Origin of the sequence: Streptomyces crystallinus, assembly GCF_039521265.1 — a bacterium.
In the GTDB taxonomy this organism is placed as follows: Bacteria; Actinomycetota; Actinomycetes; order Streptomycetales; family Streptomycetaceae; genus Streptomyces; species Streptomyces crystallinus.
In genome coordinates this window covers 1-115,343 of the sequence record NZ_BAAACA010000038.1, presented here as the reverse complement: position 1 = coordinate 115,343, position 115,343 = coordinate 1, and the positions used below count along the sequence as shown (strand labels likewise).

At 72.4% G+C, this 115,343-nt stretch carries 96 protein-coding genes and 2 pseudogenes (1 of these 98 running past the window's edge); 52 read left to right on the top strand and 46 right to left on the bottom strand.

Going from position 1 to position 115,343, the window contains the following annotated elements; all coding sequences use genetic code 11:
• The 6 genes from ABD236_RS26675 to ABD236_RS26650 form a co-directional block, all read right to left on the bottom strand.
• On the bottom strand, positions 1-1,262 hold the 5' portion of the coding sequence (locus tag ABD236_RS26675; RefSeq protein WP_344077730.1) for a cytochrome P450. Its footprint begins 13 nt before the window's first position; only the first 1,262 of its 1,275 coding nucleotides appear in the window; it begins with the start codon at positions 1,260-1,262; its stop codon lies off the left edge, out of view.
• Positions 1,263-1,275: 13 nt separating this feature from the next.
• On the bottom strand, positions 1,276-5,106 hold the full coding sequence (locus ABD236_RS26670) for an amino acid adenylation domain-containing protein (protein ID WP_344077728.1): 3,831 nt from the start codon (positions 5,104-5,106) through the stop codon (positions 1,276-1,278).
• Positions 5,103-12,920, bottom strand: a complete 7,818-nt coding sequence (locus ABD236_RS26665) for an amino acid adenylation domain-containing protein (protein WP_344077726.1) — start codon at positions 12,918-12,920, stop codon at positions 5,103-5,105. Before ABD236_RS26665 ends, ABD236_RS26670 begins: the two co-directional genes overlap by 4 nt.
• A complete protein-coding gene (locus ABD236_RS26660; protein WP_344077724.1) occupies positions 12,917-13,984 on the bottom strand; it encodes a MupA/Atu3671 family FMN-dependent luciferase-like monooxygenase in 1,068 nt (355 codons plus the stop codon). The genes ABD236_RS26665 and ABD236_RS26660 overlap by 4 nt, the downstream gene beginning before the upstream one ends.
• A 112-nt stretch (positions 13,985-14,096) precedes the next feature.
• Positions 14,097-20,276 carry an amino acid adenylation domain-containing protein gene (locus ABD236_RS26655; RefSeq protein ID WP_344077722.1) on the bottom strand — a complete coding sequence of 2,060 codons (6,180 nt, stop codon included), beginning with the start codon at positions 20,274-20,276 and terminating at the stop codon, positions 14,097-14,099.
• An 87-nt stretch (positions 20,277-20,363) separates the two neighbouring features.
• Entirely contained in the window at positions 20,364-20,570 is a 207-nt protein-coding gene (locus ABD236_RS26650; protein ID WP_344077720.1) for an MbtH family protein, read from the bottom strand.
• Positions 20,571-20,825: 255 nt separating this feature from the next.
• Here ABD236_RS26650 and ABD236_RS26645 point away from each other — a divergent pair, with 255 nt between their 5' ends.
• From ABD236_RS26645 to ABD236_RS26600, 10 genes and pseudogenes are all read left to right on the top strand, one after another.
• Positions 20,826-22,151 carry an MFS transporter gene (locus ABD236_RS26645; RefSeq protein ID WP_344077718.1) on the top strand — a complete coding sequence of 442 codons (1,326 nt, stop codon included), beginning with the start codon at positions 20,826-20,828 and terminating at the stop codon, positions 22,149-22,151.
• A 21-nt stretch (positions 22,152-22,172) separates the two neighbouring features.
• A pseudogene (locus tag ABD236_RS26640) lies at positions 22,173-22,625 on the top strand (M15 family metallopeptidase); the annotation flags it as partial.
• Between the two features lie 135 nt (positions 22,626-22,760).
• Entirely contained in the window at positions 22,761-23,117 is a 357-nt protein-coding gene (locus ABD236_RS26635; protein WP_344077716.1) for a hypothetical protein, read from the top strand.
• Between the two features lie 139 nt (positions 23,118-23,256).
• Positions 23,257-24,954 carry an FG-GAP-like repeat-containing protein gene (locus ABD236_RS26630; RefSeq protein ID WP_344077714.1) on the top strand — a complete coding sequence of 566 codons (1,698 nt, stop codon included), beginning with the start codon at positions 23,257-23,259 and terminating at the stop codon, positions 24,952-24,954.
• A 408-nt stretch (positions 24,955-25,362) separates the two neighbouring features.
• Positions 25,363-25,809, top strand: a complete 447-nt coding sequence (locus ABD236_RS26625) for a hypothetical protein (RefSeq protein WP_344077712.1) — start codon at positions 25,363-25,365, stop codon at positions 25,807-25,809.
• Between the two features lie 8 nt (positions 25,810-25,817).
• Positions 25,818-27,638: an alpha/beta hydrolase gene (locus ABD236_RS26620; RefSeq protein WP_344077710.1), complete on the top strand. Its 1,821-nt coding sequence runs from the start codon at positions 25,818-25,820 to the stop codon at positions 27,636-27,638.
• Between the two features lie 228 nt (positions 27,639-27,866).
• Positions 27,867-28,328: a hypothetical protein gene (locus ABD236_RS26615; protein WP_344077708.1), complete on the top strand. Its 462-nt coding sequence runs from the start codon at positions 27,867-27,869 to the stop codon at positions 28,326-28,328.
• 604 nt (positions 28,329-28,932) lie between these two features.
• A complete protein-coding gene (locus tag ABD236_RS26610) occupies positions 28,933-29,427 on the top strand; it encodes a hypothetical protein (protein ID WP_344077706.1) in 495 nt (164 codons plus the stop codon).
• A 49-nt stretch (positions 29,428-29,476) separates the two neighbouring features.
• Positions 29,477-30,364: a hypothetical protein gene (locus ABD236_RS26605; protein WP_344077704.1), complete on the top strand. Its 888-nt coding sequence runs from the start codon at positions 29,477-29,479 to the stop codon at positions 30,362-30,364.
• A 375-nt stretch (positions 30,365-30,739) separates the two neighbouring features.
• On the top strand, positions 30,740-34,462 hold the full coding sequence (locus ABD236_RS26600; protein WP_344077702.1) for an SGNH/GDSL hydrolase family protein: 3,723 nt from the start codon (positions 30,740-30,742) through the stop codon (positions 34,460-34,462).
• A 258-nt stretch (positions 34,463-34,720) separates the two neighbouring features.
• Here the strand turns inward: ABD236_RS26600 and ABD236_RS26595 are convergent, their stop codons facing one another.
• The 8 genes and pseudogenes from ABD236_RS26595 to ABD236_RS26560 all read right to left on the bottom strand — a co-directional run bounded on the left by ABD236_RS26595 (position 34,721) and on the right by ABD236_RS26560 (position 41,966).
• A complete protein-coding gene (locus ABD236_RS26595) occupies positions 34,721-35,524 on the bottom strand; it encodes an MmyB family transcriptional regulator (protein ID WP_344077700.1) in 804 nt (267 codons plus the stop codon).
• A 358-nt stretch (positions 35,525-35,882) separates the two neighbouring features.
• Positions 35,883-36,413, bottom strand: a complete 531-nt coding sequence (locus tag ABD236_RS26590) for a GNAT family N-acetyltransferase (RefSeq protein WP_344077698.1) — start codon at positions 36,411-36,413, stop codon at positions 35,883-35,885.
• 294 nt (positions 36,414-36,707) lie between these two features.
• Positions 36,708-37,367 carry a class I SAM-dependent DNA methyltransferase gene (locus ABD236_RS26585; protein WP_344077696.1) on the bottom strand — a complete coding sequence of 220 codons (660 nt, stop codon included), beginning with the start codon at positions 37,365-37,367 and terminating at the stop codon, positions 36,708-36,710.
• Between the two features lie 396 nt (positions 37,368-37,763).
• The gene (locus tag ABD236_RS26580; RefSeq protein ID WP_344077694.1) at positions 37,764-38,300 is read right to left on the bottom strand and encodes a DinB family protein; all 537 of its coding nucleotides are present in this window, start codon (positions 38,298-38,300) and stop codon (positions 37,764-37,766) included.
• Between the two features lie 126 nt (positions 38,301-38,426).
• Positions 38,427-38,554 (bottom strand): annotated as a pseudogene (locus ABD236_RS26575) (VOC family protein); the annotation flags it as partial.
• 43 nt (positions 38,555-38,597) lie between these two features.
• Complete coding sequence (locus ABD236_RS26570) at positions 38,598-39,716, bottom strand: DUF5937 family protein (RefSeq protein WP_344077692.1); 1,119 nt, start codon at positions 39,714-39,716, stop codon at positions 38,598-38,600.
• A gap of 185 nt (positions 39,717-39,901) precedes the next feature.
• Positions 39,902-40,441: an RICIN domain-containing protein gene (locus ABD236_RS26565; RefSeq protein WP_344077690.1), complete on the bottom strand. Its 540-nt coding sequence runs from the start codon at positions 40,439-40,441 to the stop codon at positions 39,902-39,904.
• A gap of 175 nt (positions 40,442-40,616) precedes the next feature.
• A complete protein-coding gene (locus ABD236_RS26560; protein WP_344077687.1) occupies positions 40,617-41,966 on the bottom strand; it encodes an NsdA family TPR-like regulatory protein in 1,350 nt (449 codons plus the stop codon).
• A 135-nt stretch (positions 41,967-42,101) separates the two neighbouring features.
• On the opposite strand from ABD236_RS26560, the gene ABD236_RS26555 reads away from it, so the two are divergent.
• The 3 genes from ABD236_RS26555 to ABD236_RS26545 all read left to right on the top strand — a co-directional run bounded on the left by ABD236_RS26555 (position 42,102) and on the right by ABD236_RS26545 (position 43,523).
• A complete protein-coding gene (locus ABD236_RS26555; RefSeq protein WP_344077685.1) occupies positions 42,102-42,509 on the top strand; it encodes a hypothetical protein in 408 nt (135 codons plus the stop codon).
• A gap of 183 nt (positions 42,510-42,692) precedes the next feature.
• Positions 42,693-42,881 carry a hypothetical protein gene (locus ABD236_RS26550; RefSeq protein WP_344077683.1) on the top strand — a complete coding sequence of 63 codons (189 nt, stop codon included), beginning with the start codon at positions 42,693-42,695 and terminating at the stop codon, positions 42,879-42,881.
• Between the two features lie 57 nt (positions 42,882-42,938).
• Complete coding sequence (locus ABD236_RS26545; RefSeq protein ID WP_344077681.1) at positions 42,939-43,523, top strand: hypothetical protein; 585 nt, start codon at positions 42,939-42,941, stop codon at positions 43,521-43,523.
• Here ABD236_RS26545 and ABD236_RS26540 read toward each other — a convergent pair.
• On the bottom strand, positions 43,520-43,921 hold the full coding sequence (locus ABD236_RS26540; protein ID WP_344077678.1) for a hypothetical protein: 402 nt from the start codon (positions 43,919-43,921) through the stop codon (positions 43,520-43,522). The two genes, ABD236_RS26545 and ABD236_RS26540, sit on opposite strands and share 4 nt — an antisense overlap.
• 170 nt (positions 43,922-44,091) lie before the next feature.
• On the opposite strand from ABD236_RS26540, the gene ABD236_RS26535 reads away from it, so the two are divergent.
• The 7 genes from ABD236_RS26535 to ABD236_RS26505 all read left to right on the top strand — a co-directional run bounded on the left by ABD236_RS26535 (position 44,092) and on the right by ABD236_RS26505 (position 52,796).
• Positions 44,092-45,180 carry an ABC transporter substrate-binding protein gene (locus ABD236_RS26535; protein ID WP_344077676.1) on the top strand — a complete coding sequence of 363 codons (1,089 nt, stop codon included), beginning with the start codon at positions 44,092-44,094 and terminating at the stop codon, positions 45,178-45,180.
• Positions 45,181-45,246: 66 nt separating this feature from the next.
• A complete protein-coding gene (locus ABD236_RS26530; RefSeq protein WP_344077996.1) occupies positions 45,247-46,266 on the top strand; it encodes a FecCD family ABC transporter permease in 1,020 nt (339 codons plus the stop codon).
• Entirely contained in the window at positions 46,263-47,120 is an 858-nt protein-coding gene (locus ABD236_RS26525) for an ABC transporter ATP-binding protein (protein WP_344077674.1), read from the top strand. The genes ABD236_RS26530 and ABD236_RS26525 overlap by 4 nt, the downstream gene beginning before the upstream one ends.
• Positions 47,117-48,505 (top strand): MFS transporter, encoded by a 1,389-nt coding sequence (locus ABD236_RS26520; protein WP_344077672.1) that lies wholly within the window; start codon positions 47,117-47,119, stop codon positions 48,503-48,505. Before ABD236_RS26525 ends, ABD236_RS26520 begins: the two co-directional genes overlap by 4 nt.
• Positions 48,506-48,528: 23 nt before the next feature.
• On the top strand, positions 48,529-50,385 hold the full coding sequence (gene asnB, locus ABD236_RS26515; RefSeq protein ID WP_344077670.1) for an asparagine synthase (glutamine-hydrolyzing): 1,857 nt from the start codon (positions 48,529-48,531) through the stop codon (positions 50,383-50,385).
• Between the two features lie 12 nt (positions 50,386-50,397).
• Positions 50,398-51,657, top strand: a complete 1,260-nt coding sequence (locus ABD236_RS26510) for a cytochrome P450 family protein (protein WP_344077668.1) — start codon at positions 50,398-50,400, stop codon at positions 51,655-51,657.
• A gap of 185 nt (positions 51,658-51,842) precedes the next feature.
• Positions 51,843-52,796: an L-tyrosine/L-tryptophan isonitrile synthase family protein gene (locus ABD236_RS26505; protein WP_344077666.1), complete on the top strand. Its 954-nt coding sequence runs from the start codon at positions 51,843-51,845 to the stop codon at positions 52,794-52,796.
• On the opposite strand, the gene ABD236_RS26500 is transcribed toward ABD236_RS26505, so the two are convergent.
• Positions 52,793-57,202, bottom strand: coding sequence for an nSTAND1 domain-containing NTPase (locus tag ABD236_RS26500; RefSeq protein ID WP_344077664.1), 4,410 nt, complete (start codon positions 57,200-57,202; stop codon positions 52,793-52,795). The genes ABD236_RS26505 and ABD236_RS26500 overlap by 4 nt on opposite strands.
• Positions 57,203-57,256: 54 nt before the next feature.
• Positions 57,257-57,625, bottom strand: a complete 369-nt coding sequence (locus ABD236_RS26495) for a CU044_2847 family protein (RefSeq protein WP_344077662.1) — start codon at positions 57,623-57,625, stop codon at positions 57,257-57,259.
• 264 nt (positions 57,626-57,889) lie between these two features.
• Here ABD236_RS26495 and ABD236_RS26490 point away from each other — a divergent pair, with 264 nt between their 5' ends.
• Positions 57,890-59,002, top strand: coding sequence for an alpha/beta hydrolase (locus tag ABD236_RS26490; protein WP_344077660.1), 1,113 nt, complete (start codon positions 57,890-57,892; stop codon positions 59,000-59,002).
• A 9-nt stretch (positions 59,003-59,011) separates the two neighbouring features.
• On the opposite strand, the gene ABD236_RS26485 is transcribed toward ABD236_RS26490, so the two are convergent.
• Both ABD236_RS26485 and ABD236_RS26480 read right to left on the bottom strand, forming a co-directional pair.
• Complete coding sequence (locus ABD236_RS26485; RefSeq protein WP_344077658.1) at positions 59,012-59,788, bottom strand: SDR family oxidoreductase; 777 nt, start codon at positions 59,786-59,788, stop codon at positions 59,012-59,014.
• A gap of 425 nt (positions 59,789-60,213) precedes the next feature.
• Positions 60,214-60,795 (bottom strand): HD domain-containing protein, encoded by a 582-nt coding sequence (locus tag ABD236_RS26480; RefSeq protein WP_344077655.1) that lies wholly within the window; start codon positions 60,793-60,795, stop codon positions 60,214-60,216.
• A 110-nt stretch (positions 60,796-60,905) separates the two neighbouring features.
• Between ABD236_RS26480 and ABD236_RS26475 the strand changes: the two genes are divergently transcribed.
• The 3 genes from ABD236_RS26475 to ABD236_RS26465 all read left to right on the top strand — a co-directional run bounded on the left by ABD236_RS26475 (position 60,906) and on the right by ABD236_RS26465 (position 64,062).
• Positions 60,906-62,090 carry a helix-turn-helix domain-containing protein gene (locus tag ABD236_RS26475; protein WP_344077653.1) on the top strand — a complete coding sequence of 395 codons (1,185 nt, stop codon included), beginning with the start codon at positions 60,906-60,908 and terminating at the stop codon, positions 62,088-62,090.
• A 357-nt stretch (positions 62,091-62,447) separates the two neighbouring features.
• Positions 62,448-62,921 carry a hypothetical protein gene (locus ABD236_RS26470; RefSeq protein WP_344077651.1) on the top strand — a complete coding sequence of 158 codons (474 nt, stop codon included), beginning with the start codon at positions 62,448-62,450 and terminating at the stop codon, positions 62,919-62,921.
• 4 nt (positions 62,922-62,925) lie between these two features.
• On the top strand, positions 62,926-64,062 hold the full coding sequence (locus ABD236_RS26465; RefSeq protein ID WP_486387790.1) for an NsdA family TPR-like regulatory protein: 1,137 nt from the start codon (positions 62,926-62,928) through the stop codon (positions 64,060-64,062).
• Positions 64,063-64,098: 36 nt separating this feature from the next.
• Here the strand turns inward: ABD236_RS26465 and ABD236_RS26460 are convergent, their stop codons facing one another.
• The 4 genes from ABD236_RS26460 to ABD236_RS26445 form a co-directional block, all read right to left on the bottom strand.
• Positions 64,099-64,668: a transcriptional regulator gene (locus ABD236_RS26460; RefSeq protein WP_344077647.1), complete on the bottom strand. Its 570-nt coding sequence runs from the start codon at positions 64,666-64,668 to the stop codon at positions 64,099-64,101.
• 1 nt (position 64,669) lies between these two features.
• The gene (locus ABD236_RS26455; protein ID WP_344077645.1) at positions 64,670-66,205 is read right to left on the bottom strand and encodes a helix-turn-helix domain-containing protein; all 1,536 of its coding nucleotides are present in this window, start codon (positions 66,203-66,205) and stop codon (positions 64,670-64,672) included.
• On the bottom strand, positions 66,202-66,504 hold the full coding sequence (locus ABD236_RS26450) for a helix-turn-helix domain-containing protein (RefSeq protein WP_344077643.1): 303 nt from the start codon (positions 66,502-66,504) through the stop codon (positions 66,202-66,204). The genes ABD236_RS26455 and ABD236_RS26450 overlap by 4 nt, the downstream gene beginning before the upstream one ends.
• 106 nt (positions 66,505-66,610) lie before the next feature.
• Positions 66,611-67,375: an SDR family oxidoreductase gene (locus ABD236_RS26445; RefSeq protein WP_344077641.1), complete on the bottom strand. Its 765-nt coding sequence runs from the start codon at positions 67,373-67,375 to the stop codon at positions 66,611-66,613.
• A gap of 132 nt (positions 67,376-67,507) precedes the next feature.
• Between ABD236_RS26445 and ABD236_RS26440 the strand changes: the two genes are divergently transcribed.
• From ABD236_RS26440 to ABD236_RS26415, 6 genes are all read left to right on the top strand, one after another.
• Positions 67,508-68,518, top strand: a complete 1,011-nt coding sequence (locus ABD236_RS26440; protein WP_344077639.1) for a sigma-70 family RNA polymerase sigma factor — start codon at positions 67,508-67,510, stop codon at positions 68,516-68,518.
• 110 nt (positions 68,519-68,628) lie between these two features.
• Entirely contained in the window at positions 68,629-69,312 is a 684-nt protein-coding gene (locus tag ABD236_RS26435; protein ID WP_344077637.1) for an HAD-IA family hydrolase, read from the top strand.
• A 134-nt stretch (positions 69,313-69,446) separates the two neighbouring features.
• Positions 69,447-69,647, top strand: a complete 201-nt coding sequence (locus ABD236_RS26430) for a hypothetical protein (protein ID WP_344077634.1) — start codon at positions 69,447-69,449, stop codon at positions 69,645-69,647.
• Between the two features lie 200 nt (positions 69,648-69,847).
• Complete coding sequence (locus tag ABD236_RS26425; protein WP_344077994.1) at positions 69,848-71,152, top strand: cytochrome P450; 1,305 nt, start codon at positions 69,848-69,850, stop codon at positions 71,150-71,152.
• Between the two features lie 195 nt (positions 71,153-71,347).
• The gene (locus tag ABD236_RS26420) at positions 71,348-72,154 is read left to right on the top strand and encodes a hypothetical protein (RefSeq protein WP_344077632.1); all 807 of its coding nucleotides are present in this window, start codon (positions 71,348-71,350) and stop codon (positions 72,152-72,154) included.
• Positions 72,155-72,264: 110 nt separating this feature from the next.
• Positions 72,265-72,552 (top strand): chaplin, encoded by a 288-nt coding sequence (locus ABD236_RS26415; RefSeq protein WP_344077630.1) that lies wholly within the window; start codon positions 72,265-72,267, stop codon positions 72,550-72,552.
• A 94-nt stretch (positions 72,553-72,646) separates the two neighbouring features.
• Here ABD236_RS26415 and ABD236_RS26410 read toward each other — a convergent pair whose 3' ends face one another.
• Positions 72,647-73,525, bottom strand: coding sequence for a tyrosinase family protein (locus tag ABD236_RS26410; RefSeq protein ID WP_344077627.1), 879 nt, complete (start codon positions 73,523-73,525; stop codon positions 72,647-72,649).
• Positions 73,526-73,561: 36 nt separating this feature from the next.
• Positions 73,562-74,158, bottom strand: coding sequence for a tyrosinase family oxidase copper chaperone (locus ABD236_RS26405; RefSeq protein ID WP_344077625.1), 597 nt, complete (start codon positions 74,156-74,158; stop codon positions 73,562-73,564).
• A 409-nt stretch (positions 74,159-74,567) separates the two neighbouring features.
• Here ABD236_RS26405 and ABD236_RS26400 point away from each other — a divergent pair, with 409 nt between their 5' ends.
• Entirely contained in the window at positions 74,568-74,957 is a 390-nt protein-coding gene (locus ABD236_RS26400; RefSeq protein ID WP_344077623.1) for a hypothetical protein, read from the top strand.
• Between the two features lie 96 nt (positions 74,958-75,053).
• Here ABD236_RS26400 and ABD236_RS26395 read toward each other — a convergent pair whose 3' ends face one another.
• From ABD236_RS26395 to ABD236_RS26375, 5 genes are all read right to left on the bottom strand, one after another.
• Entirely contained in the window at positions 75,054-75,554 is a 501-nt protein-coding gene (locus ABD236_RS26395; RefSeq protein ID WP_344077621.1) for a DUF5949 family protein, read from the bottom strand.
• Positions 75,555-75,872: 318 nt separating this feature from the next.
• Entirely contained in the window at positions 75,873-76,181 is a 309-nt protein-coding gene (locus tag ABD236_RS26390) for a hypothetical protein (RefSeq protein ID WP_344077619.1), read from the bottom strand.
• A 305-nt stretch (positions 76,182-76,486) separates the two neighbouring features.
• Positions 76,487-77,131 (bottom strand): hypothetical protein, encoded by a 645-nt coding sequence (locus ABD236_RS26385; RefSeq protein ID WP_344077616.1) that lies wholly within the window; start codon positions 77,129-77,131, stop codon positions 76,487-76,489.
• A 283-nt stretch (positions 77,132-77,414) separates the two neighbouring features.
• Positions 77,415-77,654, bottom strand: a complete 240-nt coding sequence (locus ABD236_RS26380) for a chaplin (RefSeq protein WP_344077614.1) — start codon at positions 77,652-77,654, stop codon at positions 77,415-77,417.
• Between the two features lie 102 nt (positions 77,655-77,756).
• Complete coding sequence (locus tag ABD236_RS26375; protein ID WP_344077612.1) at positions 77,757-77,996, bottom strand: chaplin; 240 nt, start codon at positions 77,994-77,996, stop codon at positions 77,757-77,759.
• 286 nt (positions 77,997-78,282) lie between these two features.
• Between ABD236_RS26375 and ABD236_RS26370 the strand changes: the two genes are divergently transcribed.
• The 8 genes from ABD236_RS26370 to ABD236_RS26335 are packed head-to-tail and all read left to right on the top strand — an operon-like array spanning position 78,283 to position 87,841.
• A complete protein-coding gene (locus tag ABD236_RS26370; RefSeq protein ID WP_425543961.1) occupies positions 78,283-79,479 on the top strand; it encodes a glycosyltransferase family 4 protein in 1,197 nt (398 codons plus the stop codon).
• On the top strand, positions 79,476-80,951 hold the full coding sequence (locus ABD236_RS26365) for an exopolysaccharide biosynthesis polyprenyl glycosylphosphotransferase (protein ID WP_344077610.1): 1,476 nt from the start codon (positions 79,476-79,478) through the stop codon (positions 80,949-80,951). The genes ABD236_RS26370 and ABD236_RS26365 overlap by 4 nt, the downstream gene beginning before the upstream one ends.
• Positions 80,952-80,953: 2 nt before the next feature.
• Complete coding sequence (locus ABD236_RS26360) at positions 80,954-82,318, top strand: O-antigen ligase family protein (protein WP_344077607.1); 1,365 nt, start codon at positions 80,954-80,956, stop codon at positions 82,316-82,318.
• Positions 82,315-84,021 carry a lipid II flippase MurJ gene (locus ABD236_RS26355; RefSeq protein WP_344077604.1) on the top strand — a complete coding sequence of 569 codons (1,707 nt, stop codon included), beginning with the start codon at positions 82,315-82,317 and terminating at the stop codon, positions 84,019-84,021. The genes ABD236_RS26360 and ABD236_RS26355 overlap by 4 nt, the downstream gene beginning before the upstream one ends.
• A 22-nt stretch (positions 84,022-84,043) precedes the next feature.
• Positions 84,044-84,859 (top strand): polysaccharide deacetylase family protein, encoded by an 816-nt coding sequence (locus ABD236_RS26350; protein ID WP_425543965.1) that lies wholly within the window; start codon positions 84,044-84,046, stop codon positions 84,857-84,859.
• Positions 84,856-86,022 carry a glycosyltransferase gene (locus tag ABD236_RS26345; protein ID WP_344077600.1) on the top strand — a complete coding sequence of 389 codons (1,167 nt, stop codon included), beginning with the start codon at positions 84,856-84,858 and terminating at the stop codon, positions 86,020-86,022. Before ABD236_RS26350 ends, ABD236_RS26345 begins: the two co-directional genes overlap by 4 nt.
• A complete protein-coding gene (locus ABD236_RS26340; RefSeq protein ID WP_425543960.1) occupies positions 86,019-86,663 on the top strand; it encodes a YveK family protein in 645 nt (214 codons plus the stop codon). Before ABD236_RS26345 ends, ABD236_RS26340 begins: the two co-directional genes overlap by 4 nt.
• Positions 86,660-87,841 (top strand): GNAT family N-acetyltransferase, encoded by a 1,182-nt coding sequence (locus ABD236_RS26335; RefSeq protein ID WP_344077598.1) that lies wholly within the window; start codon positions 86,660-86,662, stop codon positions 87,839-87,841. The genes ABD236_RS26340 and ABD236_RS26335 overlap by 4 nt, the downstream gene beginning before the upstream one ends.
• Here the strand turns inward: ABD236_RS26335 and ABD236_RS26330 are convergent.
• From ABD236_RS26330 to ABD236_RS26315, 4 genes are read right to left on the bottom strand one after another with little or no spacing between them, the layout of a single operon-like run.
• Positions 87,772-88,641 (bottom strand): class I SAM-dependent methyltransferase, encoded by an 870-nt coding sequence (locus ABD236_RS26330; protein ID WP_344077596.1) that lies wholly within the window; start codon positions 88,639-88,641, stop codon positions 87,772-87,774. The two genes, ABD236_RS26335 and ABD236_RS26330, sit on opposite strands and share 70 nt — an antisense overlap.
• A 30-nt stretch (positions 88,642-88,671) precedes the next feature.
• Positions 88,672-89,016, bottom strand: a complete 345-nt coding sequence (locus tag ABD236_RS26325; protein ID WP_344077594.1) for a VOC family protein — start codon at positions 89,014-89,016, stop codon at positions 88,672-88,674.
• A gap of 1 nt (position 89,017) precedes the next feature.
• A complete protein-coding gene (locus tag ABD236_RS26320) occupies positions 89,018-89,197 on the bottom strand; it encodes a CopG family transcriptional regulator (RefSeq protein WP_344077592.1) in 180 nt (59 codons plus the stop codon).
• A gap of 48 nt (positions 89,198-89,245) precedes the next feature.
• Positions 89,246-90,613, bottom strand: coding sequence for a glycoside hydrolase family 26 protein (locus ABD236_RS26315; protein ID WP_425543959.1), 1,368 nt, complete (start codon positions 90,611-90,613; stop codon positions 89,246-89,248).
• 222 nt (positions 90,614-90,835) lie between these two features.
• Here ABD236_RS26315 and ABD236_RS26310 point away from each other — a divergent pair, with 222 nt between their 5' ends.
• Positions 90,836-91,468, top strand: a complete 633-nt coding sequence (locus ABD236_RS26310; protein WP_344077590.1) for a hypothetical protein — start codon at positions 90,836-90,838, stop codon at positions 91,466-91,468.
• Between the two features lie 191 nt (positions 91,469-91,659).
• Here ABD236_RS26310 and ABD236_RS26305 read toward each other — a convergent pair whose 3' ends face one another.
• From ABD236_RS26305 to ABD236_RS26295, 3 genes are all read right to left on the bottom strand, one after another.
• Positions 91,660-93,102, bottom strand: coding sequence for a chaplin (locus ABD236_RS26305; protein ID WP_344077587.1), 1,443 nt, complete (start codon positions 93,100-93,102; stop codon positions 91,660-91,662).
• A 173-nt stretch (positions 93,103-93,275) separates the two neighbouring features.
• Positions 93,276-93,500, bottom strand: coding sequence for a chaplin (locus tag ABD236_RS26300; protein ID WP_344077986.1), 225 nt, complete (start codon positions 93,498-93,500; stop codon positions 93,276-93,278).
• Between the two features lie 299 nt (positions 93,501-93,799).
• A complete protein-coding gene (locus tag ABD236_RS26295) occupies positions 93,800-94,210 on the bottom strand; it encodes a rodlin (protein ID WP_344077584.1) in 411 nt (136 codons plus the stop codon).
• 193 nt (positions 94,211-94,403) lie between these two features.
• Here ABD236_RS26295 and ABD236_RS26290 point away from each other — a divergent pair, with 193 nt between their 5' ends.
• Both ABD236_RS26290 and ABD236_RS26285 read left to right on the top strand, forming a co-directional pair.
• A complete protein-coding gene (locus ABD236_RS26290) occupies positions 94,404-94,811 on the top strand; it encodes a hypothetical protein (RefSeq protein WP_344077582.1) in 408 nt (135 codons plus the stop codon).
• A gap of 158 nt (positions 94,812-94,969) precedes the next feature.
• Positions 94,970-95,380, top strand: coding sequence for a rodlin (locus tag ABD236_RS26285; RefSeq protein WP_344077580.1), 411 nt, complete (start codon positions 94,970-94,972; stop codon positions 95,378-95,380).
• A 78-nt stretch (positions 95,381-95,458) separates the two neighbouring features.
• Here the strand turns inward: ABD236_RS26285 and ABD236_RS26280 are convergent, their stop codons facing one another.
• A complete protein-coding gene (locus tag ABD236_RS26280; RefSeq protein ID WP_344077578.1) occupies positions 95,459-95,662 on the bottom strand; it encodes a hypothetical protein in 204 nt (67 codons plus the stop codon).
• A gap of 177 nt (positions 95,663-95,839) precedes the next feature.
• On the opposite strand from ABD236_RS26280, the gene ABD236_RS26275 reads away from it, so the two are divergent.
• Both ABD236_RS26275 and ABD236_RS26270 read left to right on the top strand, forming a co-directional pair.
• Positions 95,840-96,247 carry a rodlin gene (locus tag ABD236_RS26275; protein WP_344077575.1) on the top strand — a complete coding sequence of 136 codons (408 nt, stop codon included), beginning with the start codon at positions 95,840-95,842 and terminating at the stop codon, positions 96,245-96,247.
• 215 nt (positions 96,248-96,462) lie between these two features.
• Entirely contained in the window at positions 96,463-96,939 is a 477-nt protein-coding gene (locus ABD236_RS26270; RefSeq protein ID WP_344077572.1) for a carboxymuconolactone decarboxylase family protein, read from the top strand.
• A 125-nt stretch (positions 96,940-97,064) separates the two neighbouring features.
• Here the strand turns inward: ABD236_RS26270 and ABD236_RS26265 are convergent, their stop codons facing one another.
• The 5 genes from ABD236_RS26265 to ABD236_RS26245 all read right to left on the bottom strand — a co-directional run bounded on the left by ABD236_RS26265 (position 97,065) and on the right by ABD236_RS26245 (position 103,309).
• Positions 97,065-97,466 (bottom strand): DUF6009 family protein, encoded by a 402-nt coding sequence (locus tag ABD236_RS26265; RefSeq protein WP_344077570.1) that lies wholly within the window; start codon positions 97,464-97,466, stop codon positions 97,065-97,067.
• The gene (locus ABD236_RS26260; RefSeq protein WP_344077984.1) at positions 97,463-98,833 is read right to left on the bottom strand and encodes a DNA primase family protein; all 1,371 of its coding nucleotides are present in this window, start codon (positions 98,831-98,833) and stop codon (positions 97,463-97,465) included. Before ABD236_RS26260 ends, ABD236_RS26265 begins: the two co-directional genes overlap by 4 nt.
• A gap of 272 nt (positions 98,834-99,105) precedes the next feature.
• Positions 99,106-100,233 carry a bifunctional DNA primase/polymerase gene (locus ABD236_RS26255; protein ID WP_344077568.1) on the bottom strand — a complete coding sequence of 376 codons (1,128 nt, stop codon included), beginning with the start codon at positions 100,231-100,233 and terminating at the stop codon, positions 99,106-99,108.
• 773 nt (positions 100,234-101,006) lie between these two features.
• The gene (locus tag ABD236_RS26250; RefSeq protein WP_344077566.1) at positions 101,007-101,837 is read right to left on the bottom strand and encodes a DUF4344 domain-containing metallopeptidase; all 831 of its coding nucleotides are present in this window, start codon (positions 101,835-101,837) and stop codon (positions 101,007-101,009) included.
• A 476-nt stretch (positions 101,838-102,313) separates the two neighbouring features.
• Positions 102,314-103,309 (bottom strand): hypothetical protein, encoded by a 996-nt coding sequence (locus ABD236_RS26245; protein ID WP_344077563.1) that lies wholly within the window; start codon positions 103,307-103,309, stop codon positions 102,314-102,316.
• Between the two features lie 405 nt (positions 103,310-103,714).
• Between ABD236_RS26245 and ABD236_RS26240 the strand changes: the two genes are divergently transcribed.
• From ABD236_RS26240 to ABD236_RS26225, 4 genes are all read left to right on the top strand, one after another.
• Entirely contained in the window at positions 103,715-104,587 is an 873-nt protein-coding gene (locus tag ABD236_RS26240) for an MmyB family transcriptional regulator (RefSeq protein WP_344077561.1), read from the top strand.
• Positions 104,584-104,814: a hypothetical protein gene (locus tag ABD236_RS26235; protein ID WP_344077559.1), complete on the top strand. Its 231-nt coding sequence runs from the start codon at positions 104,584-104,586 to the stop codon at positions 104,812-104,814. The genes ABD236_RS26240 and ABD236_RS26235 overlap by 4 nt, the downstream gene beginning before the upstream one ends.
• A 477-nt stretch (positions 104,815-105,291) precedes the next feature.
• Complete coding sequence (locus tag ABD236_RS26230; RefSeq protein ID WP_344077557.1) at positions 105,292-106,554, top strand: ParA family protein; 1,263 nt, start codon at positions 105,292-105,294, stop codon at positions 106,552-106,554.
• Positions 106,551-107,720: a ParB/RepB/Spo0J family partition protein gene (locus ABD236_RS26225; protein ID WP_344077555.1), complete on the top strand. Its 1,170-nt coding sequence runs from the start codon at positions 106,551-106,553 to the stop codon at positions 107,718-107,720. The genes ABD236_RS26230 and ABD236_RS26225 overlap by 4 nt, the downstream gene beginning before the upstream one ends.
• Before the next feature lie 209 nt (positions 107,721-107,929).
• On the opposite strand, the gene ABD236_RS26220 is transcribed toward ABD236_RS26225, so the two are convergent.
• The 3 genes from ABD236_RS26220 to ABD236_RS26210 all read right to left on the bottom strand — a co-directional run bounded on the left by ABD236_RS26220 (position 107,930) and on the right by ABD236_RS26210 (position 111,155).
• Complete coding sequence (locus ABD236_RS26220; RefSeq protein ID WP_344077553.1) at positions 107,930-108,970, bottom strand: MBL fold metallo-hydrolase; 1,041 nt, start codon at positions 108,968-108,970, stop codon at positions 107,930-107,932.
• Positions 108,971-109,130: 160 nt separating this feature from the next.
• Positions 109,131-110,201: a hypothetical protein gene (locus tag ABD236_RS26215; RefSeq protein WP_344077551.1), complete on the bottom strand. Its 1,071-nt coding sequence runs from the start codon at positions 110,199-110,201 to the stop codon at positions 109,131-109,133.
• 276 nt (positions 110,202-110,477) lie between these two features.
• A complete protein-coding gene (locus tag ABD236_RS26210) occupies positions 110,478-111,155 on the bottom strand; it encodes a transcriptional regulator (RefSeq protein ID WP_344077548.1) in 678 nt (225 codons plus the stop codon).
• 267 nt (positions 111,156-111,422) lie between these two features.
• On the opposite strand from ABD236_RS26210, the gene ABD236_RS26205 reads away from it, so the two are divergent.
• From ABD236_RS26205 to ABD236_RS26185, 4 genes are all read left to right on the top strand, one after another.
• The gene (locus ABD236_RS26205) at positions 111,423-112,346 is read left to right on the top strand and encodes an MmyB family transcriptional regulator (protein ID WP_344077546.1); all 924 of its coding nucleotides are present in this window, start codon (positions 111,423-111,425) and stop codon (positions 112,344-112,346) included.
• A gap of 104 nt (positions 112,347-112,450) precedes the next feature.
• On the top strand, positions 112,451-113,164 hold the full coding sequence (locus ABD236_RS26200; RefSeq protein WP_344077544.1) for an alpha/beta fold hydrolase: 714 nt from the start codon (positions 112,451-112,453) through the stop codon (positions 113,162-113,164).
• A gap of 1,325 nt (positions 113,165-114,489) precedes the next feature.
• Positions 114,490-114,741, top strand: coding sequence for a hypothetical protein (locus ABD236_RS26190; protein ID WP_344077540.1), 252 nt, complete (start codon positions 114,490-114,492; stop codon positions 114,739-114,741).
• Positions 114,738-115,109, top strand: a complete 372-nt coding sequence (locus ABD236_RS26185) for a fic family toxin-antitoxin system, toxin component (protein ID WP_344077537.1) — start codon at positions 114,738-114,740, stop codon at positions 115,107-115,109. Before ABD236_RS26190 ends, ABD236_RS26185 begins: the two co-directional genes overlap by 4 nt.
• The last annotated feature ends 234 nt before the right edge of the window (positions 115,110-115,343 follow it).

Sequence of the window (115,343 nt, the reverse complement as noted above, 5' to 3'; positions counted from 1 at the left end):
CAGGTGAGCGGCAGCGTGCCCAGGCCCCCCAGGAAGTTGGAGTACAGGCGCTGCCCCGGCCCCGCCGGCGCCATCTCGCCCACCCGCTCCCGCAGGTCCTCCAGCACCGCGCCGATCTCCGCCCGCGCCAGGAACGCCCCCAGGCAGAAGTGCGTACCGTACGCGAAGGACAGGTGCCGGTTGGGGGTGCGGTCCAGGCGGAACACGTCCGGCTCGTCGAAGGCATCCTCGTCCCGGTTGGCGGAGGCGTTCCACAGCGTCACCACCTCCCCCGCCCTGATCTCCCGGCCGTGCAGTGTCAGGTCCTGCCCGGCGGTGCGGCCCGCGTGCAGCGTCGGCGTGGTCCAGCGCAGCACCTCCTCGACCGCCGGCCCGGTGGCGATGTCACCGGCCTGGTACGCGGCCCACTGCGCGGGGTTCTCCAGGAGCGCGGCCACTCCCCCGACCAGGGCGAGGCGGGTGGTCTCGTCGCCGCCCAGGATCAGGCTGTAGCAGTTGAGGATCACCTCCTCGTCGCTCAGGGGCGCGCCCTGGACCCGTATCCGGGTGAGGAGGCTGACGATGTCGTCCTGCGGATCATTGCGGCGCCGGGCGGCGAGGTCGCAGAAGTACAGCAGGATCTCGCCCCGCGAGACCCAGGAGTCCTGGCGCAGCCCGTGTTCGCTGTGCGAGCCGAGCGCCGACGACGTCATGGCGAGCAGCCGCTGCCGGTCGCTGGGCGGTACGTCCAGCAGGTCGCAGATCGCCCGCAGCGGCAGCTGCCCCGCCACGTCCCGGGCGAAGTCGCACGCACCCCGCTCCAGGAACTCGGTGACGAGCTCGCGCGAGGCCGCCCGGATGCTGTCGACCACCCCCGCGAGCGCCCGGGGCGAGAACGCCTTCATCAGCGCGCCGCGCAGCTCCGCGTGGCGCGCCCCGTCGGTGGTCGGCAGCATGAGCCCGGCCGCCGAGTCCCCGCCGCCCAGCAGGGTGTCCAGGACGTTGCCGCGGTCCGAGCGGAAGCGCTCCGCGTCCCGGTAGGCGGCGGCCACGTCCTCGTACCGGGTCAGCGCCCAGAAGCCGGGCCGCTCACCCCGGGGCGGCTGCCAGTGGACCGGGTCGTGGGTACGCAGGCGCCGCCACACGGGCGCGAGGTCCTCGCGCGCGTGCAGGGCGGGGTCGGCGAGGTCGATGGCGCTGATGTCACCGATGTCGCTGATGTCACCGATGCCGTCGATTCCGTCGATGCCGTCGATGCCGTCGACGGCCTGGAGTTGGGGCATGTCCGCTCTTCTCTCAGTGTCCGGTGAGGCGCTCGGACAGCACGCCGCAGATCGCGGCGAGCGGTGCGGGCTCCACCATGGCGTAGTGGCCGCAGTCGACGTCGTGGCCGGTGAACCCCCCGCCGCCGTACGCCTTCCACTCCTCGGGGACGGCGGTGGGCGCGTCGGCCGCCGCCCGGAAGTGGACGACGTCGATGTCCGCGCCGACCGGGGGCGCGGCCCGCAGCACCTCCACCGCCGTCCGGGCCGTCAGGCGCACTCCCTCCACGGCCCGCTCGCCCAGGGCAGCGATCTGCTCGGACGGTGTGCCGTCGGCCGCGAACCCGACCCCTGCCAGGACGTGGCCCAACATGGCCTCCGAGCCCGGCAGCGCGCCCGGGTCCGGTGGGTAGGAGTCCAGCAGCGCCACGAACTCGACGCGCTCACCCGCCTCTACGAGGTGGGCCGCCACCGCGAAGGCGAGGTTGCCGCCGACCGACCAGCCCAGCAGCCGGTAGGGGCCCTCCGGCTGTACCGCCCGCATCTGCTCGGCGTAGAGGCGTACGAGATCGGCGGCCTTCGGCACTGCGCCCTCCGGCGCGCCGACGCCGGGCGACTGGAGTCCGTAGAGCGGGACTTCGGGGTCGAGGTGGGGCAGCAGCCGTGCGTAGGGCCAGGACAGGCCGCTGGCCGCGTGCACGCAGAACAGGGGGCGCGCGCTGCCCCCGCGCCGCAGCGGCAGCAGCACGTCGAGGCCACTGCCCTGGCCGTCGTCCTCCGCCAGGCGGGCCGCGAGGGCCGCCGGGGTGGGCGCCTCGAACAGGGTGCGGATGGACAGCTCGGCGCCCAGCGCCGTGCGGATACGGCTCACCAGGCGGGTGGCGAGCAGCGAGTGGCCGCCCAGGTCGAAGAAGCCGTCGTCGACACCGACCCGCGCCACGCCGAGCACCTCGGCGAACAGCGTGCACAGCACCTCCTCGCGGGCGCTGCCCGGCGCCCGGCCCGCGTGCGCGTACACCGGGGCGGGCAGCGCCGCGCGGTCCAGCTTGCCGTTGGGCATCAGCGGGAAGCGGGGCAGCTGGACGACGGTGGCGGGCACCATGTACTCGGGCAGGCTCGCGCCGACGAAGCGCCGCAGCCCGGCCGCGTCCAGGACGGTGTCCGGCCCGTGGGCCACCGCGTAGGCGACCAGCCGGCGGTCGCCCGCCCGGTCCTCGCGGACCACGGCGACGGCTTGCGCGATGTGCTCGTGCCGCAGCAGGGCGGCCTCCACCTCGCCGAGTTCGATCCGGAAGCCGCGGATCTTCACCTGGTCGTCGAACCGGCCGAGGTATTCGAGCTGTCCGTCGGCGCGCCGGCGGACCCGGTCGCCGGTGCGGTACATCCGCTCCCCCGGCGCCCCGAACGGGCAGGCCACGAACCGCTCGGCGGTCAGGCCCGGCCGGTTGAGGTAGCCGCGCGAGACGCCCGCCCCGGCGATGTACAGCTCGCCCGCGAGACCCGCCGGGACCGGCCGCAGCCGCTGGTCGAGCACGTACGCACGGGAGTTGGGCACCGGGCGGCCGATGGGCACCTCACCGGTGTCCGGCCCGTCCGAGCTGCGCCACCAGGTCGCGTACGTCGTCGCCTCGGTGGGGCCGTAGATGTTGGTGACGACGCAGCCGGGAATGCGTTCCCTCAGCTCGTCGACCAGGGCGCGCGGGACCGCCTCGCCGCCGAGCACCACATGCCGCGCCGACAGCCGCGTACCCCCACTGGCCAGGACACTCGCCACCGCTGAGGGGACACCGCTGAGCAGGCTGCCCTCCCAGGAGTCGCGCTCCAGGACCGAGAAGAGGTCGCCGACGAGTTCTAGGTGGCCGCCCAGCGCCAGCGTGGTGACGATCTCGAAGACGGAGACGTCGAAGCTGAGCGAGGTGGAGGCGAGGATGTCCGCCATGCCGTCGGCGCCGAAGTGGTCCTCCACCGTGGCCACGAAGTTGACGGCGTTGGCGTGCTCGACGACGACGCCCTTGGGCACTCCGGTGGAGCCGGAGGTGTAGATGACGTAGGCGGGGTGGCGCGGCAGCAGCGGCCCGGTCCGCTCGGTGGCGCTCAGGTCGCCGTCGGGCAGCCCGGCGGTGTGCGCGCGCACGGACGCCTCGTCGACGGCGAGGCGGTGGGTGCCCGGCGGCAGCGGCGGCGCGGCGTCCGCGCAGACGACCGCGATACGCGGGCGGGCGTCGTCCAGCATGTGCGCGATGCGCTCCGCCGGGTAGCGCACGTCCACGGGCACATAGGCGGCGCCCGTCTTCAGTACGGCGAGCAGCGCGATCACCATGTCGGTGCCACGGGGCAGGGCCAGGGCCACCAGGGTGTCCGGCCCCGCGCCGTGCTCGATGAGCAGGCGCGCCAACTGGTTGGCGCGCCGGTGGAGTTCCCCGTACGTGAGAGTGGTGCCGTCGTGCGTCACCGCCGGGGCGTCAGGGGTGCGGGCGGCCCGGGCCTCGAGCACCTCGGGCAGCGTCGCGGACTCCACCGTACGGCCGGTGTCGTTCCACTCCTCCAGGATCCGCCGCCGCTCCTCGGCGGTCAGGACGGACACGTCGGCCGCCGTCCGACCCGGATCGGCGGCGATCGCCTCCAGCATCCGTACGAACCAGTCGGCGAGGCGCTCGGCCTGCTCGCGGTCGAACACGTCGGGCCGGTGGTCGAGGCGGATGCCCAGTCCGGCGCCCGGGGTGCAGATCAGCGACAGCGGGTAGTGGGTGGCGTCGAAGCCGCCGACCCCGGCCAGCCGCGCCTCGCCCAGGGCGCGTTCCGCGCCGACGGGGTAGTTCTCGAACGCCGTCGTGGTGTCGAAGAGGGCGCCGAGGCCGGTCCGGCCCTGGATCTCGGTGAGGCCCAGATGATGGTGCTCGAACAGGTCGAGCTGCTGGTCCTGGACGCGCCGCAGGACATCGGCCAGCGAGTCCCCCGGCTCCAGCCGCACCCGGGCGGGCAGCGTGTTGATGGTCAGCCCCACCAGCTGCTCGACGTCCTCGAAGTCCACGGCCCGGCCCGAGACCGTCATGCCGAACAGCACGTCGTCGCGGCCGGTGAGCTGGCGCAGGACGAGCCCCCAGGCCACCTGGACCACCGTGTTGAGCGTGACCTCGCAGCCCCGGGCGCGCTCGGCGAGCCGTACGCTCAGGTCGGCGGACAGCGTCCGCAGCACCCGCTCGGGCACCACGGCGCCCCGCTCGGCCTCCGGCGCCACCAGGGTGGGCGCCTCGATACCGGCCAGCGCCTCGTCCCACGCCTCACGGGCCTCGTCGAGGTCGGCGCCGGCGAGCCAGTCGAGGTAGGCGCTGTAGGAGGGGGCCGGGAACAGCTCCGCCTCGCGCGACCCGTACAGCTGGAACAGCTCGTCCATCAGGAGCGAGGTGGACCAGCCGTCGAGAATGATGTGATGGTTCGTCAGCGCGAACCGCCAGCGGTCCTCCGCGAGCCGGACCAGCAGGAAGCGGACCAGCGGCGGGCGGGCGACGTCGAAGCGGCGGGCGCGCTCCTCGCGCACGACGCGCTCGGCCTCGGCCCCCCGCGCCGCCGCGTCCGTACCGCTCAGGTCCACCACCCGCCAGTCGAGCGGCGCCCGCTCGGCCACGAACCGGACCGGCTCGCCCGAGGCGTCGGTGGCGAAGCCGGAGCGCAGGCTGTCGTGGCGGTCCAGCAGCGCGGCGCAGGCCTCGCGCAGCGCGTCGGGCCGCAGCGGGCCCTCGAAGTCGAGGGTCAGCTGGGTGGTGTAGATGTCCTGCCCCTCCGCGTCGAACGCGGTGTGGAAGAACAGTCCCTGCTGGAGCGGCGTCGGCCTGGTCGTCGCCCGCTCCTGGTGTGCGGCGCTCATGCCGTCTCTCCCTCTTCTCGCGTTTCTTGCGCGCGTACGGCTTCTTGTGCGCGTACGGCCATGGCGTCCAAGGCCGCGAACCACCCCTCGGCCAGCTCCTCCACCTGCTCGGGGGCGAGCAGGCCGGTCGGATAGGCCCAGGTGACGTGGAGTTCGGGGCCGTCGTCCTGGTTCAGGGCGACCGCGGAGACCTCCAGGAGGTGCGTCTGCGGCATCTCGGGGTCGCCGCCGCCGTCGACGGCCCCGGCCTCCGGGGCCAGTCCCCACTCGGCGCCGTCCGAGCGGTCGAACCGGCCGAGGTAGTTGAACATCACCTGGGCGCGCGGCAGCCCGGCCAGGACCGGCGCGGTTTCCGGGTTGAGGTAGCGCAGCAGGCCGTAGCCGAGACCCTTGTCGGGCATGGCGGCCAGCTGCTCCTCGACCCGGCGAAGCCCGTGGTCGGTGTCGTCCGCGCGCCCGTCGAGGCGGACCGGGAACATGCTGGTGAACCAGCCGACGGTGGAGGAGAGGTCCAGCCCCTCGGCGATCTCCTCGCGGCCGTGGCCCTCCACGTCGACCAGGAACGGCCTGTCCGCTGTGGGCCAGTGCTCCGCCCGCCAGCGCGCGGCCGCCTCGCCCAGCGCGGTGAGCAGCACCGCGTTGATCCCGGCGCCCAGCGCTGCCGGGACCCGCGTCAGCAGGTGCTCGGTGCGGTCGGCGGGCAGGACGCGGGTGACCGTCGCCTGCGTACGCAGGACATCCCGCTGCGGTACGAGCGCGACGCCTTCCACCAAGTCGTGGGCGCCCTCGATCAATCCGGTCCACAGGGGGAGTTCGCCGGTGCGGTCGAGCGCGTTCTTCGCCAGCCGGGCACCCCACTCCGCGAAGGAGACGGCGTGCGGGCTGTCGGCGGCGGGCTCCTGCCCACCCGGCTCGGCCGCCGTCCGCAGGTCGTGGAGCAGGATCCGCCAGGAGACGCCGTCGACGACCAGGTGGTTGACCATCAGGAGCAGTCGCCCGAGGCGCTCGTCGCCCGCATCGAACCACACGGCCTGGAGCATGGCGCCGCGCCCGGGGGCGAGCCGCCGCCGCGCCGCGTCGGCCTCCGTACGTACGAGCCCGGGCAGCTCCGAGTCGTCGCGGTCCTCGACGTCCACCCGCAGCAGCTGGTCGGCCGCGCGGACCGTGCCGCGCGGCAGGACCTCGAACCGCCAGTCGGCGCCGCCCCGCTCCAGCCGCGTGCGCAGGGCGTCGTGCCGGTCGAGCAGACTCTGGAGCGCCGCCGTGAGGCGTTCGGGGCGCAGCCCGGCCGGGGTGCGCAGGAGGACGGACTGGTGGAACCCGTCCACCGGGCCGCCCCGGTCGCGCTGCCACTGGGTGATGGGGGTGAGGGTGACCGGTTCGGCGCCGGTGGTGCTCGGGGGCGCGGGAGTCACCGGTTCGCCGCTGGTTGCGCTCGTGCTACCGGTGGCCGTCGTGGGCGCGAGAGTCACCGGTCCGCCAGCGTCGGCGCCCGTACCGTCCGTGGCCGCCGTGGGCGTGCTCGCCTTCGGCGCGCGCTCGCGGGCGTGCCGGGCCAGTTCGGCGACGGTCTTGTGGCGGAAGACGTCCCGGGCGGAGATCCCCAGACCGCGCGCACGGGCCCGCGACACCAGCCGGATCGAGACGATGCTGTCGCCCCCGAGGTCGAAGAAGCTGTCGTCGACGCCCACCCGGGGCAGCCCCAGCAGGTCGGCGAACAGCTCGCACAGCACCTTCTCGGCGGGCGTGCTCGCCTCCCGGGCCGTGGTGGCGGCCGCGAAGTCGGGGGCCGGCAGCGCCTTGCGGTCCACCTTGCCGTTCGCGGTCAGCGGCAGCCCGCCGGGCAGCGGCACCACGGTCGGCACCATGTAGTCGGGCAGCAGCCGCGCGGCCCGGTCGGCCAGCTCACCGGCGAGATGCGGCGCGGAGCCCGTCGGCACCACGTACGCGACCAGCCGCCGCTCGCCGGGCCGGTCCTCGCGTACGAGCACGGCCGTCCTGGTGACGGACGGGTGGCCGTCGAGGACCGCCTCGATCTCCCCGGGCTCGATACGGAAGCCACGGATCTTGACCTGCTCGTCGGCGCGCCCGGCGAAGTCGAGCTGCCCGAGAGGCGTCCAGCGCGCCAGGTCTCCGGTGCGGTACATCCGCTCGCCCGCGGCCCCGAAGGGGCAGGCCACGAACCGCTCGGCGGTCAGGCCCGGCCGGTGGAGATAGCCGCGCGCCACCCCCGCACCGGCCAGATACAGCTCGCCGGTGACCCCGATGGGCACCGGCCGCAGCCGTTCGTCCAGGACGTACGCCCGGGTGTTCGCCAACGGCCCGCCGATCGGCGGGCGTGGGGCACTGGTGGCGTCAATGCTCGCCGCCAGGGACCAGATCGTCGTCTCGGTGGGCCCGTACACGTTGGTGACCTGGGCGGCCTGCGCACTCAGCTGGGCCGCGAGCCCGGCGGGCAGGGCCTCGCCGCCGACCAGGACCCGCAGGCCGCGCAGCGCCGCGGGGGCGCTGTCGGCCAGCGGCGCCCACAGGGAGGGCGTCGCCTGCATCACCGTGACCGCGTGCCGCTCGATCAGCCGGGCGAGGGCGAACGGGTCCTTTGCCGCGTCCGTCTCCGCGATCACCACGCCGGCGCCGTGGCGCAGCGGCAGCAGCAGTTCGAGGTGGGCGATGTCGAAGGCGACGGTGGTCACCGCGAGCAGCCGGTCCTCGGGCGTCAGGGGCAGCCGCTCGCCCATGGCGTCCAGCAGGTTGGCCAGGTTGCCGTGGGTGACCGCGACGCCCTTCGGCCTGCCGGTGGAGCCCGAGGTGTAGCTCACGTACGCGAGGCCGTCGCCGGTGACGGTGCCGCCCCTCTCGTCCGCGCTCAGGTCGCCGTCCGGCAGCGCGGCCAGGGCGGCGGCGGTGTGCGGTTCGTCGGGGGCGAGCCAGTCGGCGGCGCCCACCGCCGCGCGGGTGGCCGTGTCGGAGAGCACCAGGACGGGGGCGGCGTCCGACAGGACCGACCGGAGGCGTTCTTCGGGGTGTCCGGGGTCGACGGGCAGATAGGCCGCCCCGGTCTTGTGGACGGCCAGCAGGGCCAGGGGCAGGTCGGCGGAGCGCCGCACGGCCACGGCGACCAGCTGTCCCGGCCCGGCCCCGTGCGCGAGCAGATGGCGTGCCAGCCGGTTGGCTCCGGCGTTCAGCTCGGCGTACGTGAGGGAGCGCTCGCCGCACACCACCGCGACCGCGTCGGGGGTCCGGGCCGCCTGCCGCTGGAAGGCGTGCGGCGCGAGCTCGCCCGCCGGGGCCGTGGGACCGGCGTGCCACTCCTCCATCAGCGCGCGCTCCTCCTGGGGCAGGAACCCCAGGTCGGCGATCGACTCGGTGGGAGCCGCGGCGGCCCGCGCCAGGAACGTCTCGAAGTGGCGGGCGAGGCGCTCGGCCGTGGCCCGGTCGAAGAGGTCCTCGGCGTAGACGAGCCGCCCGGTGAGGCCGTCCCCGCTCTCGCCCACGTCGAAGAGCAGGTCGAAGGGGGTCGAGGGATAGCGCACGTCGTGCAGCGCCTCGGTGCTCAGGCCCGGGAGCCCCGCCGTCGCCGTCGCGTTGTTCTGGAGGCTGAGCATGACCTGGAAGACGGGGTGCCGGGCCGCCGACCGCGTCGGGCTGACCGCGTCGGCGACCCGCTCGAAGGGCACGTCCTGGTGCTCCAGGGCGCGCAGGACGCGCGTCTTGACGCGGTCGACCAGCTCGGCGAAGGACGGGGCGCCGGAGGTGTCGGTGCGGATGACCACGGTGTTGAGGAAGCAGCCGACGAGGTCGTCCAGGGCCGCGTCCGCGCGCCCCGCGACAGGGCTGCCCACCGGGATGTCGCTGCCGGCGCCCCACCGGGTCAGCAGACCCGCGACCGCCGCCTGGAGCACCATGAACAGGCTCGCCCCCCGCCGCTGGGCCAGCTCGGTCAGCCGCCGGTGGTCCAGGGCGTCGAGGCGCACCTCCACGGACCCGGCCCGGTGCGACCCGGCGGCCGGGCGGGGCCGGTCGGCGGGCAGTGCCAGCTCCTCGGGCGCACCCGCCAACTCCTGCTCCCAGTAGGCGAGTTGTCCGGACGCTCGGCTGTCCGGGTCGGCCGGGTCGCCCAGCAGGTCGCGCTGCCAGAGCGTGAAGTCGGCGTACTGCACCGGCAGGGGCGCCCAGTGCGGAGCGTGTCCGGCCGTACGGGCCGCGTAGGCGGTGGCCAGGTCCCGCAGGAACGGGGCCGCCGACCAGCCGTCGAAGGCGATGTGGTGGAGGGTCACCACCAGGGCGTGGTCGGTGGGGCCTGCGGTGAGCAGGGCCGCCCGCAGCGGCAGGTCGCGGGCGAGGTCGAAGTCCCGGGCGGCGGCGGCCCGCACGGCGTGGGCGACGTCCCGCGGCGCGACCTCGCGCTCGGTCCACTCGACCTGTGCGTCGGCCGGGTCGAGGATCCGCTGGCGCGGCTGTCCGTCGGCTGCCGGGAAGAGGGTGCGCAGGCTCTCGTGGCGGGTCACCACGTCCTGGAGGGCGGCGCGCAGCGCGGCCCGGTCCAGGTCGCCGCGCAGCCGCAGCGCCGTGGTGATGCTCTGCGCCCCGCCATCGGCGGCGATCTCCCGCTGGAACCAGAACCGCAACTGCGAGGAGGACAGCGGCAGCACGGCGGGGCGCGGCCGGGCCGTCAGCGGCTGCTGCCCCGGCTCCGCCCACGTGAGCCCGGCGGCGAGGCGGGCCGGGGTGGGCGCCTCGAAGACGGTCCGCATGTCGATCTCCCGGCCCAGCAGCGCGCGCAGCCGGTTCACCAGCCGGATCGCCAGCAGGGAGTGGCCGCCCAGCGCGAAGAAGCTGTCGTCGACCCCGACGTGGGGCCGCCCCAGCACCTCCGCGAACACCTCGCACAGCTGCCGCTCCACGGGGGTGCGCGGCTCGCGCGCCGAGGCGGTAACGGCTTGGTCGGGGGCGGGCAGGGCGGCGACGTCCAGCTTCCCGTTGGCGGTCAGCGGCAGCCCGTCGGGCAGCAGCACCACGGCCGGCACCATGTAGTCCGGCAGCGCCTGTTCGGCCCGCGCCACCAGGTCCCGTACGAGCGTGGCGCTCGCCGCGTCCCGCGCGGGCACCACATAGGCGACCAGGCGGCGGTCGCCCGGCCGGTCCTCCCGTACGGTGACGGCCGCCTGGGACACGGCCGCGTCGGCGACGAGGGCGGCCTCGACCTCGCCGGGCTCGATGCGGAAGCCGCGCAGCTTCACCTGGTCGTCGGCCCGGCCCGCGAAGACCAGGTCGCCGTCCGCGCTCCACCGGGCGAGGTCGCCGGTGCGGTACATCCGCTCGCCGGGCGCGCCGAAGGGGTCGGCGACGAAGCGTCCGGCGGTCGGGCCGGGGTCGCGGAGGTAGCCCCGGGCCAGGCCCGCGCCCGCGATGTACAGCTCGCCGACGACTCCGGTGGGCACGGGCCGCAGCCGCTCGTCCAGGACGTACGCCCGGGTGTTGGCCATCGGCCGGCCGATCACCGGGCCGCCGTCGGCGCCCGCCTCGTAGCGGTGGCAGGTGGTGAAGGTGGTGTTCTCGGTCGGCCCGTAGGCGTTGGTCAGCGCCGTGCCGGGCGAGGCGGCCAGGAACTGCCGCACGGCAGCCGCCGAGGGGGCCTCGCCGCCGACCAGGACGTGTCGCAGCCCGGCGAGGGCGGGACTGCCCTCGGCGACCAGGGAGTTGAACAGGGACGCGGTGACGAAGGCGCTGGTGGGGCGGTGCTGGGCCACCGTCCGCTCCAGGGTGTCCGCCGCCGAGTCGGCGGGCGGGGCCACCACGACCGTGCCGCCGCCGAGCAGCGGCACCCACACCTCGAAGGTGGAGGCGTCGAAGGAGTGCGGCGCGTGCGCGAGGACCCGGGTGTGGCTGCCGTCGGCCCACAGGGGGTCGGCGGCGAGCGCCAGGATGTTGCGGTGGGTCACGGCGACGCCCTTGGGACGGCCGGTGGATCCCGAGGTGTACATCACGTACGCGGTGTCCGCGTCCGAGACGCGCGGCAGCTCGGGGGCCTGCGCCGCCGGTTCGGGCGCGGCGGCCGCCCGCACCACGGGCAGGGCCGCGCCCGCCAGTTCGGTGGCCCGCGCGTGGGACGGCTCGTCGGTGAGCACCAGGCAGGGGCGGGCCTCGTCCAGGACCGTGCGCAGGCGCCCGGCCGGGCTGCGCGGGTCCAGCGGCAGATAGGCGGCGCCGGACTTGAGGACGGCGAGGAGCGCGACGACCAGGTCGGCCGAGCGCTCCATGGCGACGGCCACCAGGGCGCCCGGGCCCGCGCCGTGCTGCCGCAGGAGGTGGGCGAGCCGGTCCGCCCGGTCGCCCAGCTGCCCGTACGTGAGGCGGTCGGTTCCGCAGACCGCCGCCGTGGCCTCGGGCGTGCGGGCGGCCTGCGCGGTGAAGGCGTCCGCCACCGAGCCGGTGGGGAGGGGGAAGTAGGGGCCGCTGCCCTGGTCGAGCAGGGCACGCCGCTCGTCGGGGGCCGCCAGGTCGAGCTGGGCGAGGGGCCGGGAGGGGTGCGCGGCGGCCTCGGTGAGCAGCCGCTCGTAGGACCGGGCGAGCCGTTCGGCGGTGGCCCGGTCGAACAGGTCCTGCGCGTAGACCAGGCGGCCCTCCAGGCCGTCGGCGCTCTCACTGAAGTCGAGGAGCAGGTCGAAGGAGATCGACCGGTCGCGGGGATCGCCCTCCAGCCGCACGTCCAGGCCCGGCAGCTCGGCGCGGGAGGTCGCGTTGTTCTGGAGCACCAGCATCGTCTGGAACAGCGGGTGGCGGCCCGCCGAGCGCGGCGGGTTGACGGCTTCGACGACCTGCTCGAAGGGCACGTCCTGGTGGTCGAGCGCCAGCAGCACCTGCGCCCGCACCCGCGCCACCAGCTCGTGGAACGACGGGTCGCCCGAGGTGTCCGAGCGGACCACCACGGTGTTGACGAAGCAGCCGATGAGGTCGTCGAGTTCCGCGTCGGTGCGGCCCGCGACGGGGCTGCCCACCGCGAGGTCCGACCCCGCGCCCCAGCGCGAGAGCAGCCCCGCAAGCGCCGCGTGGAGCTGCATGAACAGGCTCGCCCCCTGCTCCCGGGCGAGTGCGGCAAGCGCGCGGTGGACGCCGGCTTCCAGGCGTACGGGAACGGTGTCCGCGCGGTGCGAGGCGAGGGCGGGGCGGTCCCGGTCGGTGGGCAGCGCGGTCTGCGCGGGCAGGTCGGCCAGCCGCTCCCGCCAGTGCGCGAGCTGCTGCGCGAACAGGCTCTGCGGATCCTCGGGAGCGCCCAGCACCTCGCGCTGCCAGAGCGTGAAGTCGGCGTACTGCACGGGCAGTTCGTCCCACCCGGGCGCCCGGCCGGCGGCGCGCGCCGCGTACGCCGTGGACAGGTCCCGTACGAAGGGGGCCATGGACCAGCCGTCGAAGGCGATGTGGTGGACGGTGACCACCAGCGCGTGCTCATCGGCGCCCGCGGCGAGCAGCACGGCCCGCAGCGGCAGGTCCCGTGCCAGGTCGACATCGTGCTCCATGGCCGCGGCCACGGCCTCGTCGAGGTCCGCCGCCGCCACCTGGCGCACCGGCAGCCCGGCGCGCGCGGCCGCGGCCGCCGCGTCCAGGACCACCTGCCGCGGCTCGCCGTCGGCGGCCGGGAAGAGGGTGCGCAGACTCTCGTGGCGCCCCACCACGTCGTGCAGCGCCGACCGCAGCGCCGCCACCTCCAGCGGGCCGGACAGGCGCAGCACGAAGGAGGTGAGGGGCGACTCGCCCCGGGCGCCCAGCTCGCCCTGGAACCAGAACCGCAGCTGTGAGAACGACAGAGGGATCATGTGTTTCGGCCTCCCAGCCCGGCTGCGGACAGCTCGCGCAGCGTGTTCACATGGCGCAGCCCACCGAGCACACGGCCGGCGTCCACACCGAAGTCGATCAGGCAGGCGATCTCGTCGACGCCCGCGCCGCGCAGCCGCTCCACGGTCCCGGCGGCCTCGGCCACCGTGCCGAACAGGCCCCGCTCCTCGAAGTAGGAGTCGAAGGCCCGCTCGACGATGAAATCGACGTCCTCCGGGTCGAGCGCGTCGACGTCGAAGTCGGGGTCGGCGTCCTTGTACGACCGGGTGATCAGGTGGATCGAGCTGCGCAGATAGTCCTGGAGCGGCTCGCGCACCGCCTCGCGGGCCTGCTCGCGGGTGTCGGCGAGGAAGGTGTGCAGCATCAGCGCCACGTGCCCGTCCCAGCCGTCGTGTCTCTCGCGGGCGACCCGCCGGTATTCGGCGATCTTCGCGGCGAGTTCGGCGGTGTCCTGGTGCAGCAGATGGGTGAGCACCCCGGCGCGGGCGGTGGCGGCGGCCCGGAAGGTGTCCACCTCACCGGCGCTGGTCACCCACACCGGCAGTTCCTTCTGCACCGGCGGCGGGAAGACCCGTACGGCGGTGGTGCGGCCGGTGCCGTCCACCACGTCCAGTTCCTCGCCGCGCCACAGACCGCGCACCTGCCGCAGGCTCTCCATCATCACGCGCTTGCGGTCCGCGTACGGGGTGCCGCTGAGCGCGAAGTCGGTGGGGTGCCAGCCGGAGGCGAAGGACACGCCGACGCGGCCGCCGGAGAGGTTGTCGACCACCGACCACTCCTCCGCGATCCGCGCGGGGTGGTGCAGCGGCGCCACCACGCTCCCGGCCCGGATGGCGATGTTCTCGGTGGCGGTGGCCAGGGCGGCGCCGATCACCGCCGGGTTGGGGTAGAGCCCGCCGAAGGCGTGGAAGTGGCGCTCGGGGGTCCACACGGCGCGAAAACCGTGCCGGTCGGCGAACCGGGCGCCTTCGAGGAGCAGGTCGTAGCGTCCCGATCCGCCGTCGGCGGTGCTGTCGTCAGCAAAGTAGAAGAGACTGAAATCCATGGAGCACTCTCGTCGTTCGTGATCGGTCGCGGTGATCGGTCGCGGGGGTCGGCGGGCGGTGGTCGGCCGGCGGGGGTCGGCCGCCCGGCCGGAGGAGGTCGGCGCTGGTCGCTCAGCCCCGGGGGCGCATCCGGCGCAGGGCGGGCCGCGCCCTGCGGGCCCCGGCCAGCCGCTCGGCGAGCCCGGCCACCGTGGGGGCGTCGAAGACGGCGCCGACCGGCACTTCGACGCCGAACGCCGCCCGGATGCGGCTGACCAGCCGGGTCACCAGCAGCGAATGGCCGCCCAGGTCGAAGAAGCTGTCGTCGGTGCCCACCGTGTCGACCCCGAGGATCTCGGCGTACATCCGGCACAGCGCCTCCTCCCGAGGGCCGTTCGGCGGACGGCCGCCGCGGGCCGGGGCGGGGCCCGGTGCGGGCAGCGCGGCGCGGTCGACCTTGCCGTTGGGCGTCAGCGGGAGGCTGTCCAGGACGACGACGGCCGAGGGCACCATGGAGCCGGGCAGGAAGGCGGCGGCGCGGCGCAGCACCGCGTCCCTGAGCCGGTCGGCGCCGGGCGCGGCGGTCGCGGGGGTGTTGACGTGGGGGCCGGGCGCGGGCGCGGGACCCGCCTCCTCGGCGGCGAAGTCCCCTGCCTCGGCGGCGTGCGGATCCCACACCGCGTCGAAGAACGCGGGACCCGCCGCGCACGGGCGCAGCACGACCCGCCCGCCCACCCCCTCGACGGCCCGGGCCAGTTCCTCGGGGTCCACCGCCCCGGCCTGCTCCCGCCCCAGCAGGCGCAGGTCGGCCGTCAGACGGGCGTTGGGGATCCGGGTGAGCCGGACCCGTCCGCCCGCCCGTACGAGACCGGGTACGTCGGCGAGCGCACGCACCTCCTCGCCCCACACCACCACCGCGGGGCCCTCGCCCGCCGCCGCGAGGGGCGCCGTGCGCAGCACCACGTCATACCGGTACCGGCTGAGTTCGTTGTGGTGACTCCCGCGCTTGAGACGGATGTCGTACGAGGTGAACCGGTCCGAGGCCGCGACCAGCGCGCGGAAGTAGTCGGGGTCCACCAGCAGTTCCCGCTCCCTGGCCAGGTTCCGTTCCAGGGCGGCGGCGTGGGCGGGGCTGCCGGGCGCGGCGCCGCCGCGGTGGGCGGCGACGGCGGCGTGGAAGCACTCCAGGAGCCGGAGGTCGCGTACGTCGCCCACGAAGACGCGGCCCCCGGGAGCCAGCGCCGCCGCCGCGTTCGCCAGGACGCGCGTGAGGTAGTCGCCGCTGGGGAAGTACTGCGCCACCGAGTTCAGGACGACAGTGTCGAAGTGCCCTTGGGGGATACCGCTCGCGTCGTCGGCGGCCTGGTTCAGCAGCACGACCCGGCCGCGAAGGTCCGCCTGCTCCGCGACCTGCCGCCGCAGCCCGGCGATCGCCTCCGAGGAGAGGTCCAGGCCCCAGTACTCCTCGGCGCCGCCCGCCAGGCGGGAGAGCAGCAGCCCGCTGCCCACCCCCAGTTCGAGCACCCGGCGGGGCCGCAGCGCCGCGATGCTCCGTACGGTCTCGCGCCGCCACTCGCGCATCTCCTCCAGCGGGATGGCGGTGCCGTCGTAGCTGCTGAGCCAGCCGCCGAAGTCCTCGCCGAACGGGGCCGGGGAACCCTTGGCGGGCACCGAGTCGAGCACCCGCTTCCAGGCACCCAGCGAGGCGCTCTCGGCCAAGGCCCCCTCCCGCCGCGGGACGACGTGGGCGACGATCCTGCGGTCGCCCTGCCCGTCCTCGCGTACGGTCACCACCGCGTCGCGGACCTCGGGCAGAGCGGCGATCACGGCCTCGATCTCGCCGAGTTCGACGCGGTGGCCGCGTATCTTCACCTGGTGGTCGGCGCGTCCGGCGAACTCCAGCTCGCCGTCGGCGTTCCAGCGCGCCAGGTCACCGGTGCGGTACATACGGGTGCCGGGCGCGCCGAAGGGGTCCGCGACGAACCGCTCCGCCGTGGTGGCGGGCCGGTGGAGGTAGCCCTGGGCCAGGCCCGCCCCGGCCGCGTACAGCTCGCCCACCGCTCCGGTCGGGACGGGCCGCAGCCGCGCGTCGAGCACGTACAGGCGCGTGTTGCGCACCGGGCGGCCGATCGGCGGCGCCTGACCAGGTGTCAGGGGGCCGCTCATGCTGGCGCAGACCGTGGTCTCGGTCGGCCCATAGGCGTTGACCAGTGTGCGGCCGGGGGCCCAGCGCCGGACCTGCTCCGCGCCGAGCGCCTCTCCGGCGGCCACCAGCGTGCCCACACCGGACAGCGCCTCGGGCGACAGGACGCCGAGCACCGCGGGCGGCAGGGTGAGGTGGGTGACGCGCCGGTCGGCGACGAGGGCGTGCAGTTCGGGCCCCGGCCGCAGGCGTGCCCTGGGCGCCAGGACGAGCGCGGCGCCGGCGGACAGCGCCATCGACACCTCCCAGAAGAAGGCGTCGAAGCCCAGGGCGGCGAACTGGAGCACCCGGCTGTCCGGGCCGGCGCCCAGCGAACGGCGCTGGTGGGCGGCCAGGTTCGCGAGGCCGCCCTGGGTGACGACGACGCCCTTGGGGCGGCCGGTGGACCCGGAGGTGTAGATCACGTACGCGGGCCGGTCGGGGCCGCGGACGGGCTCGGCGCGCCGCCGGTCCGACGGGAGGGCCGCCACGTCCGCAATGGTCTCCGCGCTGTCCAGCCGTATCCGGCGCAGCCCTTCAGCGCCGTCGGGCAGGGTGGTGGGCCCGTTCGTCAGCAGCAGGGCGGGCGCCGCGTCGGCGAGTACGTGGGAGACGCGCTCGGCGGGGTGGTCCGGGTCCACCGGGAGGTAGGCGGCCCCGAGCTTCATCACCGCGAGGACGGCCACCGGGAGCTCCAGGGACCTCTCGATTGCCGAGGCCACCACCGTGCCGACGCCGACCCCCCGCCCGGCCAGGAAGTGGGCCAGCCGGTCGGCCCGGGCGTCGAGTTCCCCGTACGAGAGCCGGTCCTGCTCGAAGAGCACGGCGGTGGCGTCCGGGGTCCGCCGGGCGTGCTTCTCGACGAGCTCGACGAGGGTGGGTGCCTTCTCGTCGTCGCCCGTACGGTTCCACTCGGCCAGGAGCCGGTGTTCCTCGGCGGCGCCCAGCAGGTCGTAGCCGCCGATGCGCCGGTCCGGGTCGGCGGCCGCGGCCTCCAGGAGGCGCAGCAGGCGTGCCGCGAGGGCCTCGGCGGTGGGGGTGCGGAAGAGGTCGGCGGAGTACTCCAGGAATCCGCCGAGCCCGCCCGGGCCGCCGTCCGCCGCCCGCCGCTCGGTGACGGACAGCGCGAGGTCGAACTTGGCGGTGCCCGTGGCGACCGGCTCGGGCCGCACGTCCACGCCATCGAGGTCCCACACCGCGTCCGGGGTGTTCTGGAAGGCCAGCAGGACCTGGAAGAGCGGCTGCCGCCCGGCCGCGCGGGCCGGGTTGAGCGCTTCGACGAGCCGGTCGAAGGGCAGGTCCTGGTGGCCGGAGGCGGCCAGGGCGGTCTCCCGGACCCGGGCGAGGAGGGTGCGGAAGGTGGGGTCGCCGGAGGTGTCGGTGCGCAGGACCAGGGTGTTGACGAAGAACCCGACCAGGTCCTCCAGGGCGGGGTCGCCGCGCCCGGCCGTGACCGCGCCGACGGGTATGTCCTCGCCCGCGCCGAGCCGGGTCAGCAGCGCGGCCAGGGCCGCCTGCACCACCATGAACAGGGTGCAGTCGTGCGCGCGCGCCAGCTCCAGGAGCGCGCGGTGCGTCTCGGCGCCGCACGCGAAGGGCACCGAGCCGCCCGGGCGGGTGGCGGTGGCCGGGCGAGGGCCGTCGACCGGCAGGGCCAGCGCCTCGGGCAGCCCGTCGAGCTCCTTGGTCCAGAAGGCCAGCTGCCGCTCCAGCAGGCTGTCCGCATCGCCCGGGCGGCCCAGGAGCGCGTGCTGCCACTGGGCGTAGTCGGCGTACTGGACGGGGAGTTCGGGCCAGTCGGGCGCCGCGCCGTCGCGGCGGGCCCGGTAGGCGGCGGCCAGGTCGCGCGCCAGCGGCCGCAGCGACCAGCCGTCGCTGGCGATGTGGTGCGTCACCAGGAGCAGGACGTGGGTGTCGGGGCCCAGGGCGAACAGCGCGGCGCGCAGCGGCGACTGGGCGGCCAGGTCGAAGGGCGCGAGGACCGCGTCACGGAGCAGCCGCGCCAGGTCCTGGTCCCCGGCCGTCCGCACGGGCACCTCGGGGCCGGCCGTTTCCGCGTCGAGGATGTGCTGGTGGGGCTCCCCGTCGTGGTCGGGGAAGACGGTGCGCAGCGACTCGTGGCGCGCCACGACGTCGCCCACGGCCGACCGCAGCGCCGCCACGTCCAGGGCCCCGGTGAACCGGAAGGCCACATGCTCGTTGTACGAGGGGTTCGGCCCCTCCAGGCGGTCCAGGAACCACAGGCGCCGCTGGGCGGCGGAGAGCGGCAGCCGCTCGGGGCGCGGCAGGCGCCGCAGTACGGGCCGTACGGTCCGGTCCGCGCCGAGCCGCCTGGCGAGCCGCGCGGGCGTCGGCGCCTCGAACACGTCGCGCACCGCCAGCTCCGCGCCCGCCTCGGCGCGGACGCGGCCGACGAGCCGCATGGCGAGCAGGGAGTGGCCGCCGAGGTCGAAGAAGTCACTGTCGGCGGATACCGGCCCCGCCCCCAGCACCTCGGCGAACAGGGCGCACAGGAGCTCTTCGTGCGGTGTACGGGGGGCTCGGCCGCCCTCTCCCTTCGCGGGGGCGGGGGCGGGCAGGGCCGAGCGGTCGGTCTTCCCGTTGGGCGTCAGAGGGAAGGCGTCGAGGACGACGACGGCGGAGGGCACCATGGGGGCGGGCAGGGCGGCGGCGCAGCGCTCGCGCAGCGCGGCGGGCTCCAGGCCGGCGTCGGCGGAGGCGGCGGTGACGTACGCGACGAGGCGACCACCGGGAGCGTCCTGATGGGCCGTCACCACCGCTCTGGCGACGCCTGGTTGACGTGCCAGCACCGCCTCGATCTCTCCCGGCTCGATCCGGTGTCCGCGCAGCTTGACCTGGCCGTCGGTCCGCCCGAGGTAGGCGAGGTCACCGCCGGGCAGGCGGCGCACCAGGTCGCCGGTCCGGTACATACGGGTGCCCGGCGGCCCCGTCGGGTCGGCGACGAACCGCTCGGCGGTGTGGCCCGGTCGCCCCGCATACCCCTGCGCGACACCGGCTCCGGCGAGGTACAGCTCCCCTGCCGCGCCCTCGGGGACGGGCCGCAGGGCGGCGTCGAGGACGTGGGCGGTCACGCCGGGGAGGGGCGAGCCGATGTGGGGGGTGAGGTTGGTGACCTGGGCGGCGGGGCCAGTGATCCGGGCGGGGCCGGTGATCCGGGCGGCGGTGGAGTCGACGGTGCACTCGGTCGGCCCGTACAGGTTGACGGCGTCCACCAGGCCGCGCCCGGAGAGGTCGGCCAGGTCCGCCCACATCGCCTCCGGGACGGGCTCGCCGCCGAGGAACAGCCGCAGCGGGCCGGTGTCCGCCGTGCCGCGCACCACGTGCGGGCGCAGGAGTTCCCAGTGCGAGGGGGTCGCGTCGAGGTCGGTGACGCGCTGCTCGCGCAAGAAGCGCGCGAACAGGGCGGGGTCGGCGCGCAGTTCGTCGGTGGGGAGTACGAGGGTGTCGCCCCGGCAGACCCTGGCCCACTGCTGGACCGAGGCGTCGAAGCCGAGCCCGGCGTTCCACGCGACCCGTGCGGGCTCGGCCGGGTAGATGCCCGAGCACTCCAGGGAGTGGAGGAGGTGGGCGACGTTGCGGCGGCTGACGAGGACGCCCTTGGGGTGACCGGTGGTGCCGGAGGTGTACATCACGTAGGCGGTGTGGTGGTGGCCTGAGGGCACCGCCTCGGGCGAGGACACCGCCTCGGGCGCTGGCGCCGCGCCGCCGCCCTGCCCCGTAAGACGGTCGAGGTCGACGGTGACGATCCCCGCCGGGGGCTCCGCACCGCCCAGGTGGGACGAGGTGAGCTGGACCCGGGCCCCCGCGTCCTCGGCCTGGAACCGCAGCCGTTCGTCGGGGTGGGCGGGGTCGAGGGGGAGGTAGGCCGCCCCCGACCGCCACACGGCGAGCATCGCGGCCACCAGGTCCGGGCAGCGGGGCAGCCGGACGGCCACCACGGCTCCGGGCCGCACACCGGCGTCGCGCAGGACGGCGGCGATCCGCTCGACCCGGTCGCACAGTTCGCGGAAGGTGAGCGACTGCGAGGGCGTGGACACGGCGACGCGCTCCGGATGCAGTGCGGTCGCCGCTGCGAACCGCCGGAGGAGGTCGATCCCGCCACCGTCCACGAAAGCTCCTAGTTCGTACGAGCAGGCCGAAGTATTTGCTACCGCGACCAAAAAGTTCAGCCGTAAACGAAGCCGCAAACGACCCGACTACTGCTGCGCGTTCCGCAGGCTCAGTGGCCGCATGTCGGTCCACGCGTGCTCCACGTACTGGAGGCAGTCGGCGCGGCCGTCAGGTCCGTGCGCCACGGCCCACCCCTCCGGCACGGACGTTTCCGCTGGCCAAAGGGAGTACTGCTGCTCGTCGTTGACGAGGACCAGGAACTGTCCGGCCTCGTTCTCGAAGGGATTCGTCATGCAAGTCGCCCCGCTTCCATCCAGATACGCACTCGGCGGCCATGAACTTCGGTGATCCTAAGCAGCAGTTGAGCAGGCCACCTACCCTTGCGAATGGGAATGTGATCTTCTTAACGCGGCACCCGCCGAACCGGTGGTCCGCCGGTGAATCGCCGATGAGCGGCCGATGACCGCGGCGGCGCCCACACCCCCCGAGACCCGCCGGATCCGACCCACGGCCGGGCCCGAAACACCCCCTGGAAAGGCGCTCGCACGATGACCACGGAACCGGCCGAGGGCCACCAGGCCACCCCACCGGCACAAGACCCAACGGCACGACCGGAGCGCGGACTGGGGCGAGGCCTGCTGGCACACCGCAACTTCCGCCTCCTGCTGGTAGGGGAGACGACGAGCAAACTCGGCACGAGCGTCACCTCGGTGCTGCTGCCGCTCACCGCCGTCGGCACGCTCGACGCGTCCCCCTTCGCGGTCGGTCTGCTGACCGCGGCTCCCTGGCTGCCCTGGCTGGTCCTCGGGCTGCCCGCCGGGGCATGGGTGGACCGGATGCGGTGCCGCGCGGTGATGCTCTGCTGCAACCTGATCTCGGCGGTGCTGTACGCGAGCGTCCCGGTGGCGTGGTGGCTGGGCGCGCTCACCATGGGCCACCTGCTGGCGGTGGCCCTGCTGGCCGGCGCGGCGTCCGTGTTCTTCTCCACGGCGTACTCGGCGTACCTGCCCAGCCTCGTAGCCCGGTCCGAACTGCTCGAAGGCAACGCGAAACTACAGACCGGCGACCAGACCACCCGGGTGGCGGGCCCCGGCCTCGGCGGCCTCGTAGCGCAGACCGTGGGCAGCGCGCCGGGCCTGCTGCTCGACGCGCTCTCGTTCCTGGTCTCCTCGGCGTGCCTGCTGCGTATCAACGCACAGGAGCAACGCCGGGCTCCCCAGACCCGACGCATCCGCGAGGAGATATCCGACGGCCTGCGCTTCGTGGTCCACGACCGTTACGTACGCACGGTCACCGTCTACGGGGCGGCGCTGAACCTGGCGCTGGCCGCGTACCAGGCGGTCCAAGTCGTCTTCCTGGTCCGCACGGTGGGGGCCGGGCCCGGCCTGGTCGGCGTACTGCTGGCCTGCGGCGGCCTTGGGGGCGTAGTCGGAGGCCTCGCCGCCACCCCGCTGACCCGCCGCTTCGGCACCGCCCGGGGCGTCCTGCTCATCCAGCTCGCGGCGGCCCCTTTCACCCTCCTCATCCCCCTGACCGCCCCCGGCGCCCGCTTGTCGCTCTTCGTCGTGGGCTCGACGGTGCTGATGGCGGGCGTGGTGGCCTGCAACGTCGTCCTGGTCAGCTTCCGCCAGACGTACTGCCCACCGGAGCTGCTGGGCCGCGTCACGGCGACGACACTGGCACTGAACTACAGCACGATCCCCCTCGGCGCGATCCTCGCCGGCACGGCCACCACGACCCTGGGCGCCCGCCCGACGATGTGGCTGGTGGCCGTCGCCCTGATCGCGACGACGGGGGTGCTTGGGGGGTCGCCGGTTCGGGGGGTGCGGGATCTTCCCCAGAGGCAGGCTCACGAGCACGTGGCGGGAGGGTGACTTCCGCGCAGGATGCGACAGCGGTACTTCGAGGAGTACGCCGACACTCTGCGGGCCGAGCACCCGCGCTGGTCCGACACCCGGATCCGCGCCGCCGCCAGCCGTTACGTGTCCCCACCCGAGATCGCCCCGCACAGCGCCGGCGCCGCCGTCGACCTGACGCTCGCCGACGCCGACGGGGTCGAGCTCGACCTGGGCACCCGTATGAACGCCACTCCGGAGGAGAGCGCGGGCGCCTGCTACACCCGAGCCGCCAACATCAGCGCCCGAGCGCGCGAGAACCGCACCGTCCTGGCCGCCTCCCTGACCGCGGCGGGCCTGGTCAACTACCCCACGGAGTGGTGGCACTGGTCCTACGGCGATCGCTACTGGGCCCTCGCCACCGCGGCACCGGCCGCCCTGTACGGGCCCGGGGAGATCGGCGGCCGGCCCGCCCGTACCGCTGGGCGCGCCGCGGCCGACAGGGACCGGTAGCCGGTCACCGGCGGTCGGGGGCCCAGGCCCTGCTGAGTACAGACCCCGCACACGTGAGTACACAAGCGCATGCCGCCCCGCCGCCTTCCGCACGAGGATCTTGGTCAGACCCCAACGCGAAGGAACGGTCCGACCATGAACCCCACCACCTACGCCACCCTGTACGGCCCCTACCAGCCGCCCCGGCCGCGCCCCCGTCACGGGAGGCAGGTCCTGGTCGTCGTGCTGGCCGCCGTGTTGTGGGCCATCACGTTCGTCTCGGTCGCGGAGCTGGCCTTCTTGGTGGGGATGGTGGCGCTCTGGGGCGCGGCGGAGGGGCAGCCCGTGGGGGAGTTCGTCATGACGTTCGTCGGGATCGTCGGCGTGGCAACCACGCTGCTGGTCGCCCTCGCCTTCGCCCCCGGGGTACGCCGCCTCGCCCCGGCGATGCGGCTGCTGCTGCTCGGGGCACTGGCGTGCCCCGTGCCGACGGTCTACGCGGCGCTGGTGTAGGCCCGGATCGGTTGACTCCATGCCCGTACCGGCGTACCGAGCGCCCGACCCACCAGGTAGTCTCCTCCCGCGCCAGGGGGGATCACCAGGCGCTGCAGCGGCCGCAACAGGCCGCCCACCCTGCCCTGGGGGCACCTTCATGCGTCAGTCCAGAACTCGTGCTGCCCTGGTGGCCGCCGCGGCCACCACCCTGAGCGCCTCCGGTCTCTGCGCGGCACAGCCCGCCGCCGCCGACGCCGGATTCTTTCCCACCGTACGCAACCTCACGCTCGGGCCCGGCCACAGCTGGGGTCCGGCTGGGAGCGCCGGGGGCACGCCGGACGGGACCGTCGTCTACGCGTTCAGCAAGGCCCCGCTCACCGACGCCTCCTGGAGCGGTGGCGGTCTGCCCGGAGGGCTGAGCGCGAGTGCCGGGAGCGACGGATGCACGGTGTACGCGGGCGCGCCGGGCGTCTTCGCCTGTCCCGTGACCACTGTCAACGTCTTCGACCAGCCCGAGGTCGCGGCGAGCGCGTCGGCGGCCAACGACACCACCGCGTACGTGGGTGTCGCCTACGCGCCGCGCGGGGCGAGCGTCGCCGCCGCCGTCAAGGCCGCCCAGTTGGCCGGGACCACCTCCGATCCGGAGAACCCGACCGCCGCCGTCATCAAGGTCAAGACGCCCGAGCAGGTCGCCAAGAGCAGCGTCACGCTGTCCACCCCGGACGTGCCGCTGAGCGCCTCGCTCGTACAGAGCGTGCACGTCCACGCCGCAGACCCCGGCCATCTGACCGTGAACTTCGAGCGCACCAGCGACGAGCGCTACTTCGACATGGACGAGCTGGACATTTCCGTCCAGTCGGTGGACGGGGGGCCGGGCAGCTCCTGCGACCACACCCTCGGCTCCATCGGCAGCGGCGGTGACACCGTGAGCTGCGACCTGCCCGCGGGCGAGCACACCGTCACGTACACCCTCGCCTCCGGCCCCTCCGTCGCCGCCTGGAAGATCAAGGCGCGCGCCGACTTCGAGGTCGTCAACTACGGCAGCGGCAACCCGGAGGCCGAGAGCACCTTCGCCGTCACCAGCCCCTACCCCGTACGCGACCGCTACCGCCTGTTCGCCCGCGACGCCAAGGGCCTGCTGCGGTACTACGACGGTACGGGCACGGCCGCCGCGCCGTACGGGGAGCGGCAGTTCCTCAGCGACGGCTGGCAGCAGTACACCGCGCTCGGCTCGCTGGGCCCGGTCACCGTGCACAGCACCGGTGACCTGGTGGCCCGTGACAAGAGCGGGGTGCTCTGGCACTTCAAGGGCAGCGCCGACGGCAGCCTGTTCTCGGCACGCACGAAGGTCGGCGGGGGCTGGAACACCTACAACACGCTCGTCGGCACCGGCGACGTCAGCGGCGACGGCCGCGCCGACCTCGTCGCCCGCGACGCCTCGGGCGTGCTGTGGCTCTACCGCGGCACGGGCGAGCAGGCCGCGATGTTCACCGCGCGTACGAAGATCGGCGGCGGCTGGAACACGTACACCGCGCTCACCGCCCCCGGCGACCTGACCGGCGACGGCCGGGCCGACCTGCTGGGCCGCGACGCGTCCGGTGTGCTGTGGCTGTACCGGGGCACCGGCAACCCGGCGGCTCCGTACGCCTCCCGTACGAAGATCGGCGGTGGCTGGAACACCTACACCGCCCTCAACGGCACCGGCGACCTCACCTCCGACGGCCGCGCCGACCTCGTCGCCCGCGACGCGGCCGGTGTGCTGTGGCTGTACCGGGGCACCGGCAATGCGGCAGCGCCGTACGCGTCGCGTACGCGGATCGGTGGTGGGTGGAACACCTACAACATCCTGTTCTGACCTCGGCTTCGGCCGCTCCCTTCCCCGACGTGCGGCAAGCTGTCGGGGAAGGGGCCCGTCGGCGGCGACGGGCGATCGGCAAGCGGCAAGCGGCAAGCGGCAAGCGGCAACGCAAGACAAGGGCCCCGGTCTCCATCACGGAGACCGGGGCCCTTGTTCGTCGAGCGCTGGGCAGGCCTTGCACCTGCATCTCCCCACAGGAAGTGGGGCGCCTTTCCTTGGACCACCAACGCCGGGCCCGCATCCGCTCTTCAGCGGCGCAAGCTCAAGATCCACTATAGCGCATGCCGGGCGCCCCGGAACACCGCTCTGAGTACCCGTACTCAGAAGATCCCGTTCCGGTCCTTGTAGCCTGGCGGCGGCACAGGGCAGGGTGACGCACGGGACAGGTGTACCAAAGGGGGACGAGTGAGTTCGTTCGCGCAGGAGTGGGCTCAGCTCAAGAGCGGGCCCGCGGGCCGGGGCGGGATGCGGCTGGCGGGCGCCGACGACGGCAACGGCGGCAACGGCAGCGGCAAGGGCGACGTCCAGTCCAGCAAGGCCGCCTGGACCGCGGCCGGGAGCGCCGTCGGCGAGCTGAGCGGTGACGTCAAGAAGGCGCTGACCGCTCTGGAGACCGGACAGCAGGGGCTGGCCACCGGCGGCGGTGTGGAGAGCGCGGCCGCGCAGTCCGAGGTCTACGAGAGCTGGAAGACGTATCTCGACAAGCTCTCCGGCCGGTGCACCGCGCTCCAGGGCAGCCTCCAGCGGGCCGGCAACGACCTGCTGCTGACCGACGACAACATCAAGGGCCTCTTCGTGGAGCTGGGCAAGCAGTACCAGGACACCCCGGCCGTCGGCGGCGAGGGAAAGTGACCTGAGCCATGGACATCGAGACCCTCAAGACGCTCAAGCTGCACGAGTTCGAGGAGGCCGCGAGCGGATACCGCTCCTCCAGCGACATGGCCAGCGGCGCCAAGGACGCCCTCGAGCAGCGGATCACCGCGCAGATGCAGAAGGCCCTCAAGGGGGCGGCAGCCGAGGCGGCTGTGGGCCAGCTGCGCGAAGTGGCCAAGGACTTCCACTACGTACAGGTCGAATGCGGTCTCGTCGCCACCGCCCTGAAAGCCTTCGCGGCCGACATGCGCCCCGCCCAGGACAAGCTGACGCGGGCGCTGTCGGAGGCGGCGGAGCACAAGTTCACGGTGGGCGCGGACGGGGCGGTCAGCTATCCGGCGGCGGGGAAGAACCCGGGCGGGGACCCGCCGGGGCCCAGCTCGGCGAAGGGCACTACGGACGAAGGCGCCCGGCGAATGTACGGCCAGGCGGCCCTCTTCGACCCGAACCCCAACTACAAGATCGCCCAGGACATAGCGAACCGCATCGCCGAGGCCCTCAAGGAAGCCACCGACGCGGACCACAAGTGGGCACCGCAACTGCGCAAACTCAAGGCGGACGACGACCTGGTCGTCTCCGACGGGGACTGGGCGGACGTCGCCAAGGACACCGAAGGCGTCCAGGCAGCGGGGAAGCACTACCTCGACTCCCTCCCCCAGCCCCCCAAGGACGGCAGCCCCAAGGCCAACGCCGACTGGTGGAAGAAGCTCGACCCCGACCAGCAGGCCGCCTGGGTCGCCCTGCACCCCGACACCCTCGGCGGCCTCGACGGCCTGCCCGCCACCGTCCGCGACGAAGCCAACCGCATGGTCTTCGACGAACGACGCGGCCAGTACCAGACCGAACTCAACGGCATCCCCAAACCACCCGCCAACGAGTGGACGTGGATCACCGCCGGGTCGTACCCCGCCAAGGTGCACACCGATGAGTGGATGGAGTGGGAGAAGAAGTACGGGGACCGGTACCGGCATCTGGAGTCGTCGCTCAAGGGGATGGGGGCTATTCAGAACCGGTTCGACCAGACCGGGAAGGAAGGCCTGCCGGAGGCGTATCTGCTCGGGTTCAGCCCGGAGGGGCACGGGAGGGCCATCCTCGCGAACGGCAATCCCGACACGGCTCAGCACCAGGCGGTGTACGTACCCGGTACGACGTCCAACCTTGAGGGGTTCGGGGGAAGCATCGACCGTATGACCGAGTTGTGGCGCACCACGCACCAGGTGACGCCCGACGCGTCGGTGTCGACCATCGCCTGGCTCGGCTACGACGCCCCGCAGGACATCGTCAAGGACGCGCCCTTCGAGCACTACGCCTATGACGGGGCGCCCGCCTACCGCAAGTTCATGGACGGCCTCGACGCGTCCTACAGCGCCCCCGGCGAGCCACACCGCACGGCCATCGGCCACTCGTACGGCACCACGCTCATCGGCGCGGCGGCCCAGAAGGGCGACCTCAACGCCGATGACGTGATCTTCGCGGGCAGCCCGGGCGTCAAGGTGGGCTCGGCCGACGAGATGGACGTACCCAAGGGGCACGTGTGGAACGAGGAGGCCGACGGCGACAAGGTCCCGGACATCGGCCGCTGGGGCCACGGCGGCAGCCAGTGGAAGATGGGCGGCGGGGTGTTCCTCATCCCCAGCGACGAGGTCTTCGGCGCCAACCAGATGAACACGCACCCGGAGGGCAGTGGCCCGACGGCGACCAAGGGATCGCACGGGCACAGTGAGTACTGGGGCAGAGACACCACGGCCCTGAAGAACCAGGCACTGGTGGTGGTCGGCAAGTACGGCAACGTCACCGCGCCTCAGTGATGAGACGTGAGTGATGGGACGTATGTGATGAGACGTACGCCCAGTCGTAGACACTGACCGCCCGCGCCGCCGGGACCCGACCGCCACCGACCCGACCGCCACCGACCCGATCGCACACCACCAAGGACCCGCATGCTCCGCGCACCGCTCCCCGCTGCTCGCCGGCGCCGCCCGGGCAGCGCGCTGTTCCCTCTCGTACTGACCGGCCTTCTTCTCAGTGGATGTGGCATGAATAACGACGACACCCCGAAGATTCCCCTCGCGGGCACGGCCCGCACCGACGACGCGGTCGCGGCCGTGAAGGCGGTCTCCAGCCAGATCTACGAGTTCACCGGCGTGCCCGGCAAGGCATCGGAGCCCGGGCCCGGTGTGAAGGCGTGCGAGGGCAGGGACCCGGAGAAGTACTTCCAGGTCTACCACCCGTGGAACTTCGCGCCGACGTCCGCCGCGGACAACGACGTCGCGATGAAGCACCTCAAGGAGAAGCTGAGCACGGGCGGTTGGGTGGTCAAGGACGATTACGTCGACAACAGCCCGAACAAGAACCGCAACCTGGTCGCCGACAACGACTCCAAGAAGATGAGCGTCTCCGTCGTCGCCTACAGCAAGGACGACCGCCCGAGCCTGGGCATCGCGGTCACGTCCGGCTGTTACCGGGTTCCTGAGGGGGAGACGATCAAGCACTCGTAGGGGGGCGGTCCGCCGGGGCACTCCGGCTGATGGACAACTCCAGCCCTCAGTGCACTTGTAGGCGCCCGTCCCGGGCAGCACCACGCCCCTTCCGCCTGCGGCGGAGGGGGCGCTTTCATGGACGGCGGATTCGCTCGGAGCCTTCCCGCAGCCGCGTGTCAGGCAGAGCAGAATAACCGGGGATTTTTCTCCGGGTAAACAATGCGGGGAATCGCCTCACCCGAGCGAAGGCGATCCGAGCCGGGGCGGAATAAGACACATCGCGGCGCCGACAACGAGGCACAAGAATGGCGTCGGAGATGTAAGCGTCTGAGTCGCAGCAGGCCAGTGGGGGCCGAGGCGCATGGGACGAGCGGGTAAGACCCTGTCCACTTTTCACCGCAGTAAATCAAAATCATCGAAAACCCGTACGAGTGAGCTCTCTCCAAGGGCTACTGTCGCCCCTGATACACCGCGGCCGGCAACGGGGAAACGCACCATGATCAGCCAAGCGATGTCGAGCTGGCCCACAGCGCGTTGAGCGGTCACCCAGTAGGTACCCGACGCCGTTCGGTGCACCGATCCGGCCCCGCCACACCCGCACTCGTACCCGAAAGGGAGAAACATGCGCAGAGCCATCACGGCAGCCGTGGGCGCCGCAGCGGCACTCCTTGTCGCCATTCCTGTCGCTGCCGCCGACGACCCCGTCCCCATGCCACCGGACGCCGACACGCTGAACCTGGGCGCCAGCGGAGAGGTCCTCTGCGGAGATCCGGACGACTCTTCCTTCAAATTCCACATTTACTACAACTCGGGCCCGGCGGGCTCGTACCGCAATATCGGATACAGCGTTTATGACTTCGACGCCCTGCGTCCCGGTGACGGCCATGTCCACCCGCTCAAGTTCTGCTTGCTGGGCGTCAGTTCCCCGTGGCCCGGCTCGGGTCAGCACATCAAGAACAACGCGGCCGCCGGCGAGAACACGCACTACAAGTACATGGCCCGGGTGTACTACAACAGCGGATACAAGGGGAACCAGGACGCGATCGGCCCCTACCAGAGCGTCGGGCAGTTCCGGAACGTCTACAACGAGGACGCGTCGTTCCAATGGACGGCCTGACCGGCACCACACTGCATCGGAACCAGGGGAAGGCTGAGGACCTGCCACTATGAGCAACAACAGGGCGATCAAGAAGGCAACGGTACCCGTGCTGGCCGCGGTCGCGGTAGGAGCGGTCGCCGTTGCCGCGTTGTCCGCGAACTCGTCGTCCGACGGCGGCAAGACCACGACCGCCGGGGCGAGAAATGCAGCTGCCTTACCCATCACAGCGGGCGATTCGGCCGATCCCGCACAGTGGAGGCTGCCCATCGAGACCTACATGATCTCCAGGGCCGATGCCCGGCTGGTCAGCAGCAGCCGGGACAGGGTGATCGCCGCGTGCATGAAGAGGGCGGGCTTCCCGCAGTGGGCGCCGGCCCCGGACCTTCCCCCTCTCGGAGGCAGGACCGAGACGGACTGGCGGTACGGCATCCACGACGCCGCGCAGGCGGCCAAGCACGGCTACCACCCGGATGCCGCGGACCAGCAGGCGTACGACCGAGCCATGATGGCCGGTGCCGTGGACGAGTCCGGCGCGGATCCGAAGGTCTTACAGGGATGTTTCCAGTCGGCTGGGGGGACCGTTCCGGCTGTGACCCGCTCCGACCTGGTGGAACGCATCAAGGGCGACTCGTTCAGGGAGTCGGTCAAGGACCAGAAGGTGACCACGGTCTTCGCGCAGTGGTCCACATGCATGAAGGCCAAGGGCTACTCGTACGCGAAGCCCATGGACGCCAACGACGACAAGCGCTTCAACGACCCTCACCACATCACCGACTTGGAGATCGCGACCGCCACAGCGGACGTCGCCTGCCGAAACCGGTACCACGTGGAGAGGACGTGGTACGAGGCTGAGGTGGCGTTGCAGACCAGGGCCATCAAGGCCAACCAGGCCGCGCTGAACGAGGTCCGGGCCGCCAACAAGGACACGGTGAGCAAGGCGTCCGCAGCCCGTTGACGACGGTTCTCGACGTGTGGCTGGGAAGTCCGTATGCCCTCCTGGTGGAGGTCGCGGTCGTCCCGCAGATCAAGCGGCTCGCTTCCCTTTCTGAACATGGGAGATTCCTTGAGACAGAGACCAGGACCGAGATACGGGGCACGATTACCCTTCGCCGTCGTCACCGCGTCCCTGGCGGTCATGAGCCTGCTGCCCGGTGGCCGGGCCTGGGCCGGGCCGACGGCTGCGGAGGGGGCACAGGTCACTTCGATACCGGACGCCGGGGTCAGGGGCGACAGGGGAGGTCCGCAGCCGCCCCGTCAGGAGGGCTCCTCCAAGGTGGTGTCCCCGGACGATGTCCTGCCCCGTACGTGGAAGCGGTCCGACGATCGCGCGGTGACGGTGGCCGGCGACGGGTCCGGCCTGCATGTGCTGGCGGCCGACAGCAGCCAGGCCTACGAGTGGCGGACGGTCGCCACCCTCGCGGAACCCGGTTTCGGCACCGGTCTGTGGATCGGCAACGCCTGTGTGACCGGCTCCGGCGAACGGGCCGTCGTCGTCTACGCGCCCCGGGAGTTCACCAACAGGCCCGCGCTGATGGAACGCGGCGGCTTCGCGGCCGTCGTCGACCTGACCGACGGCAAGGTGACCAAGCTCGCCGACACCGTGACCCTGGCGTACTTCTCACCGGGCTGCGGCACCGGCGAGACCGCCGTGCTCACCCAGGTCGGCGGTGACGAGGACGGCCGGACGCGGCTGTTGACCGTCGACACCACGAGCGGCGCAGTCACCCGCGAGCAGACCGAGAACGTCCAGGTCACCTCAGCGGTTCCCGTCGGGGACCGTGTCGTCGGGGCCGCCGCCGGCCGACTGGTGTCCTTCGGCCGGGACAACCGCGCCACCGAACTCGCCACCACCTCCGGTCCGGCCTTCCAATTGCGCGCCGACAGTCAGGGCGGCGTCAGCTTCCTCGACCTGGCGGGCGGCAGGGCCCGCGCCCGGCGGACCGCCAACGGCCGCACGACGACGTTCGCGCAGGGTCCCGTGGGCGCGCTGGGTCTGCGGGCCGGCACCGGTGGGCGGGTCTTCCTCACCGGTGCGCCCACCTCCACCACCGTGCTGCCCGTGCCGGTGCGACGGCTGAAGGCGGCCGCGGACGCGACGGTGTCCTCCACCGGCGCGCTCGCCATCGGGCCGGTGGTCTCCGAGAGCCTGCGCAGCCACGTCAGCAGTCCGCCGGCGGCCACGGCGTGGAACGCGGCCGCGCCTGTGCGTATCACCGCACAAGTCCCGTCCACCGGGAAGACGGTCTCGTTCACCGCGGGTCAGGACGCGCCCGCGGCTGCCGGGCGGAGCCCGTCGCCGGCCCTGAACGCTTCCCGCACCCGCGCGACGCAGGCCGGGCCGGGGGCGTCGGCCCCGGCGGCGGGCGGTGATCCCCACTCCACCGTCGACACCGACCGCGCCTGCTCGATGCCGCGCAACGATCCCGCGCAGCAGGCGTACCAACCGACCCCCAACCAGGTTGAGTGGGCCGTCGACATGGCCATCCGCGGCAACCTCACAAGCGCCTACATCCGCCAGGGCGGCTGGCGGACCGCCGCCGGGCTCGGCACGGTCGACCCGCAGGGCATGTTCCCGCTGCCCGCCCTCGCCGGGACGAACGGCGGCCGCATCCCCGCGCAGGTGCTGCTCGGGGTCCTGGCCCAGGAGTCCAACCTCTGGCAGGCCGAGGGCGGCGCCCTGCCCGGCCAGACCAGCTCCACCCTGGCCAGCACCAACGGCTTCTACGGGCACCCGAGCAGCCCGGCCACCCCCCAGGACCACTGGCGCATCGACTGGAACGAGGCCGACTGCGGCTACGGCATCGGCCAGCAGACCGACGGGATGAAGATCGGCGCTCCCGACGAGCTACCTCCCGACCGGCAGAAAGCCATCGCGCTCGACTACACCTCCAACATCGCGGTCGCCGCACGGACCCTCTCGCAGAAGTGGAACGAGCTGCACACCGTCGGCCCGCAGCCCAACGCCATCAAACTCAACACCGACGACCCGGCGGCCCCGGAGAACTGGTTCGCCGCGCTGTGGAACTACAACTCCGGGATGAACCACTACGTCCCGGCCTCCCCGACCGAACCCTGGGGCCTGGGCTATCTGAACAACCCCTCCAACCCCCTCTACCCGCCGGACCGGCACGCCTTCCTGGACAACAACGCCTACGCCGATGCCGCCTTCCCGCAGAGGTGGTCGTACGCGGAGAAGGTACTGGGCTGGGGTGCCTGGCCGATCGACACCGGACGCTCGTACGCGGACACCGGCGTCACCAACAAGGGCAACACCGCCGGGTACTCCCCCGCGTGGTGGAGTACGGGCGGGAACCGCTCCACGGTCAAGCCCGGGCTGGACATCTTCTGCAAACCCACGGAGAACGCGTGTGATCCGGCCGCGCCACCGCGCTGCGAGATCGACCACATGGGGCCGAGCTGCGACCCTCCGCACTGGTACCACGTCCCGCAGACCTCCTGGAAGGTCGACTGCCCCTCCACCTGCGGTCACGAGTACCTGACGTACAAGACGCTCAAGGCCGAACTGGGCAACGGCGACAACGGCGCAGGCAGCATGTGCGACAACTCCGTACCGTCCGGTGCCCTGGTGGTCGACGACGTGCCCTCCTCCGTTCCGGCCTTCACCGACGGGTGCGGCAAGTCCGGCTGGACCAACTCCGGCTCGTTCGGCTTCAGCCCGTTCAGGGCCGACACGCAGAACCACTACGAGGCCAAAGGCGACCTGCACCAGATCGGCGGAGCCTTCGGCGACCACTTCTGGTACGCCCACACCCGCGACAGCGCACACGGCATCGACCTGATGCAGGTGACCGGCACCTGGACTGTCGGCAAGACCCTCGACAACCAGTGGGCCCGCGTCTTCGTCCACGTCCCGGACACCGGCGCCCAGACCCAGCAGGCCCATTACGAGATCGGCGGGCTGGCGGGGGGCGGGACCCGGGACCGGTACCTCAACCAGCACTACCGGGCGAACACATGGGTTCCGTTGGGCGCCTACCAGTTCAAGGGAGCGCCCAGGGTCAGCCTCTCCAATCAGACGGACGACGGCACCGCGGACGATGACGTCGCCTGGGACGCCGTCGCCTTCCAGCCCCTGAGCTGGAAGCCTCGGAACATGGTCGTCGTCATGGGGGACTCCTACTCCTCGGGCGAGGGCGCCGGCGGCTACTCGCCCGAATCCGACGCCGCCAACGGCGAGCCCGCGTGGAACGCGTGCCGTCGCAGTGCCAACTCCTGGGCGCTCAAGGCCTCCCTGCCCGACGCGCCGGGCTCCTCCATCGGGCAGCGCATCAACGACGCGGCCGGCGGATCGACCCTCGACTTCCACAATGTCAGCTGCTCCGGTGCCCTGACATGGAACGTCCGGGGAAAGTACACGGACGCTGCGGGCAACGACGTCGATACATGGCCCCTCTCCTGGCAGGATCGCGGCAAATACGCCCAGGGCGACGGCCAGTTCCACGAGGCAGCCCAGCTCACCTCCGGTGTTCTCAGCAGCGACACCACCCTGGTGGCTCTGACCATCGGCGGAAACGACGCCGGCTTTCCCAACGTGGTGCGGATGTGTGCCACGACAGGCTGCCCCTCCGACGGCGACGTCCGGCACGACGTCGACAGCGCCACGCCCAAGATCCAGAAGCTGCTCGAGGAGATTCATGGAAGGGCGGGCAACGCCAAGATCATCCTCATGGGATACCCACAGCTCTTCGACGAGAGCGCCGTCGGCTGTGCCAGCGGCGTCGGCGGGGCGGGGATGGCCCGTCTGAACGCGATGGCACGCTACATGGCCGAAAAGCAGGGAGAACTCGCTACCTCCCTCCAGGCAAAGGGGCTTCCGGTCACCTTCGCATCCCCCGATGATGACTTCGCGTACAAGCGCGCCTGCAACACTCCGGAAGGGGTCAACAAGGTGGTCGCAGCACCTCATGGTGACGGAGACTTCCGCTGCACCATCGGAGGAACCTGGTGTGTCAGCCGCGAGAGCTACCATCCCAACGGCGTCGGCACCGCTGCCTACGCTCAAGCATTCACCCGCGCCATAACGAAACTGTGATGCAGAGTGCCACATGAACCACGAGGCCATACCGCACCCTGGGCACAGGCACTGGGGTGTCTCGTGCTCCTGATCCTCATCCCGTTGATCATCTGGTTCCTGGTTTCTTTCCAGCACTCGGGTGCCATCCCCTGGTGAGATCGCGGGCCGGCTCCCACCCGCTGGTGCGGCGCCCATCGCCGCACCAGCGCCGGCCGATCCGGCCTTATGGATGACGGCCTACGTCTCACAACAGTCGACGGCATGCCGGGCGCCACGTCATATGTCCGGCCGGTCCGGCTCGAACAGGAGGGTCATATAGCGCGCCCCCGATGAGCCGAGGAACTGGGAGAGCATCATGGTGACCTGGCCCTCGCCGCGGATCGCGTGGCGCAGCGGCCGCCGGTCGCCGTCCGGGTGGATCTTCGTGCAGCCGCTCTCCTGGTACTGACGCCGCAACAGGGGCTCTTCCATGAGCTCGGTACGGATGCCCAGGAGGGCCGAGTCCTCGGGGTGGGCGGCCAGGGAAGCCCGCAGCGCCGGGACTACAGTGGGCAGCCACGCGTTCTCCCAGTCCATCAACGTGATGTCGCGTGCCTCCCGGTCCAGCAGCATCCAGGCCAGGGTGTTCTCCGGCGGCTCCCCGCGCAGGAACATCTGCGCGAACGGCTGGTTGTACAGGCGCAGGTTGTAACGGAAGTCCGTGATGTACGCCATCTCGCGTTGCCCGTCCAACACCTGTTGCCAGGAGGGCGGGACGTCCGTTTCGCCGGCCGGACAGAGCGGCACGGACGGCTCCGACCCGAAGTACTCCAGGTGCACATAGATGTACTCGCTGTCCGTGAACCTGAGCGCCCGGGCCAGCTCCAAGAGGTACGTCGGCGTCGGTCGCAGAGCTCCCGACTCGACCTTCTGGTACGTGCCGAAGGCCTTCCGCATCAGGAAGTCGACGTCCGTCTGACTCAGCCCCTTGACCCGTGGTCCGCGTCGGCCCGTGGCGGGGCGCGAGGGCAGCCCCGCCTCCTCGGGCCCAAGTGCCTCCCGGCGAGCCCGCATTACCTGCTGGATGACCTGACGATTCACGTGCTCTCCCCCAGAGCCATAGAGTCGAGTGATAAATTCCAGGTAGCGTAATACCGGAGATTGCCTTCCCGCTGTCAATCGATGACCCACCCCTCAGGATGAAACACCATCGGGATACGGAACGGCCGTCCGGGGTTTCCAGGAACGTACAGGAATGGCGAACGACGCGTTGCCCATTTCGGCAGTGCAGGGAGTGCGCCGAGAAGGCTCTCAATTGCACGGCGAATTCCGGCCGGTAGGCGGCGCGGGCGCAGAAATCCGGCCAAGTTCACGCTGGAACACCGCAGGGCAGTGGCTGCCTTGCCTCTCCGCCCGCCGATAACCGCACATCTTGGGGCCCCCGGGCCCAGCCCGCCCATCAAGGCCGCCGCACCGGCCGGATCATCGCCGTATAGACCGTGGACGCGCGCCGCTCCCGCCGATCGGCGACCCGCCGGTACCCCCACGCCTCGCACGCCGCCTGAAGCGCCCCGTCACCCAACTCCGAGTCCACCAGCAGCGTCACGCGCTCCTCCGGGCGCAGCGACAGCCACACCTCGTGGAGTTGGGCGGCGACGCCGCTGCCGCGCCAGGGCTCGCGTACGGCTATCTCGCCCAGGACGGCCGTCCGCTGCCCGGTCTCCCAGGTGACGTACTTCGGGAGCGGCACGATGAGGCCGGACCACCAGTCGGTGTCCGCCGCGAGTGAGAAACCGTGGCAGTAGCCGACGGCACGGCCGTTCTCGTAGCCGATGGCCGCCGTCCAGCCGGGCTTGGCGGCCGCCTCCGTCAGGCGGGTGTCGAAGGTGTCCGCCTGAGCGTCGCCCCACACCTCCCGGTGCACCTCCAGCAGGCCGTGCCTGACGTACGGGAGGTGTTCGGCGTCGGTGAGGCTGTACTCGACTGTCACGGATCCGCCGTCCTCTCACTCGGTGGCGCCACCCCGAGCGTCGCGGTGTGCCGCGTCGGATTCACTCCCCCAGGAACCGAGGCAGACAGGTTAGCCGAAAATCCGACCGAACCCGCTGTTTTGGATGGCGCGGCACCGCTGGCCCCGGCCCCGATCCCGTCCCCGTATACCTCGAAGCCGTCCCCGTGAAGCTCGTCGATGCCGAGTGCCTGGAGCGCCGATGGGCACGAGCGGCTCCGAACGCGTGACCTGCCCCTCTGGCACGGCAGGCAAGAGGGGCAGGGCAGGTTCACTTCACACAGTGGCGCGCACGATCAACGTGCCGATGTGACCAGGCTCAGGGGCATCGACAACCGTCGCGTCGACGTCGGTGAAGCCGGCCTTCAGCAACAGGTTCTGCCATTTACGAGGCGTGTAGCTGTAGCGGTAGGTGAACATCGCCTTCCCTGCGAAGCCTCCCTTGTACATGCCTTGCGGCCCGTACGCGCCGGGAATGGCCGGGGGGTGGGAGAACGCCAGGACCCCGCCGGGATTCAGCCGCTCGGCGATCAGCGGGAGCAGCTTTGCCGGGTCGGTGAACCACACGGCTCCGAAGATCGAGTAAATGGCGTCGTACGTGTCCGTGGCGGTGCTCAGGTGGTCCAGCACTTCGGCGCAGATGAACCGCGCCCCCAACGGCCCCCACCGTTCAGTGGTGTTCGCGACCATGACGGGCGAGAGGTCCACCCCCGTTGCCTTCACTCCCCGCTGCGCGAGGTAGGCGAGCGCTCGCCCCGTTCCGCACCCGATCCCCAGCACGGTTGCCGGATCTCCCAGCAGTTCGGCACCGAGCCCGTGCCCGGCGTACTGCGTCCAGCAGAAGACGGGTTCGGCTTCGAACACCTTGTCTTTGGTGCTTTCCGCGAAGGTGTCCCAGAGTTCGCGTTCGCTGTCGATGTCGTGTCGTGCGGGCAACAGGGCTTCCTCTGTGTCGGGGCGGGCAAGAGGGCGCCCCCGCCCCTCGTGCCGAATTGGGGGGCGAGGGCACTATCCGGGTTGCTGCGCCGATGCGGGGACGGCAGCAACTGTTGAGGTTGTCCAAGCTGTCTGGGATGGGTTTCTGACTGCTCCACCCTCAGTTGGCCACCCTGGATGCACAGATAGCCCCCGCGCCCGCCGCCCCGAAGGGTACGAGCGCGGGGGCTCTGTGATGCTGCGGGTCAGCCGACGAGGACGTTGGGCAGCCGTGCGCTGCATTCCCACCCCGAGCCCGCCGGCTAGTTGAGCGCCCCGGGCTCCTCCACGTCGATTCGCCCCGGCGCGCGGGAAGTGGCCCCCCGCGCACGATCGTACGGTCAGTCCCGGCCGGTACTACCCGTTCGCCAACGCCACCAACTCAAACGCCGTCTTTCCATCCAACGACTCCCGCACAATGTCCGCATGCCCCGCGTGCCGCCCGAACTCCTCGATCAGGTGGAGGAGGAACCAACGCATCGAGACCTGGCCGTCCTTGGGGAACCAGGGGGCGGGCGGCAGCGGGAAGGTGTCGTCCAGGGACGGGACCGTGCGGATGAACTCCTCGGTCTCGGCCGCGACGCCGTCCCAGAACGCCAGCATCTGCGGGACCGTCTCGTCGCCGACCAGGACGAAGCTCTCCTGCCACGTCGACTCGTCGCGCTGCCTCTCGTTGGGGCGCTGCTGGGCCAGGCGGAGCCAGATGAGTTCGCACTCGGCCACGTGCTTGAGCAGGCCGGACAGGGAGAGTTCGCTGGCGCTGGGGCGGCTCGCGGCCTGTTCCTCGGTGAGGCCGAGCAGGGTGCGCCGCAGGCCGCCGCGCTGGGCCTCGACGAAGGCCAGGAGCGCGCCGCGCTCGTCGCCACGGGCCTCTGCCGGTACGTGAGTGACCATGATGTCCGCCCTCGGGGTGTGCGCGGGGAGGCCTTGTGCCTTCCCCCTTGCAACACCCACGTTACGTACCAATGAGGTCAGTTCCTGGCCTCGATCCCCGGTCCGGCCCGGTCCGTTACTCCTTTACCAGCCGCCGGTGGCGCCCTTGGTGACCGGTTCGCGGATCTGGGCGGCCGTCTCCTGGGACATGGCCGGGGGCCGGGCCGCTCCAGCCGGATCTCGCGGTCGGGGTGGCCGGGGACGCGGATGGTCACGCTCTCCCGCAGCGGGAACCCACCGCCCATCACCCCACGGACCTCAGCGCAGCACGCCCTCGATGAAGTCGCTGCCCAGGCGCGCCACCACCGACAGGTCCAGCTGGTGGTACGCGTACCGGCCGCGCCGGCGCGTGACGATCAGGCCCGCCTTCTTCAGGGACGCGATGTGCCGGGACACCTCCGGCGCGCTGATGTCGTGCGCCGCCGCCAGCTCCGTCGTGGTGTACGCCGAGCGGGCCAGATAGCGGCACATCCGGATGCGCATCGGGTGGGAGAGGGCCTCCATCCGCAGTTCCAGGACGTCCAGCGAGCCCGGGCCCGGCAGGGACGGGGCCACCGCCGGGTAGTGGATCACCGGGCGCCAGCGCGGTGCGTGCAGCACCCACAGGTGGGGCCAGCCGAGCGAGGACGGGACGAAGGTGACGCCCGCGCCGACTGCCGTGTCCAGCGCGGTCGTCCGGCCGCTGGACAACTTGTCCACGCTGATACGGGAGCCGTCGCCCTCCAGGGACAGCGCGGGCGAGACCTCCGCGAGCGCCTCCGCCAGGCCCTTGTGACGCAGCACCTGCGTCTTGTGCCGTGCGTCGGCGGCGAGCTCGACCCGTACGCGCTGCCACACGTCGTCGAAGAACGCCTCCGCGCAGTCCTCGAAGAGGCGGCGGATCCAGGCCCGCACGGCCGGCGGGTCCTCGATGAGGCGGGTGGCGAACTCCCGTTGGCGCGGGCCACGGGCCGCCGCGCGCTCCAGGGCGTGCGCCCGGGCCCGGTCGTCGCTGAGCGGGGAGGGGCCGCCGCGCCCGTACTGGCTGGTGCACGAGATCTCCAGCGCCGCGTCCACGAACACGTCGTCGTCGAGCCGGTCCAGCTGGTCCAGGTCCTCGGCGAGGGTGGCGCCGGGGCGGCCGTGGGTGTCGGGCAGCGCGGCGAACGGCAGCGCGATGTCGGAGAACGAGGTGGTCCACAAGAAGTCCGCCTCGCACAGCCGGTCCGCGAGGTCCGGCTTGAGCGCGGCGTTGGTCGCGGTCGTCCACCCGTGCAGCCCGGGGTGGTGCCCCGGCTCGGCCAGCGCGTGCAGCGCCGTACACAGCTCGGCGAGCGGCGCCGGGCTGAACACGAGGCGCTCAGGGGGCAGTCCGGCGACGTCGATGATCACGCTCATGGGGACCATCGTGCCGGAGTTCACGCAGGTGGGCTACGTAATTTGACGATTCTCGTCAAGCGTCGCCGTTCTCCCCCGGGGCCGCTCACCGGCGGCGTTCTCCCCGGCCCGTGTGCTGCGCACCTGCCGGGCGGCTGAGCGGGTGAGCGGGCCGCCGCCCGCCCACCCGCTCACCGTCGCGTACGTCAGCCGACCCGCATCCAGTGCTGGTCGCTGTGACCGTTGCAGTCCCAGATGACGACCGGCGCGCCGTCACCGCTGCCGTTGTACTGGGCCAGGCACTTGTTGCCGTCGCCGTTGGCCCAGGCCGCGTGGCTGCGGATCGAGGAGTAGCGCGGGTCGCTGGAGACGGTGTCGATGTACCACTGCTGGTCCGGGTTGCCGTTGCAGTCCCAGCCGACGACGGTGGTGCCGTTGCCGGTCGCGCCCTGCCAGGTGCCGAGGCACTGGCCGTAGCCGTTCTTGATCTCGTAGTAGGCACCGCCGCCGTCGCTGCCCTTGCGCTCGGCGACCCGCCACTGCTGGTCGGGGTTGTGGTTGCAGGTCCACAGGATGCCGAGGACCTGGTACTCCTTCGACATGTCGATGGCCAGGCAGTGGTTGCCGTTCTGGTTGACGAACTCGTTCGTCGACGTGGCCGAGGCCGCCGACGAGGTCGAGAGCGTCATCCCGGCGGCCATGGCGAGGGCCGAGGCCGTCATCAGCGCGGTCCTGAGAATTTTCATGTGTCCCCCGTTGTCGAGCGTTGTCGAGTGGTCAGGTCGGGTGGTCGCCGACCCGTCGACCATCGTCACAGCCGTCCCCAACAGGGCACTAACAGGACGCCAACAACGCGGTGGCGGGCACGGCGTTGGTCCTGGGCCTGGGGGCGGCGAGGGCTCATCAAGGGTCGGTGCCGCGTTACCCGGGCTGGCCGACGAGTGCGGGCGGGGCGATCGTGCGGGCTCGTTGGTAGAGGTCGCGGGCGGCAGTGTTCTTCAGGTGGGGGCGGATCAGGCTGAACATGGTCTTGATGCGGTCGTCGGCGCGGCCGGACTGGACCATGGGGTAGTCGTCGAGTGCCTGGTGCCATGTTGCGCAGGCTGCTTCCAGGTGGCCGACTTCCAATTGGCGTTCGGCGAGGGTGGCGCGGTGGCGGACGCGAGCACGCCGGTAGATGCCGTAGCGAAGCTGGTCGGACTGTTGCATGGCTTCGATGGAGCCGTGTACGTCGCCGAGTTCGTAGCGGACTTGGCTGACGTGGTAGTTCAGCGAGGAAGGGTCGTAGGAGCCGAACGCCTTGCTGCGTGACTCGGCGCGGTCCATGGCGGCTTCCGCCTCGTGCATGTACCGGAGGGCGCTGGTGCGGTCGCCGGTCTGCGCCGATGTGTGCGCCTGCTGCCCGGCGAGGAAGGCCCGCATCCGAGGCCCGGCCTTGGGGGAGGCGGCGGCAGCGGCATCGGCCAGCTCCATCGCCTTGGCCCCGTGCCCCAGGTCCACGGCCTGCACGCTCATGCCCCGCAGAGTCGTGCAGTAGGTCAGGTGGTCCTCTGCGGCGCCCGCCAGTTCCAGGGCTTTGATGTAGTAGCGCTGGGCGAGCCCGTGCAGGCCCTCGTCCACGGCCATGTAGCCGGTGAGGTACAGCAGGTCCGAAGCCGCCGACAGCATGGCTTGCCGGACGTTCTCCGGGGCGTCGGCCCGCAGGTACGCGGCGACCGTGTTGACCATGAACGAGGCCGCCATGGGCCGTGCGTGACGTCCGCCGAACTGGTCGTCCAGCTCCGAGACGCGTTCGGTCATGGCGACCACCATGTCCACCTCGTTCATACCGATCCGCGAGGCACGGCCGCTCTGGACGGCTTCGGCACGGCCGATGACGTCGGGCCAGCCGGGGATGGTGAGCGCGACGGAGAAGAGGCCGGCGCCCAGGACGCTTCGGCGTGACGGGTCCATGTCGAGCCTCCCCAGGTCGATCATCCCTTCCACGGTATCCGTGGCGGTGGGGGAATGACCGGAGGGGAGCGGCAGGCCCGCTTCAGCGTGGGTGACCGGGCGCCCGAGCCGCCGCGACAGGGCTTCGAGGAGGCAGGAGCGAACCGCTGGGCGCGGCATGGTGCCGTCGAGCCAGTGGCTCACCGCGGATTCCTCGTAGCGCAGCGGGGTGCCGGTCTCCGGGCCGATGCGGTTCACGGCCCGTGCGAACTGGCGTTGCGTCCAGCGGGTCTCGGTGAGCAAGCGGGCCAGAGCCGCGTTCGGCGTGCGCGTCGCCATGACCATCAACTCCCCGCGCTCTCAAGGACTTTCAAGGCTTTCAAGTCCCCACGTTGCGGCAACGGTACCGCCGTGTGTGGTCACGCGGTTGCGTAGAGGAAGCAGAGACCGCAACGGAAACGGAGCTGGGGCACCGTGGACACGCACAGCGAAGCGCGACGCATCGGGGCGCAACTCGCCGAGGAGCTGCACCTGGCCTTCCTGGCCCGGGGCTTCTACATCCCTATGGGTGCGGCTGCCCCGATAGGGGGACGGGCGTACGTGGACGTGGAGCCGGTACGCGACGACGTGGCGCACCGGCTGATCGAGGTCCTTGGCCCTCCCCCACTGACCATGCCGGATGCCGGAGATCCGTGGGCCGTCGCGGAGGAGGCGTTGAAGGATCTACGGCGATCACTGTGCGCCGCCAACATCACCCTCCCTTCCCTGGGCATCGATGAACCCCGCGGAGCCAACCAGACGGTCCTGGTCGAACTGGGCAACGCCCACCCGGCCGTCGTCCGACAGCTCGCACACACCATCGCGAAGGGGGCGGAGCGGTGAGGACAAGCCCCTGGGGAGAGCTGCGCAGACACATCGCGGCACACGAGCGGCGGTGCGCGGCGGAGTGCGAGTGGCTGGAGGCAGTGGTCCCCAAGATCCAAGCGGCGGCCTCCGTGCTTGCCCGGGATCTCGCAGCGGCCTGCGAGCCGGACCAGGCCCAGGGGCAGGCGGAGGACGACTGCCGTGCGTGACATCTACTGGTGCGAGGTCACCGCGTACAGGATCTACACCCTCGGCTGCCACGACGACATGGCCCGGTACGCCCTGTCCGCCGTCTCCCTCGCCGTACTGCGTAGCTCCAGACGGCACGACATGGCCCCCGGCAGGCCGCGTGGCACACCCCATGAGCCCCCGCCCGTCTGCCCCGTATGACGGCGGTCGGCAGACGGGCGGGCCCACCGATGCACCCAACCGAAGGAGAGTGCAGCAGTGTCCGTAACGCTAGTACGACCGACCCCAGAACGGGTCGCGGAGCGAGCCCGCCAGATCCTGAGCACCATCGAGGCCGACCCGGAGTACGACCGGCTGCGCACCGCGTGCGCGAAGTACGACGAGGACTGGACCAGCTTCATGGGCTACGCCCTCGTCGACGGATTCGACATCGCGCACGACACCGAGCCCCTGTTCCCCGAAGCCGTGCGCGCCATGGCGATCAAGTCCGCCGTCTACGAGATGACCGAGGGCGACGAGGAGGCCGCGGAAGTCCCCGTGGCCATCCCCGTCGACGAGATGATCCACGCGCTCGCCGCACAGTTCACGGTCTTGTCCCGCATCCAGGACCGGACCGGCATCAAGTTCGTCCACGCCACCGACCGCGAGGCCATCGGCGCGTGGGACCACGGCGACTACACCCACCAGGTCTACCGGGCCGCGTGGGGGCCGATGAACGAGCGGTACTGGTTCGGCAAGGACGAGACCGCCAAGCGCAGGGCGGCCGTCATGGCGAAGTACGAACCCGTCGGCATCCTCGACGGGGGCCGCCGCTTCACACCCGGCTTCGCCACGGCCAGCTAGTTGAGCGCACGGCGCAGCACCTGGACCACGTCCACCTGCGGGAACACCCGGGGAATCTCCTCGGCAGCTTGCTCGATGAGCACTTCCAGCACGCCGGGCGCTGCGCTGTGCATCACCTCGTACAGATACGCGTCGAGGCCAGCCGGACTGTCCGGCAGCTTCAGCTCCACCGTGAACGGGATGCCGTCGGTCTTGTACCGGCCCGGCGGCAGCCCCACCTTGTGCGGGTGCACACACACTGGGACGCCGGCCGTCGTATACCGGTGGCCGTCGACAGGACTGAACGGTGCTTCCGCCGACGGCCGCTCGAACACGTCGAACTCACCGATCGGGTATCGGCGCGAGGGGCAGATGCCGCACGAAGGATGCTCGCCACCGGTGACGAAGGCGTCAGCCATGGACGGCAGCGTACCGCTCTCGCGTAAGCGCATCGGCCGACCTCCGCAGGGAGGAACCCCCGCTCCAGCCGAAGATCACAGATGCCGGGAACTCATCCGCAATGCGCCCCGACTACTGGAACCGGGCGGCAGAGGTCCGTCCGCGTACCAAGTGGACCTGGAGAGTTTCGATGCGTTCTCGCGTGTGGTGGCCGACGACGGCCGTGGTGCTCGGCCTCCTGGTGGCGGGCTGCGGCGATGGGGACAAGGACGCCGGGAGCAAGGACGGCAAGGACAAGGACGCGGTCGCCGGGGCCGCCGTGTCCGCCGGTGGGTTCCCCGTGTCCGTCACCGACTGCATGGGCGCCAGGACCACCTTCGCCGCTGCCCCGAAGAAGATCGTCACCAGTAACGCGGCCGCGCTCGAACTCCTGCTGCGGCTCGGCGCCGGGGACAAGGTCATCGGCACCGGCTTCCCGCCCGGCAAGGGCACCCTGCCCGCCGAACTGGACGCCAGGGCGCAGCAGGTGAAGGTGCTGGGCAAGACGGTCATCGCCAAGGAGAAGCTGCTCGGCTCCGGCGCGGATCTCTACATCGACACCTTTGCCTCGATGGGCGGCATGGGCGGCGGGATGGGTGACGCGCCCACCGAGGCCGAGTTCAAGGCCGCCGGGATCAAGCACGTCTTCCTGAAGTCCACCGCCTGCGCCGCCAACCGCAAGAGCCCGGTCACCGATCTCTCCGCCGTCCAGGACGACATCACCTCGCTCGGCGCCGTCACCGGCACCTCGGGGGAGGCGAAGGAACTGGTCGCGGGGATGAAGCGGACCGTGGACGGCGTCACGTCGGCCATCGGGTCGACCCCCCAGAACGCCCGGCCCACGTACTTCTTCTTCGACTACGACGCCGGCACCAAGCAGCCCTCCGTCGTCTGCAACCGGCAGGTCGCCCACGCCGTGATCACCCTCGCCGGTGCCCGCAACGCCTTCGGCGACTGCGACGGCGACTTCAAGCAGGTCGGGTGGGAGGACGTCATCGCCAAGAACCCCAACTGGATCCAGCTCGGCGTACGCGACCGGGGCGGCGAGGCCGCCAACAAGGCCGCGTTCGACGAGGCCGAGAAGTGGCTGAAGGACAACCCGGCCACCAAGGGCCTGAAGGCCGTCAAGGAAGGCCACTTCGTACGGATCGGCTCCGAGCGGACCACCATCGCCGGTGTGTCCAACGCCGACACCGTTCGCGACATCGCCAAGACGATCTACCCCGGCAAGGTCGGCTGAGCCGTCGTGGTGTCCGTCGTCTCGTCGCGCGAGCGCGCCCCCGACTCCGGTACGCGCAAGCGCGCCCTGTCCGCCCCCGCCCTCGCCGCCGTCCTCACCGTCGCCCTGCTCGCCGCCCTCACCGCCGCCGTGTCCTTCGGTTCCACCTCCATCGCGCCCGGCGAGGTGTGGGGTGTGGTGGGGCGCAGGCTGTCGGGGGAGGCGCCCCGGCCGGGCACCGACGACCTGATCGTGTGGCAGCTGCGGGTACCGCGCGCGCTGCTGGCCGCGTTCGTCGGCGCCGGGCTCGGTGTCGTCGGTACGGCCGTGCAGGCCCTCGTACGCAATCCGCTCGCCGACCCGTATCTGCTCGGCATCTCCAACGGCGCCTCGCTGGGCGCCGTCGCCGCCATCGTGCTGGGCGCCGGGGCGGGCGGCGCGCTCGGGCTCGGGCTCTCCGGCGCCGCCTTCGCGGGGGCGCTGGCCACCTTCGCGCTGGTGTGGGCGGTGGCCCGCCGCGGCGGCGGGTTCGCTCCGCTGCGGCTGGTCCTCGCCGGGGTCGCCATCGGGCAGTTCCTGTCCGGCTTCACCAGCTATCTCGTCCTTCAGGCCGGGGACGAACAGCAGACCCGCAGTGTGCTGTTCTGGCTGATGGGCAGTCTCAGCGGCGCCACCTGGTCGCTGCTCGCGGTGCCCGCCATCGCCGTCCCGCTCGCGCTGCTGGCCCTCCAGGCCCGCGCCCGGGGCCTGAACGCCCTGCTCATGGGCGACGAGACGGCGGCCGGGCTCGGCATCGACGTCGTACGGCTGCGGCGCGAGCTGTTCCTCGTCACCAGCGTCCTGACCGGTGTCCTGGTGGCCGTCTCGGGGGCGATCGCCTTCGTGGGGCTGATGGTGCCGCACGTGTGCCGCCTCCTCGTCGGCGGCGACCACCGCAGGCTGCTGCCGCTCTCGGCGCTGCTGGGCGCGCTGCTGCTGGTGGTCGTGGACACCGTGTGCCGTACGGCGATGGACGCGCAGGAGCTGCCCGTCGGCGTCGTCACCTCACTGATCGGCGCTCCGGCGCTGCTGTATCTGCTGGACCGGCGGCTGGGGAGCGGCAGTTGAGAATCGACATCGAGGACCTGCACGTCGCCTACGGCGGCCGTACCGTCGTCGCCGGGGCGCACCTGTTCGCCGCCGAGGGCGAGATCACGGGACTGGTCGGGCCGAACGGCAGCGGCAAGTCGACCCTGCTGCGTACCGTCTACCGGCATCTCAGGCCCGCCGCCGGGCGGGTGCTGCTGTCCGGCACCGATCTGCGCCAGCTGAGCCCCGTCCAGGCGGCCCGGCACGTGGCCGCGCTGCCGCAGGAGCGGGGCGGCGACTTCGAGCTGAGCGTGCGCGAGGTCGTCGCCATGGGCCGCACCCCCTACAAGCGGGCCTTCGCCGCCGAGGACGCCACCGACGCGGACATCGTGGCGCGCGCCCTCGGCGACGTCGGCATGGCCGGCCACGCGGGGCGCCGCTTCACCGAGCTGTCCGGCGGCGAGCGCCAGCGCGTGCTGCTCGCGCGGGCCTTCGCCCAGCAGCCGGACGTCCTCGTCCTGGACGAGCCGACCAACCACCTCGACGTGCGCCACCAGGTCGAACTCCTCGCCCTGCTGCGCGACCGGCGCCGTACGACCTTCGTCTCGCTGCACGACCTCAACGCCGCCGCCTCCGTCTGCGACCGCCTCCACGTCCTGCACGCCGGGCACGTCGTCGCCTCCGGCACCCCGCGCGAGGTGCTCACGCCCGCGCTGATGGCGGAGGTGTTCGGGGTGCGGGCGGCGGTGGTGGACCACCCGCTGACCGGGGATCCGCTGATCGCGTTCGACCATCGGGCGACGGCGGACACGGGCACCTCGGCGGATGCGCACACCTCCGCGGACGCCGACGCGGGCACGGCCCCGGACGCCGCCGAGGAGGTACGGATATGAGCCGCACCCCGGGCGCCGAGGCGCCCCCCGTCGACCGCTGGTCCCTCGTCGCCGTCGCCGGGCTGCTCTCCTTCGTCGCGATGCTCGACATGAACATCGTGAACGTGGCGCTCGCCGACATCTCCTCCTCGCTGCACGTCTCGGCCGCCACCGCCCAGTGGGCGGTCCTCGGCTACCAACTGCCCGTCGTCGCCCTGCTGCTGCCCGTCGGCCGCTGGCTCGACGGGGTCGGCCCGCGGCCCGCGCTGCTGACCGCGACCTGCGGGTTCGCGGTGTGCAGCGCGCTGGCCGCGCTCTCCCCGTGGGCGGCCTGGCTGATCGCCGCCCGGCTGGGGCAGGGCGCGTTCGGGGCCGTCCTGTTCGTCCTGATGCCCGTCCTCGCGATGCGCTCGGTACGGCCCGAGCTGCGCGGCCGCGCCATGAGCGTGCCCGCCACCCTCGGCCCGCTCGGCGCGGTCACCGGGCCCGCGCTGGGCGGACTGCTCCTGGACCAGCTGGGCTGGCGCGCGGTGTTCCTCGTCAAACTCCCCGTCTGCGTACTGGCCCTGGCGGTTGCCTGGAAGGCGATGCCCAGGGACGGGCGGCTGCGCGCCCCCGACCGGCGCTCGGCCGCCGACGCGCTCCTGGTGGGCACGGGCGTGAGCGTCCTCCTGGTCACCCTCACCCTCGCCGCCTCGCACGGCTCGTGGTGGCTGCTCGCCGCGCCCGCCGCCGCGGGGCCCCTGTGGTGGTGGCTGCGCGGGCCCGGCGGGCGCCCGGTGACCGGGGCCCTGCGCGCCTCGGGCCTGTACCGGGCGCACGGCGCCGTGCTGGCGCTGGCGGCCGGTTTCGCCGCCATGCACTACGTGGTCGCACTGCACCTCCAGCGCGACGACGGCGTCAGCGCCACCTCCACCGGCCTGACCGTGCTCGCCTTCCCCCTCGGCATGGGACTCGCCGGCCCACTCGGCGGACGCCTCGCCGACAAATACGGCGCCCGGCCCGTCGCCACCGCCGGCGCCGTGCTCACCGCCGCCGGTCTCCTCCTGCTCGTCCCCCTCGGCGACACCTGGTCCCCGCCCGACGTCGCCTGGCGCCTGGCGCTCGCGGGTCTCGGCATGGGCCTGAACGGCGGCCCCACCCAGGCGCTCGTCATGGGCGCCGCCGCGCCCGAGCGGGCGGCCACCGTCGGCTCGGCCGTCCAGCTCGCCCGCAGCCTCGGCTTCACCCTGGGACCTGCCCTGGCCACCGCCGCGTGGGGCCTGGCCGGGGACGGCGACGGCGTGCGGGCCGGGCTCGCGCTCGCCGCCGTCGCCGCGTGCCTGGCCGTGCCACTGCTCGCCGTCCCCGTCCGTACCCCGCTGAAGGCACAGGCCACCGACCCGGTGTCCGCCGCCCGTTCCTGAACCTGGAAACCTGGAGTTGCCCCATGTGCGGAATCACCGGCTGGGTGTCCTTCCGCGACACCCGCGAGGCGCGTGACACCCACGACGCCCGCGCCCGTACGCCCGTCATCGAGGCCATGACCGCGGCCCTCACCCCGCGCGGCCCCGACGCGGGCGGCGTCTGGCTCGACGAGCACGCCGCGATCGGCCACCGGCGCCTGGCCGTCATCGACCCGGCGGGCGGCGTCCAGCCCATGCCCGACCGCCCCGACGCCCCCACCGCCGTCCTCTCCTACAGCGGCGAGATCTACAACCACCACCAACTGCGGGCCGAGCTGCGCCGGTTGGGGCACACCTTCCACACCCGCAGCGACACCGAGGTCGTGCTGCGCGCCTACGCCCAGTGGGGCACCTCCCTCGCCGACCACCTCGACGGCATGTTCGCCTTCGCCGTCTGGGACGCCCGCGCCCAGCGCCTCCTCCTCGTCCGCGACCGGCTCGGCGTCAAACCCCTGTTCTGGGCGCCCGTCGACGGCGGCCTCGCCTTCGCCTCCGAACCCAAGGCCCTCTTCCGCCACCCCGAGCTCCACCCCCGGGTGGACGCCGACGGCCTGCGCGAGGCGTACAGCCTGCTCTTCAACACCGGCCCCACGGTGTGGTCGGGCGTGCGTGAGGTCGAGCCCGGCGGCCTGCTGGTGCTGGACCGGGGCGGCCTGCGCGAGCACCGCTACTGGCAGCTGGCGGCGGGCGTGCACGGCGACGACCAGGACACCGCCGTCGACCGCGTCCACCACCTGCTCTCCACCGCCGCCCGCGCCCAGCTGGAAGCCGACGTACCGCTGTGCAGCCTGCTGTCCGGCGGTATCGACTCCACCGTCCTGACCGCCCTGCTCGCCGACGAACTGCGGCTGCGCGAGGGCCCGGACGCCCGGCTGCGCTCGTACGCCGTCGACTACAGCGACCAGGCCGAGCGGTTCACCGGCGACGTGCTGCGCACCGGCCACGACACCCCGTATGCGACCGAGGCCGGCGCCCATATCGGCACCGAGCACTCCACCGTCGTCCTGGACCCGCGCGCCCTGCTCGACCCCGAACACCGCAAGGCCGTCGTGGTGGCCCGCGACTCGCCCATCGGCGTGGGCGACATGGACACCTCGCTGTATCTGCTGTTCGGCGAGATCCGCCGGCACTCCACGGTCGCCCTCTCCGGGGAGGCGGCCGACGAGGTGTTCGGCGGCTACCCCTGGTTCCACAACCCCAAGGCGCTCGCCGCCACCACCTTCCCCTGGCTGCTGGTGACCGGCGACGAGGCGGCGATGCCGCTCAACCCGGATCTCGGCCTGCGCATCGGGGAGTTCCGCGACGACACCTACCGCAGCGCGCTCGCCGCCGTGCCGCACGCCGACGGCGAGAGCCCCACAGAGCACCGCCAGCGCGAGATGCAGCACCTCTCGCTCACCCGCTGGCTGCGCCAGCTCCTGCACCGCAAGGACCGGCTCAGCATGGCGCAGGGCCTGGAGGTCCGCGTCCCCTACTGCGACCACCGGCTCGTCGAGTACGCCTTCGCCACCCCGTGGGCCCTCAAGTCCTTCGACGGCCGCGAGAAGAGCCTGCTGCGCGCGGCGGGCGCGGGCCTGGCCCCCGAGTCGGTGCTGTGGCGCCCCAAGAACCACTACCCCGCCACCCACCACCCCGACTACAACCGCGGCCTTCAGAACATGGCCCGCGACGCGCTCGGCGCCTGCGGCGGCACGGTCCGCGACCTCGCCGACGAGACGCAGATCAAGCCGTGCCTGGACACCCCTCCCGACCAGCTCCAGTGGGGCCACCGGCTCCGCCTGGAGCGTGTCGTCGACCTCGCCCTGTGGCTGGACCACCACCAGCCCGAACTCGCCCTCTGAGGAGCGCCCTTCATGACCCTCCAGGAACCGCTGCCCCTCTCCGACCGGGCCGCCGCCGAGCCCGTCCCGCTGATGGGCTGCCCGTACAAGCGTGACCCGTACCCGCTGTACGAGAAGATGCGCGAGGACGGGCCCATCCACCGGGTCCTGTTCCCCAGCGGGGTGCACGCCTGGCTCGTCACCGGGTACGAGGCCGCCCACTCCGCCCTGAACGACGACCGCCTCGGCAAGAACCACGACCGGGGCAACGCCCGCTGGCGCGAGCGCGCCTCGATCATGCCCGAGCCGCAGCACTCCCAGCTCCAGGTGCATCTGCTGCACCAGGACCCGCCGCGGCACACCCGGATGCGGCGGTATGTGACGGACGCCTTCACCCCGCGCCGCGTGGACGCGCTGCGGCCCCGGTTCCAGGAGCTGGCCGACGCGCTCGTGGACGCCCTGCCCCCGGCGGGCCCCGCCGACCTGGTCGCCGCCTTCGCCGCGCACTTCCCCTTCCAGGTCCTCGCCGAGACCATCGGGCTGCCGGCCGCCCTGGCCGCGCGCTTCGACCGCGACTGGGGCAAGGTGGTCCAGCCGGTCGGGCCCACCGACCCCGGGCGCCCGGTGTACGAGGCGCGGCTGCACGGGCTCCAGTCGTACATAGCCGAGGTCGTCGCCCACAAGCGCGCGCACCCGGACGACGACCTGCTGAGCCGTCTCGTCGTGGCGCGCGACGAGGGCGAGCTGACCCGCGAAGAGCTCGACTCCATGATCTTCCAGCTGCTCGTGGCGGGCCAGGAGCCGGTCACCAACCAGATCACCACCGCGCTCGTCGCGCTCCTTCGCCACCCCGACCAGCTGGTCCGGCTGCGCGACGACCCCGCGCTGCTGCCGCGCGCGGTCGAGGAACTGCTGCGCTACGACAGCGCCTTCGAGCTCACCACCTGGCGTTTCCTCGCCTCGGACGACGAGCTGCACGGCACGGTGGTGCCCGCCGGGGACTCGGTGATCGTGTCGCTGTGCGCGGCCAACCGGGATCCCCGGCGGTTCGAGGACCCGGACGCGCTGGTTCTTGACCGCTCCCCCAATCCGCACCTCGCCTTCGGGCACGGCATCCACTTCTGTCCGGGGGCCGCGCTGGCCCGGGCCGAGCTCCAGATCGCGCTGGGCACGGTGCTTTCTCGTCTGCCCGGGTTGCGGCTCGCTGTCGCGGACGAGGATCTGGAGTGGGTGCAGGCGGTGCTCGGTCGCGGTACGGCGCGGCTGCCGGTCGCGTACGACCGTCGTGTCTGACCGTCCCTTCTGACGCCTGAGCCCCGGCTCTGCGGCCCCGGCTTCGCCGGGAAGGGTCGTGATTCGGCTGCGGGCCGGTTCGGGCTGGTCGCGCAGTTCCCCGCGCCCCTATGGGGCTTCACGGCGCCCGGCATCCGCCAGGGCGCCATACCGCCATGCCCTGACATCCCCTCCTGGAGCTGACCATGTCGCTGACGACAGCGCCGACGACCGCGCCGGACCGCCTCTCCACGAGCCTGAGCGCCTCGATCCTCGATCTGCTGCTGCCGCACCACCGCACCACGGACCGCCCGGACACGCCCCCGGGGGCGCACGCCTTCCCCCACCAGCTGCGCCAGATCTCCGCCTTCGTACGTGCCGGGGCGCCCGTCGTCCTCACCCTGCCCGGCTTCCCGTGCAAGTCCCCCAACCCCGCCAAGGTGCTTGGCCACCTCCCCGACCAGGGCGAACGCCTCTCCCTCCGCTTCCTCGACTCCCTGTGCAGAGCCATCGGCCGGATATACCCACCGGGCGCCCGGATCGTCATCTGCTCCGACGGCCATGTCTTCGGCGACCTCGTCCACGTCCCCGACGACCACATCGACGCGTACGCCGACGAGTTGCGCGCGCTCATCGCCGCCGCCGGACTGGACCGGCTCTCCGTCTTCGACCTGCGTGACGTCCTGGGCGATCTGCCGCACGCCGCCAAGCGCGCCCACGTCCACGAGCGGTACGCCCCGAGCGTGGAGGCCCTGCGCGCCGAGGTCCGTACCGACGAGCAGACCCTCGCCCTGTACCGGGGCATCACGCGGTTCCTGGTCGAGGACACGGCCCGTTTCGCCGGCACGAGGTCGGCGCTCCAGCGCGAGTGCCGCCTCCGGGCGTACGGCGTGATCCAGCGCAGCCGCGCCTGGGGCGATCTGATCGCCGACCACCACGGCGACGCCGTACGCCTGTCCATCCATCCGCAGCCGGTGGGCGCCGCCAAGTTCGGCATCCGCCTGCTGGAGGCGCCCGACGCGTGGACCACACCGTGGCACTCGGCGGCGCTGCGGCGGGCGGACGGCACCTGGACGCTGATGCCAAGCGCGGCGGCGGCCCCCCTCGGCCATCTCGTCGAGCAGGACGGACGGCCGAGCCACTTCGAGCAGCGGGCCTAGGGCCTGTCGGGCGCCGGGCAGATCCGCTTCGGCAGGCCGCCCGCCAGGCTCCGGCGCTCCTCCGGGTCGAGGTCGCGGCCCAGCACCTCGCACACGCGCGACTTCCAGCGGCCGGGGTCGAAGCGGAGCAGGTCCACCCGCGCGTCCTGGCCGGTCCGCAGCACGACCTTGGCGTCCTGCGGGGCCGCGATGAAGGTCTGGGAGGCGTCGAAGTCGTACGACTGCACCTTGCCGGGGTCGGAGGGCTTCAGGAAGCGGACGGAGGTGTCGTTGGCAAGGAAGAACTCGGAGGTGTCGCCCACGAATCCGGCCTTGTAGCCGTCGAAGTCCTTCAGCGGCCCGATCGGCCCGTACACCTTCTGCGGGGCTCCGCCGGGCCGTAGCGACCACAGCTCGACCATGCCTCCGCCTGTGCGCACCGCCGCGTACCGTCCGCTGCGGTCGAAACCCGCGTCGATCACGTCGGATCCCAGGTGAAGTGTCCTGTCCTCGTGGCCCGTTCGCAGATCGACGAGGTGTACGGCCGGGTCTCCGGAGATGATGACCTGCACATGGCCCGGCGTGGGGTGGCGGAACAGCCTGAACTTGGGGTTCCTGTCCTTGCTGATCCCCGCGTCGCCCACCTCGAACGGCCGCGACAGGCGTTTGCCGGTGCGGGCGTTCCAGTGCTCGACCAGGCTGCCGGAGACGGTGACGAGCTCGTCGTCGGCGGTGAACACGTACTCCACCTGTTCCTGCTTGCCCTCCTTGAGGGGCGGCTCGGCGGTGCTGATCTGTGCCACCTCACGCAGGGTGGCGGTGTCCCGGATCATCACCGTGGTGCGGCCCACGAGGTCGGCCAGCAGGGTCTCGGCCCGGTTGATCTTCAGGTCGGACGGGGGCTGCGGGGCCGTCGCCGGGTCGCGTTTCACCTCGGTGAGGACCTTCGGGGAGCCGGGGGCGTCCCATGCCGTCGCGGTCGAGTCGATCAGCACCAGCTGTTCGCCGTTCTTGCCCAGGTGGGCGAGCATCCGGTCGCCGCTGTGGAGCAGCACCGGCGTGCTGGTGAGATGGGTGGTGTCCATCCCCAGCCGCCACCCGGTGATGGCGGTGTCCTCCCGGGCGGCCATGGTGAGGGCCGACCCCCGCCCGAGTAGGCGCATGTTGGTGAGCGACACGGTCCTGGGGCCGGAGAACGGCTTCGCCTCCCTGCCCGGGCGGGTGTCGACGAGATACCAGCCGCCGCTCTGGAACACCGCGTACCGCTCTCCCGTACGGTCGATGGCCAGGCCGTGGCAGGGCGCGGTGGCGGTGTGGCGGTGGATCTGGCGGCCGTCCGCGACCCGGACGGCCTGGTAGGTGGGAGTGCTGACGGTGGCGCCCGCCCGGCAGACGACCAGGACGCCGCCGTCGCCGGACAGGCCGAGCTGCGCGATGCTCCCGTCCGTACTGGCCCGTTCCGCCAACTGGCGGATCTTTCCGGTGCCGATGTCGACCGCGACCATGGTCGACTCCTGGGGCGAGGGGCCGGGCCGCTGGGCCACCAGGGTGTTCTCGTCGGGGCCGTACCAGACCGCCTGCGCCTTCGGCCCGGGCTGCGGCAGTTGCCGTCGCGTACCCGCGCGCAGCTCCCACAGCCACAGCTGCCCCTCGGCGTCGACCGCCACCGCGCGGGCGCCGCTCGGGGACAGGGCGGCCATGCCGTCCGAGCCCGCGAACAGCCCGGCGCGGGCCTTGAGGGGGCCTTCGCCGTCGATCCGCCGCGTGCTCTTCAGCAGGTGTTCCGCGTCCCGGGCCGCCGGATCCACGTCGTGCCAGAACAGCGTCCCGTCCTTCGCCCCCAGGTAGGCGATCCGCCGGCCGTCCCCGCTCACCATCGGGCCACGGGCCTTGTCCGGGAACTGAAGCGGTGTGCGCAGGACCCTGCCCCGGGAACGTACGTACAGCGTCGCGCGGCCCTCCTTGGTCGTCACCAGCGTCACCGTGCCGTCCGCGCTCATCGCGACCGCGTCGACCTTCCCCTGAGTGCCCGTCAGCACCCAGTCCGCGTCCTTGAACTGGTCGTAGCGGCGCAGCAGCGCGCTGCGGGCCTCCTGGGTGGGGGCGATGTCGTACGCGGCGATCGCGGCCAGGGCCGCCTGCCCCGGGTCGGTCCCGGTGAGGTCGCGCGACATGCTGGCCAGGGCGCGCGAGCGGGCCTCCGCCCGGCGCTGCTCGCTGACGTGCGCCTGGTAGACCAGGAAGGTGCCGAGCCCGGCGATCAGCGCGAGCACCAGGGCGGCGGCGGTCCAGGCCGCGCGCAGCCGGGTGCGGCGGTCGCGGTGGCGGCGCCGGGCCAGCTCCAGGAACTCCCGTTCCCGCTCGCTCAGTTCGCGCTCCCGGCCGCCGCTGAGCCAGTGTTCGGTTGCGGCGAGCTGGCGGGGGCCGGGCAGCAGATCGGGGGTGCGGCCGCCGCGCTCCCAGCGCCGGCGGTCGTGGGCCAGTTCCGCCCGGCCCGCGAGGAACTCGGCGTCCGCCCTGACCTGGCGGCGCAGCGCGGGCCAGGCGGTGACCAGGGCCTCGTGGGCGAGTTCGGCGGTCTCCGGCTCCTTCTCGCCGCCGTGCAGGACGAGCAGGCGCCGCTCGGCGAACGCCCGCGCCAGCGCCCACCGCTCCTCGCCCGCCTCCTGCCGGGTGAGTCTGCGGCGCAGGGGGGTCTCGCTGCCGGGGTGGACCCGGACCAGTCCGGTGAGCAGCCGCAGCGCCTCGGCCCGCGTCCCTTCGGCTTCCCTGCCCTCGGCCTGCGTCCCCGGCCCGACTATCCCGACTACGTCGCTCCAGGCCCGCTCGGAGTGGAGCTCCAGCGCGCCGCGTACGCCGCCCATCTCCTCGTACGCCGCCGAGCGCAGCCGTCCGGCGGACCGCCGCTCCCACAGCTGTTCCAGGACGAAGCCGAGCAGCGGCAGGATGCCCGGCTCGCCGCCCGCGTCGTGCAGGATCTGCCGCTCCAGGCCCGGGTCGTACGCCACCGCCGGGACTCGCTCCAGCGGCCGGACGACGACCTCGCGCAGCTGGTCGGGGGTCATGGGGGTGAGCGGGAGCGTGGCGCCGGCGCGCAGGGCGGGGCCCAGGCGCGGGTGCTTGAGCGTCGCGTCCATGAAGTCGGAGCGCAGGGTGAGCAGGACGCGCGACCTCGGCGCGGGGTGCGCGGGAAAGAGCAGGTCGGCGGCCTGGTCCAGCTCGTCGCCGGTACGGTCGAGGAGGGCCTCGGCCTGGTCCAGGACGATCAGGAGCCGACCGGAGGAGGTGCCCGTGGCCCGGTGGAGGGTGTCGGCCAGGCCGAGCGAGGTGAGCCAGGCCTCGACCTGGTCGGCGCCGGAGGCCCGGGCGGGCAGCCCGTACGCCCCGGAACGTATCCGCTCGTACAGCTCGGTGGCGAGCGCGGCCCGGGGGGAGGCGATGCGCCCGGCGTTCACCACCAGCACGTCGTATCCGGCCTGCCGCATCCGGGGGACCACTCCGGCCAGGGCGAGCGAGGACTTGCCCGAGCCGGACGGCCCGTACAGCGTGACGGCCCGGTGCTCGCCCCGCAGGGCGCGGACGACCTCGTCGATGTCGTCGTCGCGGCCGAAGTAGACGTCCGCGTCGCTCTCCTGGAAGGTGGCGAGCCCCCGGAACGGCGAGGCGGGGCTGATGACGACGGCGAGCGCGGGCACCTCCCTGAGCAGGGTGCGGGTGCTGAGAACGAAGGCCTGCTGGGCGTCCTGTTCGGGCTGGGCGGCCACGACGAGGCCGACGGCGGCGCCGAGTTCGTTGTCCCAGACGGGGCTGCCGCTGAACCCCCGCCGGACGTGGGCGCTCTGCCCGTCGGCCCGCGACAGCTGGATCCAGCCCTCGCTGGTGGCCCCGCTGAACTTGCCCCGGAACCACACCTCGCCCGGCTCCCCGCCGGTGAAGCCGACGGCTCGGGCGCCGTGTTCCCAGACGGTGTCGGGGTCGGCCATGGGGAGGGGCTCGGTGCCGGGGACGGGCTCGGGGAGGCGGAGGACGGCTATGTCGCCGGTGCGGTCGGGGCGGGTGGGGATCCAGTGTTCGACGGTGGCGAGGGCGAGGGCGGGGGCGGGGGGCCGGGCGGAGCCCGGAGGGTCGTCGTGGCCGGCCCCTGTTTCGGCTTCGGCCGCCGCCCCGGCCCCGGTCGCACGCATCACGGGCCCGGCCGTCCCGGCCCCGGCCCCGGCCAGCGGGAAGTCGACGGTGAGCACGGCTCCCGTCGCCACGTTCTCCTGACGGGACAGCCCCAGGGCGTCCGAGACCACGTGGGCGCAGGTCACCACCAGGTCCGGGGCGACGAGGGCGCCCGCGCCGCAGACCGCGCCGCCGCGCCCCGTGATCCGTACGACCGTCGAGGCCAGCACCTCGTCCGCGCTCCGCGACCGCGCCCCCGTCACCACGACCTCCGCGTCCTCGCGCCCCCGGGTTGGCGGGACACCTGGTCAACTCCCTTACGGAGTATCGTCGGCCGTGCCGCCCCGTGTGTCACTCCTGTTCCAGGTCAGAGTCACGGAGAAATTGGCCTCCGTGGCGGTGCTGGCGATCACGACGTCCGCCTCGGCCGACAGCGACACCCCGAATTCGAGGGTGATCTCGTCGGGCGAGTTCGCCAGATCCCGGAACCGGCCCACGAAACTCTCCGCTACGGGCCGTACGGTGTCGAGCATCTGACCGAACGTCCGCTGGGCCCGGTTGACGGAGCCGTCGCCCCGGCCTACCCGTACCAGGCTCTCGTCCACCTCGCGGACCTGGACGCGTATCGTCTCGTCGCTGCCCTCGGCCAGGGGCACTTCGACCGTACGGACATGGCGTTCGCCCACATCATCCTCCAGCGTCGTCTTCGTGTTTGTCTTCGTGTTTGTCTTCGTGTTTGTCTTCGTCTGCGTCTTCGTCGGGAGTTGGGGATCATAGCCAGCGGGCGCACGGCGCCCGGCGGCGGCCTCGGGAACGGATCGCCCGCGAACGCCATCTACCGGGGTGCGCACCGACCGGACGGTAGAACTGGGCGGAAGGAACCCCCGTTCACCATCCGGCCATCCGGCCATCCGGCTATCCGGCCATCCGACAGAGAGTCTTCACGGTTCATGGGCCTGACGAGTACCACCGTTCTGTTGCTGGCCCTGGCCTGCACCCTGCTGCTGTTCGCCGCCACCATCTGGCTGTGGCCGTTCCTGGCGCGGCGGGCGGTGCTGCCGGTGCTGGGCAGGGTGGGCCTGGTCCTGGCGATCCAGGTGCTGGTCTTCTCCTCGGTCGGCCTCGCCGCCAACCGCACGTTCCTCTTCTACGGGTCCTGGGCGGACCTGTTCGGCCGGCAGACGGGGGTCGGCGTGCTGGGCACGCAGGCCATCGGCAACCCCGGGGTGAAGCTGGTCGCCAAACAGGAGGTCGGCGTCCCGGGCTCCGGGTCGCCGCACCTCAGCGGTGAGGTGCAGAAGATCTCCGTACAGGGCGAGCGGTCGCGGATCGTCAGCCCGGCGTATGTGTATCTGCCGCCGGAGTACTTCCAGAAGGAGTACGAGCACACCAAGTTCCCCGCGGCCGTCGTCCTCACCGGCTTCCCCGGCACCGCCGAGAACCTCCTGAAGGGCCTGCGCTACCCCAAGACGGCGTGGATGCAGGTCAAGCAGAAGAAGATGCAGCCGATGATCCTGGTGATGATGCGGCCCACGGTGGCGCCGCCGCGCAACACCCAGTGCATCGACATCCCCGGCGGCCCGCAGACGGAGACGTTCTTCGCGAAGGACCTCCGCAAGGCGATCGCGGGAACGTTCCGGGTCGGCACGGCGGCCCGCAACTGGGGCTTCATGGGCGATTCGACGGGCGGCTACTGCGCCCTCAAACTCGCCCTCCAGCACCCCGAGGCGTATGCCGCCGGGGTCGGTCTGTCCGCCGACTACAACGCGGAGGTGGACCGCGACTCCGGCGACCTCTTCCACGGGAACAAGGCGGAGAAGAAGCGCGCCGACCTGCTCTGGAGCCTGGACCATCTGCCGCAGGGGCGTTCGTCGTTCCTGGTCACGACGTCCAAGCACGGCGAGACGAACTACCGCGCCACCCAGCAGTTCATCGCGAAGGTGCGCGCCCCCGCCCGCGTCTCCTCGATCACGCTCGACACGGGCGGGCACAACTTCAACACCTGGCGGCGGGAGATCCCGCCGGCGCTGGCGTGGCTGAGCGGGCGCCTGCGGGCCCAGTGAGCAGCCCCCTCATACAGCACTCTCGGCCACGCGCTCGGCGAGGAAGTCCTCCCAGCTGCGGGTGCCGACGAGGGCGTGGTCGAGGGAGAGGTTGACGCCCGCCCGGTAGGCCTTCCCGGCCTTGCCCGGCACGCGTACCGGCATCATCAGCCGGCGCTTGCCCCGCGCCTTCAGATACGTACGGTTGACGTCCCCCATCCCGTACACCTTCGGCCCGGCGAGGTCCGCCACCAGCCCCTGCGGCTCGCCGAGCGTCAGCTCCACCAGCCGTGCGGCGACCTCCCGCGAGTCGACGGGCTGGAACCGGATACCGCCCGGAACGGGGATCACCGGCAGCTTGGCCATCTTCTCCGCCATGGTCAGCAGCAGGTCGTGGAACTGCGCCGCGCGCAACGTCGTCCACGGGACACCGGACTCCTCGACGGCCCGCTCGGCGCCGAGCTTGGCCTGGAAGTAGCCGAGGGGGACGGTGTCGGCGCCGATGACGGAGATGTAGACGACGTGCTTGACGCCCGCGTGGGCGGCGGCGGCCATCAGATTCCGGGTGGCGACATCGTCCCCCTTGGGCCCCCCGGCAAGGTGCAGAACGGTCTCGACCCCGTCGAGGGCGGCGTCGATCCCCTCCCCCGCCATGAGGTCACACCCCACGTACTCCACACCGCTGTCGCGGCTCTCCCGCGGATTCCGACTCAGCACGCGCACGGTACGCCCGGCCTGCCGCAGCAGCGGGACGACGTGCTTGCCGAGGGTGCCGGTACCGCCGGTGACCAGGACGGGCTTCGCCATGACGCTTCACTCCAGAACTCGCTGTACCTGCCCCACCCTCGTACGGCGGGGCCGAGCCGCGCTTCTTGGTGGCTCTGGTTCTTTGAAACGTGGGGGCGGGGGAACGTGACACGATCGGGAGAGTTTTTTTCGGAGCGGGTCGGGAGGCCCCGGGCGGGACGCTGCGGCCGCCTCCGCTCGGCCGCGCTGTCACGCCGTGACAACCGGAGAACACCGCACCGCCTACCGGCACTTCACCGCAGAGGCCCGGATGAAGTCACGGAGAACCTGCCGGACCACCTCCGTACGCCGCATCAGGTCTTCCGTACCACTGGCCTCGTGGATGTCACTGGCCATCCGCAGCAGTACGTCCGCCTCACAGAGAAGACCCACGTGGACCGCCGAGACGCTCAGCGGTGGCGGGGAAACAGGGGACGTGGACGCGGTCAGCCGTCCTTCTCCCCGAGCGCCGTGCGCAGCCAGTCCAGCGAGTTCTGCCTCAGCAGCTCGTCGGCCAGACGGTTTGCCGTGTCGGTGACGAGGCGGGCACGGCTGTTGTCGATCCAGCGCTGGGCGTGTTCGTAGCCCTGTGCGCGGTATTCGATGCCCTGGAGCATGCACTCCAGCTTGTCGGCGTCGCGCGCGCAGACGGCTTCGGGCGACTCCTTCGCCTCGTACTCGTCGACGAGGTCCCGTACCGCTGAGGCCAGCACGTCCGGCATGCCAGCCGTCTGATCAGCAGTCACCGCCCGGGGGTCTGCGCCCGCCCAGTACTTCTTGCCGAGGTAGTTGACGTCCCCGGTGCGCGTCTCCTGGGTGTCGTGCCAGGCCGCCAGGAACGCGGCCCGGGCCGGGTCGGCACCTTCCAGCTTCGCAATGATCGTGGCGATGAGGGAGGTGCGCCAGGAGTGCTCGGCGACGCTCTCCGGGTCGCGGACGCCGGCCATCCACCATCCCGTGCGCCGCGCCTGCTTGAGCGTGCCCGCCTCGTACAGGAAGTGCGCCACCGCGGACAGGTCATCAGCCACGTCCGTCTCCTCAAGACGAAAGCCCCACCCCGGCGGGGGATGGGGCTACGCGTGCCCCGCGGAGCCAACCGCGAGTAGCGTTCTGGTGTCGAGTCAGAACGGAGTTCAGTATGCACGCTGTCCCGCATGACCACACCGGCGCACGCATCAAACGCCTGCGCGCCGAAAGGCACCTCACCCAGAGGGCCCTCGCCGACCTCTCCCTCGTCCCTTACAGCACGCTGACCAAGACGGAACAGGGCGTCATCCCGACTTCGCCGTATGTGGCGGCCGCCGTCGCCCGCGCCCTCGGGGTCGAGGTCTCCACGGTCACCGGGCAGCCGTACGTCGCCGAGCTGCGTGCCGACGAGCTGGACGTGCTGATACGGCCGATCCGCGAGGCCCTGGACGTCTACGACCTCGGGGCCGACCCGGACATCACGCCCCGCGCACATCGGCTCCTGGCCGACGACGCGGAAGCGCTCCTCGTCGCCGTGCGGGCGGGCGAGATCAAGCAGGTCGCGAGCCGAGTCCCAGGACTGATCCAGGAGGCGACGACGGCCGCCCACGCCGCGCCGAGCCGGGACGCCTGGCTGCTGCTCGCCAGCACCTACCGCACGGCGTACGACGTCGCCTCGAAGCTCGGCTACTACGACCTGGCGACGATCGCTCTCACCCGCATGGACTGGGCCGCGCAGCGCGGGTCGGACGCGGTCGTCGGCGGCATGTACCGGTACATGCGGGCTCTCACCTACATGCGTGCCGGGCAGTACCGCACCGGGGAGCGACTAGTCGACCTCGGCCTGCGCACGCTCGAACAGGCCGAGGTCGGCCGGGACCGCGATGTGTTGACGGGGCAGTTGCACCTCGGCGCCGCGGTCATGGCAGGCCGCTCGAAGGACGGTGATCGAGCAACCGGCCACCTGAACGAGGCGGAGAGGCTCGCCGAGTCCACGGGGGAGGCCGTTGCTGTGCACTGGCTGTCGTTCGGGCCGACGAACGTCGGTGTCCACCGGGTCTCGGTGCTGGCCGAGCTGGACGAGTACGGGGAAGCAGCGGAGGCTGGACGGGGGCTGGCCATCCCGGCGGACTGGCCGGCGTCCCGGCGAAGCCATCACTACGCCGAGGTCGCACGGGCGCAGATGTGGACGGGTGACCTCGCCGAGTCGTTCCGCAACCTGCTGAAGGCGCGCAAGGCAGCCCCGCAGCAGGCGAGGTATCACCCCACGGTCCGCGAGACGTACTCCGGGCTGGAAGCGGCAAAGCGCCAACTCCCGGACTCGTTCCTGTCGTACGGCTCATGGCTGGGCGCATAACCCTGCGCGAATCCTTGGCCCCGACTATCACCATGCCGTGATAGTCGGCGCCTTGGCATGGGTGGACGCTGTCGGCACCAGCCCCGATGACATGGAGCCGACCATGGCCCGTCGCCACACTGCTGGGGGTCTCGAGCGCCGCCGCGTCGTTACGGACGCTGCGTCTGGCGTACCGGGCCCTCGCCCCGCCGATCCCAAGGAGCCCGAGGACCCAGCGCGGTACCGGCGCTGCGAGGTCTGCAAAGAGCCCGGCGCCGACACCATCACCCGCATGTTCGTCGCCGACACGGGCGGGGACCACACCAGCTACGCGCACGCCGACTGCGCCAAAGCGGCCGGGGCCGGGGTGATCACGCCATGATGAACCGGACCCCCAGAGCCATCACCGACTGGCTCGCCTCCGCCCACCCCGTGCCCGCGCAGGCTCGACGCGAATTCGCCGTAGGCATCGCCCTCGTACCGACCGGCGACAAGTTCGACGCGATCCGTCTCCCCGCGCCCCTGGTCCACGCCGCCGTGGGCAGCGAAGACCCCGACGCCGTCGCCGCGTTCCTCGCCAAGACCCTGCCCGGCGGCGGGGCCGTCATCCACGACGCGTACGGCGTGGGGGTCTGGTACTACGCCCTGGTCCCACCCGGAACTCACGTCGACTGGCGCGTGCCGGACGTCGAGTGCCTGCGCCCGGGGACGTGGCTGGGGGTACCGCGTGTCGACCTGACCGCCCGGCCCGGTCCGCACTGGACCCTGCCGCCGCGCGAGCCGGGCTGCGTGTGCGCGCCGCACGCCCTCACCAACCTGATCGCCCTCGGGCACGACAAGCTGCGGGAGTAGCTTCCTGAACCCGCAGTCGGAGCGGTCGCCAGACACCCGGGAGCCGATCGGCCCCGCCGTCGATACCGTGGCTTCAGTTCTGGCTCTTGGGAGGAGCGACGTGGACCGTAGGGGTTTTCTTGCCACTTCCGGCGGCGCGGCCCTGTCCCTGCTCGGCGTGCCGGACCCCGACGCGATCACGCGTCGCGTACGCGACTCGTCCCCCACGGCCGTACGCGTCGGTCAGGGGGAGGTGTCCGCGATCCTCCGCATGGTGCGGACACTGGGCGACAGCGCGGCCGAGTACGGCGGCGGACACGCCAAGAAGGTCGCCATCGACTACCTCACCGGCAGCGCGGGCCCCTGGCTGGACGGCCGCTACACCGAGGCCATCGGGCAGAAGCTGTACGCGGCCGCCTCCCAACTCGCCCACCTCATCGGCTGGATGGCCCAGGACGAAGGCGACGACACCGGGCATCAGGCTCTCGCCCGGCACTACTACGCCCATGCCTATCGCCTCGCCGACGAATCGGGCGAGCAGGAACTCGCGGCCACCGCCCTGCGCGGCCTGACCGTGCAGGCCATCGGCCTCGGCCCCAAGCACCGGGCGGAGGCACTGGCCCTGTCGGAGAAGTGCATGGACCACGCCCGGCACCTCGACGACCCCCGGGCGATCGCCTACTACCAATCGACCCTGGCCGAGGCCGCCGCCCTCAACGGTGACCACCGACTCGCCAGCGCATCCCTGTCCGCCTCGCAGACACACATCGAACGCAGCGCGACCGCACCGACCGGCGACTCCTGGGCCTCCCACTTCACGATCGGCCGCTGGGCCCACGCGTCCGGAACGATCCTCGCCAGGATGGGCGACCTGGCCGGCGCCCGCGAACAGCTCCACACCGCCCTGGAGATCCACGGGCTCGACCGACGCCGCTCCCGTGCGGCCGTGCTCGGCCACCTCGGGGAGATCCACCTCCAGCAGGGCGACCTCGATGGCGCCTTCGCCGTCTGGACCGAGTTCCTGGACTGCGCCGAAGGCGTCCGGTCCGTCCGTGTCCGCGACGCGGCAAAGGACATGTGCGTCCGCCTGGCACGCCATCAGCAGGTCCCCGAGGCACGCGCCCTGTCCCGGCGGGCCGCCGTCCTCCTCACCCAGCCGTGACGCACGCCTGTCGAAACTACCCCGGCTGGGGATCGGTCACGCCGCAAACCCCACATTAGTAACATACTCATACTGCCCCCACTGCGACCCCAGATCCTCGATCACATCCGTCCACGCCCCGTCCAACGCCTCCGCGTCCGCCGCCGCCCACGCCTCCACGATCCGGTCCCAGCGGCGTACGTTCAGCGCCCGGTACTCCACCACCCGCTGACGCGGGCGCGGCACCTGGGACTGGTTCAGGGGGTGGAGTTCCACCCGGGTGCCGCCCGCCGAGTTGAGGCGGCGCAGCAGGTGGCGGGCCACGTTGTGGCGGCGGACCGTCCAGTACGCGCGGTCGATCCGCTCCAGGTTCGCCGCCGTCGGGTTACGGGTGCCCGCCAGCCACGCCCTCACCGTACGGTCGGTCACCGTCAGGCCCGCCTCCCGCGCCGCCGCCCACGCGTGCGGCGTACGCGTCAGATAGTGCAGCCGCGCCATCAGGCCACGCCTGACCGTCACCGGGGTCGCGATGCCGCCCGCGAGGGAGTCCAGGACCCGCGACACGGCCTCGCTGCCCTTGACGCCCCGCGCCCCGTACTTGCCGAACTCATGGCTGTGTTCCGGCACTTCAGCCCTCCGCACCCACCGCGCCAGCGGTGTACGTGTCCTTGACCTTGACCTCCGTCACGCCCCGGCCCTCCGCGAACACCCCGCGCCAGTCGCCGATCACATGGAGCTCGTCGGTGCCCATCGCCCGTACCACCGCCAGGCCCTCGTCGTGCGCCTTGTACGCCTTCATCCAGAGGTTCGCGAACGCCTGGGAGCGGATGATGTGCATCCAGTCCGGACGGTACAGCTCCCGGTTGTAGTTCGACTCGCCCATCGTGGAGACGAACTTGGAGTACATCGCCTTCACGTACTCCAGCGTCACCTCGTCTCCCTCCGCGAGCGCCGCCTCGCGCGCGTCCTTGAGGGCGACACGGAACTTCTCCAGGAGGTTCTCCGTCGCCCCGGACGTGAACGACTCGTGGATCTCGGGCGGTTCGCACAGCCCGTACGCCGGACCCGACAGGCGTTGCAGCAGCCGCAGGGTCGGCTCGGTCACCCACAGCGGGCCGGGCTCGTCGCGGTTGCCGATCGGGTTGGGCAGGACGTCCTCGTGCTCCCACACCGGCGGCGTGATCAGGTGGACGCCCGCCCGGCGCCGGTCGTGCGCGAAGCCGGTGGAGTGCTCCAGCTGGCCCAGCGGGAGGTGGGTCTTCAGGGCGGAGAGGTACGCGCCGTTGATGTCCAGCGCCGTCACCTCGTGCTCGCCCGGCGGCAGCTCGCGCCGCGTCCACTTGGGCCGCGCCTCCCAGATCTGGTCGGCCCCCTTGGCCGTCTGCTTGCGCAGCACGTCCGGGATCCACGGGTGCGCGATGATGTCGTACCGCGCCCCCTTGCGCGTCTCGTCCAGCAGCCGCATCGCATCCGGAATGGCCCGCTTGACCAGCGCGGCCGTCGCCGCCTCCACATCGCCCCCGCACTCGGCGAGCACCGCGCGCACGGCCTGGGCGACGAGGTCGGCAGGCTCGGGGCGAGCGGGCTGGAAGGCGCGCCGGGTCGGCGGTTTGGCGGACGGGGATCCAGGGCGGCGCGCCGCCGCTGCGGGCTGCGGCGTTGCGTCGGCCGCTTTCCCGGTACGGGCCGGAGCCGCCGGGGTGGCCGGAACCGCCTTCTCCGTACGTTCAGGAGCCGCCGCCGGTGCCTCGGCCTCGCACTCCCCCGCATCCAGATGCTGCGCGAACCCCGCCACCCGCTGCCGCGCCGGACGCCCGCACAGCACACACGGCTCGGGCGAGCCGAGCGACTCGACGTCGTCGTCGACGTCCTCCACCGTCGCGGGCTCGGCCTCGGGCTCGGGCTCCGATTCCGGCTCCGGCTCCTCCAGCCGCTCCCGCAGCCCCTCCAGCAGATACGCGTACCGCGTACGCACCTCACCCGACGGGTCGCGCCCCGTCTCCCACCCGGTTACCGTCGACGGGCTCACCCCGAGCGCACGCGCGACCTGCGCCTTGGACAGGCGCGCGGCCTCGCGCAGCCGCAGGCGCTGCTCGGGCGCGGGCAGCGCGGCCTCGGGCCCGACGGAGGCGAGCAGCGAGTCGATCGCGTCGAAGCCGCTCACCGGCCCACCACCCCGTCCCGCACGCTCCTCGCACCCCGCCCGCCGCCGCGCCGCGCCGCCGCGGGCAGCGCCTCGCACGCCCGGGTCGGGCCGGCCAGCAGGTCCAGGGGGCCGATGCCGTAGTGCGCGGCCAGTACGTCGCAGTCGCGCAGGCTCCACGCGGTGGTGCCCGCCTGACGCCGCGACACCTGGGTCTGCGTCAGGCCCAGCACCTCGGCCAGGTCCCGCTGCGACTGCCCCGTCGCCTGCATCAGCGCCGCGACCGTCAGCCGCAGCGACTCCTCCAACCCCAGTCCCATACGCCTCACCCTACCAACCCCTCATGCGGTTTCCGCATGGGAAGGGGGGATAGGGACTGACCGAGTCGCCGACGCACAGCGAAAAAGGCGCGCTCTCCCCACGGACCTACCGCACCCGCTCCGCCAAAAACTCCTCCCAGGTCCGCTCCCCCCGCATCGCCGTCCCGTCCGTGGAGAGGTTCTCGCCCGCCCGGTAGGCCCGCCCCGCCTTCCCCGGCATCGGCACCGGAACCAGCAGCCGCCGCGTACCGCGCGCCTGGAGGTACGTACGGAGCAGCTCGTCCATCCCGTACTCCCTCGGCCCCGCCAGATCCGGCGCCTGCCCGGTCGGCACGTCCAGGGTCAGCCGCACCAGCCGGTCCGCCACATCCCGTACGTCCACCGGCTGGAAGCGCAGCCCCGCCGGGACGGGGACGACCGGCAGCCGGGACATCTTCTGCGCCATCAGCAGGATCAGGTCGTAGAACTGGGCCGCGCGCAGCGCCGTCCACGGGATCCCGGACGCCCGGACGGCCTGCTCGGACTCCCTCTTCGTACCGAACCAGCCGAGCGGCACCCGGTCGGCCCCGATGACCGAGATGTAGACGAGGTGGCGCACCCCGGCACGGGAGGCGGCGGCCACGAGGTTGCGGGTGGCCCGCTCGTCGCCCTTGGGGCCGCCGGCCAGGTGCAGCACGGTGTCGGCGCCCTCGACGGCGAGGTCGACGCCCTCGGTGCGCAGCAGGTCGGCGGTGACGTACTCGATGCCGCCGACGTCCTCGCGGGCGTGGCGGCTGAGCACCCGTACGTGGTGGCCCGCCTCCAGCAGGCGCGGCACGACGTGGCCGCCGAGCGTGCCGGTACCACCGGTGACCAGGATCGTGGACGCCATACGCCGCTGCTCCTCGACTTGTCCGTACGGCATCCGGAATGCCGGACTCCTGTTGGCAGATGAGCAGGTTCCTGGTGGTCTACTTCTCTGACACACCGCACAGGGCGGAAGATGACCGGAGGAATGCGGCCGATGGACGAGCCCATAGCGCAGACGCCGACGCAGAGGCCGACGCAGGCGCCGACGCAGGCACAGACGCCGACGCAGGCGCCCGACCCGGAGCCGACGCTCCGGCAGACGCCCGCGCAGACGCGGACGCTGACGGAGCGTTTCGAGAGCGACCGCGCCCATCTGCGCTCGGTGGCCTACCGCATGCTCGGCTCGCTCAGCGAGGCCGAGGACGCCCTCCAGGATGCCTGGCTGCGGGCCAGCCGCGCCGACATCGGCGAGGTCGAGAACCTGGGCGGCTGGCTGACGACGGTCGTGGCGCGGGTGTGTCTGAACATGCTCCGCACCCGCCGCACCCGTGGCGAGGACCCCCTGGACACCGGCACCCCCGACGTCGACCCGGGCCCGGCTGCGGGCTCCGAGGACGGGCGGCCCGACCCCGAGCAGGAAGCGGTGATGGCCGACTCGGTCGGCCACGCCCTGCTCGTCGTCCTCGACACGCTCGCCCCGGCCGAGCGCCTCGCGTTCGTCCTGCACGACATGTTCGCCGTGCCGTTCGACCAGATCGCCCCGATGATCGAGAAGACCCCGGCCGCGGCCCGCCAGCTCGCCAGCCGCGCCCGCCGCCGCGTCAAGGGCGCCACCGCCGCACCCGACCCGGACCTGTCGCGACGGCGCCGGGTCGCCGAGGCGTTCCTCGCCGCGACCCGCGGCGGCGACTTCGAGGCCCTGGTCACCCTGCTCCACCCGGACGTGGTCCTGCGCGCCGACAAGGCGGTCGTGCCCAGCCCCGAGCCCATCTTCCTGGGCGGCGCCGTCACGGTCGCGAAGGCCGCGATGGCGGCGGTGGGCCGCGCCCAGTTCACCGGAGTGGCCCTGGTCGACGGGTCCGTCGGCCTCGTCATGGCCCCGTACGGCCGGCTCCGCGTGGTGCTGCGCTTCACGGTCGTGGACGAGACGATCACCGACATCGAGGTCATCGCGGAACGGGACCGGCTGGACGAGCTGGAGGTAGCGGTGATCGAGGCGGCCTGACGGCACGGGCCCGGGCCCGGGCCCGGCCACGGGCAGCGGGTCGGCGGCCCCGGCAGCCGACCCGCACCCGCACCCTTCGCCCGCCCCCGGCCCCATTAGGCTCACCGATCATGCACATCTCAGCCGACGCCCTCCTCTTCGACAGCGACGAGACCCTCGTCTCCAGCCTGCGCTCGGTGGTACGGGCGTGGACCGGCTGGGCAGCGGCGTACGGCATGACCCTGGAGGACGTGGCCCGCGTGGAGGTGCACGGCCGCCCGGCCGCCGCGATCGTGGCCGACCTGCTGCCCGCCGACCGGGTCGCGGAGGCGGTGGCCCGCCTCGAGGAGGCCGAGGTCGCCGACGCGCTGGCGGGCGGCGTCGAGCCGGTCCCCGGCGCCCCGGAACTCCTGGCCGCGCTCCCGCCCGACCGCTGGGCGGTGGTCACCTCGGGCACCCGCCGGGTGGCCGAGGCGCGCCTGAGGGGCGTCGGCATCCACCCCCGCCACCTGGTCACGGTCGACGACATCACCCACCACAAGCCCCACCCCGAACCGTTCCTCCTGGCCGCCGAACGCCTGGGCGTCGCCCCGTCCCGCTGCGTGGCCGTCGAGGACGCCCCCGCCGGCCTGGCCTCGGCCCGCGCCGCCGGAATGCGGACGATCGCCCTGACCCGCACCCACCGGGCGGACGAACTCGACGCGGACGTCACGCTCGCCGACCTCACCTCCGTATCCGTACGGGTCACGCCCGCCGGCCTGGAGATCACCGTCGGCACCCCGGCGCGCAACGCCGCACGCCCGACCGGCGCATAAACGGCGGGTAATTCCCCGCCCCTGTCCCGTCCCCGCCCGGGGCGTGCCCTCTTCCCGGTTATCGCGTTGATAAGGGCATGAATGTATCTCGAGTTCTCAGTACTGCGGTGGCAGGTTCGGCGTTGGTGGCGGCAATGGCGCCCTCTGCTCAGGCGCTTGATCTCGGGCGGACCATCAGCAGCGCCGCGCACACGGCCACCGTCGCCGGGACGCAGGCGAAGCCGGTGGCCCAGCAGATCGTCGGAGACAAGCTGGACAAGCGGGTGCAGGCCGTCAAGAACGCGGTGAAGGCCGGGACCGACGCAGCCCAGGCCGGGCACGACCTGGTCAGCTGACCGGAGCCGGGCGGCGCGCGACGTCCCCTCTCCTTCCGCCCTCGGGAATCCCCGGGGGCGGAATTTACTTTTGTGCGACTTTTCGACCGTGCGACTTCGCGACATTCATGGCGGGTGGGACATTGTCCTTCGATAGTTTCAACAAGCTCGATGGCGTCGGCCTTATGGACGGTACGAACGGTACGAGCGGCGCGGACGGTATGAGCAGTGCGGACCGTACGAGCAGTGCGCGCCACGCCGACCGGCTCCCCTTCGATCTCGCCGACCCCGCCTTCTGGAAACTCCCCCGCGAACAGCGCCTCGCCGCATTCGCGCACCTGCGCCGGCTGGAGCGGCCCGCCTACTTCGTCGAGCGGGCCGGGCGCGGCGCGCGGCGGCCCGAGCGCGGGTTCTACGCCCTCGTGCGGCACGCCGACGTCGTCGAGGCCAGCCGGCAGGCCGAGGTGTTCGCCAGCGCCCCGGGCGCCACCGCGCCCGAGCCGCCCCGCTGGGTGCGTACCGTGTTCGGCGACTCGATGGTCAATCTGGACGGGCCGCGCCACGCCCAGCTGCGGCGGGTCGTCTCCCGGGCCTTCACCCCCCGCGTCCTGGCCGACGCCGAGGCGGGAATCAACGCGCTCGCCGCCCGTATCGTCGATGACTTGGTGGCCGGGCGGGCCGACGAGTTCGTCTCGGCCGCCGCCTCGCGCATGGCCTTCGAGGTCATCTGCGACATGCTCGGCGTGCCCGAGCCCGGCCGCGTCGAGATCGCCCGCCAGGTCGACCGCGCCTCCGAGAACGCCGGCGTCGCCCGTACGCTGCGGGCCCGGATCCGGGTGCCCGGGCGCGGGCTGCGGGCGCTGGGCCGGATGCAGCTCACCGTCGCGGCGCTGGGCCGCGAGCGGCGCAGGCACCCCACCGGCGACCTGATCTCCGCGCTGGTCACCGCCGACGTCGACGGCCAGGCCCTGAGCACCCGCCAGCTCGGCTCCTTCTTCTCTCTGCTGATGGTCGCGGGCGTGGAGACGACCCGTAACGCCATCGCGCACGCGCTCGCGCTGCTCACCGACCACCCCGACCAGCGCGACCTGCTCACCCGCGACTTCGAGCGGTACGCCGACACCGCCGTCGACGAGATCGTCCGCTTCTCCACGCCCATCATCCAGTTCCGCCGCCATGTGAAGCGGCCTCACGTCATGGGCGGACAGGCCTTCGTGCCCGGCGACCGGGTCATGCTGCTGTACGCCTCCGCCAACCGCGACGAGGCCGTGTTCGACCGCCCGGACACCTTCGACATCACCCGCAGACCCAATCCGCATCTGGGCTACGGGGGCGGCGGGCCCCACTACTGCCTGGGCGCCCATCTCGCCCGCGTCGAGATCAAGGCCCTGCTGCGCGAACTGCTGAGCCGCCCCCGGGCGCTGCGCGCGGTGGGTCTGCCGGAGCTCGGGCACTCCAACTTCGACAACCGCGTACGGTCCCAGCGCTGCGCCTTCGAGGACGCGGAGACGAGGACCCGCCCCTGATCCGCACCCCTGAACCCGCACTTCTGAACCCACACCCCTGAACCCGAACAGATCATCCGACTTGCGCTAGACGGGTTGCCGCACGCCGATCCCGTACGGACACGCGCCCGGCTACGGCCCTTCCCGTGACGCCCGGAGTATTCCTATGACCATCTGGTCTTACTCCCCGCATTCCTGTCGAAGGGTTTGTTCGGCATGCACAACATCTCTGGTTCCGTCGCACGGGCCGCCGTGGTGGCGGGCCTGGTCACCACGCTGAGTACGGCGTACGGCGCGGCCGCGGCCAGTGGCGATCCGGCCGGGAACCACTCCCCCGCCCAGCCGGGCCCGGCCGCCGCCCCGCTCGCCGTACAGCCGAAGGCTCACACCGGCACGGCCGCCGCCGACCCCGCGTCGGGCCCCCGTGACGACCGCGACGACCACGACGACCGCGACGACTACTACGGCTACGGCCGCCAGGACCGCGACGACCGTGATGACCACGACGGGCGCGACCGCCCCGCCTACGGGCACGGCCACGACGACGACCACGCCCACGGCACCAGCACCGGCACCAGCCACCGCGACGACTACGGCGAGGAACACGGCGGCCCGCACCACCCCCCGCACCACCCCAAGCCGTCGCACACACCCCCCACGCACCCCACCCCGGGCCACCCCAAGCCGACCGGCAAGCCCACGCACCCCCACCACCCTCCACACCACCCCAAGCCCCACCACCCCAAGCCGACCCACCCCACCTCCCCGGGCCACACCACACCCCCCGGCCACCCCACCCCTCCGGGTGACGACAGGCCCCCGCAGCACGGCAAGCCGCCGCACCACGGCAAACCCCCTCAGCACGGCAAGCCGCCCCAGCACGGCAAGCCCCCGCAGATGGCGCACACCGGCAGCGACCGGCTTCCGCTCTTCCTCGGCGCGGCCAGCGGCACCCTGCTGATCACCGGTGGTGCCGTGCTGGCCCTGGGCCGACGGGCGGCCCGGCATCAGCAGACGCAGTAAACCTCCGTTACTTCTGCACGCCGGGCGCGTTTAGCCATGGCAACTGCGGCTTCGCGGTGGCCGTCGGCCGTCGGGGGCCCTGAAGCGTTGGAACAAACAAGGAGAACTTGATGTCTCGTATCGCGAAGACCGTCGCCGTCCTCGCAGGAACGGGTGCGGTGGCGCTGAGCGGTGCCGGCATGGCCACGGCCGACGCGGGGGCGCACGGCGAAGCCTCGCACTCCCCGGGTGTGCTGTCCGGCAACCTGATCCAGGTTCCGGTCCACGTGCCGGTCAACGTGTGCGGCAACACCATCAACGTGATCGGCCTGCTCAACCCGGCGTTCGGCAACCACTGCGAGAACGAGAGCGGCCACCACGGCGACCACGGTCGTCACGGCGGCAGCTACGGGCACTGAGCCCGGCCGTCCCCGACGGCTCGGTTGATGTGCGTACGGCCCCCGGGTCCTCCCGGGGGCCGTACGCGTGTCCGGGGCCGGACACCCCGCGCGGTCAGTCCGCGTACTTGTAGATCTTGCGGTGGTCAAGGAGCGCCGCCGGGGTGGTGTTCCACGGCGGCATCCGCTCGTTGAGCGCGGCCACCCGCCCGCTCTGCGGGTCGTCGGCGCCGGGCGGCCGGGCCGGGCGGTAGCCGGACTTGGGGTGGCGGGCCTGCCAGCGGGACCAGATGAGGTCGACGAAGGCGTGGTGGAGCCAGAACACCGGGTCGTTGACGGCACCGCCGCCGATCATCGTGCCGCCGATCCAGCGGTGGACGCGGTTGTGGGTGCGCAGGGTGTCGGTGCGCTCGCCGTCCGTCCAGCCCTCCATCTTGTTGCGGAAGCCGGTGGGGCTCAGCGAGTTCCAGGGCTCGACGTCGTAGACGGAGTCGCGAAGCGCCTCGTTGAGGTGCTCGCGCGGCGGCAGGTCGACGCGGTTGCCGCGGCCCAGGACGTTGCCGAGGTCGCGGGTGAGGAAGGGGTCCTCGGTCACCGCGGCCTCGATGGTCCATTTGCCGTGCCGGTAGGCGAAGGGGCCGGTCATCACCTGGAGGTCGTCGCGGCGCCCGGTGCCCCCCATGAAGTCCTCGGCCCACAGCGACGAGGAGGGCGAGTTGTCCCGCGTCCAGTCCCAGTACGGGACGGTGACACGGGGGTTGATCTTGCGCAGCTCACGTTCGAAGTCGAGCAGGAAGCGCCGGTGCCAGGGCAGGAAGGAGGGCGCCATATGGGCGACGCGCAGCCCCTCGTCCCCGTCACCGACGAAGTACTCGATGTGGGTGCGCACGAACCGGTCGTACCTGCCCCGGCGCTTGAGCTCCAGGACGGCGTCGACGAAGGCCCTCTTCTCGGCCTTCGAGAGGTTCTTCTGGTTCTTGCGGATGTACACCATGCGGGTTGTCTCACCTGGCCTGTCGGGTGCGGGGCGTCAGTTGCCGTGGACCGGGGTGGCGGCCAGGCGGGCGGGGCCCAGCACGTCGACCGCCGCGCGGACGGCCTCCAGCGGTGTGGCGTACGAGGTGTAGTGGTCCACCGCGCTGATGTACGTGCCGTCCGCGCGGCGCATCAGATGCAGATGGCGGCCGTCGATGAGCGCCTCGAACCCGGCGCCGGCCGCGCTGGTGCCGCCCGGGCCCGCGTGCGGCAGCACCGCGAGGGTGCCGGGCGGGCGCTGGGGGACCTGGCCCGAGGCCGCCGCCGCCACCTGGGCGTGCAGGTCGGCGAGGACCGTGCGGCCCTGGATGCGGCGGCCCCGGTAGGTCTCGTCGAAGGCGACCGGCAGCCCGGCCCGGGCGGCGGAGGCCTCGCCGTCGGCCTCGCTCCAGGGCGCGGCCGGGTCGTTCGGGTCGGCCTCGGCGCGCGGGGCCGCGTTGATCCGGGCGAGGGTGCCGCCGGTGAAGCTGACGACCGTCAGGGTGAACAGGCCGCGCAGCACACCGCGCCGGGTGGAGGCGGGGGCGTTCCACCGGGGGCGGCCGGGCCACAGCGTGGGGCGCCGCCGCGACACCGGGTCTTCGGTCAACACAGGGGTCTCCGTTCCGCCCGGACCGACCGGGTGCATACGGTCCGGGGCATCGTTCACCAGGGGCATTCGGGACAACGAGACCGTCCGCAAACCGTTCCGGCCAGAACTGATCACTTGACGTCATATCCGGCAGATGGCCGTGACGTTCCGGGCGGCCGGTCGTTGGTGCGGGTAGGGCAGAGGAGAATGAACGCCTGCTGGGGTCCCGGAGGTGTACACACTTCCGGGGCCTTGGTCTGTCCGGGGCCGTCACCCCCGCGCCGCACGCCTTCCGACAGGCCGCCAGCAGGTCGCACCCCCCCCCCGATTACTCACTTGCAGTAGCCGTGTGCTCGCTCAGCGCGACAAGTGTGGATTGTCCGATTAGCGTCCAAGGTGTCCGTGTTCACCACCACAGGAGACACCGAAAATGACGTTTCGTCACATAGCTGTAGTCGCCGCCCTGTCCGCCGTGGCGATCATCCCGGTCGCCGGAGCCGCGCAGGCGGCCCCCCAGACGGCCCGTACCCAGGCATCGGCGGCACTTTCGTGCGGGTACGGCGAGAAATGCAAGGACAAGGACCACCGGGAACACGGCCGCTACGACCACGACGGTCGTTACGACAAGGGTGGCAGCTACGGCCACGACGGTCGTTACGACAAGCACGACGGTCGTTACGACAAGGGTGGCAGCTACGGCCACGAGGGCCGTTACGAGAAGGACGGTCGCTACGACCACGACGGTCGTTACGACCACGACGGCCGGTACGGCCACGGGCGCCACGAGGGTCTCCTCGGGGTGCTGGGGTGGCTGCTCTAGCCACCACCCGGCCGGCACATGAGAACGGCGTGCGCCGCGGACTTCCCGTCCGCGGCGCACGCCGCCTCCGTACGTCTGCGTACGCCCGGCCGCGGGCTACTTGCGCAGCCGGCTGACCGGCAGGACGCAGTGGCCCGCGCTCATCAGCGTCTCCTCGTCGCCGACGAAGGCCCGCATCATCGCCTCGGTGACCGGGGTGCCCGGCACCGCCTCGGGCCAGGGGCGGGTGGCGAAGATGAAGTGCGCGGCGTCCTCGGCCTGCGCCGCGTCCATCCACTCGGGGGGCGTGACGCACTGGACGTTGAGCTGAGGCATCGTCAGCGTCACCTGGCCGCCCTCCAGGAGGAGCTTCACCGGCAGCCGCGCCCCGTGGGAGACGTCGTTGACGGTCCCGGCCGGCATGCCCATCTCCTCCAGCAGGTCCCGGGCGGCCGCCTCGGCACCCTCGGCGCCGCCCTCGCCGTCGCCGAGCGAGTACACCATGAGGAAGGCCACGTCGCGGTCCTCCTCGAAGTGCGGTCCGCTCCACGCGAGCAGGGCGAGCGTGCCCAACTGGGCGGTCCTGGAAGGGTGTACGGCACTGGAAGCTGAGGTCATGCCGGGACTCTAGCGACATCGGGGAGAGACCAGGAGCAAAGGCCACTCGTTAGGGCGAACCGGATTCCGCCGGGCTGTGGGTCGCCCTCGGCCGAGCCTGAGCGCCCGCCCCCGCGCCCCTGTCCACCGGTCCGCGCGACGCGGTCCGCGCGCCCCCGTCCGGGCCCGTCACCCGGACACCACCCGGGCCGCCCGCACATGCGGCCGCCCGGCGCCCCCACTTTCCAGGAATTCCGCTTCCCGGGAATTCGTAAATCCGGCGAGCCACGGGTCCCGTACGCCCCGGAAAAACAAATCCGCCGTTTTCTCCGGTATTTATCAGTGCCCGACCGGAAGGCCGCCGAGAAGTCCCGCCGGGACCAGGCCATTGGTCTTGTTGGCGCTGCTGGTGGCCTGCCCGAGCGTGTGGAACAGGGAGTCTTCCTTGTTCGGGTCGAGGGCGTCCGTCTGCACGACGGTGGGCGTGGGGTTGGTCAGCGCCTGGTTGGCCAGCGTCTCCACACCGCCGTTGAGGCTGGTGGGGGTCATACCGGGGGCGCCCATACCGCCCGACGCGAACGCCGGGGCCGCGGCCCCCACCACCGCCAGGGAACCGGCAACGACCGCGGCGACCTTCATCGGCTTCATCTTCGTTCCTTCCGTGGCGACATTTCGTCGCGTGTGCTGATTGCTGGGCGCGTATACACATGTGCGCATATGCGCTATTCAAAGTGTCACGCGCTTCCTCTTGGCTAACGACCTCCCCGCCCGAGGGAAACCCAGCAATCGGGAAATTGTTGCCGGACCACTCGGATGAAGTGGGCCGCGCCGATACTCGTACGAAACGGATTCTCGTATGAGCATCCGGGCGGCCCGGCGGCGCACGGCACGAAGCACCGACCCCGTCGGGGACCGGCGCTTCGGTTCTTGCGGGTCGTACGGGAGTGGCGCGCTCAGGAGACCGGCAGACCGGGGACCGAGACGGGCAGCGACGGCAGCGCGGGCAGCTTGAGGGCGCTGAGCACGGCGGCCAGAAGCGCCTTGAGCAGGGCGGTGACCACCTCGGTGGCATCGGCGACGACGGCGGCGACGTTCGCGGCGGCGAGGTCCTTGACCAGCTTGTCCACGGCCTTTTGGACCGTGGCCAGCGCGTCGGCCACCGGGTCGGCGGCCGGGGCGCCGGGGGCCGCCTTCGCCACGGGCAGCGGAAGCCCGAGGGACGGGAGCGCGGGCAGCGCCGGGGCCGCGGGCGGGGTCGCCGGGAGCGCCGAGGTCGCGGGGCCGGCGGCCGAGGTCACCTTGGCGATCGCGGCCTTCACCGCGTCCGCGAGCTTGGTGATGTCCGCGGCGGGCAGCCCCTTGACCACACCGTCCAGCAGCGCCTGCACCGCGCCGACCACCTCCGCGAGCGAGGAGATCGGCTTGAGCAGACCGGAGGCCGGGCCGAGGTCCGGGACCGGGGCGTCGGACGGAACCGCCACCGGCCGCTTCTGCGGTGCCTCGGTGGCCATCGCGGTGCCCGCCGCACCCGCGACGCCGAAGACGATCGCGGCCGAGACGGCGGTTGCGGTGATACGACGAGAGACGCGACCACGCATGTACGGGGTCTCCTTCGGTGAGGGGAGGATTTCCCTCACCTTGTGGGGGAGGTGACACCCCTGCAACCGGATGATCACACCGGGCGATCGACTGACGGTTCCTCACGTCCCTGAACTGGGACAACGGGTGGGAGCGAGCTGACGGGCCGTACGGCCGATCGGGCGCCGGGCAGGCGGCCGGGGCCCGGGTCCCGGCCGCCGCCCCACACGCGGGACCGCCCTCCCCCGACGGGGGAGGGCGGTCCGGGTACGGCGCGGCCGTACGGCCCGACGTGAGGGAACGTCAGTCGTTCTTGCACACGTTGCCGAACGCCGGGTTCAGCAGGCCGATCACGTCGATGGTGTTGCCGCAGAGGTTGATCGGGATGTGCACCGGCACCTGGATGAGGTTGCCGGAGATGACACCCGGGGAGCCGACTGCCTCGCCGTTCGCGTGGCTGTCGGCGGCGGCGACGCCGGCACCGCCGGCGACGGCCGCGGCGGCAGCGGCGGAGAGGGCGAGGGCCTTGGCGGTACGCGACATGAAGAAGCGCTCCTCTTGATGGGGGGCTGGCGCCGGGCGTTCTCGCCCGGCCTATCGATCAACGCAGGTCAAGGCCGCGAGTTGTGGCCCGACTGGGTGAACTCAGTCGTTCACGCACACGTTGCCGAACGCGGGGTTGAGCAGACCGACCAGGTTGATGGTGTTGCCGCAGAGGTTGACCGGCACGTGGACGGGCACCTGGATGAGGTTGCCGGAGATGACACCCGGGGAGTTGGTCGCCTCGCCCTGGGCGTGGCTGTCGGCGGCCGAGACACCGGCGCCGAGCAGCACGACCGCGGCGCCCGTACCCGCCACCGCCACCGACTTCACAATTCGCTTCATCACTTTTTCCTTTCAGGCAAAGAAGAGGGCACTTCATCAACGAGGCTGTTTACGATCGGATACGGATGATCACCCGATGGGACACTCCGAAACACATTCATGACGATCCCCGGCGATGAATACGGCTACAGTCGTTTCCCACCCGTTGACCCCTCGAAACAGCGGTAAGCCGGGTGCTCAGCCATCCGGCTCAGCAATGCGGAATTCCATGACCGACCCGGGGGGACGCACACCCGTTCGGCGGGCCGCTTATATGAATACCTTCCGATGAGCGGAGTGACCGCGCGTGCAGCCGCAATTCCCCGACGCCGGACCGGAAACCGGGCCCGCGCCGCACCTCCCGTATTCCCCGCACGTCCTGCACCTGGTGCAGCCGGTCGAGGGCGGGGTGGCCCGGGTGGTCGCCGATCTGGTGCGGGATCAGCTGCGGGGCGGGATGCGGGTGTCGGTGGCCTGTCCGGGCGTGGGACGCCTGGGCGCGGAGGCGGCCCTGCTCGGCGCCGACACGTATCCGTGGGAGGCGACCCGCTCCCCCGGCCCGGGCCTGCTGGGCGAGACGGCGCGGGCCGCCCGGCTGATCCGGCGGCTGCGGCCCGACGTGGTGCACGCGCACAGCGCCAAGGCCGGGGTGGCCGCGCGGCTCGCGGTGCGCGGGCGGGTGCCGACCGTCTTCCAGCCGCACGCCTGGTCGTTCGAGGCCGTCACCGGTCCCCTCGCGCTCGCCTCGCGCGCCTGGGAGCGGGCCGCGGCGCGCTGGGCGGCGCGGACGGTGTGCGTCAGCGAGGGCGAGCGCCGCACCGGCGAGCGGGCCGGGGTGCGGGGCCGCCCGGTGGTGATCCCCAACGGCGTCGACCTCACCCGCTACCGCCCGGCCTTTCCCGGCGAGGAACCGCGCGCCGCACTGCCCGGGGTGGACGCGGAAGCGCCCCTGGTGGTGTGCGTGGGGCGGCTGTGCCGCCAAAAGGGCCAGGACGTCCTGCTGGAGGCCTGGCGGGAGCTGTCCGCCGAACTGCCCTCGGCCCGCCTCGCCCTGGTGGGCGACGGCCCCGACGAGGCGGCCCTGCGCGCGGCCGCCCCCGCCTCCGTGCTGTTCGCCGGGGCCGTCGAGGACGTCGCCGCCTGGTACCGGGCCGCCGACGTCGTCGTCCTGCCCTCCCGCTGGGAGGGCATGGCGCTGGCCCCCCTGGAGGCGATGGCCTGCCAGAAACCCGTCGTCGTTACTGATGTGGGCGGCTCGTCCCAGAGCCTGCCGCCCGGGCACGCCCTGTTCTGCCTCGTCCCGCCGGACAGCCCGCAGGCGCTGGCCCGGGCCGTGGGCGCTCTGCTCCTCAACGCGCCGCTGCGCGACACCCTGGGCCACCAGGGCCACCAGCACGTGACCACCACCCACGATGTGCGCCGGACGGCGGAAGCGATCGCGGCCCTCTACCGCGAACTGACCGGCGCCGGGCGCTCCGAGTGCAGGGAACCCAGCTTCAAGTGACTGCGGACAACACCGTCCCCTCCCCCACAGGGGGCGTTCCTTCCCCGGCGGGTCCGCGCCGGGGCGGCGGCGGTGCGGCGGGGGCCGTCTCGACCGTGGCGGCACCCGGGCGGGTGCCCGCCCCGCCGCCGCTGCCCGTGCGGCGCCCGGCCCCGCCGCGCACCGATGCCGCCCTGATGGCCGTGGACGGTTGCGCCGTGCTGGCCGGGGCCGTGGCGGGCGGCGCGGGGCTGCCCTATCCGGTGGCCGGCGCGCTGGTGCTGTGCGTGCTCGTGCTGAACGCGCACGCCGGGCTCTACCGGCCGGACGGCGTCACCGCGGCGCGCGGCGTCCTGGAGGAGGTGCCCGCCCTCCTCTTCAGGGCGGCCGTGGCGTGGTGCGTGCTGGCGGCCGTGCGCCCGGGGCCGGCGCTGGCGCTGTCGGTGCTGGCCGGCGCCGTCGCCGTACAAGTGGCGGTGAGCCTGTCGGGGCGGGCAGGGGCGTACGGGGTGCGCAGGCGGCGCGCCGCGCGTGCGCCGCGCTCCGCGCTGGTGGTGGGCCCGGCCACCGCGCTGCGGCTGACGGCGGCGCTCGGGCGGCGCCCGCACGGCGGGATCCGGCCGGTGGGGGTGGTGCTGCCGGTGTTCCAGCCGGTGCCCGAGCCGGTGGCGGTGCCGGTGCTGCGCACCATCGAGGAGGTGCAGCGCGCGGTCATCCAGAACAGCGTCCGCGACGTGCTGTTCACCGACGCCGCCGACGCCGACCACTCGCTGCTGCTGCGCCAGCTGGAGAGCTGGGGCTGCGCCCTGTGGTACGTCGACACCCGCGCCCCGGGCGTGGGCGGCCACCGGGTGCGGGGCGCGGAGCTCGCCGGGTTCCCGGTGCGCCGGGTGCAGGCGGGCGGGGTGCGCCGCCCGGGGTTCGCCGTGAAGCGGGTGCTGGACCTGTGCGTGGCGGTGCCCGCGCTGGTGCTGGCCTCGCCGGTGCTGATGGTGTGCGCGGTGCTGCTGCGCTCCAGTGACGGGCCGGGCGTGGTGTTCCGCCAGGAGCGCGTGGGCCGCGACGGGCGCCCCTTCACGCTCTGCAAGTTCCGTACCCTGCGCCCCGCCGACGCGCACGAGGCGGCCACCCGCTGGAGCGTGGCGCACGACGAGCGCATCAGCCGCACCGGCCGTCTGATGCGGCTCACCTCGCTGGACGAGCTGCTCAACCTGTGGAACGTGGTGCGCGGCGACATGAGCCTGGTGGGGCCGCGCCCCGAACGGCCCTACTTCGTGGCCCAGTTCGGCCAGTCCCACCCCGGCTACTGGGCCCGCCACCGGATGCCGGCCGGCATCACGGGCCTGGCCCAGGTGGAGGGGCTGCGCGGCGACACCTCCATCGAGGACCGGGCCCGTTACGACAACTACTACATCGACCACTGGTCGCCCTGGCAGGACGTGTGCGTCCTGCTGCGCACGGCGGCGTCCCTGGTGCGTCCGACAGGGAGCTGACGATGAGTCAGAACGCGGCGGCGCTGCCCCGGACCCCCACCCCGCCCGGCCTCGCCGCCGCGGCCACGGCCGCCGCGCACCGCCACGTACACCTGCTGCCGCTGCTCGCCGTCCTCCTCCTGCTGGCGGCGCCGCCCCCGGGCGGCGAGGGCAGCGGCACCCTCGCCGACGCCGCCTGCGGCCTCCTCGTCCTGTGGGCGCCGCTCGCCACGCTGAGGTCCGGGGCGCGCCCCCTGAGCCCGCTGGCCGCCGGGCTGTTCGCGGCCGCCGCCACCGGCATCGCGGTGGCCGCCGCCGGAGCCCAGGGCCCCGGCGACGCGCTCGCCGGACTCGCCCGCTACCTGGAGATCTTCGTCCTCGTACCGGTGTCGGTGCTCCTCCTGGTGCGCGAGCGCCGCGACTTCACGCTCGTCGCCTGGGCGCTGGTGGCGCTCGCCCTGTTCGAGGGCGCGGTGGGCGTGCGCCAGTACGCCACCGCCACCGGCGCCTCCTACATGGGCGAGGACATCCGCGCCGTCGGCACCTTCGGCGCCTTTGACATCATGGGCATGGCCACCGTCGTCGCCTTCGGGCTGGTGTGCGCGGTCGGCCTGGCGCTGGCGCCCGACGCCCGCGCCGGCCGCGCCCAGCGCCCCGCCGCCCTGGTGTGCGCGGCGCTGCTGCTCCTGCCGCTGGCCCTGTCCTTCAGCCGGGGCGCCTGGATCGCCACCGCCGTCACCTGCGGGGCGCTGCTGCTTCTGGCGGGGGTGCGCCGGGCCCTGCGCGTCGCGGCCGGCGCCCTCGCGCTCGCCGTGGTCGTCGTCGGCGGCGCCGGAGCCGGCACCGCGCTGCTGCAAGAACGCCTGTCCAGCATCACCCAGGTCGCCGACACCCCCGACCAGTCCGTCACCGACCGGTACACCCTGTGGAGCGCGGCCGCCGGGATGTGGCGCGAGTCCCCGCTGACCGGCGTGGGTCTGAAGGCCTTCCCCGCGCACCGCGACAGCCACGCCCCGCTCGCCCTGTCCTCCGGCAGCGACACCGCGGGCGCGGGCGCCGCCTTCCGCCGCCAGCCCCTGCTCTCCCCCCACAACATGTACCTGCTGGTGCTGAGCGAACAGGGCCTGACGGGGGTGTGCACCCTGGTCGCGGGCTGGGCGGCGCTCCTGGTGTGCGCCCTGCGCCGGCTGCACGCGGCGGCCCGGGGCCTGCGCCGCGACCGCGACTGCGGCCTGGCCGCCACCGGCCTGCTCCTGTGGCTCCTGGTCGACTTCTTCTACGGCGACATCGGCGGCCCCTCCACCGTCCTGACCGCCCTCGCCCTCGGCCTCGCCGCCTGGTGGGCGCTCGGGCGAGGCGACGGGCCCGGGGAGGGCGCCCGCCGATGAGCGACGCCTCCCCTACCCGCCCGGACGCCCCACCGACGGACCGTCAGGGCGCGGCCCACCGGCGGGACTCCGCCTCCAGCGGCTTCCTGGCCAGGGCGGCGGCCGTCACGGCCGCGCTCACCGTGGCGGGCGCGGTCCTCGGGCTGCTGCGCGACCAGACGTTCGCGCACGTCTTCGGCGCCGACGACGACACCGACGCGTTCCTGGTGGCGTGGACGGTGCCGGAGGTCGCGGCGACCCTGCTCATCGAGGACGGCCTCGCGCTGGTGCTCGTACCGGCGTTCAGCCTCGCCGCCGTGCGCCGCGAACGCGGCGGCCCCGACCCGGTCAAGGCCCTGGTCGCCGCCACCCTCCCCCGCCTGATGCTGGCCCTCGCCGCCCTCGCGGCCCTGCTGATGGCGACCGCGCCCGCCCTGGTCGGCCTGCTCGCGCCGGGCCTCGCGAACCCCGGCCTGGCCGCCGACTGCACCCGCCTCACCGCGACCTGCGCCCTCACCTTCGGCCTCGCCGGATACTGCAGCGCCGCCCTGCGCGGCCACGCCCGCTTCCTCGCCCCCGCGACGATCTACGTGGCGTACAACATCGGCATCATCACCGTCCTGCTGGCCTTCGGCCCGTCCTGGGGCGTACGGGCGGCGGCGGCCGGGGTCGCGGCGGGCGGCACCCTGATGGTCGCCGCCCAGACCCCCTCGCTGTGGCGGCTGCGGCGCCCTCCCGCGCCCAGCCGGGCCCCCGCCCTGCCCGCCCCCCGCCCCGCCTCCCCTCCCGAAATGCCCCGCGAGGAACCCACCGGCACCCCCAAAGAACCCTCCGGCGCCCTGCGCCTGGCCATGGTCGCCCCCGTCGTCGTCTTCGCGCTCGGCCGCCAGTGCCAGACCCTCGTCGAGCGCCACCTCGCCGCCCCGCTGCCCGCCGGAGCCATCTCGCACCTCAACTACGCCCAGAAAGTGGCGCAGATGCCGATGGTGCTCTCCCTGATGCTCTGCACGGTCACCTTCCCCGTCGTCGCCCGCGCGCTCGCGGCGGGCGAGACCGAGCGGGCCCGCCGCCGCGTCGAGGGCGACCTGCTGGTGGCGGGCGCGATCGTGCTGCTCGGCGGCGCCGTCGTGGTCGGCTGCGCCCCGCAGATCGTCGAGATCCTCTTCCAGCGCGGCGCGTTCGGCCCCGCCGACACCGCCGCCACCGCCGCCGTGATGCGCGTCTACGCCCTCGGCCTGCTCGCCCAGACCATGGTCGGCGTCCTGGTCCGCTCCTTCTTCTCGGCGGCCCGCCCCACCTGGTACCCGGCCGCCACCATGCTGGTGTGCCTGGCGGTGACGGCCGTTGCCGGGGCGTGGGCCGCACCCCTGTGGGGCGCGCGCGGCATCGCCGCCGCCAACGCGCTGGGCATCGCGGTGGGCGCGCTGCTGCTGCTCGCCGGCGCGGGCCGGCGCCCGGTCGGCCTGCGCCGCCGCCGGGCCGCCGCCGACCTGCTGAAACTGGCCGCCGCCGGGACGGGCGCGGGCGCGGTGTGCTGGTGGTGCGCCGCCCGCGTCACCGACCCCGTCGCGGCCCTGGCCACCGGCTCTCTCGCGGCCACGGCCGCCTTCCTCGTGCTGGCCCGCGCCGCCCGCGTACGCGGCTTCGCACCGCTGCTCCTGCTGCGCACCCTGCTGCGCCTGCTGTCCCGCCCCCTCACCCGAAGGCCGAGGCATGCCCGCTGACACCCCCGCCCTGTGGGCGGCGATGTACCACTCGGTCGGCGCCCGCGCCGACGCCCGCGAGGACGACCCGTACGACATCACCGTCACCCCCCGCCGCCTGGAGCGACAGCTGCGCTGGCTGCGCGCCCGGGGCCTGCTCGGCGTCGGCATGGCCCAGCTGCTGCGCGCCCGCGCCGCCGGCGGCGGCACCCACTTGGTCGGCCTCACCTTCGACGACGGGTACGCCGACTTCACCGAGGAGGCGCTGCCGCTGCTGCGCCGCTACGACTGCACGGCCACCGTGTTCGCCCTGCCCGGGCGCCTGGGCGGCAGCAACGCGTGGGACCCGCGCGGCCCGCGCCGCCCCCTCCTCGACGAGGACGGCATCCGGCGCGCCCTGACGTGGGGCATGGAGATCGGCTCGCACGGCCTGCTCCACACCGACCTCACCACCGCCGACGACGCCACCCTGCGCCGCGAGACCACCGAGAGCCGCGCCCTGCTGCGCGCCCTGACCGGCCGCGAGGTGGCGGGCTTCTGCTACCCGTACGGAACCGTCGACCAGCGGGCCGCCGACGCGGTCCGCGCGGCCGGCTACCGCTACGCCTGCGCCATCGACCCCGGCCCCCTGACCGGCCGTTACGCCCTGCCCCGCGTCCACATCGGCGAGCGCGACACCAGCGTGCGCCTGCACCTCAAACGCGCCCTGCACCGCTGGCGCCGCCGCCCGCCCGGCGACGGCCCGGGCGCGGGCTTCCTGCCCGAGGACCGCCCGCCCGTCCTCGGCCCGCCCCGCCCCTCGCGGGACGAGAACACGAGCGCCGAGACCCGCCCCGGCCCGGATGCGGAGGCACGGTGAGAGTCCTGCACGTCATCACCGGCCTCGCCACCGGCGGCGCCGAACAGCAACTGCGCCTGCTCCTGCCCCGGCTGCCCGCCGAGTGCGAGGTGGTCACCCTCACCAACCCGGGCGCCGTCGCCGAGGGCCTTGCCGCCGACGGCGTCGAGGTCCGCCACCTCGGCATGGGCGGCAACCGCGATGTGAGCGCCCTGCCCCGCCTCACCCGCCTGATCCGCCAGGGCCGTTACGACCTGGTCCACACCCACCTCTACCGCGCCTGCCTGTACGGAAGAGCCGCCGCCCGCCTCGCCGGCGTCCGCGTGGTCGTCGCCACCGAGCACTCCCTGGGCGCCGCCACCATCGAGGGCCGCCCGCTGGGCGCCGGGGTCCGCGCCCTGTATCTGGCCTCCGAACGCCTGGGCACCTCCACGGTCGCCGTCTCCGCGACGATCGCCCGGCGGCTGCGCGAGTGGGGCGTGCCCGCCCGCCGCATCCACGTCGTCCCCAACGGCATCGACGCGGACCGCTTCCGCTTCGACGCGCTCGTACGGTCCAGGGCCCGCGCCCTGCTGGGCCTGCCCCAGGACGCGTACGTCATCGGCGGGGTCGGCCGCCTGGTCGCGGGCAAACGCTTCGACGTCCTCCTGCGCGCCCTGCCCCACCTCCCGAACGCCCACCTCCTCCTGGTCGGCGGCGGCGAACAAGAACCGGTACTGCGGGCGCTGGCCGCGCGCCTGAACGTGAGCGACCGGGTGTGCTTCGCGGGCGAGTGCGCCTACGAGAGCCCGGGCGGCGGCCTCGACCTGCCCGCGCTGCTCGCCGCGATGGACCTGCTCGCCTCCCCCTCCGCCGACGAGGCGTTCGGCCTGGCGGTGGTGGAGGCCCTGGCCGCGGGCCTCCCGGTCGTCTACGCGACCTGCCCCGCCGTCGACGACCTGCCCCCCGGCCAGGCCCCGGGCGCGCAACGCACCGACGCGCCGTCCTTCGTCCAGACCCTGCGGACCGCCTGCGCCACACCCCCCGGCCGGCGCCTGCCCGTACCCCCCGCTGTCACCCACTACTCCCTCACCACGGCGGCGGCCCGCCTGACCGCCGTCTACGAGGCGGCCCTGCACGGCACGCCCCCCGTCCTCGGCACACCCTCCCCCTCCCCCGTCACCCAAGGAGCGAGCGCACGATGAGCGAATTCCCCAGCCCGTGGCGCCGGATGCGCGCCCACCCGGGCGCGCGGCCGCTGCCGAGGTGGTGGCCGGTGCCGGTGTGCGCGCTGGCCGGCGCCCTCGCGGGCGGTGTGTACGGGCTGGCGCGGCCCGCCGAGTACACCGCGACCAGCTATGTGGTGGTCACCCCCACCGACAAGTCGGACCCGGCCACCGCCCTCGGCTTCGCCCAGGCCTACGGCCGGGTCGCCACCCAGGTCGCGGTGATCGGCGACGCCCAGGCCTGGGCGGGCGTCCCCGCCGACACGATCCGCCGCAACGTGCAGACGGCGACCTCCCCGGACGCGCCGATGATCGCCATCACCGGCACCTCGGGGCGGCCGGGCGAGGCCGCCGACATCGCCAACGCGGTGGCCCGTGCGCTGACCGTCAACGGCGAGCACACCGAGGAGAGCACGGGGGTGCGGCTGGTGCAGTTCTCGCGCGCGGCCAAGCCCGTCGACCCGTCGTCGGCGCCCGCTTCCCTGACCGCCCTGGTCGGCGGCTGCGCCGGGGGCCTGACCGGCGGGCTGATCCTGCTGGTGCGCCCCAAGCGGCGCGAGCCGGCGCCCGTCCCGGCCCCGGCCCTGCCCTCTGGGGTGCCCTACGGCGGCGCGCGGTGACGGTCACGACCGCCCCGGCCGGCACCGCCCTGGTGGCCGAAGTGTGCAAGGACGGCGGCCGGTTCGCGGCCCTCGCCCCCGAGTGGCGGCGCCTGCACGGCCGCTGCCGCACGGCGACGCCGTTCCAGAGCCACGCGTGGCTGTACTCGTGGTGGACGTCGTACGGCGTGGCCGGGCGGCTGCGGGTGGTGCTGGTGCGCCGGGACGGCGAACTGGTCGCCGCGGCCCCGCTGATGCTGGCCTTCCGCCCCTTCCGCACCCTGGTACCGCTGGGCGGCGCGATCACCGACTTCACGGACGTGCTGCTCGACGACGCCTGCGCGCCCGAGGCGGCCCGCGCGCTGGTGGCGGCGGTGCGCGAGGCGGCGGGCGGCGCGCTGGTGGACCTGCGCGAGGTGCGCCCGGGCGGCGCGGCCGAACTGCTGCACGCCCACTGGCCGGGGGTGCGCGCGAGCCTGCCGGACTCGGCGTGCCTGGAGCTGCCCGCGGCCCCGATGGACGACCTCCTCACCCGGCTCGCCGCGAAACCGGCCCAGCGGGTGCGCGCCAAACTCCGCAGGATCGACACCCTCGGCGTGCACGAGCGGGCGGTGGCGCCCGAGGAGGTGGAAGCCACCCTCGAATCCCTCCTGATCCTGCACCGGTTGCAGTGGCGCGGACGCGGGGTCACGCGCGAGCACGTGCGCCCCCGGTTCGCCGAACACCTCACCCGCTCGGCCCGGCTGATGGTGGCCCACGGCGAGGCCGTCCTGACCGAGTTCCGCCTCGACGGCGCGGTGGTGGCCGCCGAACTCACCCTCCAGTCACCCGCTCTCGCGGGCGGCTACCTCTACGGCGCCCACCCCCGTCTGCGCGAGCACAAGGTGGACGTGGCTGTGATGCTGATGCGCGCCTGCACCCGCCGCCTCGACGGCAGCGGCCGAAGCGTCCTGAGCATGCTGCGCGGCGACGAGCCGTACAAACACCACTGGCGCCCCGACACCCTGCGCAACCAGCGCTTCCTGCTGGCCCACGGCACCCGCGCGGCGCCCCTGCTGTGGTGGTGCGCGCGCTACGCGACGGCCCGGCGCCGGGCCGTCGCGTACGTACGTGAACTGCGGGCGGGGCGTCAGACGGTGGCCACCAGCACGTCCTCGCCGGTGGAGGGCCGCAAGCCGTCGGCGCGCCCGGCGAAGTAGCGCTCGGCGTGCTCGGCCGCCGACACATGGCGGACCTCGGCGAACCCGGCCGCGCGGGCCAAGGCCAGCATCTCGCCGGGCGTATAGAAGCTGAGGAACGGCGTGCCCGAGGCCCGCGCGCCCTCCTCGCTGGCCCGCATGCCCGGCCGGTCGGCCTCGTCGACGAGCTCGACCGGCAGCATGAACGTCATGGCGAGCACCGACCCGGGTGCCAGCGAGGCGATCTCGCGCAGGGTCGCGGCGGTGGCGTCCTTCGTCAGATACATGGAGACCCCGGTGGAGACGATCACCGCGGGCCGCGCCGGGTCGAACCCGGCGGCGGCCAGCTCCTCCCACCAGTCCTCGTGTCCCTCGAAGTCGACCGGCACCAGACGCAGCCACTCGGGAATGTCATGGCCCAGTTCGGCGAGCCGCCGGCGCTTCCAGGCCTGCGGCCCGGGCTGGTCGACCTCGAAGATCCGCAGCCGGGCGGCCAGCTCGGGCCGGCGCTGGGCGAAGGTGTCCAGGCCCGCGCCCAGGATGACGTACTGGGCCACCCCCCGCTCGGCCTGCTCGGCGAGCAGGTCCTCGACGAACCGCGCGCGGGCCGCGATGGCCGCGCGCAGCCCGCCGGTGGCCCGCGGGTCCATGTCCGGCCGCTCGCGCCAGCCGTCCTCGGGCGCGGCGATCCGCAGCCCGACGGCGTCCTCGACGACATGCGGCGCCGGGTCGACCTCCAGGTGCAGCGCCCGCCACAGCGCGGTCCGTACGGCGGTGTTGTCGGGCGCGGCAGCCCGCTCCCCCACGAGAACGTCTCCCATGATCTCCCCCTCGGTCTCTTGATCCCCTGGTCAGTCGGCGCGCGGAGCCTGGAGGCTCCACACCCGCCCGTCGGGGTCGCGGACGGTCATCTCCCTGGTCCCGTAGTGGGTGTCCTCGAACGGCGTGACCACGTCCAGGTCGGCGTCGGCGGGGAAGGCGTCCGCGTCGGGCACCTTCAGCACGATCCGCGTCTGCGGCTCCTGGTCCTTCGGCACCTCGGCGACGAAGACGTACGCGCCTTCGCCGTTGCGGAGCATGGCCGAGTTGTGGTCGGTCGCGAACTCCAGCTCGTAGCCGAGCGTCTGGAAGAACTTCGCCGCCCTGCCCCAGTTGTGGGTCGTCAGGAAGACGGCCTCGATTCCTTCGGTCGCCATGTCAGTTCTCCCCCTCGGTCGATGGCCGTGCGGCCTGGTGGGCGTCGTCGAGGTAGACCCGCAGCGCCTCGGCGACCAGCGCCGACAGCGACGTACCCGACTCGATGGCGCGGTACTTGACCTGCTTGATCAGTGAGATCGGCAGATACACGTTGAATTGCTTGACTTCCTCATCACCCACGACAGGGATGCTAGCAGGCTAGTGTGCTAGCAAGCTAGGCGCGTGGCCTCAGTGGGTGCGGCGCGCGTACCAGTCGAACCGCAGACAGAGCTTGCCGCCGAGCCAGTACTCGATCCACGGACCGAGGTCCATGGGCTGGCAGTTGGCCGGGGGCAGCGGGGCGGCGGCGGGCGGGTTGACCGGCGGCTTGACGGCGCTGACCGGCGGCGCGACGGTGCTCGGCGCGGGCGGCGCGACCGGGGGCGCGACAGGAGGAGTCACCGGAGGGGCGACGGGCGGGGCGACCGGGGGCGTGGCGGGCGGGGTCACGGGAGGCGTCACAGGCGGCGCAACCGGAGGTGTCGCCACCGGCGGAGTGACCGGCGGTGTCACGGGAGGGGTTACGGGCGGTGTCACGGGCGGGACCACCGGCGGGGTCGGGTTCGGTTCCGTACGCCCGAACAGCACCGACCGGTACACCTTCGCCGCCTTCGGATTGTCGTCGCACTGCCACACCCCGTGCGGGCAGTAGTCGGTGATGGTGTTGTAGAGCGGTTTGTGGACGTCCATCCATTCGAGCATGCGCCGCATGTATTCGGGATTGTCGCCGTTGCGGAAAAGCCCCCACTCCGGATAGGAGATCTGCTTCTTGTGCGCGGCGGCGAAGTCCACGTGCTGCTGGAGGCCGTACGGCTCCTTGACCTGTTCGTCGAAACTCCGCCCCGGCGGCTGGTCGTAGGAGTCCATGCCGATCACGTCCACGACGTCGTCACCGGGATAGCATTCCGTCCACGGTACGGCGTCCCGTCCCCGGCTCGGCGCGAAGTCGAAACGGAACTTCTGGCCGGGGACCGAGCGCATCGCGGTGACGACGCGCCGCCAGTATGTCTTCCAGGCCTCCGGGTCGGGTCCGCAGCGATGGGTGTACGTGGTGCCGTTCATCTCCCAGCCGAGCACGATGACCGTGTCCGGGATGTTCAACGCGACGAGGCGCTCGGCGAGTTTGCGGAAATGCTCGTCGAACTGCCCTTCCTGCCCCTGCCGCAGCAGCCGGCGAACGGTGTTGTCCCCCACCCCCTCCTCATTGCGCGCCTGCATCGGCACATTGAGGACGAAGAGCCGGTCCTGGCGCTGGCGCCGCCACTGCGCCCAGCTCTCCAGGAATCGCGCATGGCCTTCGATATCGTTCCAGGTCCCCCCGGCCAGATAGGTGTGACCGACTCTCAGATCGGCCCCGCCCAGCCATTTCTCCAGTTCCCCGATGCGCTGGACCCCTCGGTCGTCGGATTCCAGGAAGGCACCGAACCAGGCGGTGGAGGGGTGTTTGGGCCCCGGCTCAGCGCCACCGGCCGGTTCGGGGTCACGGCCCGGAGGGGATACGGCGAGGCACGAGACGAGCGCGCCGCCGGCCACCACGGCGCACAGAGCGCGCCGCACGGCGGCGACCGAGGGACCACTCCCCCGCCGATGCCGGCCCCGACCCCCCTTTCCACCCTTTCCCTCACTGGTATGTCCGTTGCGGTGCTTCCCCTGGCGCATGTCCACTCCTCCACGACGGATCCCCCATAACCGATATACCCGAGCAGAAAATATTCTTATTACGCTGATCGGGAAGATAATCAGTTGGATGCGTTGATCCCTCTATTGGGGTAGGCAGACATGTACGAGTACGACCTGATCGTCGTCGGCGCGGGCCCCTACGGCCGCTCGATCGCCGCCCACGCCACGGCGGCGGGCCTGCGTCTGCGCCTGCTGGGCCGCGCCCCGGCCCCGGTCGACGACCGCAGGGTCACGGCGGTCCGCCCGTACGGCCGCGACGGCTTCGAGGTGGTGACGGCGGACGGCGAGAGCCTGCGCACCCGCACGGTGGCCCTGGCGGTGGGCCCCACCCCGTTCGAAGAGCCGAGGAGCATCCCGCAACCCCCGCCTCCACCAGGGCAGTTCCCCTTCGCCCCCACCCACCCGGCGCTGTTCCGCCGCCTCCCCACGGTCGTACGCGTCCTGCTCGCCGACCGGCTGACCACGGCGGCGGGCTACCGCCCGAGCACGGAACGCGTGACCCTGCTGTCGATGCCGGTACGCCGCCGCCTCAGCCGCACCCCCGACGCACCCCCCTGGGTGGACACCCGCTTCGAATCCGCCCACCCGGGTCTGTTCTTCGCGGGCCTGTTGACCACGGCGTTCTTCGGCCCGCTGATGGGATCGGCGCTCGGGGCGGACTTCACGGCCCGCCGCATCCTCAAGGGCGTCCGACGACGCCTGGGCACCGGGCCCTCGGCCCCGTCCGTGTGAAGTCACCGCCGATCGGGTGAACGCGGTCGGGTGGGGCGCTGCCGGTGTGGTGCACTGAAAGGTGCGTGAACGGTGCTGGTCCGCCAGCCGTCGGCTTCCTGCCGTGGGCGAGCACCTTCGATGTGACGGTACGTCACCGTCCCCCCGTGGCCGGGAGAGCGCCCTCCTGCTCTCCCGGCCTCCTTCTTGACCTACCTGGTGGCGCGGGCCGCGACCGTCCCGCGGCGGTAGAGGATCCCGCCGCCGATCAGCAGCGCGGCGGCGGCCGCTCCGGCCGCGCCCAGCAGGTCCGCGTCACCGCCGGTCGCGGCGAGCTGCGCACGCTCGGGCGCCTCGTGGACGGCGGGGGCCGCGTGCCGGGGCGTGTACGGGCGTACGGGCTGCTGCGGCGGCATCGCCCGGGTCGCCGGCGGCGTCACGGCCTGCGCGGGCACCTCGGGCCCGGCGGTCTCCGGCGTGTGCAGGGGCGGGTGCGCCGGGGGCTGCTCGGCCTGCGGCGGGACCGTCACCGGCGGCGTCACCTTCGGCGGCGAGGCCACGGGCGGCTGCGCCACCGGCGGTTGGACGGCCGGGGGCTGAGCAACCGGGGGCTGGGCCACGGGCGGCTGCGGCGCGGGCGGCACCTCGGCAACCGGCGGCTTGGGGGCCGGCGGCTTGGGCATGGCCGGGCGGTGGTGCGCCGGTGGCGTCACGGGAACGTGGTGGACGGGCGGCGCCGCATGCTCGTGGTGCACCGGCGGCGTCGGGGCCGGAACGTGGTGCACCGGCGGCTTCGGCGCGGGGGCGTCGTGCGTGACCGGGTGGTGCGGCTTGGGCGCCTCGTGCGGCTTCGGCGCGTGGTGCGGCTTCGGCGCCTGGTGGGGCTTGGGCGCGTGGGCCGCGGGCGGGTGCTCCACGGGCTGCGGTACGGGCGTGTGCGCCACCGGCGGGCGCGGCGCGGGGTGGTGGGGCGCCTGCGGAGGAACGACCGCGCGGTGGGTGGGGTGCGGCGGGCGGGCGTGGCGCGGGCCGCCGCCGCCCTCCTTGTTCGCGCACGCGTTGCCGAACGCCGGGTTGAGCAGCGCGATGATGTTGACGGTGTTGCCGCACAGGTTGACCGGCGCCTTCACCGGCGCCTGGATCGCGTTGCCGGACAGGACGCCCGGGGAGCCGTGCGCCTCACCGTGCGTGCCGGAGGGGCCGGCGTGGCGATGCTCCTCGTGGCGGTACTCGTCCCGCCGGTAGTCGTCGCCGTGGCGGTCGTCCCCGCCGTACTCGCCCCCGTAGCCGGTCTCGCGCCCGTACCCGCGGTCGTGGTCACGGTCGCGCCCGTAGTCGCGGCGGTCGTCGTCGCCGTACCCCGCGCCGCGCCCGTCCCCGTACGACCCGCGCCCGTCCCGGTCCTCGTCCTCGCGCTCGTCCATGTACCGCCGGTACGCGTGCTCGTACGCCCGCTCATAGGCGTCCTCGTCGTCCGAGCCGTGCGAACACTCGTTGCCGAACGACGGGTTGAGGGCCGCCACCGGGTCGACCGTGTTGCCGCAGGCGTTCACCGGAACGTCCAGCGGGGCCTGAATGGAGTTGCCGGACAGGACACCCGGAGAATCCCCGGTCTCGGAATGCGCGTCCGCCGCGTGGGCGCAGGCTCCGCTCATGGAGAGAACGCTGGTCGCCGCCATGGCGGTGAACAGCGTCTTTTTGATGACCTGTCGCAATGCGGTGCCTTCCTGGGGGCTCACGGTCTGTTCGCGCTCTCGGCTGGGGAGCCGGCTTCGGGGTATGCCGCCGCACGTCCCGAAGCCGGCGGGAAAGAATCCCTGGTGCGGTGTCAGTCGTTCTTGCACTCGTTGCCGAACGCGGGGTTCAGCAGCGCGATGATGTTGATGGTGTTGCCGCACACGTTCACCGGAACGTGGACCGGCACCTGGATGACGTTGCCCGAGATGACACCCGGGGAGTTGTGCGCCTCACCGCGGGCGCCCGCGTCGGCGAGAGCCGGGGTGGCCGCACCCGCGGCCATGACGAGGCCGGCCAGGACGGTGGCGGTCTTCATGTACTTCACTTGTTTCTCTTTCCTCTGAGAAAGGCCGCGCAACGAATTGTTGCGCGCGGCGCACAGGAGAGGCACCGCTGACGGATTGATAACGATCCGGCCCGGTAAAGGAAACCAGCGCCGGGGGCCGCACCCCATATTCACTCGCTTGGCAGCCCTGCCGTACCGGGCGGGAACACCCGTGACCGGCTAAGAGAACAAACACAGACAAAGCACGGAAAGAAAACGAGGCTGCCGGCACCCCGGGAAAGGAGGTGCCGGCAGCCCGGTCAATCAGTGAACTCGCCGAAAAGCGGAGATCAGCTGCCGACGGCGCCGTTGCCCGAGAGGACCGGGATGTTGTCGAGGACGTGCGACAGGGGCTCGTCCTTCTTCGACTCGGTCGAGTTCTCGGTGCACTGCTGGTTCTGCTGCGGGGACAGGATCGGGATGTCCTGGACACCGATGTTGAGCAGGGCGATGAGCGACTGCACGTTGAGCTTCTGGAGCAGACCGATGCACGGCTTGTTCAGCGAGCCCTGGACCAGGCTGAGCTGCGGGCTCATGTCGCCCTCGGTCTTCTGGTTGCCGTAGACCTGCTTCGAGCCGTTGCCGCTGTACGCCGTGGAGCCGTTCTCGTTCCCGATGGCCATGGCCTGAGGAGCGGTGACGGCCGCGGCACCGAGGATGGACGCGGTGACCGCCGTAGCCGCCATAACCTTCTTGATCACAGGGTGTTCCTTTTCTGGAGAGAGGAGTTCACGCGTTTACCGCACTCCGATCAACTGCCTTGGTGTTGTTTAGTGACGCCCATTCACCCGATCGGTGGGGAACCGAATTCGCGCTGCCATGCGGCGCGCCACGGGGGCGCACGTATGCAGGCCGTTTATCATTCCGTTTCGTTTCTCACCCACAGGAGGCCCTTTGAAGCGCGCGAGCGCGGCTGACGCGGGGACCGGCAGACGCCGGCGCCGCGGTTTCTGGAGCGAGAGGGAGCTCAGGCTCGTCGACCGGCTGGCGGCCCTGCACCACCAGCTGGACGCCCTGCACCAGGAACGCGCCGCCCTGATCTCGTACGTGGCGCGACTGCACGGCGGCGATGTCACCGCCGAGCGTACGGGCTGGTCGCTGGTGCACGTGCACACGGCGGCCGGACGGCTGTCCTGGCGGGTGGCACCGGACGACTGGCATCTGTTCGCCGGTCTCGGCGAGCGAACGCCCGCCCCGGCTCCCGCCCCGCCCTCCCACCTGCGCACCGCCGAGACGAACACCCGGCTCTCGTTCCTGCATCTGCACCGCCGCCCCAACATGTCCACGGCGAAACGCGGTTGAGGCTTCCCCCATCCTCCCGCGCGCGGGAGGCCGCATGACTTCGGCCGTACGGGTGAAGGCGGGAAACCAAAGGGCGACAAGTCAGTTGACCAGATAGCTCCGACAGCTCCGGAGGGGGCCTCCATTCCGGACGGGGCATCATCAAGGAAGGGACCAGCGTGCTCAAGAAGGCTATGGCGGCAGTTGCCGTTTCCGCGTCCGTCGTCGGAGTTTCCGCGGCTGCGGCGCCCCAGGCCCTGGCCATCGGGAACGAGAACGGCTCCACCGCGTACAACGGCAACCACGCGATGCAGTCCTACGGCAACTCCGCCACCTACGGCGACATGAGCCCGCAGATCGCGCTCATTCAGGGCTCCTTCAACAAGCCCTGTATCGCCCTGCCCGCGAAGGCCAACCTGCAGTCGCTGCTCGCGCTCATCAACATCGGCGTGCAGGACATCCCGATCCTGTCCCCGCAGCAGACCCAGCAGTGCACCGAGAACTCGACCCAGGCCAAGGGCGACGAGCCGCTCTCGCACATCCTCAACAACATCCCGATCCTGTCGGGGAACGCCGCGCACGACAGCTGATCCGCACCGGGCGAAGGGCCGGGCCACCGTCACCGGTGGCCCGGCCCTTCGCCGTACCCGCCCGCCCCCAGGGGCTTTTCAGGCGGGCCAGCAGGGGCGGGTCACCAGCGCCCGCCACTCCCGGTCGGGGCCGCCGGGCAGGGTGCGGCCCTGGGCGGCCCAGGACGCGGCGAGCTGCTGGTAGATGGGCGGCCCGGCGGCGGGCGCGGGCGGCGGGGCGCTCTCCTTGCGGCTGGCGGGGATGAACGCCTGTCGGTGCCAGGGGCGTTCGGGCTCCGGCATGTAGGTCACCTCGAATTCGCGGGAGGGTTCGCCGACACCCTTACCGTGCCGCGCGCCCGTTCACGGCCCCGATCGGCCAAACGGGCTATTCATCGTCACGGACAGCAACCGCTGCCCGCCGTGTCCGTTGATGCCTACAGATCTCCGCCCGTGGAGTTCGACTAACGAGGAGCCAACATGCAGAAGTTGTGGTCGGCCACGACCGTCGCCGCAGCCGTGTCCGGTGTCACGATGATGGTGGCGCCCCAGGCGATGGCCATCGGGAACGAGGACGGATCCACGGCGTTCAGCGGGAACGAGAGCCAGCAGGAGTACGGCAACTCCACGGCCGCGGGCGACATGAGCCCCCAGATGACTCTCGTCCAGGGCACCCTGGACAAGCTGTGCGTCGGCGCGCTCCAGAAGGTCAACGTGCAGTCCGTCCTCGCCCTCATCAACATCGGCGTGCAGGACATCCCGATCCTGTCCCCGCAGCAGAACCAGCAGTGCACCGAGAACTCCAGCGAGACCAAGAAGGACGAGCCGCTCTCGCACATCCTGGACAACATCCCGGTCCTGTCGGGCAACGGCGCCAGCGGCAGCTGAGTCCCGTTGCGGCCCGCGCGGCCGTCCGGACCCGCCGGGCTGCCGGCACCGCCCCTCGAGGGCTGGTGCCGGCAGCCCGGTCTTTTCCCGTTCCGTACGCTTTTCGGCCCGCCGGGAGCGTCCCGTTCGCCGCACTGGCTCGTTGGTCCACATGAGAAAGAGAGTCCCCCGAGGGACGAGCACCGGCCCGTGCGACGAGCACAAGGAGGCACCCCATGACCGCCCCGACCACCCAGCGCCCCGCCCGGATGCGCAACCCCGCCGTCGTCCTGCCCGCCGCGATGCGCCCCCTGCTGGACGTGTACGAGGCCGCCAAGCAGGGCGGCGTGCCGCAGTCCACCCTGGAGCTGGTGCATCTGCGGGCCAGCCAGATCAACGGGTGCGGCTACTGCGTGCACGGGGGCGTGGTGAGCGCCAAGAAGGGCGGGGAGAGCGACGAGCGGCTGCACGCGGTGGCCGCCTGGCGCGAGTCGGGCCTGTTCACCGCGCCCGAGCGGGCGGCGCTCGCCCTCGCCGAGGCCGCGACCCGCCTCGCCGACCGCCCCGACGGGGTGCCGGACGCGGTGTGGGAGGAGGCCGCCGCGCACTACGACGAGCGGCAGCTGGCCGCCCTCACCCTGCTGATCGCGCTGACGAACCTGTTCAACCGGCTCAACGCGACGACCCGCCAGCCGGCCGGGGCCACCTGGTAGACACGGCCGCCACCCGACGGACGCGGCGCCTGCCACCCGTACGCGCACACCGGTCGCGCGGGCCCGCGGATCACTCGTACCCGCCGGTGGAGCGCCTCTTCTCGGAGCGCCGGAGCGCCGGAGCGTCAGAGCGGCAGCGTTATCCCGAGCTCGCGCATCGCCGACGACGGCGGCCCGCCCTCCGAGCGCTCCGTCTTGCGGCCCTTGCTGCCCGGCGCCAGCGTGCGCGGGTCGATCGCCTCGGCCGGCGCGCCCGTCGCGTACAGCCCGTCCGGCTCGCTGTCCCGGTCGTGCGGCAGCACCCAGAACACCCGGCGGCGCCAGGTGCCCGAGGACGGCGACGCCTTCGCCTTGGGGCCCAGCAGCGCGTAGCCCACCATCCGCCCGTCGCGGTGGTAGGCGGGCTTGCTGCGCCGCGTCGGCAGCCGGTCCAGGCTCTGGCGCACATAGTCCAGGGCCGAGATGTCCTCCAGCCAGACCAGCTCGGTCTCGTGGCTGATCTCGTCGTCGGTGATCAGGGAGCTCATGCCCTCTCCTCGTCGGCGAGCAGTCCGATGCCCGGGTAGTACTTCCGCGAATTGGACAAGATCATCTCCTTGGGCGAGGCCAGCCCGACCAGTTCGCGTGCGCGCGCGGCGAACGCGCGGGAGGTGATGACGGGTGCCCCCTCATTCTGACACCAGGCCCGGTACGCGGCGTAGAGGCGGGTCTGCTCCGCCCGGTGGTCGGGGTGCAGGGCGCAGGTCTCCTCGAAGAAGCGCCCGGTGTGGTCCTCGGTCTCCGCGTACACGGTCGTCGCGATCCGTACGCGCTCGGGCCCGGTGAGGTCCTTGTCGCCGCCCAGATAGCGGCGCGCTCCCTCGATCAGCCAGTTCAGGATGCCCGGGCCCTCCTCGGTGACCAGGACGTCCGCCAGGTTGTCGATCTTGCGTTCGTCGGAGACGACCCGTTCGAAGGGAATCAGCCGCATCCGGCGCCAGAACGCGAAGCCGCCGGTGCCGACCTCGGGGCGGTGGTTGCCCAGCAGCCACAGCTTGTGGGTGGGCTGGAAGCTGAAGAAGTCCTGGCGCATCCGGCGGGCCTTGATGCGGTCGCCGCCGGTGAGCAGCTTGACGCGGGCCTCGTCGAACTTGTCGCCGGGCTTGACCTCGGAGCAGACGATCACGCGCCGCCCGTGCAGCTCGGCCAGGTCGGTGGGGTGCCCCTCGAAGGGGCGGGCCATCAGGAACCCGGGGGGCCCGGCGTCGGCGTAGTCGCCGAGCAGCTTCATCACCACGTCGAGCAGCACCGACTTGCCGTTCTTGCCCGATCCGAACAGGAACGGCATGATCTGCCCGCCCACGTCACCGGTGATCGAGTAGCCCAGCAGCAGATGCAGGAAGCCGATCATCTCCGCCGACTCGGCGTCCTCGCCGAACGTGTCGGTCAAGAACCGGTTCCAGCGCGGCGTCGGCATCTGCCGGGGCCCGGTCGAGGTCGAGCGGGAGTGGAAGTCCTTGTTGGGGTCGGGCGTGCGCAGCAGCCCGGTGCGCAGGTCGACGATCCCGGCGGGCGTGCACAGCGCGTACGGGTCGGCGTCGAGCAGCGAGGCGTTGAGCACCATGCCCGGGGCCGAACGGGCCTGCGCCAGCATCGCGTTCATCCCGGACGTCGACAGGGCCCGGCGGCGGTGCTGCTGGAGCGCCTGGGCGGTGTAGAGCCCGCGCGGGTCGCTGTCGGCGATGTTCTCGGCCAGGTCACCCGCCGCCCACATCACCGTGTCGTCCTCGTCGAGCTGCCAGCGGGTGGTGTCCCAGCGGTACCAGCCCAGGCCCGGGACATGCCGGTAGTCGTCCGCGAACAGCCGCACGAACAGCTTGGCGTTGCCCCGGTCGGTGAGCGTGTCGGGCAGCAGCCCGGCGGGGGTGGAGGAGGGGGGGTGCGGGGCCGTTGCGTCGGCCGGCGCCGGGGGCGGATCTTCGGCGGCCGCCTCAACGGATCCCGTACGGGCCTGAGAAGAGCCCTGAGAAGGGCCCTGGCTGCCCGTCTGAGCGGGCAACAGGGCTTCCCCGGCCCAGGGGTCGGCCGAGTGCGCCAGGATCTGCGAGGCGACCGTCTGCGGGTCGAAGTCGAAGAGCACGTCCTCCTGGCCCTGCCCGCGGCCGCCGCCGCCCTTGCCGGAGGCGCTCACGAGCGGCTCCGGAGCTCGAGGGGGCGGCGCGTGCCCGCGGCCATGCCGCCGCGCACGATGGCGCCGGCCCGGCGCTCCTGGCCCGGCCGCGCGTACTCGGCCGCCTCCAGCAGCACCCGCTCCCCCGCCTCATGGCCCAGATACCCGGCGGCGACCAGCCCGCCGACCGTGTACGCGGCCCGGTTCAGCTTGTCCGTGAAGCCCGCGCCCTCGGCCACGGCCGCGCAGTCGGCGACCTCGGCCAGGGCGGCGGCCAGCACCCGGGTCGCCTGCTCGCGGCCGCCACCGGCGGCGATGACGGCCTGACGGGCGCGGTTGGGGGCCGGCTGGCAGGCGGCGCGCTGAGCGGTCCTCAGATGCCCGGTGCGGGCCAGCTCGTCGGCCAGCCAGGAGGGCAGCTCAGCGGGATCCCCGGCGCCTTCCAGGGGCGTGTACGTCCCGGCCGGGGTGACGGTGCCGGGCGCCACGATGTAGCCGCCGTGCGCCCGTACGTCGACCTGCCAGGCCAGCGAACAGCCGCCCCCCTGGCCCACCGAGGAGTGCCATCGCCGGCCGTCCGGCACGGCCCGGTACCAGATGTGCAGCCCGCCCGAGGGCGTGCGCACCCGCAGGGTCGAGGCGTCGTCGGCCGGGCTCTGCTGGCCGCGCAGCGCGGCCAGGACGGCCAGCGTGTGGAAGCCGTTGGACAGGCCCCGCAGATCGACGTCGTCGTGGATCGGGATGCCCGGCAGGAGGCGGTCGCGGTCCGGAAGCGGCTGCGCGTGCACGTCGACGTCGATCACGACCAGGCCCGAGGCCCCGCACGCGACCCCGACGCCGAGGCCTGGGTCGCTGCCCCACCAGCGGTCGACCAGCGCGGGCTCGACGGTGGCGGCCCGGAAGCCGTGGCACCAGCGACCGGCGGCGACGCAGGCGCAGCCCTCGTGGCTGTGGCCCGGGCGGCGGCAGCGCGAGCAGTTGGCGACGGGCGTCTTCCGTCCGGGCCCCAGGGGGTGCACGGCCCAGTTCCGGGCGGCGCAGCCCCGGGCCAGGGCGTGCGGGCCCATCCCGGCGAGCTGGGCAAGCGTCGGCTCAGGCGCTGACTGCTCTGAGTCGCTGCGCGAAAACCGCAGCTCAGCAGTCATGTGGTTCCCCTACTCAGCGACTGAAGCGACTCAACGACGGACATAGGTTAGCGAAGCATCGGGGCGGGCGAGCGCAGGCCCAGGCAAAACGGCGGCCGTGTCGGGCACCGGGGAGCGACCCAGCGACCGGCGCAGTGACCGGCCCAGCTACTCGCCCAGCTACTCAACGAGCGGCAGCGACTGAAGGACAGCGACTGAGGATTTTTCAGTCGCTGTCTTCGGTGCTGTATAAAACCGCAGGTCAGAGGCCCTTTGAAGATCCAAAAGCGACTGACAGCGACTCAACTGCCCTTCTTATCAGCTGAACACGCGCACACGAGCAAAAACGCGATATCCGTAACTAACATAGGAGCTTGAGTCGCTTCAGTCGCTGTCCGGGTGACCTCACCCCGTCTGACCTGCGATTTTGTGGCAGCGACTGAACAGCTACTGAAGCACTTACGGTCGCTCGCTTCAGTAGCTGCGGGAACAAAACGCCCAAACCGCCTTCACCCTTACCTCCGGTAACAGCGACTGAAGGCCTCCGCAGCGACTGAACGGCAGCGACCGAAGCCCTCCCGGGCTCAGCTACTCAAGCGACTGAAGCGACCGAGCCCCGTACCTGTGCCCACGACTGGTCCGGGACACGCCAAAAGGTCCGGGCCTCAGTCGCTTCGGTCGCTTCAGTCGCTACGCCCACGGCTCCCCCCACCCGCCTCCGCGCTCCCTGGGCTGTCTTTTGGCCTTGAGTCGCTCCGGTCGCTCCGGTCGCTTCAGTCGCTGGGGGCAGCGACCTAACCGAGACGTTTCTGCCAAGCCTCGCGCACTCCGCGCCACTCCTGCCCGCAGCGACCGGCCCGCTCACGGGAGAGCAGCCTGGTGCCGACCAGGTCGGTGTTGCGGGCCGGGTCGGCACCGTAGAGGTAGCAGAGGTGGCGGGTGGCACGGTCGAGGTCCGAGGAGTGCTCGTCCCGCGCCCCGGCGCCGCTCGCGGTATCCGCGTCCCCGGCCGCCGACAGCTCGTACTCCCGGGCCGCCGCCCGCAACTGCCGCTCCCCCGCCGCGCCCCGCCGGATCAGCATCAGCGCCGCGAACTGGTCCGCCGCGTCCTCCTCGGCCCGGTCGCCCAGGTCCAGGCCGAGTACGTCGGCGAGGGCGTGCCCCGCTTCGTGGAAGGCCGTCTCCGTCAGCACGGCCTCGACCTCCTCGTCCGCCGGGCGCGCCCCCGCCCCCGCGAACAGGGCCCGCTCCTGGGCCACGTCGTCGTAGCAGACCTCGATCCGCCGGGCGTCGGGGGCGTATCCGGAACCTTCCCCTCCACAGGAGCGGCCGACCACCTCCACGCCCGGGCCGAGCCGTTCGGCGGGAACGAACCCGGCGAGGTCGGCCGAGGCCCGTTCCAGGATCCGGTGCCCGCGCAGGAAGGCGGCGTCGGTCCGGTCGGGGGCGGCGGGCGGCTCGTAGCGGACGGAGAAGCCCGCACGGGAGGCGGAGGCACTGGCGCCGCCGTCGGGTGCGTCCGAGGCGGTGGAAGGCCCGCAGGCGGCCGCGCACAGGGCCAGCAGCGCCGCCGCGAGGACCCGGACGCGTACGCCACTGCCCCGACCGCTCCCCCGCCAACCCATGGGCCCATCAAAGGCGCTGAAGGATCGTTTCGCCAGCGACTGGGGGAAAGCGACTGGGGGAATCGGGGGTGTTGGGGGCGTTGAGGCCGCCCCAGAGTCTTCGGGCGACCGTCCGCGCCCGCACAGCCGGACAGGGCGGCGGAACGGACGCCGTACACGCCGGCGCTGGGCACGGGAGGCGTGCCGAGACTCGGCAGCGTCCGGGCATCCCGGCTCGGACACCCGGCCCCGCACGATGCCCGGCAGAACCCGGTGAGAGGCCCTGCACTGCCGGTTCTGGCATGCGCGCGGATGGCAGTCCCCCGTGACAGCGGACGTACGGACCGAAGTCGCCCCAGGCTGCGGACGCCTCCGATCGGCCGGGCTCAGCATGCAACAGAGCACACCGCGTTTTCTCCCGACGATTTTTCCGCCGAAAACCGGTGCGGCCAGTGGTACGCATCCCCCACCCCACCAGCACCGTCACACGCCATCGATCACACGTCGTCGATCAGCCGCTCCGCCGACAGCGCCCAGCGGTAGGTGAGCTCCGCCAGCGTCGACACCTGCCACAGCTCCCGCAGTTTGCCGATCTCCTTCGAGAGCGTACGCAGCCCGATCCCCAGCCGCTGCGCCGTGATCCGCTGCTCGATCCCCGCGGCCGTGTCCCGCAGGATCTCCCGCTGCAACCGCGTCGTACGCGCCCCCGCCGCCACGTCCGAGGCCCTCGGATCCCCGTGCCAGATCTCCGCCCGGCGCCACTCCTGGTCGAAGCCCTCCGCCATGTACGCCACGGCCGCCCGGTCCAGGACGTGCCAGGCCGCGTGGCTGGGCACCGAGTTCACGATGTGGTCCGAGACGAACGCGGTGCGCCGGTCCACGATGATGCACCGCTGGAACGGGCCGATCAGCGTACGGAACTGCGCCCCCTTGCCCGTCATCACCCGCGCCCACCGCCGCGTCGCCTCGTCGTCGCGCACGCTGTCGCGGTAGAGCGTGCGCACACTCACCCCGCGCTCCAGCGCCCGGCTGTCCCGGTCCATCGCGATCGCCAGCAGCTCGGCCGAGCGCGGCCCGCCCGGCTGGGCCGTGAGCAGCTCGCTCTGCGCCTGGCTGATCGCGTGCTCGATACGGGCGTTGACCAGCCCCGGCTCCGTCAGGAACTCCGAACCGCGCCCCGAACGCCACTTGGCCCGCTCGAAGTGCACGCTCAGCTCGTCCGCGTCCTCGGGTATCGCCGCCATCCGCGCCGCCCGCGCCACCATCTCCCGCAGATCCGCGTCCAGTTGCCGCCGAGCCGCCTCCTGCGGGTCCAGGGCGATCGGGATGTCCGGCAGATCCGCGTCCACCGCCACCAGCCCCCGCTCCCGCAGCCGCGCGAGCACCGGCCCGTCCTCGGGCGTCAACGGCTCATGGCGGGTTATCCGCCCGTACAACTCGACCGCCTCCGGCGGCAGACGGTCCGTCCGCCGTGCCGGATTGTCGCTCTCCACCTGGTTCGCCCCCGTCGGCGCACTTGCGTGTATACGCCCGGCGCACACACGCAACCGCCACCGCTTGATCGCCATCTGTCCGACCAGGCAGCGTACCGGTGGGCCTGTACGGCACCCGGCCCCGCCGGGGACACCGGCCCCCGGACCAGGCCGAAAACGCTCGCACAGCCGCCCGATGTTCGACACCCCTCCCCCGCCCCCCTCCTCATCACCACCGCTCACGCGCGTACGAGAGGAAGCCCCATGCAGTACGGCGAAGTCCCCACGGCACCACTGCGTCCCACCCGGACGGTCCGCGCCCGCAGGGATTCCGCCTGGGGCTGCTGAGCCCCGCACCGGCCCTGCTCACCAAGGCGGCCGCCACCCCTCGTACCGGGGGCCGCCCACGCATGGGGAACACGTTTCATGGACAAGGTTGCGCTGCGCGGCCTGCTGCGCGAACGCCGCGCACTCATCACACCCGAGAGCCAGGGCCTGAACCGGCCCACCCGCCAGGGCCGACGCGCCCCCGGCCTCTCCCAGGCTCAGATCGACCAGCTGCTGCACCGCGCCCCCGACACCTACGGGCGCCTGGAATCCGGCCGCTACGGCAACCCGCCCGCCGACCTCCTCGAAGACGTCGCCCGTCTGCTCGGCATGAACGAGCAGGAGTGGATCGCGCTATGGCGCTACGGACGCGGCCAGGACCCGCCGCGCCCCCTCGATCCGCGCTCCGGTGAGGAGATCCCCGGCGTGTGGCAGGAAGCCGTCGACGGCATCGCGCACATGGCGTACGTCCACGACCGCTCCTGGAACCTCCTCGCCCACAACACCGCCTTCGCCGCCCTCTTCCCCGACGGCCGCGCCCCGCACAACACCATGCGCTGGATGGCCCTGGACCGCACCGCCCGCTCGGTCCTCACCGACTGGGAGAACTCCTGGGCGCCCTTCGCCTTCCCTCATCTGCGCGGCGCCCTCGCGGCCGACCCGCACGACGAGACGCTCAAACAGATCGAGAAGGAAGTCCTCGCCGACCCTCTCTCCTCCCGAATCTACGAACGCGCCGGCGCCCACCTCCCCCTCGACGCCGACGAACGCCCCCTGCGCCACCTGACCCTGGGCCCCGGCTGGGTCACCCTGTGCGCGGCCCAGCCGATGGCCGCCCCCGGCGTCCGCATGATGATCCTGGTCTTCCACCCCGGCGAACCCCGGCGCCGAGCCCGCACCCCGATGCTCCGAGCAGACACCACAGACACCGCAGACACGGCAGGCACCGCAGACACCGCGAGGCACCCATGAGCGTCCTGGACCTGTTCCTCCTGCTGCTCTTCGTCGGCTGGACGGCCACGTCGGTGGCCCTCCTCACCGACTACCGCCTCCTACGCACCCGCCTCAGCCACCGCCACGCCCGCAACGACCCGTACGCGATCCGCCACCGCAGCAAGATCCTCGTGGCGTGGGGGTGGGGCGGCGTGGTGACGGGGGCGTACGGGGTGCTGGGGGTGTTGTACGTGGCGCTGACGTAGGGAGTGGGGGGGCAGCGACCTATCACGGCGTGATACCGGAGCTGCCCGGGGCCTATCACGCCGTGATAGCTGCCGAACCTCCCGCGAGCTATCACGCCGTGATAGCCAGCCGCGCCTCCCCTCCCGGCCGACCCCGCCTGGCTCGTCCCCTCAGCGATCTATCACGCCGTCACGCCGTGATAGATCGCGCGGATTCCCGGCAGCTATCACGGCGTGATAGGCGGCGACCAACACGGCACCTATCACGCCGTGATAGCCCCGCCTGCCTCCGGGACAGCCCCGCCCGCCTCCGCCGGCGGCCCGACCTATCACGGCGTGATAGCCCGAGCCGACCTATCACGCCGTGATAACTCCCCTCCCCCGCCACCCACTTCGCCCCTATTAGGCGCTTTCCTCCCCTTCGCATTCCTTCCCCAAGCCAGAAAACTAACGTGTCAATCCATCAATGGATCTTCGGCGTTAGTACAGTTACGTTCCATGACCTCACCCACCTCACCTGCACCCAGAAGCGACCGGGAGAAGGTCGTCTCGAAGCTCCCCCTGCGGCTACGCCAGGAGTTGAAGGTCCGGGCCGCTCAGCTCGGCGTCGACATCCAGGAAGCCGTCGAGACAGGCATCACGACCTGGCGCAGCCTCGGCTCGAACCTCTCCCCCATCGACACCGCCGGCGCCGAATCGTTCGCCACGTTCCTGCCCGCCGAGCAGTGGACCGGCTTCCGCACCGACTGCAAGGACCGGGGCGTCTCCCTCATCCAGGGCCTCGCCCAGTCCGTTCAGGTGTGGCTCGACCACCACCCCGCCCCCGCCGTGCGCCGCCCCGCGATCGTGCGCCGGATCGTCGTCTGCAATCAGAAGGGCGGCGTCGGCAAGACCGCCATCACCGCCGGTACGGGTGAGGCGCTGGCCGAGGACCCCACGACCCTCATGCCCGTACGCGTCTCCAAGCACTTCGCCGCGCTCCTCGACGACGGCGAGGGCGACAGCGGCAACGACCCCCTCGCCCTCGAAGACCTCCCCGGCCTCGGCCAGCGCGTCCTGCTCGTCGACTTCGACCCGCAGGGCCACCTGACCAAGCAGCTCGGCGAGGAACCGCTGCCGATGGGTGGCGACTCCCTCACCAACCACATGGCGGGCGACGCCAAGGGCGAACTGCGCGATGTCATCGTCGCCATCGACGAGGACCGTTTCGGCGACCGCCTCCACCTGCTGCCCGCGTGCACGGACGCGTTCCTCCTCGACGTACGCCTCGCATCCGTACGCGCCCGCGAAGCCGCCCTCGAACGGGCCCTCGCCCCGGTCGAAGCCGACTACGACGTCATCCTCATCGACTGCCCGCCCAGCCTCGGCCTGAGCATGGACGCCGCCGCCTACTACGGCCGCCGGCGCCCCGGCGAGGTCCCCGGCAACTCCGGCACCCTCATCGTCGTCCAGGCCGAGGACAGCAGCGCCGACGCCTACGACCTGCTGACGTCGCAGATAGAGGACATGCGCACCGACCTCGCCCTGGAGCTCGACTACCTCGGCATCGTCGTCAACCACTACGACGCCCGGCGCGGCTACATCGCCACCTCCTCCCTCCAGTCCTGGATGGACATCAAGGACCCGCGCGTCGTCGGCGTCATCGGAGACCTGAAGGAACAGAAGGAAGCGGTACGCGTCAAGCGTCCCCTCCTGTCGTACGCCCCGCGCTGCGACCAGTCCGTAGGGCTGCGTGCCCTCGCCCGGGAGATCAGCAAGTGAGCAGCAAGGCCAAGAACCTCGGAGCGGGATCGTCGTTCGGGCAGGCGCGCGCGGTCTCCGCCCGGCGCGCGGCGATCGGAGCCGCGACCGACGCCCCGACGGTCGGAGTCCCCGACCCCACCGAACTCCCCGTCGGCCGCATCAGCCAGAACCCCGACAACCCGCGCGAGGAACTGCGCGACCTGGAGGGCCTGGCGGACAGCATCCGTGAGATCGGTCTGGTGAACGCCATCACGGTCGCCTCCGTCGAGGCGTATCTGCGCGAGCGCCCCGAACGCGCCGACGACCTCGACCCCGACACCCGTTACATCGTCATCGACGGCCACCGCCGACTGGCGGCGGCCCGGCTGGCGGGGGTGGCGACGGTCCGGGTCAGCGTGGACAACGCCCTCGTCTCCACGGACGAGTCGCTCCTGGAGGCGGCGTTCGTCGCCAACGTCCACCGCGACGACATGAACCCGCTGGAGCAGGCGTACGCCCTGAAGAAGCTGGTGGAGTTCTACGGCTCCCAGAGCCGTGCCGCCAAGCGCCTCGGTATCGCCCAGTCCACGATCTCCTCCAAGCTGTCGGTCCTGGACCTGACCCCAGAACTCCAGGCCGACCTGGTCGAGGGCCGCCGCAAGGTCGAGCACGTACGCAACCTGTCGAAGTACGACGCCGAGGAGCAGCGAGCCCAGGCCGATGCCCGGGCGGCCGCGGCGGAAGAGCGCCGCGAGGCGAGCAGGCGGGCGGCGGACCTATCACGGCGTGATAGCCCGGGCCGGGGGAGCGGCTCGGAGAACGGAGATCTATCACGCCGTGATAGCTCGCCGAAGACGACGGAGACGGCAGAGGAGCGCGACCTATCACGCCGTGATAATCGCGAGCACGGGGCGGACCTATCACGCCGTGATAACCCCACCCCCGCGACCGCTTCCGCCCCGACACCCATGGCCTCCCACTCCCACTCCCACGGGAACGACCTCCCGGCCCCCCGCCCCGAGGCCTCCTCGGCTCCCGGCGCGCGGCCTGTGGTCAAGATGCCGTGGAACGACGGCGTCGCCTGCGCGGAGATCGCCATCTCACGGATGACCCCGGCGGAGCGCGGCCGGATGCTGGAGCGGCTCCAGGAGGAGGCCTCCCGGGAGAGGGAGGCCGTCACGACGGAACCGTCGACGACCGGCTGACGACGGTACGAGCCTCGGAGGGCTATCACGCCGTGATAGGCGGCAAAGGCCCTCGGAGGAGGAGCCGGATCATCACGGCGTGATAGGTCCAGCGGCCCCGCCGGGCAGCACCTGACCTATCACGCCGTGATAACCGCACCCACCCGCGCCCGCCCACCCGCGCCCGCCCACCCGCGCCCGCCCACCCCTTGGCGGGACCCGACCCGTCGTCAGCCCTCGACCACCGCCGCTGGCCCGTCCACCACCCCGAGCTCCGCCAGCCCCGCCACCAGCTCGGGCCGCCCGGCCACCGCCTCGGGCACGCAGTCCGGAGCGAGCCGGACCGCCGAAGCGAGCACCTCGACCAGGTTGATCGGTTCCTCGACGCCGTCCAGGTGCCGGTACTCCACCGCCGCGAGCACCGCCAGTCGCTCCCACAGCCCCAGCCCCGGCCGCCGGTGCTCCCGCAGCAGCACCCGCGAGGCCTCCTCGACGTCGACGCCCGCGCCGTGCAGCTCGTGCAGCCGCCCGCTCAGCTCCTCCATGTACGCCATGTACGCGCGCACTTCCGCCTGACCCACCAGCGGCCCGTGCCCCGGAACCACCACACGCGGGTCCAGCTCCAGTATCCGGCGGCACGCCTCGACGACACCGCTCAGCGGTCCCGCCCAGTGCACCGGCACGTCCCCGATGAACAGCACGTCCCCGGCGCACACCACCCCGCTCTCCGGCAGATGCACGATCAGGTCCCCGGCGGTGTGCGCGGGGCCCACCTCGTACAGCTCCACCGGCGTCGGCCCGACGAGCAGATCGAGCCGACCGCTGAACGTCAGGGTGGGAGCGGCGACTTCGAGGCCGGTGTAGTCGTACCGCCCGAAGTGGGCCAGCAGATACCGCTCGAAGGCGACCTCGTCGCGGCACCCGTCGAGCATCGCCTGCAACTGCCCGGGCGTCGGCTCCGCGCACAGATGGGCCAGGTTGGCGTCGGTACTGACGATCTCCGCGTCGGGGAAGAGGCCGTTGCCGTAACTGTGGTCGCCGTTGGCGTGGGTGTTGACGACGGTCGACACCCGGGCACCGGGCGCGGCCACCCGCTGGGCCGCAGTCGTCAGCGCCCGGGTCAGGGGAGCGGTGTAGGGGGTGTCCACCAGCAGGATCTCGGCGCCGGAGGTCACCACGACGCAGTTGGCCATGCCCCAGGTACCGGGGAAGTGCGGGAGCCACGCGTGGACTTGGCCGTTGAGCGGGACGAGTTCGGAAGGAATACGCATGCCCGCATTCTGCGCGGGACGGCTCGGACGCGGGGCGCCGGGGGAGGGGGACGGACGGGGGTCAGCCCGCGCCCCCCTGACGGGCTATCGACAATCGGCCGAGGTCCTGCGAACCCTGGTTGCCTATCACGGCGTGATAGGCAACCAGGACCGGTACCCGCTAGGAGGCCCTCCAGCCGGGATTGTCGCTGGGCGTCAGCGTGCCGAACAGCGAGGTGTAGGAGTAGCCCTGGGCGGCCGTCAGGACGTACGAGGGCGTGGTCCGCGCCACCGCGTCGTGCAGCCGGGCCAGCAGCAGATGAACGGGCGGCAGATCGAGCGAGAGCGCCCCCGCCAGCCGGGCGCGGCGCGCCGTGAGCTGGGGCTCGACCCTGCGCAGATCGTTTTCCAGGTACGCGGCCGCCGCCCGCATGGCCGTGAGACTGCCGCCCGCCGAGAAGCGCAGGCAGTCCTGCCAGCCCGGCAGCCCGATGATGATTCGGAGCGCGTCACCGAGACTGTCCGCGATGAGCCCGCCCTCACCTTCGGGGCTCGCGTACACGACGGCTCGCTGGTCGGCATCGGTGCCGCACAGGAAGTAGGTGCCGCCGACGTCGTCCCCGGCGAAGCCCTCCACCGGCGCGCCCGAGGCCGCCGTCAGCACCTCCCCGTGGTCACGGCACGACAGGTCGAACCCGCACAGCGCGTACATCGCCTCGGACAGGTCCGGGTGTCGGCGGAAGCGGGCCAGCAGCTCCTCGACCGAGGACACCGCCGGGCCGGGGCCGCCGTGCGGCACGGCGGCCCCGGCCGTATGGGGAGGGGCGGCCGCGGGGGAGAGGGCGCGCTGCACAGCACCCCTGCGGCAGGGGGCGGGCCGGTCGCGGCTATGGTGGCCCCGGTCGGGCGGCGGGGAGAACGACCGCCAGCCCGTCAGGGTCGCGGGCAGTTCCGAGCCGTCGTGGACGGGCCGCGCGCTGATGGAGACCGGGGTGCGCGCACCCCCGTCGAGCAGGCTCCACGTCTCGTACGCCCGTGCCTCGCCCGCCTCCTGCCGCGACCAGACGAGCCCTCCCGCGCCACCCCCCGGAGCGAGGAGCGGGTCGCGGCCCGACCCGTCGGCCGCCACCCGCAGATAGGCGTGCTCCGCCTGCCGCTGCGCTGCTGCCAGGCTGCTGAACAACAGCGCGCCCTCCCACCGCGGATCGCCCGACCAGCACGTCTCGTACACGACCACGACACTCCGGCGCATGAATCCCCCTTCTGTCCAACGCTCTTGCTGTGCTGCCGCGTTCAGCGCGAGACATGATGCCTATCGAAGGAGAGAGGAACCTGACCAGGAAACGGCGCTTCCGGAAAGGAGGTTTCCCAGCCAGAACCGGTCACGGCGAGAACCGGTCACTGGGCGCACCGGACGAGGAACCAGAACTTGCCATTGTCGCCCTCGCGGCGCACCGCAGCCTGCACACCGCACGGCCGCCGCGAACGTCCCTGGTGAGGAAGGGGGCAGACCACACCGGAAGGCCGTTCAGAGACCGGGGGAGGGGGCCCCTGAGGCCCCGGCGGACCCGGCGGGCCCCCCAGGGCCGGAGCCGTCAGGATCGGAGCCGAGCAGCGTCATCAGCGCCTCCAGCTTCTGCCGCGACAGCGCGCCGACCGCTCGGAAGGCATGAGCACGCACACCCCTGTCGTCCAGGAGCCGCTCCATCTCCCGCTCGGCGGACTGCCGTTCCAGCTCCTGGAGCCGCTCGCGCAATACGCGGGCCAACGCGCGGTCGGCCGGCTCGGTGAGCCAGCCCGAGTGCACCCGGAACCACTCGCTGATGCCGAGGACCGTATGGACGCTGGGGACGGCGGGGTGATCCGGCTTCCGGTAGGCCCGCAGCGCCTGAGGCGTGACGCCGATGCCCTGGGCGATCTCGGCCTGCGTATGCGCTGCCACCGCTTCCCCCAGGGGCCGCACCACCCCGTCGCCGCACCGCCTACGGGTCTCGATCAGGAGCCCCAGGCGCTGCTGCACGCGGGCCGCCACACCGGGATCCGCGACCCGCCGCCCGGCGAGCAGCTCCCGTACGTCCCCCAGCGGCACCCCCGAGGTGTACGAGAGCTCCGCGGCGTCCAGGACGTCCTCCGGCCGCCGCTCCAGCTCCTCGATCAGGGCCCGCACGCGGTCCAGCGTCGCGTCGAGCCCGCAGGCATCACTCACGGCACCCCCTTGTCGTACCACCGCGTCGCTCCTCAGAGGCCCGAGCGTAACGACTGCGGCGGCTTGAACCCACCCCTGAGGCAAAGCGGGCTTTCTCCCGAAGGAAAGTCTGGTTGACATCCGTTGCGGAAGGGTTGCAGGATCACGGAAAGAGGTGACGGAGCGTCAATAGGCCTGCGCAAAGCGGAACTTGAGCCGCCGGGTGGACCGCAGCGGCAGCGCTCCGAAGACCTCGCACACACGGGGACGGGAACGGGGACGAACACGATGGTGGGTACACACGAGGACTTAAGGACCAAGAACCCGGCACGGGCGAGAACAGCCGACAGGCCGGCCCGCCCCGACCCCCTCCAGGAGCTCATCCGTGGCCGCCGAAGCCGCCTCGGACTGAGCCAGGAGACCGTGGCCGAACGTCTCGGGGTCAGTTCGCGGGCGTACGGGAACTGGGAGCGGGGCCGGGTCAAGGAGTGGACCGACGGCAAACTCCACGCCCTCGCCGACGTCCTGGAGATGTCCGACTACCAGGTGGAACGCCTGTTCCGGCTCGCGGTCGGCCGCTTCCCCCGCGTACGGCAGCCCCCGGCCCACCCCGGCCGCACACCCGACAAGGCCGCCAGCGCCTTCCTCGCGGACTGCAACGTCATGATGGACGCGCTGTCGCTGCCCGCCCTCCTGATCAACCACCGCTGGGAGGTACGGGCCGCCAACCGCGCCTACCACGACCTGTTCACCGGCCTGAGCGCCCACCCGGGTGCGGACCCCGCCGCCAGCTTCCTGCGGTTCGGCCTCCTGCACCCCGAGGCGGGAAGCATCCTCGCCAACCACGCCGACTGGCGAATCTCCTTGCTCTCCGCGCTGGCGGGGGCACGGGAGCAGTACCCGCACGATGCCGGGCTGCGGGCCCTGCACACCGAGGTGCACCGCCGCCCGTCGCTGCGCGCGTTGTGCCGCGACTCCGTCGAGGGCTGCGCCCCGGACGACACGGGCGACCTCGCCCACTCCGAAGGCCCCCTGCGCGTACTGCGCCACCCCGACCCGCGCCGGGGCCTCCAGATCTGCCGCCTGGTCGAGGAGATCCCCACCCGCGCCCACACCCTGGGCCTGACGCGCCTCACCTTTGTGCTCACCCCGTTCGACTTCCCGGGCGTGGTGGCGCCGCCGCGTGAGCGCGTGGCCCGGAGGGTGGCATGAGGCCGGGCACGCCCGGCCCGGCTTCTTGAGGGCCCGGGAACCGAGGGCCTGTAATCGAAAGTATTTCCTGGGAGATCGTCAGGCTGCCCGGCTACGGTGCGGGCATGGTGAATTTCGTGCTGGTTGCCGGTGCACGGCTCGGGGCGTGGGCGTGGGGCGAGGTGGTGCCGTATCTGGGTGCGGCCGGCCACGGCGTCTATCCGTTGACGCTGTCCGGTCTTGCTGACAAGCGGGGTGTACCGGCGGGGCAAGCGACTCACGTCCAGGACATCGTTGCCGAGGTGGAACGCCAGGGGCTGCGTGACGTGGTCCTGGTGGGTCATAGTTACTCGGGCATCCCGGTCGGTCAGGCCGCGGAGCGGATCGGTGACCGACTGGCCCGCGTGGTGTTCGTCGACGCAAGTGTTCCCACTGATGGCGAGTCGTTTGTCTCCGCCTGGCCGGACGGCGGGGCGGCAGTGGAGGCATCGATCGCCGCGAACGGGGGGTTCTGGCCGCTCGCGCCAGCTGCTCATTACGACGGCGAAGGTCTCACTGATGAGCAGATCGCACGCCTCGTGCGTGGCTCGACGCCTCACCCAGGTGCCACGCTGACCGAGCCCGCTGTCCTGGCGGGGCCGCTCGGTGAACTTCCGGCGACATACATCCTGTGCGTGATGCCGGGGGCCGAGCCGGACGACGCTGAGCCGGACGAAGATGTGGCAGGGCTGTTGACCAGCAAGCACTGGCGGCTGGCCAAGATGGACACCGGCCATTGGCCGATGTTCTCCCAGCCGCGCGAGCTGGCGCAGATCCTCCTCGATGCTGCCGTGGAGTGAGAGCACCTTCGTTGGGGGAGGGTGGGGGTGTTGGTGGCAGCACCGGGGCGCGGATTTCCGGGTGCCGGTGGGACGCGCGCCTTCTTTTAAGTACCTAGGTTTTAAAGAACCGAAGAACCCGACCCGATCCCGACCGTTTGTCACCCTAATCATCCCGTTCACACGTTCGGGTGATGAGTTGTCGGCTATGCGGGTGGGTGGGGTACGGTCGCAACACGACCACCGGACATAGTTCGGCCCCCGGCAGGACGGCAATCCTGTTCGGGGGCCTGGGCCACACAGGAAGAATCCAGCTTCCATGACCTGCTTACAGCTTAACGCCAACTCCGGGGCGCAATCTGCGGGTTCCCCCGGAAGGGGGGTTCATCACATGCGGCATCGCCAGGGCGACCGGTTCACGGTAGTGGGCAATCATCTCAGTCAGCATCCGGATCTGTCGGCGACGGCGATCGGTGTGGCGGTCTACATCCAGTCGCTCCCGGACGGCGCTTCGGTGACTGCGAAAGCTCTGACCTCACGTTTCCGTGAGGGGGAGACGACGATCCGGCGGGCTCTGAACGAGCTGGAGGCAGCCGGGTACTTGGAGCGCCAGGTGGTGAGACTCGACAACGGTCGTCTCGCGACGCGCACGCTTTTCTACGACAAGCCCGGCTGCGGCCAGCTTCAGGCGCCCGAGGCACCCCAGCGACAGCAGCCGACCCGCCCGACCCCTGTGACGGGAGGGGAAGGCGACATCCGCCCCAGACCCGCCACGGGTCCGATGGAGTCACCGCCGCCGCCTCCGGTCGCTCTCAAGGAGCCACCTGACCCACCACCAGCGGCAGACACCACCTGCGGGGTCCTTGGACCCCGACAGCCTGCCTCTGCGGCCCCAAGGCCCGCGGCCTGTGTCACGCCCGCTACCCCGGCGTGGAGTCCGGCGATGGGCGTACTGGCGGGCCTGCGCGCCGTCGACCCGCGTCTGCTGCTCTCGGAGAGGGACATGGAGCACCTGGCAGCCGCTGTCGAGGAGTGGCTCGATCGTGGCGTGCCTCCGGCGCAGATCACCCGCGCGGTGACCGAGAGCCTTCCGCGTGACCATATCCGCTGGCCGGCCCGTTTCCTGGCCCACCGCCTGACCACCCTGCTCCCGCCGCCTCTGCCTGCCGGACCACAGCCGTATGACCTGGCGCCACTGGAGACCTGCGACGGCTGTGAACGAGCATTCCGTACCCGCACAGCAGGCGAGATGTGCGCAGACTGCCGCCGCCCAGGACCTTCGGGAGAAGCTCCATGAGGACCTTCCCTCACCTGATACCACCCTGCTACCTTGAAGTGTGGCCAATATGAGAAAGCAGACGCAGCTCCGTCTGGAGCCCGAGGTCCTGGCCGCTGGCAGAGAGGCCGCAGCGGCTCGGGGCCTGGACTTCACCAAGTACGTCGAGCGGCTGATCATTGAGGACACCACGGGTGCGCGTGCTGCGGGTATGGCTGCGGCACAGCGGCTGATTGACAGGCACGGAGCCTTCCTCGACGACCTGGAACGCGAACTCGATCAGCCGCCCGTCTCAGGCAAGCAGCCGGGTGCCGCTGCGTGATCCTCCATGTCGACGAGGCCTGGATCCTGGAGGTCGCCGAACGCGCCGGCAGCCGCGACCCCGCTGTGGACGACTACGGAGTGCCAACCGCAGCCGTCGCCCGCCACCGGGGCGAACTCCTGGACCACCCGCTCTACGACGGGCCCTACGCGCGCGCCGCCGCTCTGGTCCACACCCTGGGCCGGTGCCGCTGGCTGGAACACTCCAACCTCACCGTGGCATGCGCGGTCGCGGTGATGTACCTGGAAGCCAGCAACATCCCGGCCACCCCGACCCGCGACCAACTAAGAGCTCTGGCCTACGAGTTGAATACCTCAACCTGCACCGCAGCCACAATCGCCGGCCTCCTGCGGACATGGAAGGCCTGACGCCAGACCAAAGTCGGCCCCGCCAAAGCAATTTGATGGTAAGTCGTTTTTTTTGGAGGCTGCGGAGTGGGCACAGTTTGAGGAGCCAGCCGATCGAGGCCCCTACCTCAACTCCCTAGCCAGACTGAGGATTCGCGGAGCGAATTCCGATACGGGAAGGGAAACCGCGGAGCGGGTTCCCTTCCGGCCGATCGCGGAGCGATCGGCAATCGCTGCCGCGCGGAGCGGGGCAGG

What these genes read in the sequence shown, in the direction of transcription:
- ABD236_RS26670 (WP_344077728.1), bottom strand. Translation starts at nt 5,106, where the DNA reads ATGAGCGCCGCACACCAGGAGCGGGCGACGACCAGGCCGACGCCGCTC.
- ABD236_RS26665 (WP_344077726.1), bottom strand. Translation starts at nt 12,920, where the DNA reads ATGATCCCTCTGTCGTTCTCACAGCTGCGGTTCTGGTTCCAGGGCGAG.
- ABD236_RS26660 (WP_344077724.1), bottom strand. Translation starts at nt 13,984, where the DNA reads ATGGATTTCAGTCTCTTCTACTTTGCTGACGACAGCACCGCCGACGGC.
- ABD236_RS26650 (WP_344077720.1), bottom strand. Translation starts at nt 20,570, where the DNA reads ATGACGAATCCCTTCGAGAACGAGGCCGGACAGTTCCTGGTCCTCGTC.
- ABD236_RS26645 (WP_344077718.1), top strand. Translation starts at nt 20,826, where the DNA reads ATGACCACGGAACCGGCCGAGGGCCACCAGGCCACCCCACCGGCACAA.
- ABD236_RS26635 (WP_344077716.1), top strand. Translation starts at nt 22,761, where the DNA reads ATGAACCCCACCACCTACGCCACCCTGTACGGCCCCTACCAGCCGCCC.
- ABD236_RS26630 (WP_344077714.1), top strand. Translation starts at nt 23,257, where the DNA reads ATGCGTCAGTCCAGAACTCGTGCTGCCCTGGTGGCCGCCGCGGCCACC.
- ABD236_RS26620 (WP_344077710.1), top strand. Translation starts at nt 25,818, where the DNA reads ATGGACATCGAGACCCTCAAGACGCTCAAGCTGCACGAGTTCGAGGAG.
- ABD236_RS26615 (WP_344077708.1), top strand. Translation starts at nt 27,867, where the DNA reads ATGAATAACGACGACACCCCGAAGATTCCCCTCGCGGGCACGGCCCGC.
- ABD236_RS26610 (WP_344077706.1), top strand. Translation starts at nt 28,933, where the DNA reads ATGCGCAGAGCCATCACGGCAGCCGTGGGCGCCGCAGCGGCACTCCTT.
- ABD236_RS26605 (WP_344077704.1), top strand. Translation starts at nt 29,477, where the DNA reads ATGAGCAACAACAGGGCGATCAAGAAGGCAACGGTACCCGTGCTGGCC.
- ABD236_RS26580 (WP_344077694.1), bottom strand. Translation starts at nt 38,300, where the DNA reads ATGGTCACTCACGTACCGGCAGAGGCCCGTGGCGACGAGCGCGGCGCG.
- ABD236_RS26570 (WP_344077692.1), bottom strand. Translation starts at nt 39,716, where the DNA reads ATGAGCGTGATCATCGACGTCGCCGGACTGCCCCCTGAGCGCCTCGTG.
- ABD236_RS26565 (WP_344077690.1), bottom strand. Translation starts at nt 40,441, where the DNA reads ATGAAAATTCTCAGGACCGCGCTGATGACGGCCTCGGCCCTCGCCATG.
- ABD236_RS26560 (WP_344077687.1), bottom strand. Translation starts at nt 41,966, where the DNA reads ATGGCGACGCGCACGCCGAACGCGGCTCTGGCCCGCTTGCTCACCGAG.
- ABD236_RS26540 (WP_344077678.1), bottom strand. Translation starts at nt 43,921, where the DNA reads ATGGCTGACGCCTTCGTCACCGGTGGCGAGCATCCTTCGTGCGGCATC.
- ABD236_RS26535 (WP_344077676.1), top strand. Translation starts at nt 44,092, where the DNA reads ATGCGTTCTCGCGTGTGGTGGCCGACGACGGCCGTGGTGCTCGGCCTC.
- ABD236_RS26520 (WP_344077672.1), top strand. Translation starts at nt 47,117, where the DNA reads ATGAGCCGCACCCCGGGCGCCGAGGCGCCCCCCGTCGACCGCTGGTCC.
- asnB (WP_344077670.1), top strand. Translation starts at nt 48,529, where the DNA reads ATGTGCGGAATCACCGGCTGGGTGTCCTTCCGCGACACCCGCGAGGCG.
- ABD236_RS26510 (WP_344077668.1), top strand. Translation starts at nt 50,398, where the DNA reads ATGACCCTCCAGGAACCGCTGCCCCTCTCCGACCGGGCCGCCGCCGAG.
- ABD236_RS26505 (WP_344077666.1), top strand. Translation starts at nt 51,843, where the DNA reads ATGTCGCTGACGACAGCGCCGACGACCGCGCCGGACCGCCTCTCCACG.
- ABD236_RS26490 (WP_344077660.1), top strand. Translation starts at nt 57,890, where the DNA reads ATGGGCCTGACGAGTACCACCGTTCTGTTGCTGGCCCTGGCCTGCACC.
- ABD236_RS26485 (WP_344077658.1), bottom strand. Translation starts at nt 59,788, where the DNA reads ATGGCGAAGCCCGTCCTGGTCACCGGCGGTACCGGCACCCTCGGCAAG.
- ABD236_RS26475 (WP_344077653.1), top strand. Translation starts at nt 60,906, where the DNA reads ATGCACGCTGTCCCGCATGACCACACCGGCGCACGCATCAAACGCCTG.
- ABD236_RS26470 (WP_344077651.1), top strand. Translation starts at nt 62,448, where the DNA reads ATGATGAACCGGACCCCCAGAGCCATCACCGACTGGCTCGCCTCCGCC.
- ABD236_RS26450 (WP_344077643.1), bottom strand. Translation starts at nt 66,504, where the DNA reads ATGGGACTGGGGTTGGAGGAGTCGCTGCGGCTGACGGTCGCGGCGCTG.
- ABD236_RS26445 (WP_344077641.1), bottom strand. Translation starts at nt 67,375, where the DNA reads ATGGCGTCCACGATCCTGGTCACCGGTGGTACCGGCACGCTCGGCGGC.
- ABD236_RS26440 (WP_344077639.1), top strand. Translation starts at nt 67,508, where the DNA reads ATGGACGAGCCCATAGCGCAGACGCCGACGCAGAGGCCGACGCAGGCG.
- ABD236_RS26435 (WP_344077637.1), top strand. Translation starts at nt 68,629, where the DNA reads ATGCACATCTCAGCCGACGCCCTCCTCTTCGACAGCGACGAGACCCTC.
- ABD236_RS26430 (WP_344077634.1), top strand. Translation starts at nt 69,447, where the DNA reads ATGGCGCCCTCTGCTCAGGCGCTTGATCTCGGGCGGACCATCAGCAGC.
- ABD236_RS26425 (WP_344077994.1), top strand. Translation starts at nt 69,848, where the DNA reads ATGAGCAGTGCGGACCGTACGAGCAGTGCGCGCCACGCCGACCGGCTC.
- ABD236_RS26420 (WP_344077632.1), top strand. Translation starts at nt 71,348, where the DNA reads ATGCACAACATCTCTGGTTCCGTCGCACGGGCCGCCGTGGTGGCGGGC.
- ABD236_RS26415 (WP_344077630.1), top strand. Translation starts at nt 72,265, where the DNA reads ATGTCTCGTATCGCGAAGACCGTCGCCGTCCTCGCAGGAACGGGTGCG.
- ABD236_RS26410 (WP_344077627.1), bottom strand. Translation starts at nt 73,525, where the DNA reads ATGGTGTACATCCGCAAGAACCAGAAGAACCTCTCGAAGGCCGAGAAG.
- ABD236_RS26400 (WP_344077623.1), top strand. Translation starts at nt 74,568, where the DNA reads ATGACGTTTCGTCACATAGCTGTAGTCGCCGCCCTGTCCGCCGTGGCG.
- ABD236_RS26395 (WP_344077621.1), bottom strand. Translation starts at nt 75,554, where the DNA reads ATGACCTCAGCTTCCAGTGCCGTACACCCTTCCAGGACCGCCCAGTTG.
- ABD236_RS26390 (WP_344077619.1), bottom strand. Translation starts at nt 76,181, where the DNA reads ATGAAGCCGATGAAGGTCGCCGCGGTCGTTGCCGGTTCCCTGGCGGTG.
- ABD236_RS26385 (WP_344077616.1), bottom strand. Translation starts at nt 77,131, where the DNA reads ATGCGTGGTCGCGTCTCTCGTCGTATCACCGCAACCGCCGTCTCGGCC.
- ABD236_RS26380 (WP_344077614.1), bottom strand. Translation starts at nt 77,654, where the DNA reads ATGTCGCGTACCGCCAAGGCCCTCGCCCTCTCCGCCGCTGCCGCCGCG.
- ABD236_RS26375 (WP_344077612.1), bottom strand. Translation starts at nt 77,996, where the DNA reads ATGAAGCGAATTGTGAAGTCGGTGGCGGTGGCGGGTACGGGCGCCGCG.
- ABD236_RS26360 (WP_344077607.1), top strand. Translation starts at nt 80,954, where the DNA reads ATGAGTCAGAACGCGGCGGCGCTGCCCCGGACCCCCACCCCGCCCGGC.
- ABD236_RS26355 (WP_344077604.1), top strand. Translation starts at nt 82,315, where the DNA reads ATGAGCGACGCCTCCCCTACCCGCCCGGACGCCCCACCGACGGACCGT.
- ABD236_RS26350 (WP_425543965.1), top strand. Translation starts at nt 84,044, where the DNA reads ATGTACCACTCGGTCGGCGCCCGCGCCGACGCCCGCGAGGACGACCCG.
- ABD236_RS26340 (WP_425543960.1), top strand. Translation starts at nt 86,019, where the DNA reads ATGAGCGAATTCCCCAGCCCGTGGCGCCGGATGCGCGCCCACCCGGGC.
- ABD236_RS26330 (WP_344077596.1), bottom strand. Translation starts at nt 88,641, where the DNA reads ATGGGAGACGTTCTCGTGGGGGAGCGGGCTGCCGCGCCCGACAACACC.
- ABD236_RS26325 (WP_344077594.1), bottom strand. Translation starts at nt 89,016, where the DNA reads ATGGCGACCGAAGGAATCGAGGCCGTCTTCCTGACGACCCACAACTGG.
- ABD236_RS26310 (WP_344077590.1), top strand. Translation starts at nt 90,836, where the DNA reads ATGTACGAGTACGACCTGATCGTCGTCGGCGCGGGCCCCTACGGCCGC.
- ABD236_RS26305 (WP_344077587.1), bottom strand. Translation starts at nt 93,102, where the DNA reads ATGAGCGGAGCCTGCGCCCACGCGGCGGACGCGCATTCCGAGACCGGG.
- ABD236_RS26300 (WP_344077986.1), bottom strand. Translation starts at nt 93,500, where the DNA reads ATGAAGACCGCCACCGTCCTGGCCGGCCTCGTCATGGCCGCGGGTGCG.
- ABD236_RS26280 (WP_344077578.1), bottom strand. Translation starts at nt 95,662, where the DNA reads ATGCCGGAGCCCGAACGCCCCTGGCACCGACAGGCGTTCATCCCCGCC.
- ABD236_RS26275 (WP_344077575.1), top strand. Translation starts at nt 95,840, where the DNA reads ATGCAGAAGTTGTGGTCGGCCACGACCGTCGCCGCAGCCGTGTCCGGT.
- ABD236_RS26270 (WP_344077572.1), top strand. Translation starts at nt 96,463, where the DNA reads ATGACCGCCCCGACCACCCAGCGCCCCGCCCGGATGCGCAACCCCGCC.
- ABD236_RS26265 (WP_344077570.1), bottom strand. Translation starts at nt 97,466, where the DNA reads ATGAGCTCCCTGATCACCGACGACGAGATCAGCCACGAGACCGAGCTG.
- ABD236_RS26255 (WP_344077568.1), bottom strand. Translation starts at nt 100,233, where the DNA reads ATGACTGCTGAGCTGCGGTTTTCGCGCAGCGACTCAGAGCAGTCAGCG.
- ABD236_RS26250 (WP_344077566.1), bottom strand. Translation starts at nt 101,837, where the DNA reads ATGGGTTGGCGGGGGAGCGGTCGGGGCAGTGGCGTACGCGTCCGGGTC.
- ABD236_RS26240 (WP_344077561.1), top strand. Translation starts at nt 103,715, where the DNA reads ATGGACAAGGTTGCGCTGCGCGGCCTGCTGCGCGAACGCCGCGCACTC.
- ABD236_RS26235 (WP_344077559.1), top strand. Translation starts at nt 104,584, where the DNA reads ATGAGCGTCCTGGACCTGTTCCTCCTGCTGCTCTTCGTCGGCTGGACG.
- ABD236_RS26230 (WP_344077557.1), top strand. Translation starts at nt 105,292, where the DNA reads ATGACCTCACCCACCTCACCTGCACCCAGAAGCGACCGGGAGAAGGTC.
- ABD236_RS26220 (WP_344077553.1), bottom strand. Translation starts at nt 108,970, where the DNA reads ATGCGTATTCCTTCCGAACTCGTCCCGCTCAACGGCCAAGTCCACGCG.
- ABD236_RS26215 (WP_344077551.1), bottom strand. Translation starts at nt 110,201, where the DNA reads ATGCGCCGGAGTGTCGTGGTCGTGTACGAGACGTGCTGGTCGGGCGAT.
- ABD236_RS26205 (WP_344077546.1), top strand. Translation starts at nt 111,423, where the DNA reads ATGGTGGGTACACACGAGGACTTAAGGACCAAGAACCCGGCACGGGCG.
- ABD236_RS26200 (WP_344077544.1), top strand. Translation starts at nt 112,451, where the DNA reads ATGGTGAATTTCGTGCTGGTTGCCGGTGCACGGCTCGGGGCGTGGGCG.
- ABD236_RS26190 (WP_344077540.1), top strand. Translation starts at nt 114,490, where the DNA reads ATGAGAAAGCAGACGCAGCTCCGTCTGGAGCCCGAGGTCCTGGCCGCT.